The organism is Shinella sp. WSJ-2, from assembly GCF_003432075.1.
Lineage (GTDB): Bacteria > Pseudomonadota > Alphaproteobacteria > Rhizobiales > Rhizobiaceae > Shinella.
In genome coordinates this window covers 1-114,064 of the sequence record NZ_QWBU01000006.1, presented here as the reverse complement: position 1 = coordinate 114,064, position 114,064 = coordinate 1, and the positions used below count along the sequence as shown (strand labels likewise).

The following is a 114,064-nucleotide window of genomic DNA, read 5'->3' as shown; positions in this document are numbered from 1 at the left end:
AGTGCTCCATGGCGAACAGCTTGCCGGTACGGGCAAAGCCGGTCTGCACTTCGTCGGCGATCAGCAGAATGCCGTGCTGGTCGCAGATCTCGCGCAGGGCCTTCATCAGGCTAACCGGGACCGGCAGGAAGCCGCCTTCACCCTGGACCGGCTCGATGATGATCGCAGCGACACGGTTCGGATCGACATCGGCGGCGAAGAGCTTCTTCAGCACGTTGATCGACTGCTCGACGGTCGTGCCCTGGGTTTCGACCGGGAAGGGCACGTGGAAGACGTCACCCGGCATGGCGCCGAAACCGACCTTGTAGGGAACGACCTTGCCGGTCAGCGCCATGCCCATGAAGGTACGACCGTGGAAGCCGCCCGAGAAGGCGATGACGGCCTGGCGGCCGGTGGCGGCGCGGGCGATCTTCACGGCATTTTCAACGGCTTCGGCACCGGTCGTGACGAAGATCGTCTTCTTGGCGAAATTGCCGGGGGTGATGGTGTTCAGGCGCTCGGCGAGCTCGACATAGTTCTCGTAGGGCACGACCTGGTGGCAGGTGTGGGTGAAACGGTCGAGCTGCTTCTTGACGGCTTCAATGACGCGCGGATGGCGGTGGCCGGTGTTGACGACGGCAATACCGGCGGCGAAGTCGATGTAGCGGTTGCCTTCCTTGTCCCAGATTTCCGCATTCTCCGCACGGTCGGCGTAGATCTGCGTGGTCATGCCTACGCCGCGCGAGATGGCGGCGTTCTTGCGATCGGTAAGGGGCGTGGCGGTCATGGCGCTATCCTGAATCTGGAGGCTTCGTTGATCTGGTCCAAAGCAATCCCGACCGCAGAACCGCTGTGCGCTTTTGCTGGAATTGCGATAACTTACATTTTTTCTGCAAGTCTCGAGTGGAATTCCTACATTTTTTCTGCAAGAATGCAATACGGATTTTACGCGGGCAATGCGACGGTTTTTCGGGCCGTGCATGGCCGCCCGAATGCTATAAGCGAACCATATACAGAATCAGGGATTGGCGCGATGGGTTCTGCGGAACCGGTGCACTACAAGGTGGCGGAAGCCGCGCGGCTTGCCGGGGTTTCGGCCTCGACGCTGCGGCTCTGGGAGACGCAGGGGCTGGTCGTGCCTGGACGCTCGGAGACCGGCCATCGGCAATATAGCGGCGACGACGTCGCCCGGCTGAAGCGTATCGCCTGGTATCGCACGGAACGGGGCCTGAACCCGGCCGCCATCCGCGAGGCTCTCGATGCGGAAGATCCCTCCGTCGATACGCATGCACCCGAGGGGGATGCGCCGCAGGGCGTCGGCCGCAAGCTGCGCAGCCTGCGGCACGATGCCGGCAAGACGCTGGAGCAGGTCGCTGGCGACATCGGTATCGCAACCTCCGTTCTCTCGACCTTCGAGCGCACCTCGCAGGGCGTAACCTTCCGCGTGCTGCACGATCTCGCCGAATATTATGGCACGACCGTCTCCAAGCTCTCCGGCGAGGAAGAGAACGACAACCGCTCCGTCGTGCGCGCAGGGGAATGGAAACTCTGGCCCGAGACCTCGCCCGGCGTTACCGTGCAGGTGCTGGCCGACGGACGCAACATGATGGATTGCCATCGCTTCGTGCTGGCGCCCGGTGCATCCTCGGACGGCGACTACCGGCACGAGGGCGAAGAGTTCGTGCATGTGCTCTCGGGCCGCATAGAGCTGGTGCTTGATGGCCATGAATTCCACGACCTCGGTCCCGGCGACAGCCTCTATTTCGAAAGCGCCCGCCGCCACGCCTGGCGCAACCGACATAACGGTGAGACGGTGCTTATCTGGATCAACACGCCGCCGACGTTCTGAAGCAATTCCAGCAAAAGTGTGGAGCGGTTTTGCGTCCGGAATTGCGTCAAGCTTAAGTCCGCCGCTTGATCTGCTGTTCGCGGAAGAAAATGAACAGACCTGACGCGACGATGAAGCCCGCGCCGACCAGCATGGCCGGGCGCGGCGCGTCGCCGAAGAACAGCCAGCCGAACAGCACCGCCCAGAGCAGCAGCGTATATTGCAAGGGCACGACGGTCGCGGCATCCGCCAGCTTCAGCGAGCGGTTGACCAGCATATGCGCGCTCATCGCCACGATGCCGAGCAGGCTCAGCAGTCCGAAATCGATGCTGCGCACCGGCGCCCAGCCCGCGGGGTCGGCAAGGCACCAGATGCCGGAAAAGATTGCCGCACCCGCCACCTGCCAGAAGACCAGCGTCGTATCGGGGGCGGCGCGCAAGGAGCGGCCGAGCACCATGGCGAGGCTAAAGGCAAGACTGCCGGCGATGGCGATCAGGGCAGGCAGCGTGAATGTGTCTTTCGACGGCTCAAGAGCGATCACAACACCAATGAAACCGACGATGATCGCCGTCCAGCGCCGCCAGCCGACCTTTTCGCCCAGCAGCAACGGCGACATCGCCGCGACATAGATGGGCGCGGCAAGCCAGTAGGTCATGGCATCGGCGAGCGGCATATAGGCGACGGCGAAATAGAAGCCGGAGGCCTCGAAGGCGAAGAGAAACGAGCGAAGGAGGTGGAGTTTCGGTCGTTCGACCTCCACGAGGCGCCGAAAGCCGACGCGCCAGAAGAACGGTGCGAGCACGATGAGAGCCGCAATGCTACGGATCAGCATCAACTGGCCGACGGAATAGGTCGCGACCAGCCATTTTCCGAGTACGTCGTTCAGCGAGAACATGATCATGCCGAGCAACATGAGCAACACCCCGAGACGCGCAGTGCCGGTGACGGAGGAGGGGGCGGCGATGTCGGTCATATCAGGCACTCTGGTCTTGGGATGCTGCGGCTGTGACACATTCGGCACAAGTGATCCAGTCAGCAATTTTGATCGCTGCATCAACGCAGTGCAATCATGTCGCGCCGTCAGCCGCGGCGGGCGACGAGAATGCCAGCCAACACGATCAGGCCGCCCACGGCCTGCATCATGCCGATAGGCTCCGACAACACGATCCAGGCGAGAAGGGCGGCGACGACAGGCGCCATCAACAGCGTCAGCGCGGAAAAGGCAGTCGGCAGGTGGGCAAGAGCGTAGGTGAAAAGCCCCTGACCGCCGACATGGCTTATCATGGCAAGGCCGACGACCATCGCCCAGCCGAACAGCGTCAACGGCACCAGACCGCCTTCGAAGGCAAAGGCGATGGGCAGCATGCAGACGGCGGCGGAAACGGTCGTCCAGACCAGAATGCGCGGTGCGGAGAATCGTGCGCGGACATGCCCGAGCGCCAGCATGTAGCAGGCATAGAAGAAGGCGGCAGTAATCGCCGTCGCGTCACCCGCCAATTGCCCGCCGCCAATCGCCCTGGGGCCGCCCTTCAGTACGACGATCCCGACGAGGGCAAGCCCAAGCCCCGCCAGGAAGATCGGCGTGATGCGGGCACGGAAGAACAGCCAGGAGCCGAGCGTCACGAAGACCGGCGCCATATTGGCGAGCAGCGTGGCGTTGGCAACGGAGGTCATATGCAAGGCAAGATGCCAGGCGACGAGATCGATGGCGAGGAACACGCCCGGCAGCAGCAGAACGACATAGTCGCGGAGGCCGGAGGGCTGTTCGTCCGCCTGTTTGCCTAGACGGGACATCAGGATAAACGGCAGGATGGCAAGCGAGACGCGCCAGAATGCCGTTGCCAGCGGACCGACCTCCGAGAGCCGCACGAAGATCGGCGATGCGCCGATGGCGATGCCGCCGAGGAGAAGCGCGGCAACGGCAAGGCGGGTCTGGGAGGAGGAGGAAATCTGGGACACGGGTAGCCGTCCGTTCATCGCGAAAGCTGGGGGCTATCAGACCGCGTCGTCCGGAGCCAGACGGCGCCCGCTCATTTAAGCGAATTTTTTTGGACAGATGCAAAAGGCGGCGCCATTTCGAGCGCCGCCTTCCAGTCTCGCGTTGACGGTCAAGCCGCGTCGGGGCGGTGGATCGTCTTCACTTCGAGGAAGTCCTCGAGGCCGAACATGCCGCCTTCGCGGCCGTTACCAGACTGTTTGTAGCCGCCGAAGGGGCTGCCGTAACGGTGTGGGCCACCGTTGATGTGCACCATGCCGGCGCGCAGGCGGGCGGCGACGCGCTCGGCCCGCTCCGGGTTGCCGGTCTGGAGATAAGCGGCAAGACCGTAGGCCGTGTCGTTGGCGATCGCGATCGCTTCCTCCTCGGTGTCGAAGGGAATGATGGCGAGAACCGGGCCGAACACCTCTTCACGGGCGATGCGCATGTCGTTGTTGACGTCGGCGAAGATCGTCGGCTTGACGAAATAGCCGGTCTCGAAACCATCAGGCTTGCCGGGACCGCCGACGAGAAGGCGCGCACCTTCGGCAACACCGGCTTCGATCAGCGCCTGCACGCGGCCGAATTGGATGTGCGAGACGAGCGGGCCGATATGCGTGCCCTCCTGTTCCGGATTGCCAACGGTCGCTTCCTTGCCGACGCGCTCGGCGATGGCGACGACCTTGTCATAGGCGGAGCGCTCGACAAGCATGCGGGTCGGCGCGTCGCAGGACTGGCCGGAATTGTTGAAGCATTCGCGGATCGTGCCGGCGACGCGGTCTTCCAGATCCGCATCGGCGAAGACGAGGTTCGGCGACTTGCCGCCGAGTTCCAGCGTTACGCGCTTGACCGTCTCGGCCGCATCCTTGCTGACGGCGATGCCGGCGCGCGTGGAGCCGGTAAACGACATCATGTCGACGTCCTTGTGCTTGGAGAGTGTCGCGCCGCATTCGATGCCGTCGCCGTTGACGAGGTTGAACGTGCCCGCCGGGAAGCCGGCCTCATGCACCATCTCGGCATAGAGCATGGCGTTCAGCGGCGTAAACTCGGAGGGCTTCAGGATGCACGTCGAGCCGGTAGCGAGCGCCGGCACGACCTTAAGCACGATCTGGTTGATCGGCCAGTTCCACGGCGTGATGAGGCCGCACACACCGATCGGCTCGCGGCGCACGACGTCGCCATTCGGCAGCACGTCGCGGGTCTTCAGGCGCTTCAGCGCGTCGATGAAGCCCTGGAGGTGGCCGACGCCGACATCGGCCTGCTGCTCGGTGCTCATTGTGATGGGTGCGCCGAGTTCCAGCGTGATGGTGCGGGCCATCTCGTCATAGCGGCGCTTGTAGATCTCGAGCAGCTTTTCGAGCAGGGCAAGGCGCTCCTCGACACTCGTCTGACCATAGGTCACAAAGGCCTTCTTGGCGGCGGCGACGGCGCGGTCGATGTCGGCAGCCGTGCCCATGGTAATGACCGCGATCGGCTTTTCCGTCGCCGGGTTGATCACCGCGAGATCATTGGGCTTCAGCGGGTCGACCCACTGGCCGTCGATGTAGAATTTGCGCTTGTCGAGCATGCTTTTCTCCCGTCACTTCTGTTTTTCGTCGAGCCAGCCCTTGATGAGCTGGCGGTAGCGTTCGCCGCTGAAACTTGGAAAATGGCCGCCATGCACCAGCCGCACCGGCAGGGTCATGAGCCGCTCCATCGAGGCGATGTAGTCTTTCCCATCGGAATGATAGGTGTCCTCGATCAGCGGACCGTCATAGACGATGTCGCCCGAGAACAGAATTTCCGATGCCTTCTCATAGAGCGCAATACCCCCTGGGGAGTGGCCCGGCGTGTGGATAACCTCGAAATGCCGGTCGCCGAGGTCGATGACGTCACCGTCTTCGAGGATACGCGTCGCCGGCGCCTTTTTCACGGCGTAACATTTCGAGCAATAGGGTTCCGGCGGCAGCGCGTCGAAGATCTCGTCAGTGACATAGGGATCGGCCAGGGTGTTTTCGCGTGTCGGATGGGCGAGAAGATCGGCCTCGGCCGAATGCACGGCGCGGCATTCGAATTCGTGATGGCAGCCGATATGGTCGAAATGGGTGTGGCTTGCCACCGCGATCAGCTCGCGCTCCGTCACCAGCGGCACCCATTCCCGCAGCGACACGACACCCATGCCGCTGTCGACCAGCATATCGCGGTCGCGCCCGCGCACATGCCAGATGTTGCAGCGGTAGAATTCCTGGATATAGGGCTCGCTGATGGAGGTGACGTCGTCGCCGAGACGACGCACGCTGTACCAGTCTTCCGGGCGGATGCGCTGCATCAACCTATACTCCTTCCTGAAGCACGACGATGCTATCGGCCTTCAAGCGAAGGTCGAGCTCGGCGCCGGTTTGCGGAGTGTCGGTCTGGGGAAGATGGGCTGTCAGCACTGCATCACCCGCTGCGAGGTGGCAGCGGTGATGCGTGCCGAAGAAGGCGCTGCCGGTGATGCGGCCACGACCGAGCGAGACCGTGGGGACATCGGCATTGGCGTTGCGGAAATGCTCCGGGCGGATGCAGAGCGTGACGTCCTTGCCGACGGCAGGCGAACCGGAAACGAAGGCGGAGGCGGGCAGCGCCACGCGGCCAAGCGCGGTTTCCACCTCGGCTTCACTGCCGGAGGCACCGCGCACCTTGGCCGGCAGGAAATTGGCCTCGCCCATGAAGCCGGCGGAGAAAAGCGAACGCGGGCGCATGTAGATCGAGGCCGGCGTGCCGACATCCTCGATGCGCCCCTTGTTCATTACGACGATGCGGTCGGCGATCGCCATCGCCTCTTCCTGGTCGTGCGTGACGTGCACGAAGGTCGTGCCGACGCGCTTCTGGATCGCCTTCAGCTCATCCTGCATCTGCCTGCGCAGCTTGAGATCGAGCGCACCGAGCGGCTCGTCGAGCAACAGCACATGCGGATCGACAGCGAGCGCGCGGGCGAGCGCCACGCGCTGCCGCTGGCCGCCGGAAAGTTCATGCGGCTTCTTGGCCGATGACGCCCTGAGGCCGACGAGATCGAGATAGGAGAATGCCTTCTCGAAGCGCTCGGCCTTGCCCATGCCGCGCATGCGGAGACCGAAGCCGACATTGTCGCGCAGGCACATATGCGGGAAGAGCGCATAATCTTGGAACATCGTCGTCGTCGGGCGTCTGGCCGGCGAGACATGGGTCATGTCCTCACCGCCGATGGAAATCGTGCCCGAAGTCGGCTCGATGAAGCCGCCGAGAATGGAGAGCAGGGTGGTCTTGCCGCAGCCGGAGGGGCCGAGCAGAACGATGAACTCGCCGGCGGCGATATCGAGCGAGACATCGTCGAGCGCCCGGAACGAACCGAAGACCTTGGTGGCGTTGCGAATGGAAACGTCGGCGGTCATGAGGATTTCCCGGTTTTGCGGAAGACGGTGAATTCCATCACGACGAGGAACGCGATGGAGATGAGGAAGACGACGCTGCCGATGGCATTCGTCTTGGGGTCGAGGCCGGAGCGCAGCATGCTCCAGATCTCGACCGGCAGCGTCACGTCGAAGCGCGACAGCAGGAAGGCGACGATGAACTCGTCCCAGCTGAAGGTGACGGAGAGGAAAAAGGCAGCGAGGATCGACGGCAGCAGCATGGGCGCCGTGACGAGCAGCATGACCTGCCAATCCCGAGCGCCGAGATCGCGCGCCGCCCGCTCGATATTCACCTGATGCCCGCCCATCGAGGCATAGATGATGGCAAAGCAGAGCGGCAGGTTGATCACGACATGGCCGATGCCGACGGTGACGAGCGACAGGCGCAGGCCGGTGATGTTGAGGATGGAGAGCAGGCCAAGCCCGATGATCAGCGTGCTGACCGTCATCGGCGCGACGATCAGGCCGCGCAACAGGCCGGACGCTGGCAGCGTGTAGCGGGCGAAGGCATAGGCCGCAAGGAAGCCGAGCACGCAGGCGACCGCGGAGGAAATTAACGCGACGAGCAGCGAATTGCCGAGCGCGGCCATCAGCTTGCCGTCGGAGAAAATTGCCTCGTACCAGCGCAGTGTGAGCCCGTTCAGCGGCGGCACCGGCAAGGAGCCATCCTGAAAGGAGAACAACACCAGCACGACGACAGGCAGGAAGATGAAGAGATAGATGAGGCCGGCGTAGAGCGCGGCAAGCCAGGTGGAAAGATGGCGCATGATCAGGTCCTCTCCATCTTCAGCCAGCGCGCGCAGGCGATATAAGCGAGCGTAACGACGACCATCAGCACCAGCGAAAGTGCGGCCGCCATCGGGAAATCCGCCCGCCGGCCGAGTTGCAGCATGATGACCTGCGGCAGTACCAGCTCGTTGTTACCGCCGAGGATCTGCGGCGTGATGTAATCGCCGATGCAAAGCACGAAGGTCAGGAAGGCGCCGACCATGATGCCGGGCAGCGTCAGCGGCAGAACGACGAACCAGAAAGTCTGGAAAGCATTCGCCCCAAGGTCCGCCGCCGCGCGGCGATAATTCGGCGAGAGCTGGATGAGATTGGCATAGATCGTCAGCGTCAGCAGCATGACGAAGAAATGCACGAAGCCGATGACCGTGCCGGTGCGGTTGGCCGAGAGCTCCAGCGGCTCGGCGATCACGCCGAGCCAGAGCAGCGCCTGGTTGACCACGCCACCCTTGGACAGCACCAAGAGCCAGGAATAGGAGCGCACCACATAGGAGGTCCAGAAGGGCAGGATTGCCATGATGAGCGCGAAACGCTGCCACTTCTTCGGCACGCGCTCGGCGATGATCCAGGCGAGCGGGTAGGCGAGCAGGATGGAGATGATCGTCACCGTCGCCGTGATCTCCAGCGAGACGACAAGGCCCTTGAAGAAATGCGCCTTGACGAAGAAGGCGATGTAGTTGTCGAGCGTCCAGGTCGCGACGATCTCGCGCCCCTGCCGCGTCCAGAAGCTGATGGCCGCCATATAGGCGAAGGGCACGAGGAAGAAGGCCCCCGTCCAGAGGAGCGCCGGAAGCGCAAAGGCCCAGGCCTTGCGGCGCTCCGCGCGTTCGAGGGCAGTGGCAGCCATGGGCAAAAAGTCTCCGTTGACGCTGCAGCCTAGCCGAGCGCTGGTCTAATTCCAGCGGGTTCAGAGAAAACGAGTGTCCGTATTACCCTCCCCCAAAGGGGAGGGTGGTCCGCCGCATCAACTGCTTATTGCTGGAGCGTTTCCGTCCAGATGTCCTGCATCGCCGCATCCATATCGGCATCGGCGACCGGGTAAAGCTGCGAATTCTTCAGATATTCCGGCTGCTTGTCCCAGCGCAACGCCGTCTTCTGCTGGTCGGTCAGGTGCTCACCCGCCTTGGCATTGGCCGGCATCGCCCAGTAGCAGGAAGAGGTCGCAAGCCGCGCCTGGCCCTCGGGGCTGACGATGTACTGCACGAATTTCAGCGCAAGATCCTGCTTCTCGCTGTCCTTGAAGACGCCGATCGACTGCGCCCAGCGCAGCGCGCCCTGCTTGGGGATCGTCCAGTCGAGGTTTGGCTTTTCCGCCGAAAGCCCGGCCGTCAACCATTCGCCGCCGCCCACCACGATATCGACTTCGCCGGTTGCCAACGCCGTCTGCGAGGCGACGACGTCGCTCACCTGGCGAGCAACCTTCTTCATCTCGAACAGCTTTTCCTTGATCGCCGGCAGGTCATCCTGCTTGAGATCGGCGGTTTTCTTGCCGATGCCGACGGCCGTCAGGCCGACCATCGGGAGATAATAGTCATAGAGCGCGATGCGGCCCTTGTACTTGTCTGACCAGACGACCGAGAGATCCTCCATATCGGCCGGATCGACCTTGGTCTTGTCGTAGGAAATGGTGTTGTAGCCGAACTTCTCGGTGACCGCGTAAACCTTGCCATCCTTGGTGGTCGTCGCATCCATGCGGACTTCCGGGAAGAGGTCGTTCAGCGGCAGCTTGTCGGCCGGCATTTCGCCGAGAATATCCATGTCGATGGCGCGCGGCACGTCGACGGCGTCGATGACCAGCACGTCCCAATCGCCGGGACGGGACTGCTCGATGATCGAGATCGCAGCGCCCGTGCCCTCATATTCCTTGAGATTGACCTTGACGTTGTTGGCCTTCTCGAAGGGCTCGACCAGCGCCGGATCGGTGTGATCACACCAGACGAGCGCGTTCAGCTCATCCTGGGCACTCGCGGCGGCAGGTGCAAGCGAAAGGGCAGCGGCAGTCGTAACGAGCATGCGGCGGGAGAGCCCGCCCAAAATGGTTTTCGTCATTATCGTTCCCTCTGAGTTGAGGCTTTCAGCCTTGGCGAACAGCGTTCATCACGACGCCTTGAGAAAAAGATTGAACGAGTTCATTTTTTAAGTCAATCTCATTTTTGAGGAGATTCCAACGGAGGTTCTGATGGCCGGATTGCGCGCAAAACAGAAGGCGGACAAGACCCGCCGAATTCTCGAATCCGCGACGACGCTGTTCCGCGAGCAGGGTTATGACAGTGCTCGCATCGAGGACATCGCCGAGATGGCGGAAGTCTCCGTGGGCACGCTCTACAACTATTACCAGAACAAGGGTGACATCCTTGTTGCGACCGTCGCCATGGAAGTGACGGAAGTGCTGGAAGCGGGTGCACGCATCGTCGCCAATCCGCCGCTCAACGTTGCCGAGGCTTTGCGCACGCTGATCGAGCAATATTACGACCACTCGCTGTTCTATCTTTCCAAGGAGATGTGGCGCACGGCGATGGCGATCTCCATCCAGCAGCCGGAAACGCCATTGTCCCGCCGTTACACCGAGCTCGACGGTCAGCTCTGCGCCCAGGTCGTGCAACTGGTGCGCACGCTGCAGGTTCGCGGCGTCGTCAATGCCAGCATCGATGCGCAGGCCATCGGCGAGGTATTCTTTAACAACCTCAACTTGATGTTCATGGAGTTCTGCAAGGTCGAGGCCATGCCGATCGAAGACCTGAAGGCCCGCGTCAACGCGCAGCACGAACCGCTCGCCGCCCTCATCAGCACCATCAAGATCGTCTGAGACCTCATGATCGAACAGGAATCCACCGTCCTCGCCGCCGCCGATGCGCTTGTCGGTGCCTTCTCCCGGCATGACCGCGACGCCTATTTCGACGCTTTCGCGCCGGAGGCGACCTTCCTTTTCTACAATCTCGACCGCACGCTCGAAGGCCGCGCGGCCTATCAAGCGGAATGGGCGCTCTGGGAGGAACGGGACGGTTTTCGTGTGCTGGCCTGCCGCTCGACGAACCGCAAGGTCCAGCTCGTCGGCGAAGTCGCCATCTTCACCCATGCGGTCAAAACCGAGGTCTCCATCGGCGGTGAAACCGTGACGAACAACGAGCGGGAAACGATCGTCTTCACGCGCAACGCCGCCGGCCGCTGGCTTGCTGTCCACGAGCACCTTTCGGCCGCCGTCTGATTTAGCAGCAGCCATCCTCCGTCCTGCCCGTCGAAAGCCGCTCCAGGATCGGACAGTCCGGCCGGTCGTCGCCGTGGCAGTGGGCGGAGAGGTGCTCAAGCGTATGCACCATCTCCTGCAGCAGGCGCATCTTCCCCTTCATTTCATCGATATGGGCGCTGGCGATGCGCTTGACGTCACCGGAGGCGCGGGCGCGATCCTGCCAGAGGGCCAGCAGGTCGCGGATCTGCGCAATGGAAAATCCGAGATCGCGCGACCGGCGGATGAAAGACAAGGTGGAGAGGTCCTTCGGACCATAGATCCGGTAGCCGGAGCCGGTGCGGCCGGCTGCTCGAATGAGGCCGATCTGCTCGTAGTGCCGGATCATCTTGGGCGTCACGCCCGTCGTCTCTGCCGCTTCGCCAATATTCATGCCAGGTCTCCCTTGTGGAACGGCAGCCGGAAGCGCTTGAGGCGCAGTGCATTCGAAACAACAAAGACGCTCGACAGCGCCATGGCACCTGCCGCCAGTGCCGGCGACAACTGCATGCCGAAGGCCGGATAGAGAAAGCCCGCCGCGACCGGGATCAATGCGACATTGTAACCGAAGGCCCAGAACAGGTTTTGGCGAATGTTGCGCATGGTCGCCCGCGACAGGGCAATACCAATGGCGACACCGCGCATGTCGCCGGACATAAGTACGATATCGGCGCTTTCGAAGGCGACATCCGTGCCCGTGCCGATGGCGATCCCCGTATTGGCAGCTGCCAGCGCCGGTGCATCATTGATACCGTCTCCGACGAAGGCGACCTTCTTCGCCCCATCGACCGAAAGCGCCTTCACGGCAGCGACCTTGCCGTCGGGCAGGACTTCCGCCATGACCTTGCTGATCCCCAGCTTTGCAGCCACGGCCTCGGCAGTGCGGCGGTTGTCGCCCGTGATCATCGCGACCTCGATGCCGAGCGCCTTAAGCGCTGCGACGGCCTCCTTCGTCGTCGGCTTGACCGGATCGGTGACGGCAAAGAGAGCCGCGAGCCTGCCATCGATGGCGGCATAAAGCGGCGAGGCGCCCTGGGCGGCCAGCCGGTCGGCATCAGCGGCGAAGACAGAGGGATCAAGGCCGAGGGAGTCCAGGAAGCCCACGGAGCCGGCTTGCACCTTTCGGCCCTCTACGATGGCGGAGATGCCCTGGCCGGAAATCGCCGCGAAACCGCCGGCAGCGGGAAGCTCCGCACCCTCCCTAACCGCGGCTTCGTGGATGGCGACGGCAATCGGATGCTCGGAGTGGACTTCCGCCGCAGCCACCAGGGCCAGGACCTCGCCGCGCGAAAAACCTTCCGCCGGAATAATCTCTGTCAGAGTCGGATGGCCAAGCGTCAGCGTGCCGGTCTTGTCGACAGCGACGATGTCGGTTGCCTCGAGTGTCTGCAGCGCCGTGCCCTGGCGGAAGAGCACGCCGAGTTCGGCGGCGCGGCCGGTGCCGGTAATGATCGAGGTCGGCGTCGCCAGCCCCATTGCGCAGGGGCAGGCGATAATGAGCACGGCCACCGCATTGACCAATGCATGGGCCAGAGCCGGGCTCGGCCCCAAAGTCACCCAAATGCCAAAGGTCAGGAGCGCGACGGCCATGACAGCGGGCACGAACCATTGTGTGACGCGATCGACCAGCGCCTGGATCGGCAATTTCGCCGCCTGCGCATCCTCGACCATGCGAATGATCTGCGAGAGGACTGTATCGGCGCCGACGCGGGTGGCGCGGAAGGTGAGGGAACCCGTCGTGTTGACGGTGCCGCCGGTAACGCTATCGCCCGGTTTGCGTGCAACAGGCATCGGTTCGCCCGAGATCATGGATTCGTCGATATAGGAACTACCCTCCGTCACCTCGCCGTCGACGGGCACCCTCTCACCGGGCCGCACGAGAACGATGTCGCCGGGCACAACGCTTTCCAGCGGCACGTCCTCAGCCTTGCCATCCCGCAGCACACGGGCGGATTTGGCCCGGAGCCCGGCCAGATGGCGGATTGCCTCGCCGGTGCGACCTTTGGCGCGCGCTTCCAGATAGCGGCCAGCAAGAATCAGCGTGACGATGACGGACGCTGCCTCGAAATAGACATTCGCCGCGCCACCCGGCAGCAGGGCCGGCGTGAATGTGGCGACGGTGGAAAAGCTCCAGGCGGCGAGCGTTCCGATCACGACGAGCGAATTCATATCCGGTGCAAGGCGTAGCAGGCTGGGAACACCCTTGCGGAAAAAGCGCTGGCCCGGCCCGGCCAGCACCAGTGTCGCCAGAACGAATTGAATGACGCGGCTCGTCTGCATGCCCAAGGTTTCATGGATGAAATGGCCGAAGGCGGGGAAGGCATGCGCGCCCATCTCCATAACGAAAAGCGGCGCCGTCAGGAGCGCGGCAATCACGAGATCGCGCCGCAGGATTCCGGCGTCGGCCGCCCTGCGGTCTTCTTCGGCTAGTATGGCGGTCGCACCGGAAATAGCCTTATAGCCGGTCCGCTCGATGGCAGCGGCGATGTCCTCGAAAGAGACTGCCCCCTTGAAGAAACGCACCCTGGCGCGCTCCTGCGCAAGGTTTGCGGTCGCGTCTATAACGCCCGGAATAGCCTTCAGCGCTTTCTCCACCCGATTGATGCAGGAGGCGCAGGTCATGCCCTCTACGGGAAATTCGAGCACGTCCTCGGCGACGCCGTAACCGGCCTTTCGCACCGCCGCTGCAACGGCGGCAGCGTCGGCGGTGCCGGCAAAGGTCACGTCGGCCTTCTCCGTCGCCAGATTGACGGCAGCGCGGGAGACGCCCGGCACCTTCTCGATGGCTTTTTCGACCCGGCGCACACAGGACGCACAGGTCATGTCGGAGACGAAAAGCTTGATTGTTTGCTGCTCTGCTGACGGTACCAGGGTAAGCATGATGCACCTTCATCGGGAAGCTCTCCTTCGATCCGGCATGGAGCGTAGAAGACGGCTTCATTCTGGATAGATCGTGCACCTTCCCATCATGTCAAGGTCAAGCACCTTTTGCCGTTCAGTTGGCTTAGACTGGCGAATAGCCCTCGGCCTCGATAACAGAGATGATGGCGCGGCGGTCGCCGGCATTTGCGATCGCAACGCGCTTCGTCGAGAGGTCGATATCGACCTTCGCAGCCGGATAGACAGCGAGCACGGCGTTTGTGATGGTCTTGGCGCAGTGGCCGCAGGTCATGTCGGAAACGATGAAAGAAAGGGTGTCGCTCATGGGCAGTCTCCTGATTTGCCCCGGCATGCTGAAGCCTTCCCCCATGGCAAGGTCAAGCCCTGCCCAGACAATGCGTTCAGCCGAAAAGACGAGCAAGCAGCGCCAGGAATTGGTCGCGGGCCCGCATTCCACCCAATCGCTCCAGGCAGTCCGCCTCGAAATCGGCCTCGGCCCGCCGCGCTTCGTTCAGCAGGCTTTCCCCTGATGGGGTCAGATATAGCGCGTGGGAACGGCGGTCATTGGGCACATTCCGCCGTTCCGTCAGACAGCGTTCCTCGAGATCGTTCATCAGCGACACGAAGTTCGCCCGCTGGATACCAAGAACAGCAGCGATTTCAGATTGTTTCCGACCAGGATTTTCGGCGATCATCGCCAGTACGCTGTATTCCGTGGGACGCAGGTTCACCACGGAGAAATAGTGCAGGAAGCGCTGTATGAACTGACCGTGGGCCCGGCGGAGCTGATGCGCCACGCTTTGAGAGATCGCGGAGACATTAAGCGCCTCCGATGGACAAGTATCATAAGTTTCGCTTATCTTTTCCATGCGTTGGCCACCTTTCCCCGGTGCCGGAGGAATTCCGGCGTGCGGCCTGAGCACGACCATAGGTGTCAGCAAGAATGGCGCAAGACGCGGCATGCGTGATTGTAGAAATTTTCTACACGCAATCAAGAGGCGAGGAATGATTTTGCGCTTTTTCACGCTCAATAATACGCCCTGAGTTTATTTCAGGGCGCAGTACCTCAACCGGCGGCGAATTTTTATGTTCAGTCGATTGCGAATCGATTTAGGCGGTCCCTCAGCAAGGCGATCGTCTGGCTATCGGCATTGGCGAAGGCGAAGCGCAGATACCCTTCCTGGCCGGCGCCGAAATAGCTTCCAGGCAGACAGAGAATCCCGGCCTCCTTGGCAAGCTTTTCCGCGACGCGGGCGGACGGAACACCCGCGAAGGGATGGCCGATGAAAGCGAAATAGGCGCCGACTGCCCCCACCTTCCAGGCTGGAGCGCCGGCCATGGTCGACAACAACGCCTCGACGCGGCGGGCGATCTCCAGCCGGTTACCCTCGCGCCAGTCGGCCAGTAACGGCAGTGCGGTAGCAACCGCCGCCTGCGCGGACCGCGGCGGGCAGATCTGCAGATTGTCCATGATCTTCGCCACCTGCTCAACCACGTCGGCACCGGCGGTGATGGCGCCGAGGCGATGACCGGGAATGCAGAAGGATTTCGAGAAGCTGTAGAGGCTGATCAGCGTGTTCTCCCAGCCGGCGCGGCCGAACAAATCATGCGGACGACCGGCACCGACCGGCAGGAAATCACGATAGGTCTCGTCGAGGATCAGCCAGATGCCGCACGCAACGCAGAGATCATAGATTTCGGCGAGCAAAGCCGGCGGATAAACAGCGCCGGTCGGGTTGTTCGGCGAAACAAGGGCTAGCGCCCGCACATCCGGCGTAATCGCCGCGGCAATCGTCACGACATCGGGCAGGAAACCGTTTGCGGAATCGCAGCCGGCAAAGCGCGTCTTGACGCCGAGCATCGCAAGCGTGGTTTCCTGGTTGAAGTAGTAAGGATCCGTCATCAACACGGCATCGCCCGCGCCTGCAATGGCCATGGCGGCGCAAATGAAGGCTTGGTTGCAGCCAGCCGTGACATGGACATTGCCGGCAGCAAGCGGCAAAGCATACGCTTCGGAAAGGTGCGCCGCATAGGCCTTGCGCAGGCTCTCCTCGCCCTCGATCGGACCGTAGCCGGTGTAAGCGCGCGAGGCGGCATATTCGCCGAGCAGGCGCAGCATGTCGGGATGCGGCGGATAACCGGGCACGGCCTGCGACAAATCGATCATCGGACCGTTACGGCCGTCATAGGCATCGCCCCAGGCGAAGACATGAGGGATAGGCGGGGCGGCGAGGGTTTCGACGAGCGGATTGAAGCGGGGCATAGTCAGTTCCGTGAATATCAGGCGCGGGTCTTGCGCTGGGGGGTGGACGCGGTCCGGCGTTTGACCGGTGCCGGGATTGGGCGAAAGGGTTCGGCAGCGCGCGTACCGCGACCGCGCAACAACATGCGTGCGGAGGTCTGCGGCTCGGGGAGGCTTTCTTCGAGCGATGCAAACAGCCAGTCGATGAAAACCTTTACGATCGGCGCTTGCCGCACGGATGGTCGGCAGGCGACATAGAAGGCATCGGCGGCCGGCACGGTGAGATCGAACGGCACGACCAGTTCGCCGCGCGCGATCAGATGGCCGGCGGTGATCGTATCACCAAGGGCAATGCCCTGGCCATGCAGGGCGGCCTCGGTGGAAAGGCGGGCATCGCTCATGAAATGCTGCCGACCGCGCACGATATCGGTCGCGTCTGCCGCCGAAAGCCAGGTGCTCCATTCGCGACCGTCGTCACCATGAAAGATCGTATGGTCGGAAAGATCGCGCAGCGACCGCAGGGGCCGGCTGTTCAGCAAGGTGGGACTGGCGACCGGAAAGAGTTCCAGCCGCGACCAGAGCCGCGTCCAATAATCCGGCCAGTTTCCATCGCCATAGAGCACGCTGACATCCGTATCGAGCGAACGCAGGTTCTCCGGATCGTTCGACGCGATCAGCGTCACGCGCACACCAGGAAACTGGTCGGTGAAGGTGTTGAGGCGTGGAATGAGCCAGAAGGAGAGTAGGGCCGGCACACAGGTAATGGTCAGATCGCCGCTCGTTTCCGGCTGTTTCATCAGGGCGGTCGCAGCCGCTATCTCGCCGAAGGCATTGGTGACGGCGGGCAGGAGCAGCGCGCCCTGCGGCGTGAGCTTCAGCCGTTTGCCGCCGCGTTCGAAAAGCGCCGTGCCGAGCGATTCCTCGAGCGCCTTGATCTGATGGCTGACGGCGCCATGCGTCACGTTCAGCTCGCGTGCGGCGGCCGACACGGCGCCGCGACGGGCGGTCGCCTCGAAGGCGCGGAGCGGATTGAGCGGCGGAAGGCGCGCGGTCATGGGGCGGAGAACCGGATATGTGAATTTTTCTCACGCCAATCGCTATAACAATGTCAATTGCTTTTCCAGCCGTTTTATTACGATACTACGCGGAACGAGGGCAAAGACCCCGGGGGAACACGTTGAAACGCTTTTGATCCTGCCCCCGGCCTGCCCGCATTTTTCATTTGCGATGAGGTGGACACGATGAGCGGCAGCAAGCTGGACGAACTCAAGGCGAAATACGGCGCAAGCCATGGTGGGGAGATGTTCGATCCCGCCTTCCGCAAGGTTGCCGATAAGATCTTCACAAAGAACGGTACCCGTCTGGCGCCCTATGCCGGCGTTCCGACCTTCCTCTCCGCGCCCTATATGCAAGTCGATGCCATCGAGCCCGATTTCGGCAACCTGCAGGTTGCCATCACCGGCGTGCCGATGGATCTCGGCGTCACCAACCGCCCCGGATCCCGTTTCGGGCCCCGCGCCATGCGCACCATCGAGCGCATCGGGCCCTATAACCACGTTCTCGACTGCGCTCCGGTGCAGGAATTGCGCGTGGCGGACATCGGCGACGTACCCTTCCAGAGCCGTTACCGCCTCGAACTCAGCCATGACGACATCGAGAAGCGCTTCAACCAGATCGTCGATGCCGGGGTAATACCGCTTGCCGTCGGCGGCGACCATTCGATCACCCATCCGATCATGAAGGCTGTCGGCAAGAAGCAACCGGTCGGCATGATCCATATCGACGCCCATTGCGACACCGGCGGCATGTTCGACCAGACGAAGTTCCATCACGGTGGCCCGTTCCGCAACGCAGTGCTCGACGGCGTGCTCGACCCGACCCGCACCATTCAGATCGGCATCCGCGGCTCCTCCGAATATCTGTGGGAATTCTCGTATGAATCCGGAATGACCGTCATCCATGCGGAAGAGGTCACCGGTCTCGGCATTCCCGCCATTATCGAAAAGGCGAAAGCCATCGTCGGCGACGGCCCGACCTATCTCTCCTTCGATATCGACAGTCTCGACCCGAGCTTCGCGCCCGGAACCGGTACACCGGAGATCGGCGGTCTCACCACGCGCGAGGTACTTGAGCTGATCCGAGGCCTCAAGGGCATCAACCTCGTCGGCGGTGACGTGGTGGAAGTCGCCCCGCAATACGACGCCACGACGAACAGCGCGCATGCCGGCGCGCAGGTTCTATTCGAAATTCTGAGCCTTATGGTTTTCAGCCCTTCCGTGTCGCGGACGGCCTGACGTAGAATAACAACAACGGGAACGCTCCGGCCGGATGAACCGGTCGGTCTAACAGGAGAAAGACCACGATGCGTGATATCCTCAAGACCAATGTCAGCCGTCGCGCGGTGCTGGGCGCGGGTGTTGCCGGCGCTTCGCTGCTTGCTATGCCGGCCGTGCTGCGCGCGCAGGACAAATCGCTGAAGGTCGGCGTCTACGGCGGCTACTTCAAGGATTCCTTCGACAAGAACATCTTTGCTGATTTCACCAAGGAAACCGGCATTGCCGTTGAATCCGTCGCCGAGCCGACGGGCGAGGCATGGCTCGTTCAACTCGAGCAGGCCGCCAAGGCCGGCCAGGCACCGGCCGACGTCTCCATGATGTCTCAGGTCGCCATGCTGAAGGGCCAGTCGACCGAACTCTGGGCACCGCTCGACCTGGCAAAGATCCCGAACGGCTCGAACCTCATCGACCACTTCGTCAACAAGTATCCGGATGGTCGCGTCGCCGGCATCGGTGCCGTCGCCTGGTACATCACACTCGTCACCAACACGGATGTCTTTAAGGAAGCCCCGACATCGTGGTCGGCTCTATGGGATCCGGCAAATGCCGACAAGCTCGGCCTGCTCGCGCTTGTCTCGAACTCGTTCCTGCTTGAGGTGACGGCAAAAACCCATTTCGGCGGCACGAACGCGCTCGATACCGAGGAAGGCCTTCTCAAGGCCTTTGAGAAGCTCGCCGAAGTGAAGCCGAACGTGCGCCTGTGGTATCGTGACGAAGCCCAGTTCGAGCAATCGCTGAAGTCGGGCGAAATCCCGATGGGCCAGTATTATCACGATGTGACCGGCCTCGCCGCCAAGGATGGCCAGCCGGTCCGCTCCACGTTCCCGAAGGAAGGCGGCATCATGGACAGCGGCTGCTGGGCGCTGTCGCGCGCCTCGAGCAAGGTCGAGGAAGCCCACACCTTCATCAACTACATGAGCCAGCCGAAAATCCAGGCGCTGCTGTCGCGCAAGGTCGGCACCGCGCCGACCGTCAAGCGTGACCTGCTCGACCTCACGGCCGAAGAGTTCGCCGCAGTGTCCTCGGATATCGATCCGATCATCCCGCGCTACGACCTCTACACCACCAAGGCCGACTGGCTGAACCAGAAGTGGACCGAAATGATCGCAGGCTGATCCCTGCCTTCTCCTGAAAACGACCGGCCGGCTGCGATAGCCGGCCGGTTCCAGAACCGTCAGCGCCGAGCGGAGCCCCAATGTCCGGATTGACCCTCCAGAATATCGTCAAGCAATTCGGCACGTTCACGGCCGTGAAGAATGTTGAACTGACCGTACCGCATGGCACCTTCGTCTGCCTTCTCGGTCCCTCCGGCTGTGGCAAGACCACGCTCATGCGCATGGTCGCCGGCCTCGACCTGCCGACCAGCGGCGCGATCAAGCTCGACGGCAAGGACATCACGAATGTCCCCACCCACAAGCGCGACCTCGGCATGGTTTTCCAGTCGCTGGCACTCTTTCCGCATCTGACGGTCGGCGAGAACATCGCCTATTCGCTGCGCATCCGCGGCGTCGGCAAGGAGGAGCAGAAAAAGCGCGTTGACGAGCTTCTCGCGATGATCCACCTGGCAGGCTACGCAGACCGGCCCGTCTCAAAACTCTCGGGTGGCCAGCGCCAGCGCGTGGCGATCGCCCGTGCGCTTGCCATCTCGCCGAAACTCTTCCTGCTCGACGAACCGCTTTCGGCACTCGACGCCAAACTGCGCGAGGCCATGCAGGTCGAGCTGCGCCAGCTCCAGCAGCGCCTCGGCATCACCACCATCGTCGTCACCCACGACCAGCGCGAAGCCATGACCATGGCGGACACCGTCGTCGTTATGAATGGCGGCGAAATCCGCCAGGCGGCAGCGCCGGTGGAAATCTATCGTCGCCCAGCCGATACCTTCGTCGCCGACTTCATCGGCATGACGAACCTCATCGATTTCAAGGCCGACGGCACCGGCGCCAGCGTGCTTGGGGCATCGATCCCTAGCCTTGCAGTTCCTGCGGGCCTGAAATCCGGTATCATTTCCGTGCGCCCGGAAGACGTACACCTCACCGCGCCGGGTAATGCACCGGTCACCGGCACCGTCACCTTCGTGCGCGACCTCGGCGGCACGATCGAGACCTTCGTGGAGGCCGGCGGCAAGCAGATCGTCGCCGTCTCCATGCCGAATGCCCGGCCTGACGTGTCGGTCGGCCAGTCGGTCGGCGTCCAGCTCAACCCTAGTGACTGCGTGGTGCTGAAGTCATGAGACGCGAAGCCCCGCAAAAACTCACGGACTACGGCCCGCTCGTCTTCCCCGCGGGCATGCTGATCACTTTCTTTGTCGTCCCCTTCGCGACGATGATCGCGGTCTCCTTCTTCAAGCGCAATCCGTCCGGCTTCTATACGCCGGACTTCGTCTTCGAGAATTACGAGCGGTTCCTCAGCCTGTTCTTCGGCAAGGTGCTCGGCTTCTCGCTGTTCCTCGCGGTTACCGTCGCGATCTGCTGCGTCGTGCTGGCCGTGCCCTTCACCTATCTGCTGTCGCGCGCCAAGCGCAGGACGCAGGTCCTCTGGCTGGTCGCGCTCCTGTCGATCCTGTCTTTGTCGGAGGTCATCATCGGTTTTGCCTGGTCGACGCTTTTCTCGCGCACCGCCGGCATTACCAATCTTCTCGTGATGATCGGCATCCTGGATCAACCGGTGGCGTTGAACCCGAGTTTCGGCGCGGTGCTGACGGCCATGACCTATCAGGCGCTGCCCTATACCGTGCTTGTGCTCTATCCCGCCCTCGTGCGGCTCGATCCGACGCTGACGGAAGCCGCGCGCACGCTTGGTGCGTCGCCGATTAAATCCTTCTTCACCGTCGTCGTGCCGGCGCTCAGGAACACCATCGTCGCCACGCTGATCATGGTCTTCATCTTCGCGCTCGGCTGCTATCTGCTGCCGCAGATCCTCGGCCGGCCGCAGCACTGGACGCTCTCGGTCCTGATCACCGACCAGGCGATCTACCAGTCGAACATGCCGTTCGCCGCCGCCATGGCCGTGTTCCTCGTGCTCGTCACGCTCGGTCTCGTGGGGCTCACCGTCTATGCCGGACGTAAGGGAGAAGCCGCATGACCGTGTTTCTGCAGCGCGTCTATTTCGGCCTGATCGGCCTCTTCCTGGCCCTGCCGATCATTGTGGTCGCCGGTGTCTCGGTCAATGAGAAGCAGGACCTTGCCTTCCCGCCCAAGGGCTTTTCGCTTGGTTGGTACGGCGAAATCTTCGCCAATGTCGAATGGCGCAACGCGCTTTTCGCCTCGGTCACGTTGGCCGCGCTTTCCGCCGCCGTGGCGCTTCTCATCGCGCTGCCGCTCGCCTGGTTCCTCTGGCGGCGCCATGCGCCCTGGGCCAATATCTTCCAGCTGCTCGGCATCGCGCCCTTCACGCTGCCACCGGTCATCACCGCGCTCGGCCTGCTCACCTTCTGGGCCGCGACAGGCTTCTACGGCCAGCCAGCCACCGCCGTCATCAGCCACGCCATCTTCTTCGTGACGCTGCCGCTGGTGACTTTGTCGCTCGGCTTCTCCTCCATCGACCGCTCGCTGGTGGAGGCCGCCGCGACCATGGGCGCAGACGACCGCACGGTCTTCCGCACGGTTGTCCTGCCGTTGATCTTGCCCTATCTCGTCTCGGGTTACGCCTTCGCTTTCGTGCTGTCACTCAACGAATATATCGTCGCCTATATGACGATAGGATTCACGATGGAGACGCTGCCGATCAAGATCTTCAACGCGCTGCGGTACGGCTATACGCCGACCATGGCTTCGGTCACGATTCTGTTCGTGGCAATAGCGGCCACCATCTTCGGCCTCGTTGCACGCTTCGGCGATCTGCCGAAACTGCTCGGCGCCATGTCGTCAAAGGACTGAAACCATGCGGATCGCCGCCCTTCAAATGCATGCGATTGCCGGCGACGGCGAAGCGAATATGGAACGCATCGCGTCTGCCGCCGCCGATGCGGCAGCGGGCGGCGCCAAGCTGCTGGTCGTGCCCGAACTGGCCGTGACCGGCTATGGGGCAGGGCAGGCGGCTTTCGAGAAACTCGCCTCGACGGCTAAGGGCACGGCGGCGGAGCGCCTCAGCACTATCGCGCGGGAGAACCGGATCGCCATCGTCGCCGGCTTTGCCGAACAAGAGGGCACGCTAATCTACAACAGCGCGCTTTTCACCGATGGCCTCGGCACCAATGCCGTCTATCGCAAATCCCATCTCTATGGCGATTATGAACGCAATGCCTTCAAGCCCGGCATGCCGAATTCCGTCCTGGTGGAACTCGGCGGCATCAGGCTCGGCATGCTGATCTGCTACGATGTCGAGTTTCCGGAAAATGTCCGCCGGCTGGCGCTGGCCGGGGCCGATCTCGTCGTCGTGCCGACGGCGCTGCCGAAGGGCTCTTCCGGCACCTTCATCGCCAACCACATGATCCAGGTCCGCGCCTTCGAGAACCAGGTTTTCGTTGCCTATATCAACCATTGCGGCGCCGACGACAACTTTACCTATGCCGGCCTGTCGCGCATCGCAGCACCCGACGGCAAGCTGCTCGCCGAAGCGCCGACGGAAGGTGAGACGCTGCTCTTTGCGGAAGTGCGCCCCGAGGACTATGCCAGGTCGCGCGCGGAAAACACCTATCTCGTCGATCTCGGCCGGCCCACCTAAAGGCTGATCAGTCCCGTTCCGATCACAGCAAGCGCGGCGCCGATCCAGGCGGGTGCCGGCGGCGCAATGCCGGTCCTTGCCCAGACCATCGGCAGGATGACGATCGGCGTCATCGAGGACAATGTCGAAACGACCCCGACATTGCCATGTGCCAATGCCGCCATCAAAAGCGACATGCCGAGGCCGACGCCGAAGAAGGCGGAGCCGACGGCAAAACCCACCGATCGCGTGGTTATGCTGGGCGCCGGCTTCAAGACCGGATGCGGCACAGCCATCAGAATCACGAAGAAAAGCGCCGCGAGACCCGACCGTACCGCCATTGCGGTAAAGGGTTCAACACCACCCGCCATTGCCGGCCGGGCTGCAAGACTGCCGAGCGCTTGGCCAAAAGCGGTGACCACGCCCAGCACGATACCGAGCCAAGGCGTCTTGTTCTGACCGCCTATGGCCTTCGAGGACGAACGGGCACCGATGGCCAGCAGGATGCCCGCCAGTACACAGGCAATGCCGATGCCTTGCCGGCCCGACAGGGTTTCGCCGAGGAAGACATAACCCAGCACAACGGCGAAGGGCGAGGCGAGCGAGAAGAGCAGGGCCGTGGTGCGCGGGCCGGCCGTATAGATCGTCGCGAAATAGGTGGTGCTTGCGATGATGATGCCGAACAGACTGGAGACGGCGAGATAACCGAACTGCCAGAATTCCACCGTGCGCCAGCCGCCGAGGACGAGCGACACGGCGGCGGTCATGAGGAAAGCTGCAACCATCTGTAAGCGGGCGAGATCGAAGAGCGGCAGGCGGCCTTGCAATTCGCTGACGAGCATGCCGCTCATCGCGATGCAGACCGCTGCGGACAGAGCAAGGATTTCGGCGATATACATGGAAAGGCCGGACAGTTGACTGCCCGGCCTATCGCACAAATCGGCCCTGGACGATAGGCCGATTTCGGAATTACGCCTGATAGGTTATCCGGCCGTCGCAAATGGTTGTCACCGGACGAACCGTAGCGAGCTTGTTGAAGTCCGTCGCCTCGACATCGCCGTCCAGCACAACGATATCGGCGAGATAGCCCGGCTTCAGCACGCCCTTGCGGTCTTCCATGAATTCGACCCACGCGCCGTTCTTCGTATAGGCGGCGAGCGTCTCGTGCAGCGACAGGCGCTCGTCCTTCATGCCCTCTTTCCAGACCTCGCGCGACATGGCGCACTGGATGCAGTTCATCGGGTCGAGCGGCGAGACCGGCCAGTCCGTGGCGAACACGATCGGCGCGCCGGCATCGACCAGCGTGCGCCAGGCGAAGGCATAGGGCCAGCGGTCTTCACCGATATAGGAGAGATAGGGCTCCAGCGGCAGGCCGGCGCTGCCCGGCGGATGCGTCGGCTGCATGGAAGCGACGGTGCCAAGTTCCTTGAAACGCTTGATATCGTCGGGATGTACCACTTCGATATGCTCGATGCGATTGCGGCTATCGCGCTTGCCGTTGGCCTTGATGGCGGCCTCGTAGCCGTTCAGCACCATGCGCACCGCACCGTCGCCGATGGCATGCACGGCGACCGGCAGGCCGAGCTTGTCGGAGGCGATGGCGACATCGTTGAAATGCTCCTGCGAGAAGAGCGGATCGCCCTTCAGGCCCGGTTGGTGGGAATAGTCGTCGACAAAAACGGCAGTGCCGGATTCCGTGACGCCATCCATGAACAGCTTGACGAAATTAGAGCGCAGACGATCCGAGTTGAAGCGCTCGCGCCAGGCCGCGGCCTTGGTCTCCAGGTCGGAGAGCGGCATGAAGTTCTTCATGTGGAAGGGCATGCGCACGCGCACCGGCAGCCCGACGGTCTTTTCGATCTCGTCGAGCATTTCCAGCTGGTAGAGACTGCCGTCCATGTTCTGCAACGAGGTGATACCGAGCGATGCGACATAGGCGAGCCCCTCCTTGAGGATTTCGATATCGCTGGCGCGCTCCTCCGGCGTCACATGCTCTGGATCGCCGCCCGTTCCCACGCCGAGCATCTCGCGGCCACCCGTTTCGCTGAGCGCGGAGACCGGCCTGATAGCGTTGCTTTCACGCAGTTCGCCATTGGCCAGGCCATCCTCGCCCATGACGATCTCGTTGCCGACGCCGACATCTCGGCCTTCCAGAATGCCGCCCATCTTCAAAGCAAGCGTGTTTGCCCAAGCGGTGTGATGATCGGGCGCGAAGATCAGCACGGCACGATCCGGCAGGATGCGGTCGAGGTGATGACGCGTCACGCGCTCGTCGTCGGAGAGGATCGTGTAGTCGGCATGCTGGGCGATCAGCAGCTGACGCTCCGGATATTCGGCGGCATAGGCCTTCAGCGCCCTGTCCAGCGCATCAAAACCCTTCAAGCCGTAAAGCGACAGTTCGCGCAGTTCGGCCGAACCGCCGAAAATGTGCATATGCGCCTCGTTGAAACCCGGCAGGACCGTCCCGCCCCTGGCATCGATCACATGCGTATCGGGACCGGAAAAGGCCTCGATCTGTGCTTCGGAACCGACGGCCAAAATGCGGTTACCGGCAACGGCGACGGCGCTCGCACGCGGATTGGCATCGTCCATGGTCAGCACCCGCGCGTTGCGGATGATAAAGCTTGCCTCGGTCTGCATGGTGTGTTCCCTCGATATTTTTCGGACCACCTCCGGCGCACCGGAAATGATCCGAGTTTTTGTGCCGCATTGTCCAACGCCGAAACGATCTCGTGTCGGCTGGAAATGCTCTAGATTGCCCGGCGGCAGAGCGCCCTGAAGAAGGTAAAGATGTCCTGGTTTTCCTCGTCGCCCAGCGGCTCCGGGTGGGAGGAGAATTTGACGATCACCGTTTCCGTGCTTGGATCGACATAGAGCCATTGGCCGTGGATGCCGATAGCACAAAAGGCGTGGTCGGCCTCGCCGGACTGGTACCACTGGCTGCGGTAACGGCCGTTCGGCAGATCGACATTACGGCCCTGCTGCCAGGCCTCCCGGTCGCCGTTTTCCTGCATATCGCGAATCCAGGCGACCGGGACGATCTGCCTGCCGTCGCGCGCGCCGTCATTGCGCAGGAGTTCGCCGAGACGCGCCAGATCGCGTGCCGTCATGGAGACGCCGCCGGCCGTGCGCGGCGTGCCGATAGCGTCGACCGTGATATCTGCAAGCCCCTTGGCACCCATCGGCTTCCAGAGCAAATCGGAGGTAAGGTCGGCGAAGCGAGCGCCAGTTGCGCGTTCGATGATCACGCCGAGTAGATCGGCGTTCGGCGAGGCGTAGTAGAAGGGGCCGCCATGCGGACGCTCAGCTTTCTGCAAGGTCAGCAAGAAGGCCGCAAGGTTTTCCGGTTCAGCGCCGGGCATCGGCGGGTTCCAGAGCATCGAGCGGCGATAACGCGCGAAGGCGCCATAGGGATCGAGATAGGCTTCTTCGAAATCGAGGCTGACACGCATGTCGAGCACGTCGCGATAGGTGCAGTCGCCATAAACGCTGCCCTTGGCCTCCGGCAGATAATCGGTCACCGGGCGATCAGGCTCCAGAATGCCATCCGCCTCCAGAATGCCGGAAACGACGGCCGTCAGCGATTTGGAAATGGAAAAGATGAGGTGCGGCGCATCGGGATTGGCATGTGCGGCATAATACTCCGCAACCATCTCGCCCTTGCGCATCATCACGAAGGCATCCGTGTGGGCGAATTCCAGAAAGGCGCGGGCGGTATCGGTGCCGGCAAGGCCGGTTTCCATGGGCTCGTCCAGGAACGTGTCGCTGGCAAGCGGCCGCTCCGCGACAACGGCCTCGGCGGCAATCACCGCCGTCGGAACGAAATCGCGAACGTTCTGGAAGGTCCAGCGGCTGTAGGGGGAGGTGCGCCAATTGGCAAGCGTGACATCGGCGCGGTTAAAGCCGTGTCTGTCCTGAAAGGTCTTGATCATGAAAAATCCAGCCAAGGCGCGGGAAGGCGCAAGGCCTTCCCGCTTGGACTGTCCTCTTTGTGCGGCGAAACCGCTTACTTCTGCAGTTCGGTCCAGATCTTGGTGTAGAGCTGCTGCGTTTCCGGCTCGCAGCTTTCAAGGAACGAGCCGGCGGCCTCGAACTCAGCCGGCACGACCAGTTCCGGTGCCGTCTGCATCTCCGCCGGCAGGAACTTCTCAGATCCCTTGATGCCGTTGGAATATTTGGCGAAAGCCGAAATCATGGCAGCGTTTTCCGGATCCATGATGAAGTTCATGAACAGCTTGGCGTTTTCCGGGTTCTTCGCATCCTTCAGAAGAGCCACGCTGTCCATGAAGAAGGGGAAGCCTTCTTTCGGATAGCCGAACTTGATATCCGCATTCTTCAAACGCGAACGCATGATGGCGCCGTTCCAGTAGTACACGGCGGAATAATCACCAGCAGGCAGCTTTTCGGTAACGCTGTAATCCATGGCGAGCCACTTGGATTTCGCTTCGACAAGCTTGTCGCGAACCTTGCGAAGGACTTCCTTGTCCATCGTGCACCATTCGCCGCCGAAATATTTGATCGTCGCGAACAGCACGTCATTCATTTCCGGCGCGACGTTGATCTTGCCGGCCAGTTCAGGCGGCGGATCGAGGAAGATTGCGGAGGTGTTGATATCACCACCATAAACCTTGCTGTTCACCCCGATGCCCGTCAGACCCCACTGCCACGGAACAGTGTAGTGACGGCCCTTGTCCCAGGGAACATCCACCCAACGCGGATCGACGTTCTTGAAGTTCTCCATCTGATCCGGACGCGCTTCCTCGATAAGGCCTTCCTTGATCCAGATCGGAACATAGTTTGCCGAGGGAACGACAACGTCGAAGCCATGGCCGCCGGCGCGGACCTTGGCAAGCGCCGTATCGTTGGAGTCGTAGTCTGTCACCGTAACCTTTACGTCGAACTGCTTCTCGAACTTTTTGATGAGTTCGGGGTTCGTGTAGTCGCCCCAATTGTAGATGTTGAGCTCGCCCGCGGCGGACGCGGCACTCGCAACTGCGAGCGTCGCGATTGCAGCCAAGGCCGTGGTGGTGATTAACTTCGTTGTCATTGCTGTTCCTCTCTGACTACTGTTTTCGTTTGTTGATGAAGAAGAAGACCACGACGAGGGCCGTCGACAAGGCCAGGAAAACCGTCGCGATAGCGTTGATTTCGGGTGTTGTTTCACGTCTGAGCTGACCAAGCATATAGGTCGGCAGCGTATCCTGCCCACCGGACTTGACGAACTCCGTGATGACCACGTCATCCAGCGAGATCACGAACGCCAGCATGAAACCCGCAATGATCGCCGGACGCAACATCGGAAGCGTCACATGCCGGAAGGTCATCCAGGGGGTGGCATAAAGATCGGCCGCCGCGCGCTCCAGCGTCAAGTCCATGCTTTCCAGTCGGGCACGGATCGGCAGGTATGCAAAGGGGATGCAGAACGCGGTATGCGCAACGATCAGGTAGCCGAGGCCGGAATAGCCGGTCCAGACCTTGATGCGCGAAAATACGATCAGCAGCGCCACGGCCGTGACGATCTCCGGCACCATGAGTGGCTGGTTGATCAGCGCATACTTGAACGTCAATCCGCGATAGGGTTGTGTTCGCGTCGTGGCAAGCGCCGCCATCATCGCAGCCGTCGTTGCGAGAAGGGCTGCCCACAGCGCGATGACCAGAGAACGGATGGCAGCATCCTGTACCGCCGTGTTGTTCCAGGCGGCCACGAACCAGCGTGATGAGAAGCCGCCCCACTGGGAAAGCGATTCCGCGTCATTGAACGAATAGATGACCAGCGCCGCGATCGGCAGATAGAGGGCAAAGAACGTGAAAAGCGTGATGAAGCCGAAACCCGGCTGAGAACGGAGATCGTAGCGCCTGCTAAACATGGCCGTTCCCTCCACGCGAGGCATTGCGAACATAGATGATCAGCGCCGCCGTCACCAGGATCATGAGCGTGATCGACATTGCCGCTCCCAAAGGCCAGTTGCGGCCCGAGCCGAACTGCATCTCGATGAGATTGCCCAGCATCATGTTCTTGCCGCCGCCCAGAACGCGGGGAATGACATAGGCACCGAGCGAGGGAATGAACACCAGGATCGATCCTGCGATGATGCCCGGCTTCACGAGCGGGATCACGATCCGCCGCAGAACCTGAAAACGTGTCGCGTAGAGATCATAACCGGCCTCCACCAATCGGAAATCTAGTTTCTCGATCGATGCATAGAGCGGCAGGACCATCAACGGCAGATAGACATAGGTCATGCCGAGCAGGTTGGCTGTATCCGTATAGATGATCTGCAGAGGGCTTTTGATCACGCCGAGCCAGAGCAGCGCCGTATTCAAAAGGCCCTCGTTTCGGATGACCTGCTGCATCGCGAAGGTCCGGATCAGAAGGTTCGTCCAGAAGGGGATCGTGACAAGAAATACCCAGATCTCACGCGTGTGCGGTGGGCGCGTCGCGATGAAATAGGCGGTGGGAAAACCAAGAATGACCGTCAGGATCGTGGTGAAGAACGAAAGCTGGATCGAACGCCAGATGATGGAGAGGTGCGCATCGGCAAGCCCCAGCGTATCATCGAAAATATCGCGTTCGAAAAAGACGGAGGTCCAGCCCTCAAGCGAAAATTCTCCAAATTTCACATCGCCATAGTCGCCCTTCACCATGAAGGAGTAAAACAGCATGACGAAAAGCGGGCCTATCGCCGCTACGAAAATGATCAGCAGGGCCGGAGCGCTGAGAAGCCAGCGTGAGCGAATATCCTGTTTTTGAGCCGCGAGAGCGGCCTCTTGTGCGCCGCTCATTGTCAGTCCCTCAGAATTTGAGCGACGTCGTCGCTGAAGTCGATACCAACCGAGTCGCCCTTGGAGAAGCCGCAATCGCCGCTGCGGGCATTCTGCTGCCGCACCATGAAGCCGCTTCCGTCGTCGAGACGAATATGGAGATGCGTATCCGTACCCAGATAGACGATGTCGTGCACGGTACCCCGCAGGACAGAACCAGCGGCGGGCGCCGTAACGCGCGCATGTTCTGGACGGACGACGATCGTGACCTTGCCGCTGGGCGTCACGTCACCCGGGAATGTCGCTGGAATTTCCGAACCGGACGACAGCCGCACCCGCGCCTTGTTGCCGGATACCGAAAGCACGTCCACCTCCAGGAAATTGGTCTCGCCGATGAAGTCGGCGACGAAGCGCTCTGCAGGGCGATCATAGATATCCCAGGGCGAGCCGACTTGGCGGACTGTACCCGTCGACATGACCGCGATGCGGTCGGACATCGTCAACGCTTCTTCCTGGTCGTGCGTGACGAAGACGAAGGTGATGCCGGTTTCGAGCTGGAGACGCTTCAATTCCATCTGCATGGATTTGCGCAGCTTCAGATCGAGTGCCGAAAGCGGCTCGTCAAGCAGAAGCACCTTCGGCCGCGGCGCGAGCGCACGCGCAAGCGCCACGCGCTGCTGCTGGCCGCCGGAAAGCTGCGTAACGGGATTGTTGCCGCGTCCATCGAGATGAACGAGCTTCAGCATGTCCTTGACGACGCTGTCGATTTCCGACTTCGACTTTCCGAGCATCTTGAGGCCGAAACCGATGTTTTCGGCCACCGTCAGATGCGGAAACAGCGCGTAGTTCTGGAAGACGGTATTGACGGGCCGCTGGTTGGGCAGGAGGCGGGAAATATCCACGCCGTCGAGAAGGACTTGCCCCTCGGTCGGCAGCTCGAAGCCGGCAATCATGCGAAGAAGCGTGGTCTTGCCGCAGCCCGAGGGGCCGAGAAGGGTGAAGAATTCGTTCGAGCGGATATCCAGCGACACATTGTCGACAGCCTGGAAATTGCCGAACCATTTTTTAATGCCGTGCAGGCCTATGGCGCCGCCATGGGCTGCGGTCGTTCGGGTGTCAGTCATCGGTTCCCCGTTTGTGAACCGGCGTGCCCCGAGCGTCCTCTGCCCAAACCGCCGGCTGTCCTCTGTCCGGCCGCTGATCACGGCTCTTATGTGATAGGCTTGTCTTGCTTATGATCACAACAAACCATAATTTGATCAAATCTGTAAAGGGTGAATTTGAGCTTTGCGAGATTATCAGTTCTGCGTGCAAAGCTCAGAGAATTCAGCCCAGAGACGATAACCGGCATGGCCGGGTCCGACAGACGGGAGGATAACAGCATGCTGGTCGCAGCCGGGAGGGAAGCGTCCGAATCCGCCAAACAATGGGTCTACCGCGTATTGCGGCGAAACATCATGACGGGGCAGTTCGAGCCGGGCGAGCCGGTGACGATAAACGGCCTCGCCGATGCGCTCGGCGTCAGCGCGATGCCCGTGCGAGAGGCGCTGCACCGTCTCGTCGCCGACGGCGCGCTCGAACTTCTCGACAATCGCCGTGTGCGCGTGCCGGATCTCGATCCTCAGCGCTTCGAGGAGGTTCTGGAGGCTCGCATCGCGCTGGAGACCCGCGCAGCCGAACGCGCCATGCCCTTCATCGACGAGATCAGGCTGGCGCGTCTCAAGGCCTTCGATCAGCAGGCGGACCAAGCCCTTGCGGTCGGTAACTTCAAGCGGCTGGTGGAGGCGAATTTCGACTTCCACCGCTGTCTTTACGAGGCGCGGCCGGGTACCATCATGCTGCCGCTCATCGAATCCCTCTGGCTGCGGCTTGCCCCCTTCATGCGGCGCGCGGGCGAGACCCTTTCGCAGACCTACCAGGTCGACCGCCACGCCGAAGCCCTCGCCGCCATCGTCAGGCGCGATGGCGAAGCGCTCAAGGCTGCAATCGCCGCTGATATCCGGGATGGCACCGGCCATCTGGGCCGTGGTCATTTCGAGCGGATCAAGGCGCTCGGCAATCCGGGTTGAATGATCTTTTCGGCGGCCGAACGCTTGCAGTCGGCCCCGCACCACCGCTAAGTCTCTTGCCGAATCGAAGCGCGACGGAGGACGCCTTGAACGACAACAATGTTGTGAAATTCGAACCCCGCAAACCGAAGCAGGAAAAGAAGCCTGTCGCGCCGGGACCGAAAAAGGGACTGGCCTGGCTCGCCGTTGTCGTCGTGATTGCCCTTGTCTGGGCCTATTATCAGTTCGTCGCACCGGCAAACCTCTAAGCATCCTCATAGTCTGGCAGCCACCTTCAGGCCCTCATAAACGGCTTCTTCCGCCGTGCGCGGCGCCAGACTGTCGCCGATGACATGCACTTCCGACACGAGCCGCTGCAGGACGCTCGAGAGATCATCCACCGGCGCATGCCCGAGACAGAGAACCAGCGTGTCCACGTCCTCGAAGAGGATCGGCTGGTCGCTGGTCGTGTGCTGCATATAGACCGTGCCGCTGTCGCCGCCGTAAAGGCGTGCATAGGGTGTGACCCGCACGCCGATGCGATGCAGTTCGGCGGCGATGTTGTCGCGCACATAGAGCGGCAGCAACTCGCCGGGATGCGTGCCGTTGACGGCGAGGTCGACGCTGCAGCCCTCGGCGACGAGACGTTCGGCGATACCGGGGCCGATCCAGTCGCAGCGCCAGTCGACCACGACGACGCGGCTGCCGGTCTTCACCTCCTTGCGCAGCACCTGCCAGGCATCGACGACCTGAATGCTGTCGTCGATCGGCAGGTCCGGCCGATAGGGTTTCGCACCGGTGGCGAGGATGACGGCATCCGGCCGCTCCGTTTCCACCAAGGCCCTGTCGACCCGCACGCCGCGCTGCACACGCACATTGGCGAGTTCGACTTCTCGAGAAAGATTGGTGACGATGCCGCCGAATTCCGCGCGCCGGGGCAGAAGCTGGGCGAGCTGTGCCTGCCCGCCGAGCTGGCTCGCCGCCTCATAAAGGGTGACCTTGTGGCCGCGCGCGGCGGCAACAGCGGCGGCCTTCAGGCCGGCAGGGCCGCCGCCGACGACCATGACGGATTTCGGCCGGGCCGCCGGTTCGAGCGTGCCGAATTTCAGCTCGCGGCCGGTTTCGGGATGCTGGATGCAGGAAATCGGCACGCCGCGATGGAAATGACCGATGCAGGCCTGGTTGCAGGCGATGCAGGCGCGGATGTCGTCCATGCGGCCTTCCTGCGCCTTGCCGGGCATGTCGGGATCGCAGATCATCGCCCGCGTCATGCCGCAGACATCCGCCGAGCCATCCGCGATCACCGCGTCGGCCTCCTGTGGCTGGTTGATGCGGCCCGTCACGAAGACGGGAATACCGAGCGCCTTGCGGAAGCGCGCCGCGTCCCCTGCCAGATAGGCAGCGCGATAGGCCATCGGCGGCACGATATGCACGGCGCCGCCAAGCGACGCGGAGGTGCCGGTCGTAATGCTCACATAATCCAGCAGCGGCTCCAGCCGGCGGCAGATTTCCAGCGCCTCGTCATTGGCCAACCCCTCTTCATCACGTTCACCGGCGCTGATGCGCATGCCGATGACGAAATCCTCCGAGGTTGCGGCCCGCATCGCGGCAAGCGCCTCCTCGGCAAACCGCAACCGGTTTTCCAGCGAGCCGCCATAGTCGTCCCCGCGGCGATTGACGCGCGGATTGAAGAATTGCGCCGGCAGGTAGCCGTGGCTTGCGACGAACTCGACACCATCGACGCCCGCCTTATGCATGCGCCCGGCCGCTGACGCATAGCCGGCGACGATCTCGTCGATCATGCGCTTGTCGAGCGCGCGCGGCATCACGCGGAACCGTTCGTTCGGCGAGACGGAGGGCGCATAGGCAACGGTCAAAAGCCCATCACCACCCTCCATGATCTCGCGGCCGGGATGGAAAAGCTGCGAGAACAGCACGCAGCCCTCGGCATGACAGAGCTCGGCGAGACGGCGATAGCCGTCGATACAATCATCCTCCGTCGCCATCAGCATATGCGAGGTATAGCGCGCCGTCTCATGCACGCCCGCCACCTGGCTGACGATCAGCCCTACGCCGCCCTTGGCGCGGGCCGCGTGATAGGCAAGCAGCGCCTCGTTGACGAGCCCGTCCGTCGGCAGCGTCGTGTCGTGGCCGGTCGACATGATGCGGTTCTTCAGCACCACACCGCGGATTTTCAACGGCTGGAACAGATGCGGGAACGCGGATGGCACCACGGCGCCATCGGAAGGTTCGGTTTGCATCATCGGGATCCTCCTCCCAAACCTGTCAGGCAGCGTCAGACGTCGTTTGCAAGGAAGGTGTAGATCTTGCGGGTCTGCTCGTGAATCGTCCATTCGCCGCGCCAGCCGAGCGGCAGCGCGAACATTTCACCGGCCCCGATCTCCTGGGAGGTGCCGTCGCTGTTGTGCAGCGTCACGCGGCCGGTGAGCAGGTGGCAGACCTCGGCGTTCTGCGTGCGGTCGGCGGTGAAGCGGCCGGGCGTGCATTCCCAGATGCCGGTTTCCATCTTCGCGTTGGCGCTCGTCCAGAGCACGAGCGTCGCCTCCTTCTGGTCGCCCTCGATGGAGGTGGGCTTTGCCGCGAAGGCGCCAATATCGAGCTTCAGGAGGTCGCCGAAATTCTCAAAACTGATCATGGAAATATCCTTTGAACGGGGTCAGTGGCCGGTGATGCTGTCTGCAAGGCCGGCAAGTCTGGATGTATGTTCGAGACCCGCGAACTCGCGTTCGTCCGCCATGCGGTAGAGCTGATACATGGAATGTACGCCGAGCCAGCGGAACGGCTCCGGCTCCCATTTGCGCACGGTGCGGTTCACCCAGGGCAGGCCGGTCAGTTCGGTGTCGCGATTGAGCACCAGATCGGCCAGCGTGCGGCCGGCGAGGTTCGTGCTGGAGACGCCGAGACCGACATATCCGCCCGCCCAGCCGATGCCGCTGGCGCGGTCGAAGCCGGCCGTCGTGCACCAGTCGCGCGGCACGCCGAGCACGCCGCACCAGGCATGATCGATCTTCAGCGATTTCGTCTGCGGCAACAGCCGCGTCAGGATGGCATGGAGCTGGTCGATGGTCGCCTGCTGCGTACGGCCGTTGACGTCCGTCGCCGAGCCGAAACGATAGGGCACGCCGCGACCGCCCATGGTGATGCGGCCCTCGCGGGTGCGCTGGGCGTAGCAATAGGCATGCGCGGCATCGCCGAGCAGTTCATGACCATCCCAGCCGATCTCCTTCCACAGCGCCTCCGGCACCGGCTCGGTAACGATCTGCGCGCTGTTCAGCGGCAGCCAGGTGCGCTCGTGGCCGGGCAGGCCAGCGGTGAACCCTTCCGTGGCGCGGATGATGACGGGCGCGCGCACCGTGCCGCGGTCGGTCTCGACAAGGCCCTTCTCGAAGCGGGTGACGGCCGTGCCTTCGAAGATCGAGACCCCGAGCCCTTCCACCACTTTCGCAAGGCCGCGCACCAGTTTGGCCGGCTGGACGCGCGCCATGTCGCGAATGACGAAGGCACCCAGAACGTTGGCGACGCGGATGCGCTTCGCCGCCGCCTCGGCGGACAGCATTTCGATGCGCTCCGACGGCATCTCCCAGTCGAGATAGAACTGGTACTCCTCACGCGCCCGCTCGAGCTGCGGCTTGTTGGTGGCGAAGGTGATGTTGTCGACGCGCAGGATATCCGCATCGATGCCCTCCGCCTCAGTCACCCGGATCACCTCGTCGACCGTGCCGGCCATGGCGCGCTGCATGTCGACAACGGCGCCGCGGCTGGAGGTCTTGAGATACTTTTCACGCGACCAGCTGAAGCCGCCGGACAGCCAGCCGCCATTGCGCCCCGAGCCGCCGAAACCGGCGAATTCGCGCTCGACCATGACGATGTTGAGCGAAGGATCCGCTTTCTTCAGATAGTAGGCCGTCCAGAGGCCCGTATAGCCAGCGCCGATGATGCAGACATCGGCTTCGCGATCACCGGGCAGAGCGGGCCGCTTCTGCGGTATGCCGCCGATATCGGCATACCAGAAGGAGATGTTACCGTTGGTCTTGACGTCCATGGCAGGGGCTTTCGGGTTCAGGTCAGCGTCACGTCGGCGCTGGCGTCATCTGGGAGGAGGATGAGATCGGAGGGCAGGAAGGCGATATCGACGGTGTCGCAAATCCCGAAATCGGCCGCACCGAGCGGGCCGCGCACCACGGCGATCGTGCCGTCCGCCAGCCGCACCTCGTATTTCGAGCCGGAGCCGAGATAGATCGCTTCCGCAATCGTGCCGGTGAGGCGGTTTTCACCCGAAACGACATCCGCGCCGGGACGCTTCAGGGCCACCCGCTCTGGCCGAAGCAGGATTACCGGGCGGGCACCGCCGGCAAGGCGTCCATGGGCGATAACTTTCTGCCCGCCTGTGGTCATCACCGTTTCATCGCCTGAAATCTCAGCCGATCCGCGCAACACCGTGGATTCACCGATGAAACGGCCTACAAAGAGCGTTGCCGGACTATCGTAGAGTTCCCGTCCCGTGCCGATCTGCTCGATGCGGCCGCCGTTGAAGACGGCGATGCGATCGGAGAGGACGAGCGCCTCCTCCTGGTCGTGCGTCACATAAACGAAGGTTGTGCCGAGTTCGCGGTGGATGCGCTTTATCTCCAGCTGCAGCCACTCGCGCAGCTTCTTGTCGAGCGCGCCGAGCGGCTCGTCCATCAGGAGCAGTGGCGGATCGAAGACCAGCGCGCGGGCAAGCGCCACGCGCTGCTGCTGGCCGCCCGAGAGTTCGTTCGGGTAACGATGGGCGAAATCGGCCATTTTCACCATGTCGAGCGCGCGCTTGACGCGTGCCTCGCGATCATCGCCCTTGATGCCGCGCAGCGTCAGCGGATAGGCGACGTTCTTGCCGACGGTCATGTGCGGGAACAGCGCGTAGTGCTGGAAGACGACGCCGATATTGCGCTTGTGCGACGGCAGGCCGGTGACGCTCTTGCCGCCGATCTCCAGCGTGCCGGAGCTGATGTCGGTGAAGCCGGCGATCAGGTTGAGCGTCGTCGTCTTGCCCGAACCGGAGGGGCCGAGCAACGTCATGAACTCGCCGGGGCGAATATGGAGGTCGATATCATTGAGCGCCGTGAAGGCGCCGTAGCGTTTGGAGGCCTTGCGGATTTCGATCGCGGCACCGGCGGAACGTTGGGGAGCGTGCATGGTCAGGTCCTTCCGCGGCGCATGCCCAGGAGCAGGCCGGCGATGATGATGAGCGACGTGGCGATGAAAAGCAGCGTGCCGACGGCCGCGACGGTCGGATCGGCATCCCGCGTGATCGACGTATAAATCTGCACCGGCAGCGTCTTGAGATAGGGGCTGGTGATGAACAGCGCGACGATGATCTCGTCGAACGAGGTGATGAAGGCGAAGAGCGCGCCGGAGAGAACGCCGGGCAGGATGAGCGGCAGCGTCACCGTGCGGAACACCGTCAGGCGGCCGGCTCCAAGGCTTGAGGCCGCGGTCTCCAGCCGGCGATCGAAAACTTCGAGGCTCGCCTGCACCGCGATCAGCACGAAAGGGATGGCGAGCATGGTATGGGCCAGCACGAAGCCGGTGACGGTGCCGACAAGATGCGTGTCGAGATAGACGGCATAGATACCGATCGCCAGCACCACGCCCGGCACGACCATCGGCGTGATCAGCAGCGCACGCAGCAGGCCGCCGGTGCGCGCCGCCGCACGGCTGACGCCGAAGGCGGCAAGCGTGCCGATGACCGTTGCCACCACCGCGACGATGAGGGCGACAATCAACGAGTTGGAAAAACTGGTCGTCCAATCCGGGTTGCTGAAGAAGTTCTCGTACCATTGCCAGCTGAAACCGACCGGCGGGAAGGCGAGCGACTTGTTGCCGTTGAACGACATCGGGATCACGACGAGCGTCGGTGCAAGCAACAGGATCGCGACGAGCAGGCAGAAGAGACCGAGTAAAATGCGGGAGAACGACGGCATCGGTTACGCCTCCCTGCGCGAAGAGGTATGTTTCTGGCGCATCAGCGGGGCGGCCAGCGCGAGAAGCACGAAGGTCGCGACCAGCAGCACCACGCCCATGGCACCGCCACGGCCCCAGTTGAGCAGGCTCAGCACCTGGTTCTGCACCAGCGAGGACAGGAGAATGCTGCGCGGACCGCCGAGCAGGGCCGGCGTGATGTAGAAGCCGAGCGACAGGATGAAGACGATGATCGCGCCGGCATAGACGCCGGGCAGCGACAGCGGCACGTAAATCTGCAGGAAGGCCTTCCAGGGTTTAGCGCCCAGGCTGCGGGCGGCCTGCAACAGGCGCGTGTCGATACCCTTCATCACGGAGTAGATCGGCAGGATCATGAAGGGCAAAAGCACCTGCGTCATCCCGATGACGACGCCCGGCAGGGTGCGGATCAGCTTGACCGGCGACAGGCCGAGGCCGCGCAGGATGGAGTTGATGACGCCGGAATCCTGCAAAAGGATCACCCAGGCCAGCGTGCGCACCACGCCGCTCAGCCAGAAGGGCACGAGCACGCAGAGAATGAGCGCCAGCCGGACGTTCTTGCCGACGATGGTCATGGCATAGGCGTAGGGATAGGCGCAGATGAGGGAGACGAGCGTAACCCAGGCGGCGACGACGAAGGTCCGTTGCAGCACCGTGCGGTTCACCGCGGATTGGAAGAACCAGACGTAATTGTCGACGCCGACGGCGGGATCGGTGAACGAGCGCCACACAACGATGCCGAGCGGATAGGCGAGCACGACGAGCAACACCAGCACGGCGGGCGCAGCCAGCCAGACCGCACCGCGCGGCCGGAAACGGGACAGGAAGGCGGAGCGATCGACGGCACTCCGCAAGCCTTCATCATGTGTCGCGGTCATGGATATCTCCCGTTTGCGAGACAGGCCCGGCCGGAACCGGGCCTGCAATCACTCGGCGGCTCAGTTACCGGAAAGCAGCGCGTTCCACTTTTCGGCGGCGAGATCGAAATTCTTCACCCAGAACGGAATGTTCTGTTGATAGCCCTGTGCGATGCGCTCGGGCGTCGAGGTTAGGAATGCCGCCGTGGTGTCGTCGACCTTCGGCTTGGCGTCGAGGTTGATCGGCGTGTAGGAGGTCTTTTCTGTGAGCACCGCCTGGGCGTTCGCCCCGAGATAGGCGTTGAGCAGCGCGTAGGCCGCATCGGTATCCTTGACGCCGACCGGAATGGTCATCTGGTCCATGACGACCAGCCAATCCTGCCAGACCGGCGTATAGGCGGCGCCGTTCTTCACGGCGGTCATGGCGCGGCCGGTCCACATCATGATCATGTCGGCTTCGCCGGATTCAGCCAGCTGCTGGCTTTCCGCGCCGGTCTTCCAGTATATCGTGTCGGGACCGAGATCGCGCAACTTCTGAATGCCCTTTTCGATGTCGTCGGCCGTCATCGCCTTCGGGTCGCCGCCCGTCGCCTTGAAAGCCTGCTCGATCAGGCCGCCGGTCGGATCGCCCGAACCATCGATGGCCCGCGTGCCGGGAAACTTTTCCGTGTCGAAGAAATCGATCCAGTTCTTCGGCGGGTTATCCTTGTAGGTCTCGTTCTTGTACATCAGAACGACACCGTAGTTCATCGCCGGAACCGAGCATTCACCGACCTGGCCGGGCGGGATCTTGGAAACGTCGAGCTTGGAAAGATCGAGCTTCTGGAAGAGCGTGCCGCAATGCACATAGGGCGGCAGGTCGGCTGTATCGACCACATCCCAGGTGACGTTGCCGGCATCGACCTGCGCCTTCAGCTTGGCGATTTCGGTCGGGCCGTCGTTGAGCAGCGTCACGCCGGATTTGTCGACGAATTCCTTGAGGGCGGCGACCTGGCCGTCCTGATAGATGCCGCCATAGGAGACGAAGGTCAGCGTCTTGCCCTTGAGCGAACCTTCCTTCACCTCGCCGGCGACCGGCTTGTCCTGTGCGAATGCCGGCAACGCCAGGGCGCACGTCATCGTCAGGGCCAAGGCCCTCGCAAATTTCTTCATGTTGATACTCCCAGTAGCGCTCGCGTTCAGTTGTTCCTGCCTGGGCTACGAGCCGGGCCGGGGCAGGTATTTGTCGAGATCATCCGCGACGCTGGTCGGCGGCGCGATCATCCAGATGACTTCAGCGGTTTCCGTGCCGATATTGACGGTCTTGTGCGGAACCGAGCTTGGATATTCGATGCTGTCACCGGAGGACAGCACATGACGTTCCTCGCCGAGGGTAAGCTCCACCTCCCCGCGGATCACGAAAAAGAGTTCCTGCGAATCCCCGTGGCTATAGGGCTTTTCACCCGTCGAGCCACCGGGATCGAACTCGCCGATATAGACTTCCATGTCGCGGATCGGCCGCCGCGACAGGAGCATCTTGCGGTAGCCTTCCGCCGGCGGCAGGGCAGGGCGTTCGTCCTTGCGCAACACACGCCCAACCGGCGGCGAGGCGTCGTCGAACAGGTCCGTGAGGCTGATGCCGAGCGCACCGGCGATGCGCATCAGCGTGCTGATATTGACGCCGCTGAGACCGCGCTCGAGCTGGCTAAGGAAGCTTGCGGTCGTGCCCGTTGCATCACCCAGCGCCCTGAGCGACATGCGCCGGGCCGCGCGAAAGGCCTTGACCTTCTCACCAATGGCGGCCTGATTCTTCGTCGCTATCGCGATGTCGTCCATAGCCTCACTCCTCACTTAACAACATATTAAGTGGAGCTAGGATTAGCAATCATGAAATGGATTGCGACGCAGATTTTTTTGTAGGGCACGTGTCGATCAGCGATAGGCGTCGTAATCGTCGGCGTCGGTGCCGGCGAGCTTGCGGGCATAGAAATGTCCGGCATAGTTCGCGGCGGCGATGATGCCGGGCGCAAGACAGTCGCCGATCCGCTCCACGCTTTCGATGCCATGATCGGCCCAGGCGTCCGAAGCCGCCGACAGGTCACGCCAGAGCGTGGCAACCGGCAGGCGCGCCGTCACCGGTACTAGGGTGGAACAGACAATTTCGTGACGTTTGCCGGAATAGACGCATTCGACGCTCAGGACATCCGGCCTGAAATCGCCGAGCTGGTGCAGCAGGACGATGTTGATGCCGAGCTCGATCAGGCGGGTGTGCACCCGGCGCTGTTCCAGCGTGTGATCCGTAAAGGGCGCGACGACGGCGGCAGGCGTGACGAAGGTCACCTTTCGACCCGACTGCGCGATCAGTTCGGCGAGCACGCTTGCCATGTAATAGCGGTCGTCATCGAAGACCACGACGGGACCATCGTTCGGAAGGGCCGCCACCCCGCGCTCCAGAAGTGCATCGACACCGACGACGGCACTGCCCGACAGGAAGGGCAGGGGCGCGCGATGCGTCCTGCCGACACCGTCGGCGCGCCAGCGAGCGCCGGTGGCGATCGCCACATGCCGGATGCCGTAGGACAGCACGTCCTCGGCGGTAAGGGGACTATCGAGATAGAGTTCGACATTCGGGGCCTGCCGCAGCTGGGTCATGCGCCAGTCGCGCACGCGCGCCCAGGTCGCAAGTCCCGGCAGCTTCGCCTCCCTGGTGACGCGGCCACCCCATTCGCGCCCGGCCTCCGCGACAGTGACATCGGCGCCGCGCTGGGCAAGCGCGCGCGCAGCCTCGAGCCCTGCCGGTCCCCCGCCGATGACGAGCACGGCTTCCGGCTTTGCAAGCGACGGGATGATTTCCGGATGCCAACCCTTGCGGCCTTCCTCGCCGACGGTCGGGTTCTGCGTGCAGCGCATCGGCACGACCGTGTTGTCGCCGGCCGTACAGATGTTGCAGCCGATGCATTCCCGGATGTCGTCGATGCGGCCCTCTTCGATCTTCTTCGGCAGGAAGGGATCGGCAATCGAGGGGCGGGCGGCACCGATGAGGTCGAGCACGCCAGTGCGGATCGCGCGCACCATGGCATCCGGCGAGGTATAGCGGCCGACGCCGACGACAGGCTTCGTCGTCACCGTCTTCACGAAAGCCGTATAGGCCTCCTGAAAACCCTCCTGCGAGAAGCGCGCGGTCTGGCTGTCGTTCGACCAGTTGGAGAGATTGACATCCCAGAGGTCTGGCTCTTCGGCCAGCGCGGCGACAACATCGCGACCCTCGCCATCGTGCTGCAAGCCGTCAGCGCCCAGCAATTCCTCGACGGCGAAGCGCACGGCGATGGCGCAGCGGTCGCCGACGGCATCGCGCGTATCTGCCAGCACTTCACGGAACAGCCGCAGTCGGTTTTCGAAACTGCCCCCATATTCATCGGTGCGGCAATTATGCCGTTGCAGCAGAAAGTGCTGGAGGAGCGTCATGTCGTGGCCAGCATAGACATAGACGATGTCGAAGCCGGCGCGCTTGGCCCGGAGCGCCGCATCGCGGTGCCACTTTCTAAAGGCAGCGATATCGGCCTTGTCCATGGCCCGCGCCTGCACCGGGTCCTCCACATCCACGACCATGTCCGAAGGGCCGTAGGGCGCAATGCGGGTCAGTCGGTTGGCGGTGTGGATGCCGTTGTGCACGAGCTGGATCGCCGCAAGGCTGCCATGTGCGTGCACGGCCTCCGTCAGCTCCGTCAGCCGGTCGATATCGTGATCGTCCCAGATGCGCTGCTGGTTGGAGGGCGAGATATCGGAGGAGGGGTGGATTTCCGTTTCCTGCGTCGAAACCACGCCCCAGCCGCCTTCCGCCTTCATCCGGCGAAGTGCCAGGTCCGCCTCGGGATAGCGGTGGCCCATGCCGCTGCAATGCGGCACTTGGTAGAAGCGGTTGCGCGTGATGAGCGGGCCGAGGCGGACCGGCTCGAACAGGATGTCGTAACGTGGATCGCGCATGGTCTTCCTCCCCTTGCACCGACATTTTCGCTATACACTTGCATAGCGCTATGCAAGTGTATAGCGGGAAAATTCAGAGATTGTGGCGGTTTCAGGCTAAGAGGCTTGGATGCAGGGAGCTTGAACATGACAGGCAACGACGACGTGCCCGATAGCGGAAAACAGCGCGACCTCATCGAGGCGACGCTGGAATGCATTGCCGAACTGGGTATCCAGGGCACGTCCGTGCGTGCCGTCGCGGCGAAGGCAGGGGTCTCGAACGGCCTGATCCGGCACCACTTCGACGCAAAGGCGAACCTCATCCTCTCCGCCTACCGCCGCACCATTGCGCTGATCACCACCAATTCAATGCGTGAACTGAATTCAACGGAGGGACCACCGCACACCCGGTTACGCCGTTTCATCGTCGCGACACTCGACACGCCCGCTTCGAATGCGCGTCTCCTGTCGCTCTGGGCGACCTTCGTCAGCCAGAGCCGAGTCGATCCGCAGATCGCCGCCGTGCGTGAGGAAAGCTATCTGGCGCTGCGCCGCGCCACCGAACCGCTTATTGCCGCCGTCCTCGCCGCCGAGGGGCGACGACTTTCGGTGGAGGAGGTGGAGAACACCACCGTTACCGTTCATGCGATGCTCGACGGCCTCTGGATCGAGGCCGGCCTCAGCCAGTCGCCCGAAGGCGTGGAGCGGCTGATCGCGCTCGGCATCCACTCCATCGAGAAACTGCTGGATATTCGGCTTTGACAAATTCGGAGCCGGCATCCACGGAAACAACAGAACGTGGCGTCAATCCGCTGCGCCAAAACCCTTCGTGATCGCTTCGAAGACCCGCACCATTGCCTGCGCGCCACCGGCAGCGATGTAGAAATCACCGGACGGCAGATAGACTACCTGCCCCTTCTGCCATGCCGTCGTTGTAGCCACGAGTTCGTTTTCCAGCGTCACCTTGGCGTTCTGCTCGCCCGAGCCGACGGCCGCAGCGCGATCGAGCACGATCAGCCAGTCCGGATTGGCCTTGCGAATGAATTCGAAGGAGACGGCCTCGCCATGGGTTGCGGCCTCAACATCCTCGATGGCTGCCGGCAAGTCCAGCGAGCGATGCAGCCAGCCGAAACGCGATCCCGGTCCATAGGCCGAGATCTTCGGGCCGTTGGTCATCACGATCAGTGCCTTGCCCTTGCCGGCCACCGCAGCGCGGGCCGCAGCCGCCGCCTTGTCCAGCTCGGCGCGCGCCTCAGCCGCCGCGGCTTCCCTGGCGAAAAGTTTTCCATAGGTCTCAATACGCGCCCGCGCCTGCTCCAGCAGATCGTCGCCATCCATCGTCATGTCGATGGTCCGGGCAACCTGCGCTGCGGCATCGACCTTGGTGGAGGAACGGCCACCGAGGATGATGAGGTCGGGCGCGAGCGCGCTCAACGCTTCCAGATCCGGTTCGAAAATATCGCCGACAGGCGTGGACTTCTCCTTCAGACCGGTGAGTTCAGGCAGGTAGAGATTGCCGGGCAGGCCCGCCATATTGACGCCCAACCGATCGAGCGTATCGACGGCCGCGATGTCGAAGACGGCGACCGTGCGAACCGGTATAGCAACATTCTGGGGACCGGCCGCCGTGGCAACCTCCAACTCGGCGGCAGGAGCAGCGGTGGCGCTGAACAGCATCAGGGCCAAGAGGGCAAAGAGTTTACGCATGAAGGTCTTCCTCGGCGGCACGGCGTGCGGCATCGTTTCGTTCGCGGTGTTCAGCTTGCAGTTTTCAGCAAGATGGCACCGGCTTCGGTGAGTTTTTGGCGGTCATGGCGCAGCACATCCAGGCAATCGGCACCGAACCATTCCAGCGAGGCCTCGACCGTGCCATCGCCTGCCAGTTCCTCCAGGAAGGGCGTATAGTCCACGGCCCCTTCGAACAATCGCGTCATGCCCTCGCGCCGGCCGGCCGGGGCATAGACATTGGCCGGCTCGAAGACCGCGAGGTCGGCGCGGGCGCGAATGTTCTTGAAATGATAGTGGCGGACATGCGGCCGGATCCGCCGATGGAAGGCAACCGGATCGTCACCGCCTTCCCAGACATGCAGCGTATCGAAATTGATGCCGAAGGCGGGATGGTCGACCTCTTCGAGCAATTGCAGCGTCGATGCCCCGCAATCCGCCAGCGTGTTCGGATGGGTTTCGGCAAGCAGCGACAGGCCGTGATCGGCGGCAAGCGCGGCGAGATCGCGAAGCCGCGCCGCGATGAGGCGACGCTCCTCCGCATCGGTCTCCACACTCGCCTTGCGGCCGGCAAAGGTGCGGATCTTGCGCGCCTGCCAGCGGCGCGCCATCCGCACCAGCGTAAACATGCGCCGGCGCAGCTCCACCGGATCGGCGTCGAGCGGCAGGTAGTCGCTGACCATGGGAACGTGCAGGCCGAGACCGGCAAGCCATTCGCCATTGCGCTCCGGACGATGGTCGAGGCTGCGGGCATGCACGCCCCAAAGTTCGATACCATCGAAACCATTGGCGCGGGCGAAGGCCGCGATCTCGTCCAGCGAAATCAGGTGGTGACGAAACGTGATGGTGCAAAGGGAAAGTCTCATTGCGCGGCTCTCCCGGTTTCCAATCCATGCCCGGCGGGGAACCGCTTTGCGCACCACTGCTCGAAAATCGCACCCAGCTTGTGTTTCAGTTTGAACTCCTGTGCGTCGATCTCGTCGATGCGTGTGAGCACGGCGTCGGCCAGGCCGGCATCGGCCGTCTGTCCAAGCTTCATGCAATCGTAGTGCAGGGTCTTCAGAAGCTGGATCAAAGTCTCGATCTCGTCGCACCATTGATCAAACTCCGCCGCCGGCAGTTTCAGCGCGCGCCAGAAATAGGCAAAGCCGTGCTCATAGGCATATTTGCGGATTGTGATGACCGGCAGTTCGCGCATCGCCAGCGGCAGGTCGCCCAGGGTCAACCCGTCACGACCAGCAAGATGCGCCTTCACGATGTCACGCAGGCGATCGGCCAGCGGGTTGTCATGCGGCCGGAAGCAGGCCTCGAAATAGTCGCGCACATCCGCGTCGTCGGGCGCATGCGCCGTGCTTCCGTCGAAGGCATAGCCACCGGCGACCGTCGGCTGGCGCACGGCGTTCAGCACGGTTTCGCGGGCGATCTCACCTTCCCAGCGATAGTCCGGATCCAGCACGCTGAACATATCGGGGTTTTCCGACGTCTCCAGCATCAGATAATGCGGGAAGGGGTTCTGGTTGAATTTGTTCTCGCGCTCGGGGAGGTGGAACATGTCGAGCATGACCATCACACTCCCCTCTGTGGGTCGTTGCGCGATGCGTGTCAGGAGCGTTTCGATATTCTCCTCTTTCGAGCGTGCCGCGTCGTACCAATCCTCGATTGCAACGCCATACAGCCGCTCGAACCAGGCCTTGAAGAAATCCTGCGTGATGCCGGGGCCGTGATAGAGCAGCTGCGCCCGCTCGCTGACGGCAAAGGGCGTATCCCAGATGCCGAAATAGAACGGCCGGTGATCGAGCTTGCGCTTCTTCAGCCCATCGCACAGGCAGCTGACGAAGCAATGGACCTTGATGTCGTAATCGAGTTCGCCGTGCACCCCTTCGCCGGCGACCGGCGCCGGGGCCGCGCCGTGACCACGGGCCAACAGGGCGGCAAGGTCCGCGACCGTGGCGATGTCCTGCCGGCTGATCAGCTCTTCGGGCACATCGAGGCCGAACTCGAGCTCTAGATTGAGGAAGATGTGCAGGATCAGCACGGAATCGAGATAGAGATCCTCGTTCAGGCGCGCCTCCGGCGCAAAGCCCGCTAGATGCGGATGACTCATATGCTGATCGAGAACCGTGCGGATAGCGGCGATGATTTCAGCTTCGCTCATTCGGCGGCCTCCTTGTTCAGGATGAATTCACCGGCGGCAAAGCGCGCGGCGACCTCGCGCCGGCTGATCTTGCCGTTCGCCTGCCGCGGCACCGTATCGACCTGCACGATCTCGGTCGGCAATTGATGGGAGGAGAGACGCGGCATGCACCAGGCGCGGATATCCTGCGGCGACACGGCATCCGTAGCGGAAAAGATGAGCCCGACCCGCTCGCCGGCAAAACGATCCTCGCGGCGGAAGGCGACCGCGTCCGTGATGCCGGGCATCGTCATGACGGCCTCTTCGACCTGGGCCGGATAGACGTTGAGGCCGGAGACGTTGATCATGTCGTCGAGCCGCGAGACGAAGACGAGCATGCCATCAGCGCGGCGATAGCCGAGATCGCGCGTGGCGATCGGGCGGCCGTTGCGTGTCACGACGATCTCGCCGGGCTCATCGGCGTCTGCACCGGTTTCAAGCGTAAGATGCGGCAGCACATAACCCATGTCTCCGGCAGCCGTCAGGTCCGGGTTGATCGCAATGCAGCCGGCTTCCGAGCAGCCATATTGCTGGAAGACATGCTCGGCCTTGGCGCGGATCGCGCCGAACCAGGCCTCCGGCAGCAAGGTGCCTGACGTCATCACCGCATGCAGCTTCTCCTCTTCGGGCATCAGGCGGGCCAGCGTGTGCAGGATCGCGGGCGAGGAATAGAGCAGGGGACGCTCCGTCTCGCGCAGGCGGCGCAGCAGATATTTCGGGTTTGCAGTGTTGAGAATAAGCGGCGTCTGACCACGTTCGAGCGCCACGAGGATGCCGCAGATCAGGCCATAGGAATGGGTGGTCGGGCAGGCGATGACGGGTGTCATCGTCTCGGGTTCGCGGAAGGTATCGACATAGCTGCGCACCTCCGCATCGATCTCCGACCACCTGCGCGCGATGCATTTCGGTGCACCCGTCGTGCCGGAACTCATCTGCAGGAGCTGGCCTTCGCCGCCGATGCGCTCGCCGATCTCTTCCGGGATCGTGCTGTTATAGTAGAGCCGGTCGCAGCCGGCGGCGCGGGCAAGCTTCAGGGCCGCCTCATAGGGCGTGCCCGGATGGATCGGCAGCACGCTCGCGCCGCGGGCGCGGATGGCGAAGAAAAGCGCGAGCCAATCGGCCGTTTCGGGAAAGCACACGGCCAGCCGTCCGCCCGCCGCGCGGTCGAGGCCGGCGGCATCGGCCATGGCTTCGATACGGTCCTGGAATTCGGCCCGGCCATAGGCGCGGTCGTCGATCTGCAGCATGGGTCCTCCAGTCACCCGCTTCTCGGGCGCAAAGGGATTGGGGATGGCGTGGTGATATTCGGACGCGGCCTGAAGCAGCTTGCGCACCATCAGCGATTCCGTGCGGATGGTGCGGGCACGGTGCCCGAGCCTGGCCTGGCGTTCGGCCATGCCCTGCTCGACGGCATAGGTTTCGAGACGCTGGCCGATCTGCGCCCAGAGCGCATCTTCTTCGGCATAGCCGGCGGCATCGAGGAGATGCGTGAGGTCGGAGAGATTGTGGACGAAGAGCGTGTCCATGACGAGCTCGCGCAGCATGTCGAGCGCGTTCGTCCAATAATAATCGTCCGGCTCGCCCGCCGCGTAGGCGGGATACAGCGAAGCGAAATCAGGCGCCAGCTGCGGATCGCGCAGGAAGGCCGGCGCATATTCCGTGCTTTCATGGAAATCGCGCACGATCAGCCGCACGGGCCAGCCATCGCGATGGACGAGCAGCATGTTTTGCGCATGGGCCTCGACCGCGATGCCGTGTTTGACCAGCAGGTGCCAGACGGGAAGGACCGCGACATCAATCAGACGCGAAAACCAGGCCTCGACGCCGTGGCGGTCAAGCCAAGGTGCAATGAAAGCCATTCCGTCCGCCTCGAATACGGCCAGCGCGTTGAACGGCACGACGGCCTCGCCGGGAAGCAACGTCGCCTCCGCGCTGTCCCGCCAGATCGCAGCGATTTCACCGGCGAGTGGCCCCTCACGATCGGCGATGATGCCGGCATATTCCTTGAGGATCGCCAGTGGATATCGATCCGCAAAAACCGGATCACTTTTCACGACGCGGTCAATCCACGCCGAAAGCACGGGCGCCGTGCAGACGGAATGCGGTGCGAGCGTGCGGCGAGAGGACGTGTTGACGATGCCGAGCGCCAGCTTGACGCTTGCCCGCTCCCGCGCGTCGACATTGTGCAGCGAGCGCACGGACTGGCTTGCGACATAGCGGTCTCCCGCCGGGCCGAGGAAATGCGCCTCGCCGGAGCCTAGCCAGGCGGCAAGCCGATCGTCCTTCAGGTGATCCCATTGCCAGGGATGCAGCGGCAGGAGGCCGAAATCGGCAGCGGCGAGCCCAAGCGCCTCGCGGCGGGATTGAAGGTCGGCATAGGTTTGCGCACCGAGCTCCGCGAGCCAGAAGGCATCCTCTTCAGCGGGCAATGCCTGCCGCAGGTGCCGGCGGGCGACGAGCAGCCAGACAAGACGGAACGGCGTGCCCGCCTCCGGCCCATAGGCCCTGTTATCGTCAGGCGTAAAGCCGGCGCGCGCCTTGTAGCAGGGATGATAGGGATGGCCTTCGTCAAGCGCGCCTTCGATGCCGGCGAAAGACATCGCGCGGCGATCGCGCGGCGGGCATTCGCTGCGGTTCCAGCGGGCGAAGGCGATGGTCAGTTCCAGTTCGGAAAGCAGCTTTTCGCGGTTTTCCAGCGAGCCGGGCAGGCCAGCGACGACATCCGAAAGACCGGCGGCTACCCAACCGTCCGCATCTCGGCACTCCACGGAAAAGGGCTGGATGCGCGGCCGGCCGAAGGGCCCGATACTGGCATGGCAACGATAGGCGCGGTCGCCGAGATGCCAGACCAGGCGCCCGGGTTCGTCAGGATCGCGTATCGGCGCCACGAGTTTTTCGAAGATGAGCGCGGCGACGAGCTGGCGCAGGACGCGGTCATCGGGCCGGTTTGCGTCCTCAAGAGGCAATGGCATGGCCGACCCTTTCCGCCGCGCCGGCATTCCACAGCGGATTGGCAATGCGGCGATAGAGCGAGCGCGTCTCCGCCGCCTGCAGTTCGTCGACGCCGAAGAGCCGCGCCCTGAGGTTCGCCTTGGCGGCGATGGTCGGGGAATGGATGAGGCTTTCGGCAAAACGCCGTCCGGCCCCGGAAAGTGTCCGCGCAAGATTTTCAAGCCGCCGATGGAGGATGCCCAGCAACACCGCTTCATCGGCAAGGCCATCGTGAACCATGCGCGAAATGACGGAAAAGATCTGGTTGACGACGGCATAGTAGGCGAAGCGATCGTGGATATCCGCCTCCGGGAAATAGAGCCCGTCGATCGTCTCCATTTCCGGTACGAGCCGGCCGAGAGAGGCGCGATGCCGCTCCGCAAGATAGAAACCCTGATTGTCGCGATAGTAGTAGGCGGAGGGGAAGCCGCTCGACAGATCGAGCAGGCTGTTCTGCTGGTGAGCTTCGAGCGCGATGCCGAAATCGTCGTAAAGCGCCAGCAGGGGATCGAGTGCGTGGTCGAGATAGCGCTCGAACCAGATGGCTGCAATGCGCGGAAGGTCCCACGCGTTGCCTGCTGAAAGCCGTCGCAGAATGGCCTCAAGCAACGAAACCGCGCCAGGCAGGGGATCGGCCGTCAGCGCGGCGAGTGTGACGATCCCCCGGTCGCGTCCAGCCCGGAACGGGTTTTCGCGCACGATCACCTCGAATCCGCTTTCCGTCCTGCCGGGCAAAGCGAGCGAGATATGCGCGGGATCGCGCACGATGTGAAAACCCGGATAGCGGCCGGCAATACCGGCGCGGTCGACAAGGCGCGCGATGGCGACGCCCGCCTCCAGCTCATGCAGCCGGTTGACGCGCAGCGAATTGGTAATGCGCACCGGAAGCGAGAATTTCAGCATGAAGGACAGGGCCGCATTGTAGACCGTGCGCACCGAGGAGGTCGGGGCGAAACGTGGACCGCGCGGACCAAGCGGCCGCAAGGCGCCATCGTCGATCAATGCCTGCACCGCCGGATCGAGCAGCAACGCCTCGGCCTGCAATGGATGCATCGGCAGGAGGGTTTCGCCGGCGGCGAGCGGCGCATCCGGCGCGAGGGAACGTACAATGTCTGCAGCCCTGCGGCCTATGGCGCTATCTTCACGAACGATTTCCTGCGCCACCGCAAAATAGGAGAGGGGAAAATCGCCGCCGAATTCGGGCGCATAGGTTCCCTGTTGCCAGAAGCTCATGCCCTCGCGGCTCTTTGGCGTCGGATGCAGCCAGTGGCCATAGGCGAGGCCGCGCTCCGCATCGAGGAACGTAAAGCTGTCGGCAACAAGCGGACGGGCAGCGGAAAGGTTTTCCGCCGTGCCCTGATAGCTCTGCATGATGCGCAGCATTAGCCCGAGTTCAAAGGCACGCGCGCTCTCCCGCTTCTCCCCCTCGAAAAGCCGGCAGGCATCCTGGACCAGAAAGGGCAGGGCACTCATCGGCTCGACGCCGCGCCATTGCAGATCGACACCCGGACGCATCCAAATCCTGCCGAAATGCACCGGCCCGCACAGGGACCGGGACGTGATCTCGGCACGCAGCACGAGGCGCTGGCCGGCCAGCGTCCATTCGATGCAGTCGACGCTGCGCGCACCATCGCGATGGGTGACGGAAATGCCGGGATTGATCTCGCGGAGGTAGCAGTTCGCAAAACTCTGGAACGTTGCTGCTTCGGCAGCCTGTTGTACGGAAACCATAGATCACCTGAAACGCCGGCCTGCGGCTGCGCTGTTGACGCGAGCCGAGCCGAAAACTGACGACGGAATGTCAAAATATCGAGCGTGTGCTCAGGTGACGGCGCGCCACGTGAAGGGCGGCGGGGCCTCGCGGAAAGCGAAGCGCAGGAGATGATCTTCTATGACAGCCTTGGTTTCGCGGAGACCGTCTGCGTCCGCGGCGGCAACGTGGATGTCGAGGCCGTTGTCCCTGACGGTCAGCACGGAGGTGCCGCAGGAGAAGCGGCATTCACCGCTGGTATCGCCAAGGGCGACATCGACCTTGTGCGCGAAATGTTTGCAGAGCTGTTGCAGATACTTTGCGCTGTTTTCGGATTCAAATCGGGTGGTGGCTTCCATGAGGGTCCTCCTCTTTCCGATGGTCCGTTCCCGGCGGCACCGTGCCGCCGGGAACGATGGCATTAGAAGGTGGCGCGCAGGCTGACGATGAACGAGCGGCCTGGCTGATGGAGCGGATCGACCACGCCGAACTCCTGGCCGTAGGTGGCACGATCCGAATAGACCTCGTTGAAGATGTTCTTCACATCGGCGCGCAGCGTCAGGTTCTTGTGGCTTTCCGGCTTGTACTCGACATAGGCGTTGACCACCTTGTAGGCCTCATAGGGCTTGTAATTGGGCTCACCAGCCGGCGCCTTCGGCAGCTTGTCGTATTTCGGTGCGAACTCGATGTCGCCGCCGACGGTCAGGCCATAATCGGCAAAGGTGTGGGCAGCTGTCAGCGTGATGATCCTGCCGACTGGGGTGGTGAGATAGGTGCCCGTATCGGAATCGGCCGGCTGGCCATCGATCAGCGTATCGATGTCGACATATTTCACGCGGACGAAGCCATCGGTCCATTCGTAGCCGGCAGCGATGGAGTAACCTTCGGACTCCACTTCGCGCGCCGTATAGGCATTGGCGTAACGGGCGTAGCGCGCGTTCTCCATATCCGTGCGGAAAATCGAACCTTCCAGCGTGAACCCGTTATAGGTTGCGGCAAGACCCACATTGTAGTTGTTGGAGGTCGTCGGCTCCGGCTTCGGATCATAGGTCCAGGCCGGGTTCATGATGAAGTTTTCCGCCAGCGGAATGCCCGACCAGACATGCGAATAGCCTGCCTTGGCCGTCAGGAAATCCTCGATGAGATCATATTCACCCGAGATATTGCCGCTAAGGCCGGCATTATCGAATTCCTGCCCGCCGGTGCCGGTGAACCACTGCTGGTCCGCGCGGCCGCCGAAGGACAAACGCGTACGGTCGAACGGCTCGAGACGGGCCTGCACATAGGCGCCGACATTCTGCGCCTTTTCCGTGCCCGGCTCGTAGAGATCGTCGAGTTCCGCACGGTCGCTATAGAAATCGACGCCCGCCGTCACCGTACCGATGCCGGTGTGGAAACGGTTTTCGAACTTGCCGTTGAACGTCGACGTCGCACCTTCGATCTCATAGGAGACCGGGCCGGTGCCGGGTCTCGGATAAACCGTCGTGACGACGTCGGTCGTGCCATAGGCCAGGACGACTTTCGGATCCCACCATCCCTCGGGCGTCTCATCGGTATAGGTAAAGACCGTGTTGTTCCGGTCCAACTGATAGTCACGGATGATCGGTTCCCAGGGCTTGGCACCGTCGGTGTTGAGCATGTTGGCGCGGAAAGGACGCGGCGCGGCATCCTTGATGCTTTCGTGGCTGAGTTCGATACGATCGCCGCTTTCAAATTCGTAGGCGACCTTACCCAGGCCACTCAGCAGGTTCGAACGGGTGCCCGGCATCTTGTCGCCATTGCCGTCGGAGAATTCGCTGCCCTTGCTGAAGTTGAAGTAGCCGAGATATTCAAAGCCCTGGTGAAGACCATAGGCGGAAACACCGGTCCCGAAGACGCCGCCATTCGAATTGTACGTCGAATTGACGAAGCCGCCGAAACCATCGCCGTCGAGCAAGTCGCGCGCATCCTTCGTCTCATAGGCGATGGCGCCGGCAAGCGCGCCCGGACCGGCATCGGCGGGGGCGACACCCTCGTCGACGCTGACGGCCTTCAGAAGGGCGGGGTCGATGAGCGTCGTGGCATTGTGGTGGAACACCTTGTTGTTCTGCCGGCTGCCGTCGATGGTTACAGCGAGGTTGTTCTCCTCGATGCCGTTGACATAAACTTTCTGCGACATCGGAAGCGACGAGCCGACCTTGACGCTTGGCTCCTCGCGGAAGACGTCCTGAAGGTTCGAGGGGTTCTTGCGCTCGAGATCTTTGGCTGTGATGTTGACTTCAGCAACATCACCTTGACCGACGCCGTCGCCTTCCACCGTCACCTGCTGCAGCGTCGTCGAGCCGTCCTCGACCGAGCCGGTGACGAGCGGCGACACATGTTTCGGCGTCACGATCGCCGTGCCCTCGGGCGTGATCGAATGGCGCACATCGGTGCCCCGAAGCAGGGCGGCCAGCGCCTGTTCCGGCGTATAGCTGCCCTTGATCGCCGTCGAGGTGACGCCGCGCGACGTGGCGGCGGCAAGCGAAACCTGCAAGCCCGACTGGCGGCCGAACGCATTCAGCGCGCTCGCCAGGGATTGCGCCGGAATATCGAAGACCATGGCGCCGGTGCGGGCGGTCTTTTCCTGTGCGGCAACTGGCTGAAGTGCGGCCTGCGGCAGGCTGAAGAGAAGTGCCGCAGCCGTGGAAACCATGAGCTTGGCGAAGAAGACATTGCGAACCCGCGCCCCTGCACGCGCTCCGTTCATTCGATCGATATGCAAACGCATTTTACCCCCGGTGTCATACCCTGGGACGCGCCGCCCCGGCGCGCATTCCCGGTGCAAGGACGACCCGCCCCGAAATCTTTTTCACCTCGGAAGCGAATTTCTTGATTTTTTCAGAAAACTTTTTGTGCGCCCAGCGCAGGCCCTGTTCAATTTGAAACAGGAAAATTCTGTACTCTTTTGTTTTGTTTCTATTTTCAGGGAGACGATCCGATGCTGCCCTAAAAAATTCTAGAAACGCGACACGACCCGCACATAGCCCGAGACCGAGCGTATCTTGCCGCCAAGCGGCTGCACGAGAGCTTGTAGGGCGCGGTCGGGATCGCGCAAATCATAGAGGCCCGTCACCCGCTGCTGCGCGAGACCCGCATCGGGCATGCTGATCCAGGCCGAATGATAACGTTGCAGGCGCGAAATGACATTTTCCACGGGAACGTCGTTGACGAAGAGCAGCCCATTGCGCCAGGCGCCGATTTCGCCCGAAGGTATTGTCCCGCGCACGACTTCGCCGCTGCCATGATCGACGGTGGCCATATCGCCCGGCGCCATTTCGGTAACGGCAGCGTTGCCCATGACGGAAATACCGACAACACCGCGCGCGAGTTGCACCGTTGTCGTGGATGGATCGAGCGCGACATCGAAAGCTGTACCGAGCACAACGACCTTGGCCTCGCCGGCCTCCACGGTGAAGGGGCGGGCGGCATCATGTGCCACATCGAAGAAGGCCTCGCCCGAGAGCAGGCGCACCCGGCGCCCCTCGGCCGTGATGTCCACGTCGATCGCACTTCCGCCCGAAAGGTTGACCTGGGATCCATCCCCCAGCGTTACGACCCGACTTTCCCCCGTCGCGGTCATTACATCCGCCTGGAGGCGGAGAAGCAGGGTCGGACCGGCGAAGACAGCAACGATGGCCGCAGCCGCCGCGAACGCAACGGCCGCGGGCCAGCGTCGCCGGCGTATCGCCCGATGATCGACCACATTCGCATCAGGCTTGGCAGGCCAGAACTCTTTGTATTGCGGCGTAACCTCGCCAAGAAGCGCCCAGGTGCGCAGGGCCGATTGCCATGCAGTGCGGTTGCCATCCGAATGCGCCAGCCATGCATGAAGGCCCTGCGCGGCATCCTGACATTGCGGTTCGCTTTTGAGGCGCAGAAGCCAATCCATGGCTTCCTCCATCGCACGCCGCCTGTCTGTATCATCCCTGATCAAAATACTACCTGTGCCCCGGCTCCCCGTGCCGTATGGCCGGTGTTTCTAGCCGAATAACCAATCTGTGCGTAGGGACGATTTACCGACAATTTTTTCTCACACGGCCGTGTCAAGACGCGGCATCGTCGAGACGAAGCGCAATTTCGACCAGGGCGGAGCGTATATGGCGATGCGCCGTCGCGACGGAAATACCGAGTTGCGCCGCCACCTCTTCCAATGTGTGACCGCCGAAGCGGTGCATTTCGACAGCCACACGCACATCAAGCGGAAAGCTGGCCAGAACGTCAAGGATCACCCGCAATTCCTGCGATACCTGAAGGTTCTCTTCCGGCGTCTCTACCGCACGCGGCACGGACCAGTAGGGCGGCTCCCTATCCCGCTCCCTCATCTCGATTTTCCGCCGCTTGAGAAGATCGAAGCAGAGGTTTCGGACGATGCGGTAGAGATAAGCGAGGGTCTGACCGGCGGCCGTGCCGGTCGTGTTGGCGGGCGCAAAACGAATGAAAGCATCCTGCACGATATCCTCCGCCGCTTCCCGCGAGCCGAGAATGCGCGTTGCATATCGCACCAGAGCGGGTCTGTGGGTGGCATAAAGCAACGCCGTTGCATCCTCGTCCTTCAAGACGACCCGTTCCTTTGTTGTTAGCGTTCGCGCCAGGTTCGCATGAGAGGCACAAATTTCGCAGACGCGCTTCTGCCGCAAATAGCCATAATAAACTTGACTTTGCTAGTCAACTTACTGTGGAGAGATGCTGGCTGGCCAACTTGCATCACGTCGCTGTCAAAGTGCGGATCGCACTGTTTCTTTCAAAATCTCCGCGCGGTGGCGCGCGCAGCTGGCTGCTTGACAACTGCCAAAACGCTCCTTACTAAGTTGTAGGCCTAACCCTACAATTGGACATCATGCAACAGCCCTTTTCGAAATCAACTGCGGTGCCTTCGCCTGAGGATCTTCCCGACCGGGACATTGCCGTACGTAGTCTGCGACATTCCGGCCGCTGGATCAGCGGCTGCATTGTTCTGCTGCTGCTCGCGGTCATCTGTCGTGCCTTTGCCGTCGGACAAATCCAATGGACCGTGGTCGGCCGGTTTCTAACGGCGGAAGTGATCGTCGTCGGCTTCGGCTGGACTCTGCTAATTTCTGCTTGTGCACTTGCAATTGGCGTCGTGCTCGGCTTCGCGTTCGGCATCATGCGCCTCTCGGAAAACCCGATCCTGCGCTTTGCCGCCTGGCTCTATGTCTGGATCTTCCGCGGGACGCCGGTGCTGCTCCAGCTTCTCATCTGGTTCAACATCGCGCTCGTCTTTCCGCGACTTTACATTCCGGGCCTGGTCGATGCGCGCATGGTCGATGTCGTGACGCCCTTCGTCGCGGCCGTGCTCGGGCTCGGCGTCAACGAGGGCTCCTACCTCACCGAGGTCGTGCGGGGCGGTATCGGCGCCGTCGACAAGGGGCAGAAAGAGGCGGCGCATACGCTCGGCATGACGCCCGGCCAGACCATGCGTCGCATCATCCTGCCTCAGACGCTGCGGTTGATCTTGCCGGTGCTTGGTAACAGCGCCATAGGCATGCTGAAATTCTCTTCGCTCGCCGCCACCATCGCCATGGGCGAAATGCTGAACGCCGCACAACGCATCTACTTCATCAACGGCGCCGTCATCGAACTTCTGTTCGTCTGCGCCATCTGGTACCTCGCCGGCACCACGATGCTTTCCATCGGACAATATTATCTCGAACGCCATTTCGGCCGCGACGCTTCTGCCGCCACAGCCGGAAGCCGCTGGTTCAAAGGTTGGGCACGCGGTTCGGCCGCCCCGGAGGAAGCATGAGACTCGCAGTCAAGGCGGTCGGTATCCGCAAGAGTTTCGGCGACCACGAAGTTCTCAAGGGTCTCGATCTGGAAGTCGCTTATGGTGAGGTGCTTTGCATCCTCGGCCCCTCCGGCAGCGGCAAGAGCACGTTCCTGCGCTGCATCAACCACCTGGAAACGCCTGATGGCGGCTATGTCTGGGTCGACGGCGCCATCATGGGCTACGCACTTTCCCGCGGCGCCCTGCAGGAATTGCCGGTCAAGCAGCTGCGCGCCCAGCAAAGCCAGCTCGGTATGGTGTTCCAGCACTTCAATCTCTTCGCCCATCGCACCGTGCTTGGCAATGTCATCGAAGGACCGATGGTGGTGCGCGGCCTAAAGCGCACCGACGCGGAGGCCCGCGCCATGTCACTCCTCAAGCAGGTCGGCATGGCCGGAAAGGCCACAAGCTATCCCTCGCAACTCTCCGGCGGCCAGAAGCAGCGTGTGGCGATTGCCCGAGCGCTAGCCATGGAACCGCGCGTCATGCTGTTCGACGAACCAACATCGGCGCTCGACCCGGAACTCGTCGGCGAGGTGCTGGAGGTGATGCGCACGCTGGCCCGCGGCGGCACCACCATGATCGTCGTCACCCACGAGATCGGCTTTGCCCGCGAGGTGGCAGACCGTGTCTTGGTGATGATCGACGGCGAAATCCGCGAAATGGGTGCGCCTAGCGACACCCTCTCCAACCCAACCGACCCGCGCGTGCGCTCGTTCCTGAGCCGCGTGCTCGCCTGACCTTTTTTTCTATCGTCCAACAATGGGAGTACGGATAATGAAGACCACCCTGCCGATAATCCTGGGGCTTGCCTCTGCCACCTTCCTCAGCCTTGCCGGCATCGCGCAGGCGGCCGGCGACGAAAAGCTCGCAGCCGCGCTGCCAGAGGTCGTGCGCACCGCCGGCAAGCTGAATTTCACGATCAGCCTCGCCTACCCACCGATGGAATACAACGATGCCGGCTCAACCGAGCTGAAGGGCTTTGACATCGATCTCGCCAAGGCGATCGCCGAGCGCCTCGGCCTGACGGCCGAGTTCCAGAATGTCGAGTTTCCGCAGTTGATCCCGCAGGTCGTCACTGGCCGCTCGGACATGATCATCACCGCCTTCTCCGACAAGGTGGAGCGCCAGACGCAGCTGGATTTCATCGACTATTTCAAGACGGGCAACGTCTTCTATTCGAGCGCCGACCATCAGGCCGAGATCAAGACCGAGGCCGATCTCTGCGGCAAGACGGTCGCGGTGGCCACCGGCACGAGCTGGGTCACTTGGGCTGAAGAGCTCGGCAAGTCTATTTGCCCGGCCGACAAGCTGATCACCGTGATCCAGATCCCGACCCAGGCCGAGCACATCATGCAGATCCGCCAGGGCCGCGCCCAGGCTTCCGTCATCGGCCTCGAAGGCTTGCTCGACCTGATGAAGCAGGAGCCGGGCAAGTTCTACCAGATCGGCACGGTCGGCGACGTCAACCACTATGGCATCGCCTTCGCCAAGGCGAATGGCGAATTGCGCGACGCTGTGCACGCAACGCTCAACGCGCTGAAGGCCGATGGCACTTATGCACAGATCCTCGACCGTTACGGCTTGAAAGAAGCGGGTGTGGAAGAGTTCAAGATAAACGGAGCCACGAAGTAATCCAGCATTTCCGGAGCCTGCCTTGACCCAGCCTTCCACACCAGACGCCCACGCCGCGGGCGAACATCCGGACGACCGGCTGTCGCGCTTTCGCCTCGATGCCTATTCGAACGAACAGCTCTACCGCCAGCTCTACCGGGCGCTGCGTGCCGCGATCCTGAGCGGGGACTTTTCCGAAGGAGAATCCATTCCCTCGGAGAACCAGTTGCGCGACCAGTTTGGCATCGCACGCACCACCGTGCGCAATGCGATGGCGCTTCTGGTGTCGGAAGGTCTGGTCCAGCAGGTGCGTGGCCGCGGTACGATCGTTTCGCACCGGCCGATCAGCCACAATATCTGGAACTTCGGCAGTTTTACCGAACTCGCCCGGCGCCAGGGACAACGTCCCGTGACGAAGGTACTCGAGCATCGCGTGGACGGCGGCGAGCTGCTTCTGGTGCGCGCGCGAGGCCTGGCAAACGATGAGACGGTTAGCTGGCTGAATGTCGACACGTCTCAGCTCGACCTCGCTCTCTATCCTGGCATCGAGACTTACGATTTCGCGGCGCAATCACTCTACGAAGTGCTGCGCCGCGACTATGACCGCCATCCCCTGCGCTCGGAACTGCTGCTGACAGTCGTGCCGCCGTCCGATCGACTGCGGGAGGTCTTCGGCTCGGCGCCCGATGTGCCGGGCTACCTTTGCGCCAGCGGAGACGTACTCGATGCCGACGACCGATTGGTCGAACGCACGTCGATCGTCTATTCGCCGGCCGTTCAGATGAAATTCGCAACGCGCTGGGGGCGCGATACCGCGCCGGCCTGAGGGCGGCGCGACGCAGGAGAAACGACATGAGCCGTCTCAGTGACACCTTCGCCACCGTGAAACCCATTCTCGGCATGCTGCATCTTGCCGGCGAAGGCCCCGCCGCGAAACGCGCCCAGGCCGAGGAGGAAGCCCGCATCATGGCCGGCGAAGGCGTCGATGGGTTGGTGGTGGAAAACTATTTTGGGGATGCCGACGACGTCGAGCGCGTGCTCGAGCGGCTGAGCGGCCTCGGCCTTGGCGTGAAGATCGGTGTCAACGTGCTACGCGACGACAAACGCGCCTTCGCGCTGGCCAGACAGTATCCGGTTTCCTTCATCCAGGTCGATTCCGTCGCCGGCCACTTGCCGCCGGAAAATGACGCCACCTTCGCAGCCGATTTCGCGGCCCGACGGGCAAGCGTTGCGGCGCTGCTGCTCGGCGGCGTGCGCTTCAAGTATCAACCGGTCCTTTCCGGCAGGCCGGAGGAAGAGGATGTGCGGCTGGGCGCCAGGCGCTGCGACGGCTTGGTGGTGACATCTGATGCCACTGGTCAGCCGACCGATATGGACAAGGTCGCCCGTTTCCGTGCCGCGGCCGGCGACAGCGTGCCTCTCCTTATCGGTGCGGGCCTGACCGAAACGAATGCTGCCGAACAGCTCTCGCACGCCGATGGCGCCATCGTCGGAAGCTGGTTCAAGCACGACCATAAGGATACCGGGCGCGTCGAGGCGGCCCATGTCGCCCGTCTGATGCGCGCCGTCCGCTCGGTCCGGAGCGCCGCATGATCCCCGTTGTCGCACGGCCTGTAACGGCCGAGAATTTCGCGCGCTACGGCAAGGTGTACGATCTCGCCGAAGCCACCGATGCTGGCGTTGTCTGGACGAAGGGCGATGGCTGGGACGACGGTTTTACCCGTACACCGTTGATCGACAGTCCGGGACATCTCGGCATGACTCGCGGCAGCAGCGCGCCTTGGTCTTGCGCCGCCATGGAGCGACACCCGCTGACCGAGGAGGCGCTGTTCTGCACTGCCGAGCCGATCGTTCTCGCCGTGGCTCCGGCCTCCGAAGCCGACGCGCCCGATCAAAGTGAGATCGAAGCCTTCATCATCGTGCCCGGCCAGACCGTGGTAATGCATAAAAACGTCTGGCACGACGCCTGTCGAGGCGCCACCCGCGCCACCCCCTATTATTGGATGGCCGTCTGCGGCCTCGGCGAAAGCCCTTGGATCCAAGTCAAGGGCGGGCCGCGCCAAGTCCAGATAAACGACGGACCTGCGGCATGACGGCCTTCTTCATCGGAGACGTGGCGCTGGACGAATATTACACCGCCGACCGCTGGCCCGGCCGCGCCGACAAGGGCATGGTCAAGGAACTGCCTGCCGAAATCGGCGGCTCCATCGCCAATGCCGCCGTCATGCATGCGACGCTGGGCGGGGCCACCCAGTTCATTTCCCTCTTGAACGACAGTCCGTTGTCGGAACGGCTCACGGACGATCTCCGGCAGAACGGCGTCGGTGTCGATCACATGCTGATCGATCCCGCCCTTGCCGAATCTCGCAACCTGATCTTCCTGATCGACGGCGAGCATGTCGTCCTGACGGTCGAAATGGGCGAGCAGCCGATGTGGCTGGCGCCGGAAACACTCACAGCCCTGCGCTGCCCGGGTTTTCTCTACACGACGTTATACCGTGTCCGCCGCTTGCATAGCCGGACGGAGACCGGCGTTCTAAAGCAAGCTGACCTGCTGGCCAACCTGCGTGAGCATGGTCGCCATGCCATCTTCGATCTCGATGTCGGCGGCTGCACGCCGGAGGACATGCCCTATCTTGCCGGAGCGGCTGTCGTCATATTCAACCAAGTCGGATTCCGCGCGGCCTTCGGTCATGACGATATGTCTCGCATCGGCGGGTGGATCCGCGAAAACGGGATCGGCTGGGTAGTGCGTACGATGGCGGCTGACGGCGCCGAGGCGTTCGACGGCGAAACGCATTTGCGGATGGCAGGTTATTCCGTCGCCGTGGTCGACGTGACAGGCGCTGGAGACACCTTTGGCGGGGCGCTGACCTGGTGCCTGACACAGGAGCATTCCTTCGCCGAAGCGCTCGACTTTTCCATCGCTGCCGCGTCCCGTTCAGTCACGAGCCATGGCCCGCGCGGCGGCAAGGCCGATGCCGAAACTGTGCTTGCATGGCGACAGGAAAAACGCAGCTCTGGGAAATGAGGAGCGCGGCGAGGCGAGGCGGTTTTGCCCCAACCCTTTCTTAGCCCGCTCGCTTACCCGCCCCGAACGGGCTCGGCGCGATCAGACAAGCGGATATCCAAGGCAATGTCGTCAGGCGCGACGCCAGTGATGACAGCGCCTTGAACGACACAACCAGATTCGACCAAGCAGGCCGCCGAGCGCCGCCTTCAGATCTCCGCGAGCTTTTTACCATTGCGACGGGTGCTTGGTCCGACTGCCAGGACAGGTGCTCCCTTGCTGAGGCGCTCTCACCTTCCCTCGAAACGATGACACCACCTGCTGGGTTCATGCACGAGACAATAGCCCGCTAGGCGATCCCATAGTCGACGAGCCGGTCAGCCGCGACATAGACAAACATCCGTTGCGTATTGCGCCCTCCGCCATCGCGCGGGCCATCTTGCGCTTATGCCGCTGCATTTTCTGCAATCAGGATCGGCAGTCTCGTTCACGGTTTTCCACGTATGTGATCGAGGAACATCTTCAGCGCCGCTGAGTTCGGGTTGCGAACACGTTGTGGATGGAGACCGAAATGTCTGAAAACGATACGCGCCGTCCCTCGCCACCGCAACCCGCGCAGGAGCAATCCCCGCCCGGTTTGACGGGCGCGATGAATCCGGTTCCGGACCATGGCGAAGAAACTTACGTCGGCAGCGAACGACTGAAAGGGAGGGTGGCGCTGATCACCGGCGCCGATTCCGGTATCGGCCGGGCCGTCGCCATTGCCTATGCGCGAGAAGGCGCCGACATTGCGATTTCTTACCTGAGCGAAGACCAGGACGCCAACGAGACTGCGCGCTGGGTTGAGGACGCGGGACGCAAGGCCGTCGTCCTTCCGGGGGATATTACAAGCGAGGATCATTGCCGTCATCTCGTACGTCAATGCCTGGAGAACTTCGGTCAACTCGACATTCTCGTGAACAACGCCGCCTTTCAGCGAACCTATGCGGATATTGGCGATATCAGCACCGAGGAATGGGACCGGACCTTTCGTACCAATATCTATGCACCGTTCTTCCTGGCCCGCGCGGCCATTCCTCATATGAAGCCCGGCAGCGCCATCATCAATACGACCTCGGTCCAGTCGCGCCAGCCGTCTCCCCATCTTCTCGCATATGCGGCGACGAAAGGGGCGATCTCGAACTTCACCGCGGGACTCGCTGAAATGGTCGCCAAAAAGGGAATTCGCGTGAATGCCGTGGCGCCCGGGCCGATCTGGACACCGCTCATTCCTTCCACGATGCCGCCGGATAAGACGAATAATTTCGGCAGGCAGTCCCTCATTGGCCGAGCAGGCCAGCCGGCCGAGCTGGCAGGCGCCTTCGTCCTGCTCGCCTCCGACCTGGGCAGCTATATGACCGGGGCGGTGATCCCCGTCACGGGCGGCGAGATCATGATCTGAAAGGCAAAACAATGACCGATATCCGCAAACATGGTTTTGAAAGCGATGCGCAATGGCGCGAATACCTTCAGGAAATTGAAGAGGCAGAACGTCCAGATAATATCCAGTCGATGGGCGACGAGAATATTCGTCACGACCTCGCAGTGCTGCGCACTGAAATCGCCGCCCTGCGGGAGCTGGTCAAAATACGGCATCACCGCGGTCAGATGATGCGCTGGACGCGCGTAACGGGTGCGGCAGTCCTGCTATTGCTAGTCGCCACCGTCGGCAGATGATCAAAGTCGATACAAAACCGGGAGCCACGCTTGGAAGTATCGAGTATGACCTCGCCTGGGTGGGACGCGCGGAGCATTCAGGCCGTTTACAGACGAACGGCCTGTCCCTTAAGCGAGGTTATAGGCTAGCTTTTCCGCTCTTGCTGTTTGCCTCCGACGACGCACGCGGCGTCACATGCTTCTTCACGGTCGAGGTCGTCGTAGCCGAGACGGGATCCGAAGCGGGAAACGTATCCTCCAGTCCATTTTGGAGTTTTCCCTTGGCATCAGCGTTTGCCTGGCGCGCCTGCTCGTCGTGCAGGGACTGCACGGCCGGTGATTCAGTTTGGTGTCCCATGTTTGCTGTCTCCTTTATCCCACGGAAACTTGGTTTCATTGGCTTCGGGATGTGTACCGTCAGATATGCTGCCCGGATGTGGATCAGAAACATCGCGGTCCGATTCGTGCGACGGATGGGCGTGCTTACCGTCTGTCGTTTTGTCGAGAGGCTTTGAGCCGTTTTTCATTTTTGCACCTCATGACCTGTCGGGCTGTTCGTCGTCGAAACCGACATCCCAATCCTTTTGCCGCTTTTTCCCAGGGGGAGTCCGGTTCTCCGTGGCATCCTCTGAGCCTGTGATGACGGTCGGCTTCGCACTCACAACACCATCTGCTTTGCGATCCGCTTGAGACGGGGCGAAAGCGCCGGTCTTTTGACGATTATTTTCCATGAGGTCGGTCCTTCACCTTCAGAGCGTCCGACGGGCGGTTGCGTTCCGGGTCCTTGTTCGTCTCACCGACGGCATCACGCGTGTTATCGGGGTCGTCCTTCGCCGGAAGATAGCCGCGAGGCCGGGTCTCTTCCGGGCCTTCCCAGCGGGGGGATTGGTCGGTCGTGCCGGGCGCGCCGTCCCGGGGTTTGTCGATACCCATGTCTGATCTCCTTTCTAAGCCCAACCCGGCAGGCAACGCGATGTTCCGTCATGCCGCAGGAGCGGGAAACGCAAACTTGTGCGCGCTCGCCTTTGTGAACGTCTCCTATGCTTCCGTTAGGAATGGGGGGCGGCAACCGGTTTTGAGTCTGAACGATCGTCAGCCCGTTGTCTCTCAGCACCGTCTTCATCCGAAACTCCCCACGCCTCATCCTGAGCAAACCGCCCGTATCGGAGAATGTTCCGCGTGGCAGTCCCTTCGAAAAAGGGGCGCTAGAGCGAGGCCGTGCCAGAGCGTGGAACATAGGGGCGTCGGGGAAGTTGTTGTTACCACGCGCACGACGCGTTCACGACATGAAGGAGATTTCAAATGGGTCGCGGTATTCTTCTTTGGCTCCTGGGTATCCCACTGCCGATCGTCATCCTGCTTGTCCTGTTCATGCGATAGGAGGCGGATATGGCCAGTTACACGACGGGCGTCTCGGACGTCGGCGTTGAATCCAATGTCCCCGCTTTATCGTGGGGGCCGGTTATCGGCGGCGCGGCGGCGGCGTGCGCGATCAGCCTTATCCTCCTTCTTCTCGGTTCCGGGGTAGGGCTGACCATGGTCTCGCCATGGAGCGGCGAAAGCGCCTCATTTACGACCGTCAGCGTGACGGCAGCTATCTGGTTCGTCATCGTGCAATGGCTGTCCTCGGCGCTTGGTGGCTACCTAACAGGGCGACTGCGCACGAAATGGGCGGGTGTTCATACCGACGAAGTGTTCTTTCGCGATACCGCACACGGGTTCTTGAGTTGGGCGCTGGCGACGGTCGTTGTGGCCGGGCTGGCAGGCTCCGCCTTTTCCTCGCTGGTTGGCGGCGGCGTCCAGGTGGCGTCATCGGTTGCAGCCACCGCAACGGTCGGCACTGCTGCAACGGCAGCCGCGAGCGACAGCACGACCGATCCTGCCACCGGATACTTTACTGACCTTCTTCTCCGTCCAAAGGATGCCGCAGCGAGGGCGCAATCTGATAACGCAGCGGCCACCGCTGAAGTTTCCCGTATCCTGGCGCAGGGTGCGGCCAAGGGAGAGGTCGTAGAAGCGGATCGCGCCTACGTCGCCACCATCGTGGCTTCGCGTGCCAATATCTCTCCGGAGGAGGCGCGTGCGCGCGTGGATCAGGTGTTGCAGCAGATCGAGGATGCGAAGAACGCGGTGCTGAAGGCTGCAGATGAAGCCCGTAAGTCCGCCGCCACAGTGGCGCTGCTCGGCGCCTTGTCATTGTTGATCGGTGCCTTCGTGGCCTCTGCCGCTGCCGCTCTCGGTGGCCGCCAACGCGACGAGTGAGGCAAGAATTGCTGCTTACAGGGCGCCGTGTTCAAAAGCACACGGCGCCTATTTGCTTATCTACCATCGAGTTGCGAGGCCTCTCGCTCTTTCCTGCAACCACGGTCGTCGGAGGCAAAATTGTGCGGTATAACCCTAGCAGATGACTGAATTTTTCGGCCCGCTCTTGTATAAATTGCCCGGGCAATTATCTACTCGCATGGGACTATCCACCTGAATAATGAGGGTTTTGTGTCGAGTTTGGGGTTTGCTCGCCACACGGGCGAGATGGCACATCTGATCGGATCGTTCGACTGGCAAGAAACCAGCCTCGGCCCAATTTCCGACTGGCCCCACTGTCTTCGCTCCTCCGTCGACATCTTATTGGGAGCGAGGGTCCAGATCGTCCTCTTCTGGGGGCCGCAATTCGTGGCCATCTACAACGACACCTATGCGCCGACCATCGGCGATAAACATCCCCATGCTCTGGGAAGGCCCGCGCAAGAATATTGGGCCGAGCTATGGAGCGACCTCGAGCCGCTTCTGACGCGCGTGATGAAGACTGGCGGGACGGTCTCGGCCAAAGACAGGCCCTTCTACATAGAGCGCGGTCGCGGGCCTGAGACCGTCTATTTCGACATCTCGTATTCTCCCGTGCACGGTGAGGACGGCGCCGTTGCTGGTGTCTTCTGTATCGTCAACGAGACGACGGAGTTGAGGCACGCTCAGGAAACGGAGCGGCGGCTCGCTGCTATCATCGCATCGAGCGATGACGCAATTCTCAGTGCTAACCTCGACATGACGATTGAGAGCTGGAACAAAGGTGCGGAACGTCTCTATGGCTATAAGGCCGAGGAAGCTGTCGGCCATTCCGTTCTGATGCTCATACCGGACGACCGTCGCGATGAAGAGTACGATCTCTTTCGTCGCGTCGGTCTCGGTGAACACGTTGCGCCTTATGAAACTCAACGTCGCCGGCGGGACGGCACCCTTCTTGATGTCTCTCTTACTGTTTCGCCCATTTATGATGTGAGCGGCGAAATCGTCGGGGCTTCGAAGATCGCGCGGGACGTAACCGCAAAGAAGCAATTCGAGCGTTTCCAGGCGATGGCAATGGGCGAGCTCAAACACCGGGTCAAAAACGTCCTCGCCACTGTTACGGCAATTGCCCGCCAGACATTCGTCAACAGTGACGATGAGCGCGAAGCGGTCAGGACGTTCGACGAACGGCTGGCCTCGCTCGCCCGTGCCCACGATGTGCTCACAAACGGCAATTGGGAGGAGGCGGATCTGCGAACGGTGATCGATACGGCCCTGCTGCCGTATTCTCCGGATCGCTTTCGTATCGAGGGGCCGGCGATCAACGTCGCGGCGCATACGGTAACCGCCTTGACGCTGGCATTCCACGAACTCGCGACCAATGCCGTGAAGTATGGTGCGCTCTCCCGGGCAGGGGGTGTCGTATCAATAGGCTGGCTACCGAGCCCGGACGCCTCCAGGCTCACGCTCGAGTGGAAAGAGCAGGGCGGACCGGAGGTTGTTACGCCATCCAAGCGCGGCTTCGGTTCGAAGCTCATAGAGCGACTGCTGGCCTCCGAACTTCAGGGAGAAGTTCGCTTGGAGTTCGTCCCTTCGGGCCTCGTTTGTAACGTTAACGCTTATCTTGCGAAGGAAAAGGAGGTTTAGGGTGCGCGTCAAACAGCGCTCTGTCGGCCCGCGTCGCCTTAGTTCGGAACAATCGAGCCTATCTGACTGTTTCAATCTCCCGTGGATAGTCATCGGAGATAGCGTTGCATCAGGCTAGACATCAGAAGGAGAGCACACGATCCGCGCGTTTTGCTTATTCAGCAAATGTGGACATGCGAGACCGTCTGCAGTCTATGTATCACATTGAGGATCGTGCGGATTCAAGGTTCGATGAGCTGCTCGAAAGGCTCGATGAAGTAAGCGCGGGTAGGCACGAGAGTTAAAGAAGCACCCTTCGGATACGCGACTCAAGCCGCTGATGACGGCCAAATCGCCCTTTATGAACGCCCTTGCTATTCTCTACCGACGTTCGGTTTTAACCCTCGTTCTTTTTATCGCAGACTTCCACATGCAAAGCATTGCCTGTGGCGATTAGCCGGCAATTGCTGAGAGGAACGCCTCCGTCGACATGGCATCCATCTGGGCGGTGAACAGGCTTTGCAGCAGCTTCAGCGAGGCGTCGTGGGTTTCGTCCGCACCGCTACAGACGGCATCCGTCAGGATGATGGCGCGATAGCCGAGGTCGATGGCGCCAAGCGCCGTGGCAAGAACGCATACATCAGTCTCGCCACCGGTAATGACCAGCGTTTCCACATCATGTCGCTTTAGATAGTTGTTCAACCGTCCGTCGACCCAAGGAGAATAGGTTCGTTTGTCGAAGACGATTGCGGGCGGCGTAAATGCGGCAAGCTCCGGGAGGAGGCCGTACATCTCGGCCGGCAGGTGCTCGCCCGTCATCATCCACCACTTCTCATAATAGGCCCGCCACAGGCCCTCGGCATCGGCGGAGCGCACGGGTGGGAGGAACCGGGAGAAGATCGTACGCTCGGCATGACGGCCCACGACTTCCAGGACTTGTGGCGAGACCCTCTCCATCCAGCCGACTTTCCAGGGTGTGTCTTCAGCGAACATGCGCTGCATGTCCACACAGATATGTCGCCACTCGCCGTACATCTTTACTCCCGTTGGGTCGCATGGATCGGGCGAATTGCGCCGCGGAGGGTGCGGGCGGAGAGCCGCTTCTCCGCCCGCACCGGATCATGCGGCTTTGATCTTGCCTTCGCGGTTGACCTTAGCGTCTGCAAGCTGTGTGAGGGCTTGATCGGTTTTGGTTTCCTCCGCGAGCGTCTGGTCGAGCAGCTTGGCGACATCGTTCTTGCCAAGCTGCATGGCCCAGGACTTCAACGTGCCATAGCGGGCGATTTCGTAATGTTCGACAGCCTGCGCGGCGGCAAGAAGACCTGCGTCGAGCGCCGGCGAACCCTTGAATTCCTCGAGGATTTCCTGTCCTTCTTCCAGAATGCCATCGATAGCAGGGCAGGTCTTGCCGCGTGCCGGCTTGCCGAGAAGCTCAAACACCTGCACGAGCCGCTCGACCTGACCCTCGGTTTCCTGGAGGTGCTTATCGAATGCAGCCTTCAGGTCCTGTGCCTCGGCGCCGCGGATCATCTTTTTCAGGCCGGCGATGATCTTGCGCTCGGCGTAATAGATATCCTTGATACCGTCGAGAAACAGGTCTTCCATTGTCTTGGTGGGCATAGATCTCTCCTGTTGTTGTAGATATTTGCCGATTTGGCGGGCGCGGTAGCGCGGTGAACTAACCATCCTTCTGGTTCTTTGTTCCCCCCCGGATACGGCAAGGCGAGCCGTCCGCTATGCGGACGGAACGGATGCTTTTCCGAGCTTGACGGAGGGCTCGCGCGCCCAAAGGCGCAACTTGCCGAGTTCCGCGACGAATGCCGAGAGGCCATCTTCACCTGACAGTTCGATTACACCTTCATCGAGCTTGTCGGCGATCCCGGCCTTCTCCAGAAGCGGGAAGGCATCGGTGACATGGCCGATGAACTTGCAGTGCTGGAAGGCATCGGCGACGAAGTCGCGCGCCGTTGCTTCCTGCAGAAGATCGTCCATGGCTGCCTTGGTCGGCAGCAATGCAATCGCGTCGAAAAGCACGGACGGTCCGCCGTCTATCATAAAATGCGCCGGCACCCATGAACCGTCTGACGCCGTCACGCCGCCGACTTTCGGCGCGATGAGGGCAAACTCCGCTTTCTCCGCCACAATAGCGTCCTGCAGGCCGGTCAAAAGGTCGATATCGACGCCGTCTGTGATGAGAATGCCGAGCTTGCGCCCCTCGAAGCGTTTCGGTCCTCGCTCTACGATGCTGAGCGCCGGCGAAGGTTCGAGGTCATGGCGCGTCGGCATTGCGGCATCGGCGGGTTTCGGCATGGACTGGAAACCGAGTTTTTCGCCGACGGTATTGGCGAGCGTCTCGTCGATATTCATCAGGTGCGAGACGACGCGCTCACGGATCACGGGTGTTTCGACCTTGCTGAGTTCGAAGGTCAGCGCGGCCGCGATGTGCCGCTGCTCGGCCGGCGTCTGGCTGATGTAGAATTGACGCGCCTGGCTGTAATGGTCGGCGAAGCTTTCGGGACGCAGCCTCACCGTTTCGCCCTGTTCGACTGTGGCGAAATGCGGAAAGCCGGTGGAGGGCGATTCACGCGGTCCTTCGCCCCAGGAATTGGGCTGATAATTCGCCCGACCGACGGGATTGCGCATAGCCATATGCCCGTCCTGCTGGAAGTGGTGGAAGGGACACTTCGGTGCGTTGATCGGGATATGGGTGAAGTTCGGACTGCCGAGGCGTTTAAGCTGCGTATCGAGGTAGGAGAAGTTCCGCCCCTGCAACAGCGGATCGTTGGAGAAATCGATACCGGGCGGCACATTCTGCGTCATGAAGGCGACCTGCTCGGTTTCGGCGAAGAAATTCTCCGGCATGCGATCGAGGACCAGCCGACCGACCGGTTTTGCCGGAAGGATTTCCTCGGGGATGATCTTCGTGGGATCGAGGATATCGAAGTCGAAGCTGTCGGCGAATTCCTGGTCGAAGAGCTGGAGACAGAGTTCCCATTCGGGGAAGTTGCCGGACTGGATTGCGTTCCACAGGTCGCGGCGGTGATAGTCCGGGTCCGCGCCGTTGATCTTCACGGCCTCGTTCCAGGCGACGGATTGCAGGCCAAGCTTGGGTTTCCAGTGGAACTTGACGAAGCTGGACTCACCCTTGGCGGTGACCAAGCGGAAGGTGTGCACGCCGAACCCTTCCATGAAGCGGAAGGAGCGCGGAATGGCCCGGTCCGACATCACCCACATGATCATGTGCATGCTTTCGGGCGTCAGGCTGATGAAGTCCCAGAAATTGTCATGCGCGCTCTGGGCCTGCGGGAAGGCGCGGTCGGGCTCCTGCTTGACCGCATGCACCATGTCGGGGAACTTGATGGCGTCCTGAATGAAGAAGACCGGGATGTTGTTGCCGACGAGGTCCCAGTTGCCCTCCTGCGTGTAGAGCTTCACCGCGAAGCCGCGGACGTCGCGGGCCAGATCGAACGAACCCTTGTTTCCGGCGACGGTGGAGAAACGGACAAAGGCCGGCGTCTTCTCGCCGGCACGCTGAAAGAGGTCAGCGCGTGTATAGGCAGCTAGGGACTCGTACGTTTCGAAGAAGCCGTGCGCTCCATAGCCGCGCGCATGGACGACCCGCTCGGGGATACGCTCGTGATCGAAATGGAAGATCTTCTCGCGGAAATGAAAGTCGTTGACCAATAGCGGCCCATGCGCACCGACGCGCAAAGAGTTCTGGTCGTCGGCGACAGGACCACCCTGCGCCGTCGTCAAAACGGGCGTGTCGCCCTCGGCGATCTGATGCAGCTCGCCGCCATTGCCGCGCACCATCTTCTGATCGTGGATAGTGGCAGCCGCTGCAGTGGATTTTGAGGATTTCGTGGCGGAGGGTTTCGGTGATGTGTTCTTGGCCATAGTACGCTCCCTGTTGTAAGTGGCCAACAAAACACGCGGGGAAAGGTTCCGTACGCCGGCATTTTCGTGCTGCTGACGACGGGATCTGTCCGCAACCGTACCGGAACTTCGTTTCTCTTCTGAGATTTTGACCCATCTGACAGGGGGGTACCATGCAACTCATCGGGACAAATATTCACAGTGGCGCAGATACGACGACGGTCGAATTTGTCGGAGAAGGTGGAGAGAAGGTATCGGTTTACATGGCTGCATATGACATGCCCAAAGATGCCGCGATCACGCGCCCAGGCGGCTGGCCGGAAAACGCAGTGATGGCCGCCGCGGCGGCGGCAATGGTGATCTATCGGTGATGCTACAGATAGCGGAATGTTCGCTTCGCTTTCGGGTAATCTAGAGCCGATAGGAGTACGTCCTATCTGCCCATATTAGCCCGCAGGGACACTCCAAAGCCAAGCCTCAGGGCTCTTGTTACGGAATTCAAGCCCAGGTTGATTGGGGCCAGCACGGGAATTTTTCGGCGGGGAACGCCATGTACAACGGCGGCCTCGTCGATTATCTGCGGTGATCTGCCAGGATGCTACATCGAAGCCACCAAAGTCACCATGAAGCGTCTTGCAGAGCTTGACGTCAATATCCTGCACGCTGTCCATGGAGAGAAGCGTTGAAAAGGCCGACAAAGGGCGAGATACGACTGCAATTCACACCGCTTGCCCATGGGATATCGTGCTACCGGCGTTCTATGCAATCTTGACGCGCCAATAGTGGTCGATGATGTTCTGGCCATTTTGTACGATGCGCTCGCCGATGGCCGGATCGCCGCCTCTGAGCGTCTCGGGATCGCCACCACAAAGCCGCACGAAGGTCGCCTGCTGGACGGTGGCGGTGAAGTAGTCTGCATGTGTGGGCTTGAAGGGGAGGCGGGCGTCTTGGAGCTTGGTGGCCACTTCGGCTGCCGCATCGGCGATCGCCGCATAAACCTTGTCAAGCATTGCGCGCTCGGCATCCTCCTGGATTTCAATGAATCGCCGCTCCTCGGACGTGGAGATAGGGCAACTCGTCGGCATGTAAATCTCCATATGTAACGTGCTTGGCGAACGGCAGGGCCATGTCGCCCATCAAGCGGAAAACGGCAACGAAAGTTACGGCAGGATGCAAATATTTTTGTCGGAAATCTGATTGGAAGCGGTTTAGAGCTTCTAGGCGGACGCGATATTGATCCGAAGCTGTCCGCCGATTTTCGGCGCCTGACGACTGAAGGCGCGCCGCGTCCGATCAGCTTGCCGACGAGACGGCCTTCGGGTCGGGTAAACCTGCGGCAGCGTGCCTTCGAACATGACCGCGATGTCGGTAGCGAGCGCCATCGCCTCGCTCTGATCGGGTGTGAAATCGACCATCGCGACGCCGGAGCGCCGCTGAAGTCAAGGAAAGTGTCTTCCACTTCCTGCCTGAGATGCCGGTCGAGATTGGCGAGCGGTTCATCGAGGAGCACGACATCCGGCTGGGAACAAGGCATCGTGCGAGCGCGACGCGCTGCCGCTAGCCACCTGAACACTCTCCAATATCGGCGTTGTTTTGCCGCAGCGCGATAGCCCGAGCAGCGCAAGAAACCCGCCTTCACGCACATCCAGAGAAAGCGCGAAGACCGACGGCCGGTCGCCGCCGAAATCCTTGCTCACTCCGTTGGTATCGCCGTGATCTGGCATCCGTGTGACAGTGTTGCATGCTGCCGAGGGATGTGGGGACCTCTCAATCCCTTGTTCCGAACTTCCGCAACAAGCCCGCGAGTGCCGAGAATGCCACGATCAGAGCGCCGTAGCCGAGGGTTGTTAACGTCAGGCCGAAGGCGCCGACGCCTAGGCCGGCCAATAGTGTGGGCAGGCCAAAAGCCAGATAGCTCAACGTAAACAGAGCGGCAAAGAGTTCTCCGCGCTCATCCGGGCGAACCACCGCAACGATCGAGCGCAGCACGCCATAAAAACAGGTGCCGAACCCCGTTCCGGCGATCGTCAGAGCGGCCAGGTAGGCGGGCAACGATGACCAGGCGATTGCGGCAAGCGTCAGCGCGGTGCCGATGGCCAGTGCGGATGTCCCGTAAAGCGTAACCTGCCGGGAGGAGCGGTTGCGCGCGACATAGCAGGCGATGGCTCCGGCTGCACAGAGCAACACGATCACGCCGGCCTGCGTTACGTGATCCTCTGCGCCGAAGACATGACGGACGATCGGAGCGCCAAGCGACAGATAGAGGCCACCCGTCGCCCAGCCGGCGATCACCGCCGGTGCGCTGCGCCAGAAGGCTTTGGCAGCCGTTTGCGGCACGCCGATCCGCGGGCGAAGCGAGGCCCAGACACCTTCATGTCTCGGCGCTGTTTCGGGGATAAGCCAGATCACTGCGGCAAACAGCGCATAGGCGGCAACCAGCGTGCCGAACACATCCGCCTCCGCGCGGTCCGTCACATCCATCAAAATGCCCGCCAGCAGGGCGCCCACGGCAAGCCCGCCCAGCGGAATGACGGAGTTCCAAACGGAGGCACTTCCCGGTTTGTTCTTTGGCTCGAGATCCACCACGGTGGCCGACAGTGCGGACAGGAGCAAACCGGCTGCGATGCCTTGCAGCGCACGTGCAATGATCAATCCCGCCACGTCGTCCGCTTGCCAAAAGAGCAGCAGGCTCAGCGCCATCAGGGCAAAACCGCCCGAAATCACCGGTCGCCGGCCGATATGATCAGACAGCGATCCGGTGACGAGCAGCGACATCAGCAACGCGACGGTGTAGACGGCAAAGATACCGGTCAGCGTTGCGGCCGAAAAACCGATCTCCTGCTGGAGTGCGGGATAGAAAGGCGAGGGCGCACTGGCACCGGCCATCATAACCGCCATGCCGGCGAGCGTGATGCGGAAGCCGACGGAACTGCGGAGCGGCACGGCGAACGTCATAGCGGTCAATAGACACCTGATTGGTTCGAATAATTTCGAACCAATCACTACTATCATTTCCATGACGGTTCAACTAAAATCGAACCATGACCTCTGAGATTACGGAACTTCCCCATCCTGCCCGGTCGGATATGCAACTGACCGACGTGCTTTTCGCGTTGAGTGATCCCGAACGCCTGGCGATCGTTCGCCAGCTCGCCGGGGGCCCGCTCGAAATGGCGCAGTGCCATCTTTCCGATCCCGCGATACCCAAATCGACGAAATCCCACCTGATGAAGGTGCTGCGCGAAGCGGGTGTTATTCGTAACGAGCCCCTGGGGCGCGGTCGCCGGCTAAGCCTCAGACATGACGATCTGGAGGCGCGTTTTCCTGGGTTGCTCGGCTCAGTGCTGTCTGCCAGCGCCGAGGCCTAGGGCGTTTTTCGCCCGAGGGCGGCCGATGGCACCAATGCGCGTACTGAAGGTTGCGGTGTCCTTTTTGGAGATGTTCATCTCGAGCTGTTCCCGCGACAAAGAGCGCACCAGTATAGGCCGCGATATCCTTGAAATCAGCTCCTCCTGCGTCCTTCGAGACGGGTGAGGATTGAACGGTTATGTAACGGCCCGTTCCGAGCGCCGATTGATCCTTGGCTGGTATTGCGCAGCACGCAGAAAGCAAGCGCCCATGAAAAGCCGGTCGGCGGACGACAACCCTATTCGATGGGTTCCGCATAGGTAGCGCATCCGTGAGATGCCTCCCTTTTAAATGTCCAGCAGCCCTTCCGCCATGGTGTCGGTTACGACAATATGCCGAAGCACGGCTGCGCCGTGCGTGACGAATCACGATGTGGGCGAGGGACAGGTGATGCTGCCGGACTTTCGTGTGTTGTTCGAGTCTGCGCCGGGACTCTATCTGGTGCTCGACAGAAACCTGCTGATTGTCGCGGTCAGCGATGCTTACCTCAACGCTACGATGACCGTTCGTGCCTCAATCGTCGGCCGCAGTATTTTCGATGTTTTCCCTGACAATCCCGATGACGCAGGCGCGACGGGCGTCAGCAATCTGGGGGACTCGTTGCGGCGCGTAATCGCCACTGGCGCTGGTGATACGATGGCCGTCCAGAAGTATGACGTGCGCAAACCGGACGGAAGCGGTTTCGAGGCTCGCTTCTGGAGCCCGTTCAACAAACCTGTCTTCGACGACCAGGGCAAGGTCGCCTATGTGATCCACCGGGTCGAGGATGTCACTGAATTCATCAGCCTTAAAATCCGGGACACCGCACAGCTTGAGGCAAACGAGCAGCTGCGCAGCCGTGCACAGAAGATGGAGATCGAAGTCTTCCAGCGCGCGCAGGAACTGGCGGAAGCAAACCGGCGTCTTCGCGACCTCGACAAACTCAGGACCGATTTCTTCGCCAATATCAGCCATGAACTGCGCACACCGTTGACGCTGATCCTCGGACCACTCCGAAAACTTCTTTCGCAGCCCGAGCGGCATATCGGGGGTCGGCAGGATCTGGAGATTGCCGAGAGAAATGCTTTGATCCTGCTCGGGCAGGTCAACGATCTGCTCGACGTTGCCAAGCTGGAAGCCGGGAAATTCGATCTGAGTTATGCGCACCTCGACGCCGCAGGCTTTACGAGAACACTGGCGTCCAATTTCGCCAGCTTGGCGCGCGAGCGCGCTATCACCTTTAGACAGGTTGAGCCGCGCGCGCTCCAGATGGAAGTCGATGCGGCAAAATTGCAGCGGATTCTGCTCAATCTGCTGTCGAACGCCTTCAAATTCACGCCACCGGGCGGTGCCGTGGAACTCTCCCTGGAGCACGTCGGCGACCAGGCCGTCTTCCATGTCGATGACAGCGGTCCTGGTATTCCTCAGGAAGACCGAGGTCGCGTGTTCGAACGATTCCAGCAGCTGGACGGCGGCGCCCGGCGGGCGAAGGGCGGAACGGGACTGGGACTTGCCATCGTCCAAGAGTTCGCATCGCTGCTGCGTGGTAGCGTCGAAGTGGGCACAAGCATACTCGGAGGCGCACGCTTCAGCGTTTCACTCCCTGTCGCCGCACCGCATGGGGTTTCGGTCGCCGAATTCGGCGAGCCTACGGCACCGCTCGACGAGGCGGATATGCTTGGCCCTGAACTGGTGCGAATCCCCATCGACGAGCCGGGCGTGCAAAGTTCTGATCGTGCTGCCCGCATTCTCGTCGTCGATGACAACGCGGATATGCGCAGCTATGTCGTTAGTCTGTTGGCTGCGCACTACCGCGTCGAAACGGCAGTAGATGGGCGCGCGGGGCTGGCCGCCGCTCGACGGTTTCTGCCTGATCTTGTTATCACCGATGTTATGATGCCGGTCATGACGGGCGACGAAATGGCGCGGGCTCTGCTGGAGGAGCCGGCGACACGAGATACTCCCATCCTCATGCTGACGGCCAAGATGGATGACCCGCTGAAGCTTCAACTCCTGCAGGAGGGCATACATGAATACATTTCCAAGCCGTTTTCCGCACGGGAGCTTTTGGTCAAGATCGAACGGCTGATTGCCGAACGGCGCAAGGTGGCGGCAGAGAGAGCGGTCCTCGTCGAAAAACTTCTGCGGTCCAACCAAAACCTCGAACAATTCGCCTATGCGACGGCGCACGATCTCCGCTCGCCGCTGCGCTCAATCGACGTTCTTGCTGGCTGGATCGAGGAAGACGCCGCCGACACGCTGCTGCCTCAGAGTGTGGAGCACCTGCAGAAACTGCGGGGCCAGGCACGGCGCATGGAGAAACTTCTCCAGGATATCCTCAGCTACGCACGGATCGATCAGGGCAATGCAGCTGCGGACGAGGATGCGGTAGCGGGGCACCAGCTGTTAGAGGATGTCGTCAGCCTGATCGCCCCTCCCACGGGTTTCATCATCACGGTGGACCAGCGCTTCAACGGGATTTCCGTTCCGCGGATGCCGCTTCAGCAGATTTTTCACAATTTGATCCACAACGCCGTCAAGCACCATAGCGGCGACTCCGGTCGCATTGATGTCGGCGTTCGTGATATCGGCGAGCGGTTTGCCTTTACGGTGGCGGATGACGGACCAGGTATAGATCCGAAATATCATCAAAAAATCTTCGAGATGTTTCAAACGCTGAAACCACAGTCGCAAAAAGACGGGAGCGGCATGGGTCTGGCGTTGACGAAGAAGCACGTTGACGCGCACGGTGGCCAAATCACCGTGGAATCGGCACCGGGTAGGGGCTCCCGGTTCTCGTTTACATGGCCCAAGGCGGCGGGTGGCCATAGAGGATACGAAGAGAAATGACGGGTAAGCTTGTCGACGCGCTCATCGTTGAGGACAACGATATCGATACGGAGGCCGTCAAGCGGGCATTCCGGCGAGCAGACTTTGCAAATCCGACCCATAGCGCCGGCGACGGCGAGGAAGCTCTGGAAATGCTGCGCGGCAGTCACGGCCGGCCGAAACTGCCGCAGCCTTGCGTCATCCTTCTGGATATCAACATGCCGCGCATGGATGGTATCACTCTACTCGACGAGTTGCGTCGCGACGATGAGTTCAAACAAAGCATCGTCTTCATGCTGACGACATCGGGCTACGAGAGCGACCGGAAGTCCGCCTATGACAAGAACGTCGCGGGCTATTTCCTCAAGGAAAATCTCGGCGCGCTGGTGGAGACCTTGAAACCTTACTGCAAGGGTAACGAATTCCCGGCCTGACCTCCAAACACTAGTTGTCCTAATCCAAACGCTCATCAAGCATCAGACGCACCTTTCTAGCCAACTCCTCCACGGTGAAGGGCTTGGAGAGAAGCTGGATGTGAGGATCCAGGATTCCGTTGTGGACGATCGCGTTTCGCGTATAGCCCGTCGTGTAAAGCACGGGGAACGTCGCCCCGATCCGCCGCAGGCGATCCACGAGTTCCCGACCGGACATTCCGGGCATGACGACGTCGGTGAAGAGTAGCGAGATAAGCTGGCCGCCTTCGACGAGATGGAGTGCGTGCGCCGCATCGGCCGCTTCAATCACTGTGTATCCCAGCTCGCGCAGGGCATCAACGGAGATGGCCCGAACACGCAGGTCGTCCTCGACGACCATGATCACCTCGCTTGCCTGACCCGACAGAGGCTGCTGCGGCTGAACCTGCTCAGCGAGATGGGATACGGCACCGTGGTGTCGCGGCAGATAGATTTTCACCGTGGTTCCGATATGAGGCTCGGAATAGATTTTGACCAATCCGCCCGATTGACGCACGAAACCATAGACCTGGCTCAAGCCGAGACCGGTGCCCTTGCCGACCTCCTTGGTGGTAAAAAAAGGATCGAACGCCTGCGCCATCACCGCTTCTTCCATTCCTGTGCCGGTGTCGGTGACCGCAATCAGCACGAACTGCCCGCTTTGAAGGCCTGTTTCCTTCGCATAGCGTTCATCGACATAGGCATTCGACGTCTCGATCGTCAGTCGTCCACCACCTGGCATGGCATCGCGTGCATTGACGCAGAGGTTGAGAATACCGCTTTCCAGCTGCGCGGGATCAGCATTGATCTGCCACACACCCGCCGCTAGGACCGTCTCGAGCGCGACGGTCTCACCAAGCGTTCGCGAGAGGAGATCGCTCATGCCGGCGACCATGCGATTGGGGTCCAGGGGTTGTGGTGAAAGAGGCTGGCGCCGTGAGAATGCCAGCAGCCGCTGTGTAAGACTGGCGGCACGGTGTGCGGCCTCGACGGCGCCATCGACAAACCTGCCGACATCGGTGTCTCCGCGCGCGAGGCGTCGCTGCAACATGCCAAGGCCGCCGATAATGACGGCGAGCATGTTGTTGAAGTCGTGGGCGATGCCACCGGTGAGCTGGCCAACGGCCTCCATCTTCTGCGCCTGACGCAACTGCGCTTCGGTGCGTGCGCGTTCCAGCACTTCTTCTGCCACCCGCTGTTCGAGCGATGCGTTCAGCAAGGTGAGTTCCTCTTCGGCGCGCCGGCGGCGTGCGAGCTCCGCCTCTGCCGACTGGAACAACCGTGCGTTATCGATCGCGGTGGCGGCATGACCCGCAATGCCCAGCAGCGCGGTTTCGTGCTCTTCGGCAAAACGACCGGTCTCCTTGTGCCCGAAGAAAAGTCCGCCAAGCACCTCGCCGGATCTGGATATCACGGGCACGGCGAGATAGGAGCGCACGGGTAAATGACCGGGAGGCATGCCGTTTCGAGGGCTGTTTTGGCCGTAACGAGGATCCTGCAGGATATCGTCTGAGCGCACCACGCCCTCCCCTAGGAAGGTGGGTTTGAATACGGCCGTTGCCCGCGGCATCGGATAATTCTCGAAGGCCCTGCGTGGTGCGCCTGAAAGGGAATAGAGCATGTAGCTCCCGCCCTCATTGTCGAGAACATTGTAGAAGAAGGCACCGAACTCAGCGCCGGAAAGCTCAACACCTGCATCGGTCACGGTTTGCACGATCTTCTCGAGATCCAGTTCGGCGGCGATAGCAGCGCCCGTAGCGTTCACGATTTTCAGATGGCGCTCGGTTTTCTTCTGCGTCGTGATATCGCGCACCGTGCCCACGAACCTGAGCCTGCCGTTCTTCGCCGCAACCATGTCGCCGCTGGCGGCAACCCAGCGCTCGATATGATCGCGGAGACCGACGGTTCGGTATTCGATATTGAAGGGTTGTGACGCGGTGCCTGAGATTGCTTTGCGGACCGCCTCGTTCGCGCGCTCGCGGTCCTCGGGATGAAGCCCCGCAAGAAAGCTATCTTCGTAGGAGATATCCGCATCCGCCGGCAGCCCGAAAAGCGCTTTGCAACGCGCATCCCACGTTAGACGATTTGAAGCGACATCATAATCCCAAATGCCGATCGAGGCGGCGTCGGTGGCAAGTTTCAGCCGTTCGGCTGCTTCGTCGGCCGCTTGCCCGGATCGCACGCGTTCTATATGGGCCCAAGAACGTTCCGTGACCTCAGTGAGGATGGCGAGTTCCGAAAGCGTCCAGCTGTGCGGTTCCTTGTGGTGGATGGCCATAAGGGCGGTCAAGCGGTCGCGCTTGACCAGCGGCATGCAGATCGTCGCGGAGATGCCTATTGCCTGAAAAGTGGCGGCCTCTTCCGCAGGGAGCTCTGCGCTGTTGTCATTGATGACGAGTGGTCTGCCGGCGTGAAGGTCGTCGACGGCGCGCGCGCCGAAGGTCGCCAGACTATAATAACCCTTGATACTCGGCGATCCCTCGGCACTCCAGTCCCCGCGAATGGTGAAATGATCCTGATCGGCTTCCATATCCGCATAGGCGCATACGGAAACGCCGAGATATTCGCCGAGCATGCGCGTGGTGATCCGCAGGATTTCATCGGCGTCGGCACTTGCGGCGGTTGCCTTTGCCAGCCTGTCGAGGAACCGAAGGCGCGCTTCGCTTTCGACGAGGCTCCGCATGTCCGCGGACAGCGTGGCGCCGGTGATGGGGCTGTCGGAAACGTTGTCGTCGCTATGCACCGGATAAATCTCTGCGCCTGTTGATGATCCGAGTGCACGATAAGCATTGTGTCTGCGCTGAGGAAGCCCGCTCGATGGATGTGATCGGGATGGTCTGTCGGTCGCCGCATCGAAACAAATGCCCGCGATCGCGTTTGCCGAATAGTCACACTCCGATTCCGCGTCCTGTGCGCTTACCGTCGAGTTGAAATCCCGGGAGGAGTAGATCGATCGAGGCCTTCGTGCCGCAGCGGAAGCGACGGCACTCTCAACCGGCACCGACGGCGCTGCGCATCGCCGAATTTTCCGTCGGAGAATGGAGGCGGAAACTCGTCCATCGCCACACCGGCAAAGGCCAAGTGACTATGGCAAGAGCCGACCTGACGGTCGATTTCAGCATTTATGTTGCCTGGCTCAGCTCGTTAATTTGCTGAAACAAGGCTCAAAAGCGTGGACTCCTGGGCTCACCAATCGTGATCGGGATCGACCAGGAACGGCGGAATTTCGGCGTCACCGGTTGCTGCCTGCAACAATTCGATGCAGCGCCGCCGCTCCTCTTCAATGCCCTCGACGATCATCGCGACCGGATCCTTCTGTCCATTCGCGAAGTGGCGCGCCGCGATGTTCCATGCCATGCGCTCCGTGCTCGATTCGAAAATGCTCATTCCACTTCCCAAGGATTGCTCCCTACCTACGATCTGGTTGCGCAAGATGCATCGAAGTCCTTGCGCGAAAATTGCCGACCGAAAAGGGCGTTGCAGATGCGGCACAACACGACGACATCAACATGCTGCCAAACTCCGCGGGTTGCCGAAATGACGAAGGGCGCTCAATCCCTTCGGAGAGCGCCCTTCCAGACCCGGACGACTACAAACGCGCGACAGAGAACTATCGCTGCAGGCAGTCATCGATTACGGGCAGTGAGTGAGAGATGGGGTGAGGGCGGGGGGAATTCAAGACCGTCTCGCGAATCGACGGGGCGAAGTGGCAAACCGAGACACGCATCGCAGATGCCGCAGCCATCGTCGTCCATTGGCCGATCCGAGCGCTCGCAACAGAGGCAGATATTCGAGCGCCGCAATCCAGTCTTTTTCCCCTCCGGCGCCACGATTTCCACCGCATCGTCGGATACGATATTGATGAAAAACTCCTTCATCACCGGTTTCTCCATTGCTTAGGCGTAATGAGATGGGAGCAAAAATGTCGCCTTGCAATGGCGAGGTGTGCAGATGGAGAAGCCTTCTCGCGGAAAAGCGAATCCTGCTCGTTGCCGATCGGCAAAATCGATCCGCCTGGGGCGCGCCGTTTTGAACCGCACCATGTGCCGCCAGTAGCGGCTTTGGACGTTCACTGTCCCTGGCTCGCCGCGGCTCCCCTTGTCGCAACGGTGCCAGCGATCTAATTTATCCGCGATTTCTTCGCTGACTGTTCCTGATCACATGCCGTCGTTTAAACCAATGAAGATGATTGATGAGCATTGGGAATGTCTGCGTCCCGATGGAAGGAAAACCGATTGGCCGTCAGCGAACGACGCTTTGATCTACGGGCGCGTACACAGAGCATACATGAACGATTGGACGCCGCCGTCGGTGGTTTCGATACGGTGGAGCAGTATCGACGCTATCTGGCGGGACTTGGCAGGTTTCGCACTGCCGTGGACGGCGCGTTGCAACACGTGACCTGGCCGGCCGGCTGGTCCTTTCGCCCAACCGCACTCGCGGATGTGCTTGAGGAGGACGCGATCGACCTCAAAATCCCACCCTTGAAAGACATCGATCCCGACATGGATCTTTCCGACGAAAGCGCTCTGCTCGGCGCGCTTTATGTGCTGGAGGGCTCGACACTTGGCTCCCGGGTTCTTCGGCAGAGGGCAGCGGCGCTGGGGCTGGATGAAACTTTTGGCGCGCGGCATCTCGCCGTTATGTCAAAGGACATAGCGCAGTGGCAGTCCTTTCTATTACTCTTGGACGAAGCGCAAAACTTCGACGTCGAGCGGGCCGCGGCGTCTGCTAATGCGGTCTTCGCCCTCGCCCTGCGATGCTTTGAAAGTGATGTCTTTGTCGCCCACTGAACCTGTAAATCTGGCTACCTGCGACCGAGAGCCTATCCACATTCCCGGCAGCATACAGTCGCATGGTTGCCTTCTGGCGTGCAATATCGGTCTGACGACGATCGAGCGTGTATCGGAAAATGCGCAGGCGATCTTGGGTTTCGAACGCGTTTTGCTCGGTCGCGGTGTCGGCGAGGTCGTCGGCGAGAAGCTGCTGCATGACCTGCGCAATGCCCTCGCAACTGCGTCGACAGCGGCGCGGCCAGCGCTCCTTCTGGGTGTAATGTGCGGTGAGCGTGCCTTCGACATCGCGATTCATCACTATAAATCCGCCGTCATCATCGAGTTCGAACCGGCGCCGGCGGTCGGCCAGCCGCTGCATATAGCGCGTGAAATGATCGGCCGCATCAGCGACATCACCGATGTCGATCGCCTTGTGCAGCGCGCAGGCCGAATCGTTGCGGGCGCGACCGGATACGACCGCGTCATGATTTACCGCTTCGAACAAGACGGCTCGGGCAAGGTCGTCAGCGAAACGAAACGGGCCGATCTCGAGAGCTTTCTCGGTCAGTATTTTCCGGCAAGCGACATTCCTCAGCAGGCCCGTGCGCTCTATCTCAAGAATACCATCCGCGTGATTGCCGACGCCAGCGGTGAGCGGGTGCCGGTAACCCCGCTGCTGGATGCGTCCGGCGAGCCGCTTGATCTCAGTTTTGCGCATCTGCGCAGCGTTTCCCCCATTCATTGCGAGTATTTGCGCAATATGGGGGTCGCGGCTTCCATGTCGATCTCGATCATTATCGACGGCACGCTTTGGGGCCTGATCGCTTGCCATCACTATTCACCGCTTGCGCTTCCCATGGCGCAGCGTGTGGCCATGGAGGTGTTCGGTGAATTCTTCTCGCTTCACCTGAAATCACTCAAGGAGCGCCAACGCGTCGCAGCCGTTGCCGGTACCCGCGAGGCCCTGGACCGTTTTCTCATTCTCTCGGCTCACCATGAGGATGTGGGGGCGCTGCTTCGCCAGAGCCTGCAGGAATTCTCCCGGCTTCTGCCGAATGACGGGGTCGGCCTGATGTTTGACGGGAAATGGACGGGCCTTGGCGCGACCCCGCCCGAAGATGCGGTCGCCCATCTTCTCGACATCACCAGAATCGCCAGCGAAGGCCGCGTCTGGGCAACGCATGCGCTGTCGCAGAAGGTGCCCGAGGCCGCAGCCTTTAGCGACCACGTGTCCGGCCTGCTCGCCATTCCGCTCTCGCAGACGGGATCGGATTGTCTCCTCTTTTTCCGTAAGGAGCTGGTGCAGACGCTGGACTGGGCGGGCAATCCTGAAAAAACCTACGAGACGGGGCCGCTCGGTGACCGGCTCACGCCTCGGAAAAGTTTTGCGATCTGGAAGGAAACGGTGAAAGCCCAGGCTCAGGCCTGGACGGAGGCCGAGCGCGAAATTGCCGAAATCGCGCGGGTTTCGATCGTCGAAATCGTTCTGCGCCACAACGAATTGATGGCTGGCGAGCGGCGCAAATCCGAGGTGCGGCAGCGCATGCTGAACCAGGAACTCAGCCATCGTGTGAAAAACATCCTCGCCGTCATCAAGTCGCTGGTGACCAGCCCGCAGCATCACAAGAGCAGCCTGGAGGACTATGTGGCCACCCTGCAAGGCCGCATCGAGGCCCTCTCGGTGGCTCATGATCAGGTGGTGCGCGGCGATGGTGGCGGCATTCTGGCCGATCTGCTGCAGGCGGAACTTCAGCCCTATCGAACAAAGGCGTCGACCGTCAGCTATTCCGGTCCGGCCGTCTGGCTCGACAGCCGGGCCTTCTCCGTCATGGCGCTGGTGTTTCACGAGCTTGCGACCAATGCCGCCAAATATGGCGCCTTGTCGGTTGCGACCGGCTCGGTGGAGATTTCCTGGACGATGGCGAAGGAAACCGTCTGCGAAATCCTCTGGCGGGAGCGGGGCGGCCCCATTGTGCACATTCCCGCACGCAGCGGCTTCGGCAGCGCGCTGATTGAGCGCAGCGTTCCCTACGACCTCAATGGCGAAAGCGCGATCCACTTCGAGCCCGCGGGGCTGGAAGCGACCTTCAGGATCCCGCCCCCGCATGCGAAACTCACCGCCTCGAGCCCGGCACGGACAACGGACGTACCGGACGATCTGTCCGCACGATCGAACACCCTGAAAGCCACGGACCCTTCTGTGCTCATCGTCGAGGATCAGATGCTGATTGCGCTGGACCTTGAGGCCATGCTCGCCGATGAGGGCTTGTCGAAGGTCGCGACGGCCAATTCCGTGAAGCAGGCAATGGCGCAGATCGAAGCCAGCCCACCCGACCTCGCCATCCTCGATATCAACCTCGGACCGACGAATTCCTTCACGATCGCAGAAGAACTGCGCAAACGGGGCACGCCCTTCGTGTTCGCAACGGGCTACGGCGAGGGGGCGGAACTGCCCGAAGCATTCACCGGCATCCCCATCGTTCGTAAACCCTATAGCCGCAGCGCAATCGTGGCAGCACTTGCCTCTTTGATGTTGACGTGAAACCTGTAGTGGTAACAACGTTGGGCGCCGGTGACGGATTTCAACGAAAAATCCAGCCGGGTTTAGGAAGACAAAGGCAATCGCTGGGGACACCGTCACGGTGGGGCTGGTCGCTCGGAAAGCTTCATGCGGATGTCGAAGGGCACGACGGGGCTGTCGGCTCCAATAGAGACGGCTAGGCAAGCGCCCGCGGTGCACAAACACGGGCGCTCTTTGATGTCACTGCATCAAGGGTTTTGCAGACCGTCGTCCGACAATGAGAACGAGCGTCGACAGGCCTATTTTTCAAATCGGCGCTCGTACGAAGGTTGGCATACGGAGAGTAAAGGCCTACGCCGGGTCCGCGCCCATCACAAGGCCTTCGATGTCGTGTTTCTGCGTGATCGGCACAAGCTCTTTTACGACGCGGCAAACGAGGTGTTTCTTGCCGATCTCGGGAAGGGCATCGTACCAATCCTGCGTTACCATCATGTCATGCAGCTCTGCGTGGCCCGCGCCTGGCCTGTCGACGCCCAGCACCATGACCGGGCGCGCAATCGGGGATTGATGCTCCGTCCCACGGTGAACCGTCAGCGCCGAACGGCAGGAAATGTCACCGCGCTGCGGATATTTGCGCGTCGCACGCTCCTGGAAACGGCCCCAGAGCACCTTGTCCGGAAACATTTCATGTTTCCATTCTCGGCCATCATCATATTGCGTTCCCGGTGCGATTTCGAAGGGTCCCATGTCTTCGGTGACATCGACGCCCGTGAGATTGAAAGCAAGCGAAGTGATCTGGCGATCGCGGTAGGTATCGACGGGTGAGGGGAAATCACGGTGCCAAGGCTGATACTTGGCACCTTGGAAAGGCACGTCGAGGCCAATCTCCACGATCTGATAATCCGGTCCTAGCACATTGGTGCACACGTCAACGACCCAGGGGTGAGTGATGAGATCGACGAAGCCGCGGAAGGCTTGCGGGTGGATTTCGACATACCACCGCCGCGGGCCGCGGCCGACCGCGCCGCCGGGCCTCTGAATTGCCGACCAGAAGGCCGTCATCATATCCTCGCGCATGTCGTCAGCCCAGGCGGGGCTGAAGGCCCCCTTTAAGCCGATAATGCCGTCAGCTGTCAGCTGCGCCATCTGCGCGGCGATGTCGTAGTCGCATGCTGAGGTCATTTTCATATGGCTCTCCTCCCAATCTAAGGCGAGGCTACCGCAACTAATAAATATTAGTCAATGGCCGAATTTTATTAGGTGATGTAGAGAAGGGTGAAGCGGGGGGGCACCATGAACGGCGGGAAAACGAAGCGGGTCACGATGATGGATGTGGCCAAGGCGGCGGGCTGCTCGCAGGCGACAGTTTCCGTCGTTCTCAATAATGTCATGGATATCAAGATCTCTCCGGATCTTCGCGGACGCGTGCTCGACGTTGCCGCACGGCTTGGTTATGGACTCGCGAGCCCCATTCGCCGCGCGGGCCTCGAGGATCTTCGCGGTGGATGCATCGGCTTCATCGTCGATCAACTCGCGACCACTCCGGAGACGGTCAACGCCATCGAGGGCGCGCGGCATGCATCCTGGGAGAATGATGTCACCATTCTCGTGGCGCAGACGCAAGGCCGGGCCGAACACGAGCGCAGTGCGGTAGCGCGCCTTCTGCGGGCCGGGGCCCAGGGCATCGTCTACATGTCGGTGTTCACCCGTCGTGTATCACTCGATGCAGTCTTCGACAGGCTCCCCGTGCCGATTGTACTGCTCAACTGCTATACCGGTGAGAACCAGTTTCCCGCTGTCGTTCCCGACGAGGTCACCGGCGGGCGCATTGCAACCCTGTCTCTCATCAAGAAAGGACACAAGCGCATCGCGACGATCGTCGGCGAGAGCTTCATGGAGGCCGCGCAGGATCGCCTCGCTGGGTATCGCCAGGCACTTGCGGAAGCGGGGCTCCGCTACGACGATGGCTTGGTGGCGGAAGGAAACTGGACGCCGACATCCGGCTTCGACGCGACCCGAAAGCTCCTGTCGCTTTCCGATCCACCAACCGCGATCTTCTGTCAGAATGACAAAATGGCTATGGGCTGTTTCATGGCGATTGGCGAAGCCGGCCTGCGCATACCCCAGGACATCTCCGTCGTCGGCTACGATGACGATGAACTGTCTCGTCACCTGCGGCCGCAGTTGACGACCCTTGAGCTTCCGCACCGCCCCATGGGGGCCTGGGCCATCGAGCAGCTTGCAAGGAGATCTGGAGCAAGGCGAGCCGGCCTCCATAAGGTGGCCTGCACGTTGGTCTCGCGCGGCTCGATCGGCCGCGAGCCACGCGAGACATGACGCCATGCTTTCGCTGACCGTCTATCCATCAATAACGTGACGCACCTTTTGAGCGAGCTGCTCCAAGCTAAACGGTTTTTGGAGCAGATGCGTTCCGGGATCCAAGACGCCGTTATGCACGACCGCGTTGCGCGTATAGCCGGTCGTGTACAGCACCTTGAGGCCAGCGACCTTTTCCAAGGCTAAGACCGCGAGCTCCCGGCCCGTCATTTCCGGCATTACGACATCGGTGAACAACAGAGCGGGCTTCATGCCGGCCTCCAGCAGGGCAATCGCCGCCGCGCCGCTCGATGCCGCCGCGACGTCGTAACCGAGCTCCCGCAGAGCCTCCACAGAGAAGTGACGGACACGCTCGTCGTCCTCGACAACAAGAACGAGTTCTCCCCGCATGCCCCGTGCCAGCTCCTCGCTCGCAGGCGATGTTTCATTCGCATCAGCCTCGCCGTAGTGGCGAGGCAAGTACAATTTCACGGTCGTTCCGTGGCCCAGCTCGGAATAGATTTTAACATGCCCACCGGATTGCCGCACGAAGCCGAAGACTTGACTCAGGCCAAGACCCGAGCCCTTGCCGACCTCTTTTGTCGTGAAGAAGGGATCGAAGGCTTTCGTTAATGTATCCCCACTCATTCCCGTGCCGGTATCAGTGACCGCGATCATGACATATTGCCCGACGGCCATCGAATGCTCCTGGGCATAGTCCTCCGCGATGAATGTGTTGGCAGTCTCCACGGTAAGTCGTCCGCCATTCGGCATCGCGTCTCGTCCGTTGACGGCCAGGTTGAGAATGGCATTCTCCAGCTGACTGATATCGGCGTTTATGCGCCACAGACCTGCGGCAAGAACGGTTTCGACCTTGACCTGCTCACCCAGCGCGCGTGTCATCAATTCACTCATCCCGGCAACCATCCGGTTCGGCTCGATGACCTTCGGTTGAAGCGGCTGCCGTCGGGAAAACGCAAGCAGGCGCTGCGTAAGCGCCGCAGCCCGATTTGCCCCATCCTTGGCCGCCTCGATGTAGCGGCCAAGGTCGGTGTCTCCGCGCGCCAGCCGACGTTCAAGCAGGTTCATCGCGCCGAGGATGACGGCGAGCATATTGTTGAAATCGTGCGCCACGCCCCCGGTAAGCTGGCCGACAGCTTCCATCTTCTGCGCCTGCCGAAGTTGCCCCTCGGCTTCCATCAGCCTGTCGGTGCGCTCGCGCACCTCCATTTCCAGCTCCTCGCGCGACCGGGCGAGCACTTCGCGCGCGTCGACGATCTCTTGTATATCCGTGCAGGAACCAAACCAACGCGTGATCGCGCCGTCCTCGTTGTGCACGGGCTGTGCGCGACCCAGCACCCAGCGGTATTTCCCACTCCGGTGCCGTAGCCGGTATTCGATGTGATAGGGCTCTCCCGTCTCCAGACTGTGCCGCCACACGGACCACGCGCGATCCTGGTCTTCAGGGTGAAACATCCCCGCCCAGCCCTCGCCATCGGTTGAGCCTGACGGGACGCCGGTAAAATCGTACCAGCGCTGGTTATAGTAGTCGTGATATCCGTCCGGGGTGGTCGACCAGATCATCTGGTCGATGGAGTTGGTGATGGCACGGAAGCGTTCCTCGCTGTCGCGGAGTGCGGCCTCGGCATTTTTGCGGTCTGTTATATCCAAGCTGATGCCGGGGAAGCGCAAGGGCGTTCCGTCGGGCGCGAGCGTCGGCCGTCCCTCGGCGATGACCCATCTGTGCGCGCCGTTCGCCTGCACGAGACGATATTCCTGGGAAAAGATGCTGCCGCCCTTCAAGGCGGCCGCGATCGCTTCTTCCACAGAGGGAAGGTCGTCTGGATGGATAGCGTTGAAGAAATCAGCGATTGGTGCGCCAGCCGCAGCCTTTTCGCGCGGAACGCCGTAGAGCTTGGCAAAGCGCGTGTCTGCAACCACCCTGTCATTGGGCACATCCCAATCCCAGGTGCCCACCGTATCCGATGCCCCCAAGGCATATTCCAGCCGTTCCTCGCTGGCGCGTAGTGCGCGCTCGGCCGACAGGCGCGCCGTCGTCTCGTTGCCCTGATTGAAGATGCCGAGAACCTTGCCATTCTGTCCGAAAATAGGCGCGAAGCTATAATCCCAATGGGTCTGCTGTGTGCGGCCGCCGCGCTGCATGGGCAGCATCTGGTCGGCGACGGAAAATCCCTGGCCGGTCTGCAATACGGCGCGGAGCTGAGGCTCGATCACATGCCAGATATCGGCCCAAACCTCGCGGGCCGCCCGCCCCAGCGCCCACGGGTGCTTTTCCCCGGCAATCGGCGCCCAGGCATCATTGTACAGAAGACGAAGATCGTCGCCCCAGTAGAGGGCCGTGGGAATCGCGGTGTTGAGACAAAGGCTCAAAGCCATCCGAAGTTCTTGTGGCCAATCGGCTTCGGCACCGAAGGACGTTTTCTCCCAGTCGATCGTCCAGATGTGCTTGTTCATCTCGCTGGTTGTATCGGGCGTAAAGGTCATATTGCCGTTTCTCGAAGTGTTGCCGGCTTATATGGGAAAGTCCGAAGAAATGGAAAGCACGGTAATCCTGTGAAATTTTTAAAAAAGGAAAGGGATATAAGAGGGGTGAAACGGCTCCGGAGACATCGATGCGGTGCGGTCGTGGGGCTCGGGGGAGTGCCCCGACGCTACGAACGGATGCGCCTAGCCGGCAGGGCGTTGCCCTTCGCCCTGATCTGATCGTCAAGTTCAGCGATCACGGTGTCGAGACTGTAGGGCTTGGCGAAGATTCGTCCCGTCGCCGGCAATGCCTCCAGCATTAGATCGGATCTGCCCGAGACGACGATCCTGGCGGCGTCCGGCCGACAGTTGCTGAACAGTTCCAGCAGGTCAAGGCCACTCAGGCCGCCGGGCAAATCAACATCCGTAACGAGGCCGTCAATCCGGGAGTGCCTTGCGATCTGCCCGATGGCCTCCAGGACGTTGGACGCTGCCAACACTCGATAGCCCACGTCCTGCAATGCCTCGACAAGGATGAGGCGGATGAGAGGTTCGTCTTCGACGACGAGAATGGTGGATTGCGACGCGGCCATCTATATCTCCAGTTCGTTGGCTCACACTCAACGTGCACCCCCCTGGAATTTCGCCCGTCCCCAAAGCCAGTCTTTGCGAACAATCTTAATAAAATGCAAAGAACCTCGCTGTCGGCCGGAGACGCGGTCTGGGCATGTCGCATGCGCCAACGAGGTAAGGGCGCGACAGAGGCCTACCAAAATCGCGGCCCGCTCTTAGATAGTAGGTGGTCTTTATAACCCTTTGATGGTCGGTTTACACCACCCCGATTATCGCTAGGGTTCGCTGCATTGCGTAGGGAGAGAGGATTCGATGTCAGGGAGCCGAAGCGATCTGGATACTTGCGCCCGCGAGCCGATTCATGTTCCCGGCGCAATCCAACCCCATGGATCTCTGCTCGTCCTCGATCCCGACGGCCTCGCTCTCCTGTGGGCATCGGCCAATTTCGAGGGTATCACCGGCCGGACGCCGATCGAACTGCTCCGGTCAGTCGAGGCCGGTTTGCGTGATTGGCAGGCCACCGGAACGCATACCTACCGTACCCGGCTACAGCATCCGGATTTGGACATGGCGGCACATGTTCATCAGGGCCGCTTGATCGTCGAGTTCGAACGCAGCACGCCCGTTTTTCAAAACGAGCTTCTTTTCCGTCTGACCGGCTTCGCACAGCAGATGACGGCTACCGAGGAGCTGGGGAACGCACTTTCAGCGACCGCCTGCCTGATCGCCGACCTGACGGGTTTCGACCGGGCCCTCGTCTATCGGTTCGATCCCGACTGGAACGGCCATGTCGTGGCCGAAGCCGGCAACGGTACCCTGCCTTCCTATCTCGGCCTGCGTTTCCCCGCTGCCGATATTCCGGCGCAGGCACGCAATCTCTACAGTCTCAACCGCATACGTCTGATACCCGATGCGAATTACATCCCGGTCCCCTTGACTGCGTTCGGAGAGCAGCGAGACGCGGGGGGCATCGACATGACGTTTACGCAGCTTCGCAGCGTGTCGCCGATACATCTCGAATATATGCGCAATATGGGCACGCTCTCGTCCATGTCTATATCGGTCATGGTGGACGGCAAGCTCTGGGGTCTCCTGTCCTGCCACAGCCGTAATCCCCACCGCGTCCCAAGCGATATCCGCGAGGCCTGCGATTTCGCGGTTCAGAGCCTAGCCATGCGGATCAGCGCCGACAGCCGGGCCGAGACTGCGGCACTCGGCGTCGAGCTTGCGCGCGTGCACACCGGGCTATTGGCCGCGATGGCGCAGGCAGGCCGGTGGGACGAAGGCTTGGCCGGCGCGCCGGCGGCGTTGCTGGAACTCACCCGGTCGCACGGGGCGACGATCCTGTCGCAGGAAAGCTTCCTGCCTGTCGGCGAGGTCCCCGAAGAACATCATGTGAGGCGCCTGGTCAGCCGCCTTTCGCAGCACGGCGCAGCCACCGATTTCTATTTTACGGATTCGATCGCCTCGGAGTTCCCACAGGACGAGGGCTTCACCGACGGCACCTGCGGTGTCCTGGCCTTGCGCATTTCCGAAGTGGAAGACAGCTGGCTTATCTGGTTCCGCCAGGAAGTGGTAAAGGCGGTCACTTGGGGCGGCAATCCGCACAAGGTGGTGCAGGAGAGCGGACGGATCCATCCTCGCAAGTCGTTCGAGGCCTGGCGCGAGATGGTGCGCGGCAGGAGCGCGCCATGGCACCCGGCAGAGATCGCCGCCGCCCGCGACCTGCGCTCCTCGATCGTGGAGATCGTGCTGAAGAAGGCCGAGCAACTGGCCAGGCTCGCCGCCGACCTGCAGAAATCCAACAGGGAATTGGAGGCTTTCTCCTATTCCATCTCGCACGACCTGCGGGCGCCGTTCCGCCATATCGTCGGCTTCTCACAGCTTTTGACGGAACGGGAGAAAAATCTCGGCGAGCGCTCGCGCCATTATCTCCAGATGATTTCGGATTCGGCGCTTGCTGCAGGTGAACTCGTCGACGATCTCCTGACGTTCTCCCATCTCGGTCGAGCGGCAATCTCCGCGGACAAGGTGGATATGAACAAGCTCGTCGCCGAGGTGCGGCGAGGACTTGCGGAGGAGACGGCGGGCCGCTCGATCGTATGGCAGGTGGATCATCTGCCCGTTGCGACGGGGGACGCCACCCTCCTTCGGCAAGTCTGGTACAATCTTATCGACAATGCGGTCAAATATACGCGACAGCGTGAAGAGGCGCATATCAAGATATCCGCCAATGCGACCGACGACGGCGTGCTGTATCGGATCGCCGACAACGGCGTCGGCTTCGACATGGCTTACAAGTCCAAACTGTTCGGTGTATTCCAGCGACTGCAGCGAAGCGAGGATTTCGAGGGCACGGGTATCGGCCTTGCCCTCATCAAGCGCATCGTCGAGCGGCATGGCGGCAGCGTGGACGCCATGGGCAAGATTGACGAGGGCGCATGCTTCACTTTTTCCTTACCGGCGCTACCTGAGGAGTGATCCGTGCCAGAACTGAGGCCTATTTTGCTCGTTGAAGATAATCCCCGGGATCTCGAACTGACCCTGACGGCGCTTGAGAAGTGTCAGATCGCCAATGACATCGTGGTTGCCCGGGACGGTGCCGAGGCGTTGGATTTCCTCTATCTCAGCGGTTCCCACGCCGGCCGCGATGCCGGCGATCCCGCCGTTGTGCTCCTCGATCTCAAGCTGCCGAAAGTCGATGGACTGGAGGTGCTCGAAAAAGTGAAGCGCGACGAAAACCTGCGTCACGTGCCGATCGTCATGCTCACCTCTTCCCGCGAAGAGCAGGATTTGGTGAAAAGCTACGAGCTCGGGGTCAACGCATTCGTCGTCAAGCCGGTCGAATTCAACCAGTTCTTCAAGGCGATCCAGGATCTCGGCGTCTTCTGGGCGCTTCTCAACGAGCCCCCGCCGAAGCTGCGGCAGGTGGGCGGGAACTGACATGGCCGAAATGCTGCGTATCCTGTTGCTGGAAGACAGCACCATCGATGCTGAACTTATTGAAGCGCAACTTGAGAGCCTGCACGAAACCTTTGAGGTAAAGCGCGTCGCGACACGCGCTGCTTATCAGGCAGCGTTGGCACAAGACACCTTCGACATTATCCTTTCAGACTTCTCTCTTCCCGACTTTGACGGGATGGCAGCGCTCGACCTGGCCGTCGCCTCTGCTCCCGACGCGCCGTTTATCTTCGTCTCCGGTGTTCTCGGTGAAGACGCTGCCATCGAAGCCTTCCGCAAGGGTGCGACAGATTACGTTCTGAAGCAACGTCTCGCGCGCTTGCCCGCCGCCGTGACGCGCGCGTTGAACGAAGCACGTGAACGGGCAGAGCGCAGGCGGATTGAGCTGCAGAAGGACTTACTGGTCCGCGAGCTCAGCCACCGCGTGAAGAACAATCTCGCTGTCGTGCTCTCACTCATTCGCCGCACCGGCCGCAATTGCAAGTCGGTGGCAGAGTTCGAGGAAAAACTTGCCGCCCGCGTCTCGGCGCTGGCGGATGCGCACGAGCTTCTATTCGAAGGGAATTGGGACGAGACCGAGCTTTTGAGCGTTTTCCAGCGAGCAGTTCGCCCCCATAACAAGGATCTCTCGCGCTTCGACATCGGACGGCACGATCTCGTTCGTCTCGATCCCAGGACAGCGCTCTCCATTGGCATGGTGTTCAACGAACTCGTGACGAACGCATCGAAATACGGTGCGTTGGCGAATGATCAAGGACGAGTCTCTGTTACGTGGACCGTCGACAGGACGGATTCGGGACGATCGGTGCGCCTGAACTGGGCCGAGCGGGGCGGACCAATCGTTAAGGCCCCTGATGAGGAGGGGTTCGGCACCCGGCTCATAAAAGCCAATATCGAATATGAATTGGGCGGGCAGGCGAACCTCCATTACCCGCCCGATGGGTTTAAGGCGCAGATTGATCTTACGATGCCTGAGAGCGATACGGCTAGGATCCTATCCGCTTGATACGACCGCTGGGCGTGCCTGCTTTCAAACAGGACCTTCGTATGTCTCTCTAAGAGGATTTTCCGGATGCTTCGGCAATCTGCTCTGCCAGACGGCTCTGCAGGATATTGAGGTCGCAAGGTTTCGGCAGGAGCACAATGTCGGTTAGTTCCATCCTTGTGTCCGGCAGTTCAGCGTATCCAGAACAGACGACGAGCGGTGTGCCAGCTTCGGCCAGCACCTCGATGACAGGGTAGGAATACACGCCCCGCAGATTGAGGTCGAGCACAGCAGCGTCGATACCCTTCTTGACAGCCTCAAGAGCCAGCTCGACGCTCGAGACAGGGCCTACCACCGTAGCCCCTTGCTCTGTGAGGTAATCCTCAAGGTCGAGGGCGAGCAAAGGATCGTCCTCCAAAATGAGAATGCGTTTATTTTCCAGGCTGCCTTTTACCATGATACCCTAACATCATTGCCGACTGCCGCCTTAGCTAGTGTCGCTGGACGGTTCGTCAATGCTATCCTTAATAGCGACAAGCATTGTAGTGGCCATGGGTGAGCCAAGGCGCACCAGCCCTCGTGTGGCGGCTGGAGAATGTCGCCACTGCAGGTGATCGATCCTAGAGGATTCTCCGGCCCTCATATAAACCGACGCCTGGAAATTAAACGCGGTTCACGGCCTCGAAAGGGTTGCTGTGGCCGGCGACGTTTTAATATGAAGCTGCCGACAGCTCATCTCAAACCGTTACAAGCCGCATGATCGTCTCGATATTGAACTGGATGCGCTGTTCCAGAGCATCCCTGGCCATAAGGTCGCGCTCATAAATGATCGTGCCGGTGAAGCGGTTCGTCAGATAATAGTAACCGACGGCAGCAATGGTGATGTTGAGCTGCACCGGATCGACGCCATCCCGGAAGATGCCCGCCGTCACGCCACGCTCCAGAATGCTCGAGACCATGTTGACAAGCTTGCGGCTTGAAACCTTGATGATCTCCGATTTCTTGAGATGTTTGGCGCGATGGAGGTTCTCACTGTTGACGAGCGTCAGGAATTCAGGGTTTTTCAGGTAATATTCCCAGGTGAAGCGCACCAGTTTTTCGAGCGCTACCTTGGGATCCAGATCTTCCAGATGCAGCTTCTGCTCTGCGCTGCGGATGTCGAGATAGGCGTCTTCGAGAACCGTCTGGAACAGGCCCTCCTTGCTCTCGAAATAGTGGTAGATCATGCGCTTGTTGGCCTTCGCCTTCTCGGCGATGTCATCGACGCGCGCTCCGCCTAAGCCATTCTTCGCAAATTCTTTTTTGGCAGCATCAAGGATTCGCGCCTTGGTGGCTTCGGCATCGCGAATGCGCGGTTTGCGTCCCGGTTTCTTTGTCTGTTCTCCGGTCATGTTTTCAGCCTGTCCTTTGGCGCAGTCGCGATGTCTTCCCTGCAACTCATACACGCACGCATTGCCATCCGTCAAAGCCGGTCGACGCGATTGCCTGTTGTCATCCTACTGAAAACCACTTGACTTGCGCGAAACTAAAGAAGTAACTAGTTAGTGCGTTAATTGGCGTGAGAGGCACGCTGGAGCGCCTCACCTGGGTGCAAGGCCGTCCTTGCCGCAGTCGGGCGAGCGGTAACGCGGGAAGCGTTTCAATCGGGGATTTGGGAGGAAAGAATGTCGACCTTTATCAAGGATTTCATCGAGCGCGAGACGGTTAGCCGCCGCAATTTTTTGTTTGCTGCAGCAGCCGGCATGGGCGCGGCGGCAATGCCGGGCCTGTTTGGCGGCGGAAGTGCGCGTGCCGCGCTGACGGATCCCGCAATTGCCTGGAGCTACCGTGACCGGGCATCGGCCTACTGGAATTCCGTCGTCTCCGGCGGCGAGGCCTTCGTGGAATCGCTCGGCAAACCGAAGAGCGCGCTGGTAAGCCTCATCAACGAGGGCTCGACGGAGAAGTCGCTGGCCGACATCAAGGCCTTCCTTGCGAAGAACAACGGCAATTGCGCCATTGCCTGTGATGCCAATGACAGTCCCAACGCTCGCCCGGTCGTCGAGGCCGTCCAGGCCGCCGGCGCCTATATTTCGACGATCTGGAACAAGACCGACGATCTGCATCCCTGGGATTTCGGCGATAACTACGTATCGCATATGACCTGGTCGGATGAAAAGCCCGCGGAAGAGACCGCGCGCATCCTCTTTGAAGCCATGGGCGGAGAGGGCGGTGTGGTCCATCTCGGCGGCATTGCAGCAAACAATCCCGCAGTTGAGCGCCTTGCCGGTCTCAAGAATGCCTTGAAGGATTTTCCGAAGATCGAACTACTCGACGCGCAGCCAGCCGATTGGGACACCCAGAAGGGCGCGGCCCTCATGGCCTCGTTCCTTACGCGCTATGGCGACAAGATCAAGGGTGTGCATTGCGCCAATGACAACATCGCTTACGGCGTGATCGAGGCGTTGCGCGCCGAGGGTATCGAGAACATGCCGATCGTCGCTTATGACGGCAATTTGGAAGCCGTGCAGATGGTCATGGACGGCCAGCTTCTCGCCACCGTCTTCACCAATCCGCATTGGGGCGGCGGCATCAGCGCGGCGTTGGCCTACCATGCCGCCATCGGCACCTTCAAACCGTCGGAAGAGCCGAAGGAACACCGTGAATTCTATGGCCCGACGATCCTCGTCACGGCAAAGGATGCGGCGGAATTCAAGGCGAAGTATCTTGATTCCGTACCGGCTTACGACTGGAAGGACTTCTGGGGACCGTCGAACGGTCAGATTCAGTACAAGTCCTGACTAGGCACCGCGGCAGCCGCACAGGCTGCCGCCACATCTCCTGCGAGCTTTCATAAGAGGGGTGTCTGACGTGACACGTCGCCTATCGCGCGAAACCTTGATAAAATGGGCGCCACTCCTGGTGCTGATCGCGCTGGTGATCTTTTTCACCGCGCTCAACCCGACCTTCTTTTCGTTGCGGAATTTCGCCCGTATCGCGATTGCGGCGGCCCCGGCCCTTATGGTCGCCGTCGGCGTCACTTTCATCATCGTCATGGGATCGATCGACCTTTCCATGGAAGGAACGATCTCGCTGACGGCTGTCTCCTTTGCCTTCATCTTCGCACAGCTCGGCGGCGCGTTGGGCGGCCTGGGTTGGATTGCCATTCCGCTTGTGCTTGTTCTGGGCGGCCTGATCGGCCTTTTGAACGGGCTGGTGCATGTGAAGCTGAAGATTCCGTCCTTCATGGCCAGCCTTGCCATGGGCTTTGTCGGTACCGGTGCGGCGATCCTGCTCACCGGCGGCGATATCGTCAAGGTCAGTGATGCAGCCTTCCGCGGTCTTCTTACGGTGCGCTGGCTCGGTTTTCCGCTGATGGTCTATGTGGCGGGATTTTTCCTCTTCATCGGCTGGTTCATCCAGACGCACACGACGCTGGGCCGAAACTTTTACGCCGTTGGCGGTGGTGAGGATCTCGCGCATGCCTCCGGGCTCAATGTGACGCGTGTCCGTGTGATGGGCTTTGCGCTGGCCGGTGTCTTCTACGCCATCGCTGCTATCCTTGTTGTGGCGCGCATCGGGCAGGCGGAGTCCGTTACCGGCGCGAACTTCATGTTCGTCTCCATCACCTCGGTCGTCGTCGGCGGTGTGGCACTCTGGGGGGGCATCGGCGGTGTGTGGAACGCGCTCGTCGGCGTGCTGATCGTCAATGTCATCGACAATGGCATGGTCGTCATCGGCCTACCCGATTTCCTTCAGGACGGCGTGCTCGGCCTCCTCGTCATTCTTGCTGTGGTGCTTTCCACCGACCGCAAGATGGTTTCCTTCGTGAAGTGAGGCGCACCATGTACGAGTTGAAATCCGTCGACAAAAAATTCCCGGGCGTCCACGCGTTGAAGTCCATCAACTTCCACATCAAGCGCGGTGAGATCGTCGGCCTTGTGGGCGAGAACGGCGCCGGCAAATCCACGTTGATGAAGGTCATCTATGGCGCCTACCAGCCAGATGGCGGCCAGATCCTCATCAATGGTGCAGGCGTGCGTTTTTCCAATCCGCGCCAGGCGATGGAAAAGGGCATCGGGATGGTGTTCCAGGAGCAGTCCCTGATCCCGAACCTGACGGTTATGGAGAACATCTTCCTTGGCTATGAGCGCCAGTTCGTACGCTTCGGCGTGGTCGACTGGAAGGCGATGGCGAGCGCGGCCAGGGCACAGCTCGCCAAGGTGAAGCTTGATATCGATCCGGCGATGGTGACGTCGAAACTTTCGTTCGTCCAGCGTCAACTCGTCGAGTTGGCCAAGGTTCTGACGCTGGAAGAGCGCGTGAAGGGCGATCTCGTCATACTGCTCGACGAGCCGACGTCCGTTCTTTCCAAGGACGAGGTGGCGCTGCTCTTCAAGCTTGTCCGGGAACTGACGACCCGTGCCTCCTTCATCTTCGTCTCGCATCGCATGGACGAAGTGATGGAGCTCTCCGATCGCATTTACGTCATGAAAGACGGAGAGGTCGTTGATGTGGTTGAACGTGGCGGCGCCACGGCGGAGGCGATCCAGCATAAGATGGTCGGCCGCAACGTCGACAAGCAGTATTACCGTGAGCATCTGCAGCAGCCGTATGATCAGTCGAAAGTGCTGGTAGAGATGGCGGGTGTCGGGCTGCCTGGCCGAATCCACGACATTTCATTCAAGGTGCATGCCGGGGAGGTGCTTTGCCTTGTCGGCACGGAAGGCTCCGGGCGGGAGGCAATCCTGCGCACGATCTACGGCATGCTGACGCCCGTGTCCGGTCAGTTGAAGATCAAGGGCGCGGATGCGAATGGATATTCGCCGCGCCAATCCGTCGCCCACGGCGTCGGTTATGTCCCGCGCGAGCGCAAGATCGAAGGCATCGTTGCCGGCATGAATGTCTACGAGAACATGACGCTCTCGCAGATGAAGAACCATTCGACCAGCGGCGTCCTTCGGGTTGCCGAAGAGCGCGCCTTGGCCAGGGACTGGATCAAGAAACTCTCGATCAAGGCGCATTCGGAATTTGCCGATTGCGGCAATCTCTCGGGCGGCAACCAGCAGAAGGTCGTGCTCGCCAAATGGCGGTCAGGCGGCTCGGATATCATGCTGCTCGACCACCCGACACGCGGCCTCGACATCGGCGCAAAGGAAGACGTCTACGACATGATCCGGGCGATGAGCGCGGCGGGCGTCGGCATCGTGCTCGTCGCCGATACGCTGGAAGAGGCGATCGGCCTGTCGCACACCATCATCGTCGTCAAGGACGGGCGCATGCAGAAGCAATTCGCATGCGAACCGGGCGCCAAGCCCGCGCCCTTCGACCTGCTGCACTACATGATCTGAGGGACAAGATGGATATTCAGCGCCTCAAACCGCACCTGCCCTGGATCACGCTGGTCGTGCTCGTCGCGATCGTCGGCATCAACAATCCGGGTTTCGTTCGCCCTTCCAACCTGCTCGGCATCGCCGGCGATATCGTGCCGCTGTTCATCATGGCGCTCGGGCTTACCTTCGCCATCTATATCGGCGGCATCGATCTTTCGGCCCAGTCCATGGCCAACATGGTGACGGTCGTCGCCTCGGTCTATCTCGCGTCGATGGGGGCGTGGGTCGCAGTTCTCTGTGTCGTCGCGGGGTTTCTGCTCGGCATGCTTTCGGGCTACGTCACGACACGCCTTTTTGTGCCATCTTTCATCTCGACGCTCGCCGTCGGCGGCATCGCTTTCTCGATTGCGCAATGGCTTTCCGGCCAGCGGGCGCTCAACATGGATGCGACGCAGCGCAACGAAACCTTTGGCTGGATGATCGGCCATACCTGGGGTGTGCCGAATGAACTGCTGATTGCCGCGGTGCTCGTTGCAATCTGCCTTTTCATCGAACGCCGGACAACGCTCGGCCGCGCCTTGAAGGCCGTCGGTGCCGGTGAACTTGCCGCCGCCGCTTCAGGTCTCAATGTCGCGCGTTACAAGATCCTCGCTTTTGCTATCTCCGGCGCGCTCGCCGCAATCGCCGGCCTGCTCTTCGCCGTGAAACTTTCGGGCGGCGCGCCGACCATCGCCAACGGCTTTCTGCTGCCGGCCATCGTTGCCGTTCTCGTCGGGGGCACACCGTTGACGGGCGGTGTAGGCGGTGTGGTCAATACGGTGATCGGTACACTCATCGTCGCGGTCATCCGCGCTTCGATGCTCTATTTCGAGATTGATGCGACCCGCCAGCAGATGGTCTTCGGCGTCGTGCTGATCGTTGCCATTGCCCTGACCATCGACCGCGCCAAGCTGCGCACTGTAAAGTGAGAGGGCGATGAGCAAGATGCGCGCTGCCGTTCTGACTGCGCCCAAGCGGTTTGAACTTCGCGAGGTCCCGGTGCCGATCATCGGGCCGGAGGATGTTCTCGTGCGGGTGACACGCACGGGCATCTGCGGCACGGATATCCACATCTTCAACGGTCACTATGCCGCTGACAAGTTGCCGCTGGTCCCAGGGCACGAATTTTGCGGAACGATCGCCGAGCGTGGCGAAAATGTTCGGCATCTTGCGGTCGGCGCACGCGTCGTTGTCGACATCAATATCGGTTGCGGCAACTGCTTCTGGTGCCGTCACAACGAGGTGCTGAACTGTGCCGAAGTCACGCAGATCGGCATCGGCCGGGACGGCGCTTTCGCCGAGTTTGTCGCCATACCCGCCCGCCTCGCGATTCCAGTCGGCGCTTCAATTTCCGACGAGATTCTGGCCCTTACAGAGCCGGTTGCCTGCGTCGTTCGGGCCGCGCGCAAGGCGAGGATCTCGTTCGGCCAGTCAGTGGTCATCTTTGGTGCAGGGCCGATCGGCAATCTGCACGTACAGATGATGCGGCTTGTAGGGGCCGCTCCCATCATCATTGCGGATCTTTCGGCCGATCGCTGCCGGATGGCGCTCGAAGCCGGCGCAGATTCCGCCATCTCCGACCCGGCGGAGCTGAAAGCGACCGTGCTTCGCATGACCGGTGGACTCGGTGCGGACATCGTCATCGAAAGCGTCGGCAATCGAAAGCTGTATGAACAGGCTTTCGATCTGACGCGCCGCGGCGGGCATGTCGCCTTCTTCGGCATTACGCCGCCGGGCGAAACGGTCCCCATCGATATTCTTCGCACGGTTCTGGAGGAGGGCAGCCTCAAGGGGTCCGTGGCCGGCATGGGGCAGGATATGTACGACGCGCTGACCCTTCTGTCGCACAACCGGTTCCGTACCGATGATTTTACCAAGGCTAGCTATCCGCTGGATGCGATCCAGGAGGCGTTCGAAAGCCTCGGCGACCGACCGCAGGACCTGAAGACACAGATCGCCATTGCGGCGTAAGACCTATCGAAGTGGAGGTATATCATGGACCAGAAAAACCAGTTTCTTTCTGCCCCGACAGCGGCGCGCACCTTCGGCTTTTTTGTCGACGGGCAATGGAAGGATGGCGCGGAGCACTTCGAGCGCGCTTCGCCGGGCCACGGCACGCCGGTCACGCGCACGGTGCGTTGCACGATCGATGATCTGAATGCCGCTGTTGCCGCCGCGCGCCGGGCTTTCGAAGATCGTCGCTGGGCTGGCCTTTCGGGGGCGGCACGCGGCAGCGTCCTGCTGCGCGTCGCCGAAATCCTGCGCCGCCGTCGCGACGAGATTGCCTACTGGGAAGCCTTGGAAAACGGCAAGCCGATTTCCCAGGCGCGCGGCGAGATCGACCATTGCATCGCCTGTTTCGAAGTGGGTGCCGGTGCCGCCCGCATGCTGCATGGCGACAGCTTCAATTCGCTCGGTGACGATCTCTTCGGCATGGTGCTGCGCGAACCCATCGGCGTCGTCGGCCTGATCACACCGTGGAACTTCCCGTTCCTCATCCTCTGCGAGCGCGTACCCTTCATTCTGGCGTCGGGCTGCACGATGGTCGTAAAGCCCTCGGAAGTTACCGCCGCGACGACGCTGCTGCTTGCCGAAGTGCTGGCCGAGGCGGGCCTGCCGGCCGGTGTCTACAACGTTATCACCGGCTCCGGCCGCACGATCGGCCAGGCGCTTTCCGAGCATCCCGACGTCGACATGCTCTCCTTCACCGGCTCGACGGCCGTCGGGCGGTCCTGCGTCCACGCCGCCGCCGACAGCAACTTCAAGAAGCTCGGCCTCGAACTGGGCGGCAAGAACCCGATCATTGTCTTTGCTGATTCCGATCTTGAAGATGCGGCCGATGGCGCTGCCTTCGGCATCAGCTTCAACACAGGGCAATGCTGCGTCTCGTCTTCACGTCTGATCGTCGAGCGCTCAGTGGCGGCAAAGTTTGAAAAACTGCTTGTCGAGAAGATGAAGAAGATCCGCGTCGGCGATCCTCTTGATGAGCGCACGCAGGTCGGTGCCATCACCACCGAAGCGCAGAATGCGACGATCCTCGACTATATCGAAAAAGGCAAGGCGGGCGGCGCCAAGCTGCTGACCGGCGGCGCGGCGGTCGATCTCGGCCGGGGCCAATATATCGCGCCGACGCTCTTCTCCGGCGTCTCCAGCGACATGGCGATCGCCCGCGACGAGATTTTCGGTCCCGTTCTGTGCTCCATGCATTTCGATACGGTTGAAGAAGCCATCCAGCTCGCCAACGATACGGTTTACGGGCTTGCCGCGAGCGTCTGGACGAAGAATATCGACAAGGCGCTCACGGTGAGCCGCCGCGTTCGGGCGGGGCGCTTCTGGGTCAATACGATCATGGCCGGTGGCCCCGAAATGCCGCTTGGTGGTTTCAAGCAGTCCGGCTGGGGCCGCGAAGCCGGCATCTATGGTGTGGAGGAATATACGCAGGTGAAGTCCGTTCATGTCGAAATCGGCAAGCGCACGCATTGGATCGCATGATGGCCACGGGATATGATTATGTGATCGTCGGCGGCGGCACTTCGGGCTGCGTTCTGGCGGCACGGCTCTCGGAAAATTCCTCCGTCCGGGTCTGCCTCATTGAGGCGGGCGGGCGTGATACCAATCCGCTTATTCATATGCCCGTCGGCTTCGCCAAGATGACGACGGGGCCGCTGACCTGGGGCCTGAGGACCGCGCCCCAGAAGCATGCGAACAACCGTGAGATCCTGTATGCGCAGGCCAAGGTGCTCGGCGGCGGCTCGTCAATCAATGCAGAGGTTTTTACGCGCGGCGTTCCCGGTGACTATGACCGCTGGGTGGACGAAGGTGCCGAAGGCTGGGGCTTCAAGGACATCCAGAAGTATTTCCTGCGCTCGGAAGGCAATTCCATCCTCTCCGGCGCCTGGCATGGAACGGATGGCCCGCTCGGCGTTTCGAATATCCCCGAACCGCAGCGTATGACGCGCGCTTTCGTACAGAGCTGCCAGGAGGCCGGCATTCCCTACAATCCGGACTTCAACGGTCCGGTGCAGGAGGGAGCAGGAGTCTATCAGACGACCACGCGCAACAACCGGCGCTGCTCGGCGGCCGTCGGCTATCTGCGGCCGGCGTTGAAACGTCCAAACCTGACGGTCGTCACCGGTGCGCTAGTATTGCGCGTGGTTTTCGAAGGCCGTCGTGCTGTCGGTGTCGAATATGAAGCTGGCGGAAGCCGCACGGTGGCGCGGGCGGACAGCGAAGTGCTTCTCACCTCCGGTGCCATTGGCACGCCGAAGCTGATGATGCTCTCTGGCGTCGGTCCGGCGGACCATCTGCGCAGCCAAGGCATCGATGTCGTGCAGGATATGGCCGGGGTCGGGCAGAACCTACAGGACCACTTCGGCGTCGACATCGTCGCAGAGCTCAAGAACCACGACAGCCTCGACAAGTACAACAAGCTGCATTGGTCGATCTGGGCGGGCATTCAGTACGCCCTTTTCAACTCCGGCCCCATCACGTCGAACGTCGTGGAGGGCGGTGCGTTCTGGTATGGCGACAAGGCGAACCCGACGCCCGATCTGCAGTTCCATTTCCTGGCGGGCGCAGGCGCTGAGGCCGGCGTCCCCGGCGTGCCGAAAGGTTCCTCCGGCATCACGCTCAACTCCTACACATTGCGGCCCAAGTCACGCGGAACGGTGAGCCTGCGCTCGGCTGATCCGCGTGCCCTGCCGATCGTTGATCCGAACTTTCTTGCGGACCCGGATGACGTAAAAATCTCGGTCGACGGCGTGAAGATCAGTCAGGAGATTTTTGCGCAGCCATCGCTGCAAAAATATATCAGGACATTGCATTTCCCCGACCGCAATGTGCGGACGGAAGCGGACTATGTGGCCTATGCGCGTCAATACGGCCGCACCTCCTATCACCCGACCTGCACCTGCAAGATGGGCCGGGACGAGATGTCGGTGGTCGATCCGCAACTGCGTGTGCACGGCCTTGATGGCATCCGCATCTGCGACAGCTCCACCATGCCGAGCCTTGTCGGCTCCAACACCAATGCGGCGACGATCATGATCGGGGAAAAGGCATCGGATATGATCCGCGGCAATGCTTGATCGATCGACACAACAAATAAGAAGGGCGGCCTTGCGGCCGCCCTTTTGCATCTAGTCCCATTCGGGAGCCCAGGGCAGCTGGCCCGGCTTGATGATGCGGTAGCCGGTGACATTCAGAGCGTCGATGCGATTCATGTCGATGGACGACAGCGTGAAATCCATAATGTCGAAATTGGCTCTGATGTTTTCCGGTTTCGTCGACATCGTGTTCAGCGGCACGCCCTTTTGAAGGATCCAGCGCAGGACGATCTGCGCGGCCGACTTGCCATAGGCTTTGCCGATCTCGGCGAAAAGGCCGTGCTTGAAGACTTCGCCGCGGGCAATCGAGGCATAGGACGAGAGCGGAATGCCGGTCTCCGATGCGGCAGCAAGCAGTTTCCGCTGGTCGACCAGTGGGTGGAACTCTACCTGGTTGGTGACAAGCGGCCCATCGATCACAGCACGCGCCACATGCATCATGCGCGCCGTATAGTTCGACACGCCGATCGTGTCCGCGAGGCCGCGATCCCGGGCTGTTTGCAGCAGGCGCAGGGACGGTGCCACGTCTCCGCCAACGGGCGGCCAATGCAGCAGAAGGGCGTCGACGCGATCGATCTGCAGCGCCTTGAGGCTGGCCTGGACCGACGGCAGGAATTTCTCTTCCGAATAGTTGTCCGGATGCACCTTCGTCGTGATGCACAGTTCCTCTCGTGCAACACCGCAGGCTGCAAGTGCCGTGCCCGTGTCAGCCTCGTTGCCATACATCTGCGCCGTATCGAAAGCCCGATAGCCGGCATCGATCGCGGCGTCGATAGCATTGCGGAGTTCGTCGCCTTTCAATGGATATGTGCCGAAACCGCGCTGAAATTGCTTCTGGAAATAGATGTTCATGCCTCCTCCTTTGCAGGGCGATCTGACCTCATCGCGTCTCTTCCAACACGAAAATCTCACTTGGCGGATTGCCCCGGCAGAAATTAATGTATAACTAGTTAGTTACTTAATGCAATCGAGAACGGAGAATTCAGCAATGAAGAAGGTGAAGACTGCGCAGGAGGCTGTCCGGCTTATCAGGGATGGAGCAGTCGTTGCTGTGAACTCTTCTTCCGGCCTTTGCTGCCCCGACGCCGTGTTGAAGGCATTGGGTGAGCGCTTCGACAGCGAGGGCCATCCGCGTGGTCTTACCTCCATCCATCCGATTGCTGCCGGCGATTTTTTCGGCACGCGTGGTGTGGATCACATCGCCAAACCCGGCATGCTGGTGAAGATCATCGGGGGCTCCTATCCTTCCGGTCCGAGCAATGCCGAGCCGCCGCTCATCTGGCAGATGATCCTCAAGGAGGAACTGGCCGCCTGGAACGTGCCGTCCGGAATCGTCTTCGACATGCTGCGGGAGGGGGCAGCCAAGCGCCCGGGCGTGCTGACGAAGGTCGGCATGGAGACCTTCGTCGATCCTGAGCAGGACGGTTGTGCAATGAACGCCAGCGCGCGCGCCGCGCCGCTCGTCAAGCGCGTTACCTTCGAAGGCGAAGACTGGCTGCACTTCCCGGCGATCCGCCCCGATGTCGCGATCATCCGCGCGACGACCGCAGACGAGAAGGGCAATCTCACCTTCGAACAGGAGGGCGCGACCCTCGGCGCGATGGAAATGGCGCTCGCAGCGCGCAATTCCGGCGGTCTCGTCATCGCGCAGGTCAAGCGCGTCGCGGCAAGCGGAACCTTGCGTCCGCATGATGTGCGCGTCCCCGGCATTCTCGTCGACGTGATCGTCGAGGCGCCCGACCAGTTGCAGACGACGGCAACGCCCTATGATCCGGCGATCTCAGGTGAACTCTTCCGCCCGCTCGAAACCTTCCGGCTGCCGGAACTCGATGTCGGCAAGGTCATCGCGCGGCGTGTGGCGCAGGAGTTGAGGGATGGCTGGGCGGTCAACATCGGTTTCGGCATTTCTGCCAATGTGCCGCGCATCCTGATCGAGGAGGGGCTGCACGGCAAAGTCACCTGGGTGATCGAGCAGGGCGCCGTGGGCGGTGTGCCGCTTCTCGATTTCAAATTTGGCTGCGCTTCCAATGCCGAGGCGTTCGTCGCCTCGCCGCACCAGTTTTGCTATTTCCAGGCGGGCGGGTTCGATTGCTCGCTCCTATCCTTCCTCGAAATCGATGCCGAAGGTTCGGTCAATGTCAGCCGGCTCGCGGCAACGCCGCACCGCACGGCGGGCGCCGGCGGGTTCGTGGACATCACCTCACGCGCGAAGAAGATCGTCTTCTCGGGCAATTTCAATGCCGGCGCGAAGATGCATGTGGAGGATGGCTGCCTGGTCATCGACAAGGAGGGGCGCATCGCAAAATTCGTACCGAAAGTCGATCAGGTTAGCTTTTCCGGCAAGCGCGCGCGGGCGCAGGGGCAGGAGATCACCTATGTCACCGAACGTTGCGTCATCGAGCTTGATGCGGACGGGCTGATCGTTACCGAAATCGCGCCGGGTCTTGATCTCCAGCGCGATGTCCTCAATCAGGCCGCGACGCCGTTGCGAGTTTCGAAAACGCTCAAGGTGATGGACGATGCGCTGTTTCGCGCAGACACCATGGGGCTGGCGCTTTGAGCGATCCGCGTATCGATCTTTCCATCGAAGGACATGTCGCGCGGATCACGCTGCGCCGCCCGGAAAAGCTGAACGCTATCGATGAGGATATGATCGACGCACTGCTGAAGGCTTGCCGGACCATCGAGCGCTCAGATGCCCGCGTTGCAATTGTCGCGGGCGAGGGCGGCAAGTCCTTCTGTGCGGGTGGTGATATCGAGGCGTGGGGCAACCTTGACGCGGAAACGTTTTCGCGCCGCTGGTTGCGTGACGGGCATGGTGCATTTGACGCACTGGCACGCCTTACCGTGCCGTTGATCGCGGTGCTGAATGGCCACGCGCTCGGTGGTGGACTGGAGCTCGCCGCCTGTGCCGACCTGCGTATCGCCGAGGAGCATGTGAAGATCGGCCAGCCGGAGCCCGGCCTCGGCATCATCCCCGGCTGGTCCGGCACGCAGCGCGCCTCTCGTCGCTTCGGAACGCAACTCGTTCGCCGTATGGCGCTTTTCGGCGAGATCTACAACGCGCAAGAAGCGCTTGCCGCCGGCCTTGTCGATAAGGTCGTCGCGACGGGAGAGGGGGCTGCGGCCGCCGAAGCTGCCGCAGGACGCGTGTTGAAACGGTCTCCGCGCGCGACAGAACTGACAAAGATGCTGATCAACGCCGCCGAAGGGGAGGAAAATGAGCGGGTCGTGGAAGCCTTAGCCGGTGCCGTGGCGGCTGCATCCGATGATCTGACGGAAGGACTGACTGCCTACCGGCAGAAACGGCCGACCCGTTTCGGCAAGTAGCCTCCGCGAGGCGGCGGCGCAACGAGCGCAAGCCGCTGGCGTGCATGCCGTCACTCTGCCGGACTGCATTTAGGGCCGAGGCGCGAGATGTCGCTCTCGTCCGCAGGCGAGGACGTCGCCTTCGCAACGGGCCGCCGATACGGATGGTATCGACTGTTGAAGGACAATGCCGGGTGCCTTTGCGGATGGCGCTTATGACTTCACGGCAATACTGGTGCGCTAGAGGCCCGCGATGCCTTCGCAACGCGGGCTTATGTCTGTTTACGCCGGAACAGGCGCATCCTCGCGCAGGAGGCCTTTTTTCTTCAGGTCCGCCCAGAAATCGGCCGGGATCGCGTGGGAGAACCAGGCGAGATTCTGGTCCAACTGTTCGATCGTGCGCGTGCCCGCCATGAAGGACGGAACGGCAGGATGAGCGACGACGAATTGCAGCGCTGCTGCGGCAAGCGGCACGCTATGCTCGGCGCATACGGCTTCGATCTTCGCGACCTTTTCCATGATCTCGCGGGGTGCGGGTGCATAATTGTATTTCGCGCCCTCCTTCGCACCCGTGGCAAGGATACCCGAGTTGAAGCCACCGCCGACAACGACCGCAGCACCGCGTGCTTCGCACAGCGGGAGGAACGCATCCAGCGCTTCCTGTTCAAGCAATGTATAGCGGCCAGCCAGGAGGAAGCAGTCGAAATCATGGCGTAGAAGCGCGTCATGGCAGACCTGCCATTCGTTGACACCGACACCGATCGCCTTCACGACCTTTTCCGAACGCAACCGTTCCAGCGCCCGCCACGCGCCGTCCATCGCCTGCTCGAATACTTCTGGCTGCTCGCTTCCCCGCGTGAAAACGTCGATGTCATGTATGAAGCACATATCCATGCGTTCCAGCCCCAGCCGCTGCAGGCTGTCCTCGAACGCCCGCATGGTGCCATCGTAGCTGTAGTCGAAATGCATGGTGAAGGGCGCGGCGTTCGTCCACGGCGCGAAGTTGATCGTGTCACGCCGCGCCGGGCGCAGAAGGCGCCCCACCTTGGATGCGAGCACGAAATCGTCACGGTTCTTCCAGCGGAGAGCATGACTTGTTCGCAGTTCGGCAAGGCCATGACCGTACATCGGGGCGGTATCAAAGAATCGCACGCCGGCTTCCCAGGCGCGCGCGAACATATCCTGAGATGTCGCCTCGTCGATCTCGCGGAAAATATTGCCGAGCGGCGCCGTGCCGAAGCCAAAGGCGGTAACCTCAAGGTCTGTCCGGCCAAATTTTCGCTTTTCTCCCGGGTGCATGCTTTCCTCCATAAGTAACTGAATAGTGAATAATATGCACAGCCCCAAACGGCTGTGCAAGCAGTGACATTCAGCCCGCGTGAATTTTTCCGTCTTGACGTTCGCCAATCGCCGAATGTATGTAACTAGATAGTTACTAGTTGCGAGACGAGGCAGATGTATCTCACCGAAACGCAGGAGCAGGTGCGCGAGATGGCGCGCGCCTTTGCTGACGAAACGATCCGTCCTTTGGCGGAGGAACTTGACCGGGAAGAGCGTTTTCCCGCCGAGCTCTATGAGGAAATGGCGAAGCTTGGCCTTTTCGGCATAGGCGTGCCGGAGGCTCTCGGCGGGCCGGGCTTCGATACGCTGACCTACGCGCTCGTTATGGAGGAATTGAGTCGCGGCTATGCCTCGGTCGCCGACCAGTGCGGACTGATCGAACTGATATCGAGCCTCCTCGTGCGCCATGGCACGGAAAGCCAGCAGGCGCTGCTGCCGGAAATTCTCGGCATGCGCTCGAAGGTTGCCTATTGCATCACGGAGCCCGAAGCCGGCACGGATGTCTCCGGCATTCGCACCACCGCGGCGCGTGACGGGAACGGCTGGCGGCTGAACGGTGGCAAGATCTGGATTCACAACGCGCCGGTTGCCGACTACGGTTTCGTTCTGGCCCGGACCGACAAGGATGCCGGCAACCGTGGCATGTCGATTTTCATCGTCGACCTCCATGCCGATGGTGTCGAAAAGGGGCCGAAGGAACACAAGATGGGCCAGCGTGCCAGCCAGGTCGGCGCGCTGAATTTCTCGGACGTTCGCCTGCCGGCCGATGCCCTGCTCGGCACGGAAGGCCGCGGTTTCCACATGATGATGTCGGTGCTCGACAAGGGGCGCGTCGGCATCGCCTCGCTCGCGGTCGGCATCGCGCAGGCCGGCCTCGAGGCGGCGCTGGATTATGCTGGCACGCGTAAGCAATTCGGCAAGGCGATCTCCGATTTCCAGGGTGTGCAATGGCTGCTCGCCGACATGGCGAAGGACATCGAGGCCGCGCGCCTGCTGGTCCATTCCGCAGCATCCAAAATCGACAGCGGTGCGGATGCGACGAAAGCCTGCTCCATCGCAAAATGCTTTGCCGGCGACATGGCCGTGCAGCGCACCGCCGATGCCGTGCAGGTCTTTGGTGGCTCCGGCTATATCCGCGGCTTCGAAGTGGAGCGTCTTTATCGCGATGCGAAGATCACGCAGATCTACGAAGGTACGAACCAGATCCAGCGCATGATCATCGCGCGCGAACTCCTGAAAAAGGGGGCAAGGGCATGAGTGCTGCTGACAATCGGCCGGCGGCGCTGGTCACCGGCTCATCCCGCGGCATCGGTCTTGCCGTTGCGGAGGCTCTGGCGCGCGAAGGCTTTGCGATTGCCGTCAACGGGCCCGTCGAAGACGCCGAGCTTGCCGCTGCTGTCGCGCGCATCGCCACCTATGACGTTCCGGTCGCTGCCGCGGCATTCGACGTCGCGGCGATCGGTGGGCACGATGCGGCATTCGATGCGATCGAGCAGAAACTCGGGCCACTCACCACGCTGGTCAACAATGCCGGCGTCGGTGTGCTCAGGCGCGGCGATATGCTGGAGGTCTCGGAGGAAAGCTGGGACCGCTGCTTTTCCGTCAACACGAAAGCCATGTTCTTCCTGAGCCAAGCCTTCGCGCGCCGCGTGCTTGCGCGCCCTCGCTCCTCCCAGTTCTATTCGATCGTCAACGTCACCTCGTCGAACGCCGTGGCGGTCGCAGAACAGCGCTCTGAATATTGCGCCTCGAAAGCTGCGGCGTCGATGGTGTCCAAGACCCTTGCCGTCCGGCTCGGGCGGGAGAACATTGCCGTCTATGATGTCCAGCCCGGCCTGATCGCGACCGAAATGACAGCTCCCGTAATCGACACCTACCGCGAGCGCGCCGCCCAGGGCCTCACGCTCTTTCCGCGCGTCGGGGAGCCGGCCGAAGTCGGCAAGCTGATCGCATCGCTGGCCACCGGGCGGCTTCCCTACACCACCGGACTAACGATCCCGGCCGATGCCGGCATGCTCGTTCCGCGCTTCTGAGGTCCTTCACCATGAAAATTGCTCTTCCAGACCCCGCCGGCCGCAGCACCGATTATGTCCTGGCCGGAACACCGATCGCGGCCGCAACGCTCGGCAAAAACCCGGCGCGTGTTGTTTATTCCGCCGCCCATGTCGTCGCCGATCCCTTCACCGCAAACGACCCCTCGGGCCGTGCGACGGTGGACTGGGCAAAGACGATGGAGTTTCGCCGCTACCTCGCCGGGCTTGGCCTTGGCATTGCCGAGGCGATGGACACCGCCCAGCGTGGCATGGGGCTTGATTGGCCGGGTGCGCTGGAGCTGATTCGCCGCACGCGCGAAGAGCTTCCGGATGCGCTCGTGGCCAATGGTTGCGGCACGGATCATCTTGATCCTGCAACAGTGACACGTCTGGACGACGTCCGCCGAGCCTATCTGGAGCAGGCGGAGGCCATCCAAAAACTCGGTGGCCGCCTGATCCTCATGGCGTCACGTGCCCTGGTGCGTGTTGCGAAGGGGCCTGAGGACTACCTCAAGGTCTATTCCGATGTGATTTCCGCCTGCGACGAGCCGGTGATTCTGCACTGGCTCGGGGATATGTTCGACCCGCAGCTCGCCAATTATTGGGGCGGCTCGGCATTCGAGCCCGCCATGGGGACGGCACTTGCCGTCATCGACGCGAACGTGGCCAAGGTTGACGGGATTAAGATTTCTCTCCTCGACAAGGAGAAAGAGATCGCCATGCGCCGCCGGCTCCCGGCCGGCGTGAAAATGTATACGGGCGACGACTTCAATTATCCTGAACTCATCGAAGGTGACAGTGAAGGGTTTTCGCATGCACTGCTTGGCATCTTCGACCCGCTCGCACCTGCCGCGGCCTATGCGGTCGAGCGGTTGGGCGAGGGCGACAAGGCAGCCTTCCGCGCGACGCTCGATCCAACCGTGCCGCTTGCGCGCCTGATTTTCCGTGCGCCGACGCAATACTACAAGACGGGCGTCGTTTTCCTCGCCTGGCTGAATGGCTTCCAGGATCATTTCGTGATGTTGAACGGCGCGCAGGCGATGCGGCCGCTGCCTTATTTCACCGAGATCTTCCGCCTCGCCGATCAATGCGGGCTGTTGCGTGATCCGGAACTTGCCGTTGCACGCGTGAAAAAGCTGCTCTCCGTCTATGGCGCGTGACGATGCGTGATTTTTCAAGCGACCATTCCGCGCTTGCGCTCAACACCGCGAGCCTCGGTCACAATCTCGAAGGCCGCGGCGCCGGATGGGAGCCGGAACGCGTCATCGATGCCTGCGCCGCGCGCGGCTTTGGCTCGATCGTCTTCTGGCGGCGGGAGATCGGGTTGGGAGCCGTGCAGATCGGTGAGCGGGCGCGCAAGGCTGGCCTCTCCGTTGCTGGCCTTTGCCGTACGCCGTTTCTCGTCGGCACGGATGCCATCGACAAAATCGCCGTTCTCGACGAGGCGAAAGCCGCCATCGACATGGCCGCAGGCCTCGGGGCTGCCGTATTGACGATTGTCGTGGGCGGTGTGCATCCTGCCAGCAAGGGCACGGCCGACAGCCTGAAGATCGTGGCGGACCGCGTCGCCGATCTCGCACCCTATGCGGCAGAACGCAAGGTCAAACTGGCACTGGAACCCCTCAATCCTGCCTATGCCGGAAACCGCTCTTGCCTGACCACGGTGCGGGATGCCCTCGATATCTGCGATGCGGTCGATGCGCCGAACCTCGGCGTTGCCATCGATGTCTATCATGTCTGGTGGGACAGTGATTTGGGCGCTCAGCTGCGACGCGCCGGCGAGGACAGGATTTTCGGCTATCATCTCTGCGACTGGCTCGCCGACACGCGTGACGTGCTGCTGGACCGCGGCATGATGGGCGATGGCGTCGCCGATCTTAAGGCGATACGTGCGAACGTTGAAGGCGCAGGGTATACCGGCCCGTGCGAGGTCGAGATTTTTTCCGCAAACAACTGGTGGAAACGCGATCCCGGCGAGGTTCTCGACGTGATGGTCGATCGTTTTCGCACACTCTGCTGACCACAAGGAGAATTCCATGAAACTGCTGGTGCCCGTCAAACGCGTTGTTGATTACAACGTAAAGATCCGCGTCAAGGCGGATGGGTCAGGCGTTGAGCTTGCGAATGTGAAGATGTCGATGAACCCGTTCGACGAGATTTCGGTTGAAGAGGCGCTGCGTCTGAAGG

102 protein-coding genes and 2 pseudogenes (1 of these 104 cut by a window edge) are annotated in these 114,064 nt (G+C 61.5%); 47 read left to right on the top strand and 57 right to left on the bottom strand.

What is annotated here, in order from left to right; all coding sequences use genetic code 11:
- Positions 1-766 carry the 5' portion of a 4-aminobutyrate--2-oxoglutarate transaminase gene (locus D0Y60_RS15395; protein WP_117370847.1) on the bottom strand. Its footprint begins 512 nt before the window's first position, so 766 of the gene's 1,278 nt are visible here — the first part of the coding sequence; the start codon lies at positions 764-766; the stop codon falls past the left edge of the window.
- 246 nt (positions 767-1,012) lie between these two features.
- On the opposite strand from D0Y60_RS15395, the gene D0Y60_RS15390 reads away from it, so the two are divergent.
- Complete coding sequence (locus tag D0Y60_RS15390; protein ID WP_117370846.1) at positions 1,013-1,828, top strand: MerR family transcriptional regulator; 816 nt, start codon at positions 1,013-1,015, stop codon at positions 1,826-1,828.
- Positions 1,829-1,880: 52 nt separating this feature from the next.
- Here D0Y60_RS15390 and D0Y60_RS15385 read toward each other — a convergent pair whose 3' ends face one another.
- The 8 genes from D0Y60_RS15385 to D0Y60_RS15350 all read right to left on the bottom strand — a co-directional run bounded on the left by D0Y60_RS15385 (position 1,881) and on the right by D0Y60_RS15350 (position 10,027).
- The gene (locus D0Y60_RS15385; protein WP_117370845.1) at positions 1,881-2,780 is read right to left on the bottom strand and encodes a DMT family transporter; all 900 of its coding nucleotides are present in this window, start codon (positions 2,778-2,780) and stop codon (positions 1,881-1,883) included.
- A 107-nt stretch (positions 2,781-2,887) separates the two neighbouring features.
- Entirely contained in the window at positions 2,888-3,784 is an 897-nt protein-coding gene (locus D0Y60_RS15380; protein ID WP_117370844.1) for a DMT family transporter, read from the bottom strand.
- A gap of 131 nt (positions 3,785-3,915) precedes the next feature.
- Positions 3,916-5,349: an aldehyde dehydrogenase family protein gene (locus tag D0Y60_RS15375; protein WP_117370843.1), complete on the bottom strand. Its 1,434-nt coding sequence runs from the start codon at positions 5,347-5,349 to the stop codon at positions 3,916-3,918.
- A gap of 12 nt (positions 5,350-5,361) precedes the next feature.
- Complete coding sequence (locus D0Y60_RS15370; RefSeq protein ID WP_117370979.1) at positions 5,362-6,090, bottom strand: MBL fold metallo-hydrolase; 729 nt, start codon at positions 6,088-6,090, stop codon at positions 5,362-5,364.
- A gap of 4 nt (positions 6,091-6,094) precedes the next feature.
- Complete coding sequence (locus tag D0Y60_RS25285) at positions 6,095-7,174, bottom strand: ABC transporter ATP-binding protein (protein ID WP_117370842.1); 1,080 nt, start codon at positions 7,172-7,174, stop codon at positions 6,095-6,097.
- Positions 7,171-7,959 carry an ABC transporter permease gene (locus D0Y60_RS15360; RefSeq protein WP_117370841.1) on the bottom strand — a complete coding sequence of 263 codons (789 nt, stop codon included), beginning with the start codon at positions 7,957-7,959 and terminating at the stop codon, positions 7,171-7,173. The genes D0Y60_RS25285 and D0Y60_RS15360 overlap by 4 nt, the downstream gene beginning before the upstream one ends.
- Before the next feature lie 2 nt (positions 7,960-7,961).
- Complete coding sequence (locus D0Y60_RS15355; RefSeq protein WP_117370840.1) at positions 7,962-8,825, bottom strand: ABC transporter permease; 864 nt, start codon at positions 8,823-8,825, stop codon at positions 7,962-7,964.
- 125 nt (positions 8,826-8,950) lie between these two features.
- Positions 8,951-10,027: a spermidine/putrescine ABC transporter substrate-binding protein gene (locus D0Y60_RS15350; RefSeq protein WP_117370839.1), complete on the bottom strand. Its 1,077-nt coding sequence runs from the start codon at positions 10,025-10,027 to the stop codon at positions 8,951-8,953.
- A gap of 130 nt (positions 10,028-10,157) precedes the next feature.
- Here D0Y60_RS15350 and D0Y60_RS15345 point away from each other — a divergent pair, with 130 nt between their 5' ends.
- Positions 10,158-10,784, top strand: coding sequence for a TetR/AcrR family transcriptional regulator (locus D0Y60_RS15345; RefSeq protein ID WP_117370838.1), 627 nt, complete (start codon positions 10,158-10,160; stop codon positions 10,782-10,784).
- A gap of 6 nt (positions 10,785-10,790) precedes the next feature.
- Positions 10,791-11,183, top strand: a complete 393-nt coding sequence (locus D0Y60_RS15340; RefSeq protein ID WP_117370837.1) for a nuclear transport factor 2 family protein — start codon at positions 10,791-10,793, stop codon at positions 11,181-11,183.
- 1 nt (position 11,184) lies between these two features.
- Here D0Y60_RS15340 and cueR read toward each other — a convergent pair whose 3' ends face one another.
- The 6 genes from cueR to D0Y60_RS15310 all read right to left on the bottom strand — a co-directional run bounded on the left by cueR (position 11,185) and on the right by D0Y60_RS15310 (position 17,378).
- A complete protein-coding gene (gene cueR / locus D0Y60_RS15335; RefSeq protein WP_117370836.1) occupies positions 11,185-11,595 on the bottom strand; it encodes a Cu(I)-responsive transcriptional regulator in 411 nt (136 codons plus the stop codon).
- Positions 11,592-14,081, bottom strand: a complete 2,490-nt coding sequence (locus tag D0Y60_RS15330; RefSeq protein WP_117370835.1) for a heavy metal translocating P-type ATPase — start codon at positions 14,079-14,081, stop codon at positions 11,592-11,594. The genes cueR and D0Y60_RS15330 overlap by 4 nt, the downstream gene beginning before the upstream one ends.
- A 124-nt stretch (positions 14,082-14,205) precedes the next feature.
- Complete coding sequence (locus D0Y60_RS15325) at positions 14,206-14,406, bottom strand: heavy-metal-associated domain-containing protein (protein ID WP_117370834.1); 201 nt, start codon at positions 14,404-14,406, stop codon at positions 14,206-14,208.
- A gap of 76 nt (positions 14,407-14,482) precedes the next feature.
- Positions 14,483-14,950 carry a MarR family winged helix-turn-helix transcriptional regulator gene (locus tag D0Y60_RS15320; protein ID WP_117370833.1) on the bottom strand — a complete coding sequence of 156 codons (468 nt, stop codon included), beginning with the start codon at positions 14,948-14,950 and terminating at the stop codon, positions 14,483-14,485.
- Between the two features lie 221 nt (positions 14,951-15,171).
- Complete coding sequence (locus D0Y60_RS15315) at positions 15,172-16,344, bottom strand: aminotransferase (RefSeq protein WP_117370832.1); 1,173 nt, start codon at positions 16,342-16,344, stop codon at positions 15,172-15,174.
- 17 nt (positions 16,345-16,361) lie between these two features.
- The gene (locus tag D0Y60_RS15310) at positions 16,362-17,378 is read right to left on the bottom strand and encodes a LysR substrate-binding domain-containing protein (protein ID WP_117370831.1); all 1,017 of its coding nucleotides are present in this window, start codon (positions 17,376-17,378) and stop codon (positions 16,362-16,364) included.
- Between the two features lie 186 nt (positions 17,379-17,564).
- Between D0Y60_RS15310 and speB the strand changes: the two genes are divergently transcribed.
- The 6 genes from speB to D0Y60_RS15280 all read left to right on the top strand — a co-directional run bounded on the left by speB (position 17,565) and on the right by D0Y60_RS15280 (position 23,321).
- The gene (gene speB / locus D0Y60_RS15305; RefSeq protein ID WP_117370830.1) at positions 17,565-18,617 is read left to right on the top strand and encodes an agmatinase; all 1,053 of its coding nucleotides are present in this window, start codon (positions 17,565-17,567) and stop codon (positions 18,615-18,617) included.
- Positions 18,618-18,694: 77 nt separating this feature from the next.
- The gene (locus D0Y60_RS15300) at positions 18,695-19,774 is read left to right on the top strand and encodes an ABC transporter substrate-binding protein (protein WP_117370978.1); all 1,080 of its coding nucleotides are present in this window, start codon (positions 18,695-18,697) and stop codon (positions 19,772-19,774) included.
- A gap of 80 nt (positions 19,775-19,854) precedes the next feature.
- Complete coding sequence (locus D0Y60_RS15295; RefSeq protein ID WP_117370829.1) at positions 19,855-20,889, top strand: ABC transporter ATP-binding protein; 1,035 nt, start codon at positions 19,855-19,857, stop codon at positions 20,887-20,889.
- Complete coding sequence (locus D0Y60_RS15290) at positions 20,886-21,740, top strand: ABC transporter permease (protein ID WP_117370828.1); 855 nt, start codon at positions 20,886-20,888, stop codon at positions 21,738-21,740. The genes D0Y60_RS15295 and D0Y60_RS15290 overlap by 4 nt, the downstream gene beginning before the upstream one ends.
- Positions 21,737-22,534 (top strand): ABC transporter permease, encoded by a 798-nt coding sequence (locus tag D0Y60_RS15285; RefSeq protein ID WP_117370827.1) that lies wholly within the window; start codon positions 21,737-21,739, stop codon positions 22,532-22,534. Before D0Y60_RS15290 ends, D0Y60_RS15285 begins: the two co-directional genes overlap by 4 nt.
- 4 nt (positions 22,535-22,538) lie before the next feature.
- Positions 22,539-23,321: a carbon-nitrogen hydrolase family protein gene (locus D0Y60_RS15280; RefSeq protein WP_117370826.1), complete on the top strand. Its 783-nt coding sequence runs from the start codon at positions 22,539-22,541 to the stop codon at positions 23,319-23,321.
- Here D0Y60_RS15280 and D0Y60_RS15275 read toward each other — a convergent pair.
- The 7 genes from D0Y60_RS15275 to D0Y60_RS15245 all read right to left on the bottom strand — a co-directional run bounded on the left by D0Y60_RS15275 (position 23,318) and on the right by D0Y60_RS15245 (position 31,186).
- The gene (locus tag D0Y60_RS15275; RefSeq protein ID WP_117370825.1) at positions 23,318-24,199 is read right to left on the bottom strand and encodes a DMT family transporter; all 882 of its coding nucleotides are present in this window, start codon (positions 24,197-24,199) and stop codon (positions 23,318-23,320) included. The genes D0Y60_RS15280 and D0Y60_RS15275 overlap by 4 nt on opposite strands.
- 70 nt (positions 24,200-24,269) lie before the next feature.
- Positions 24,270-25,940 (bottom strand): amidohydrolase, encoded by a 1,671-nt coding sequence (locus D0Y60_RS15270; protein ID WP_117370824.1) that lies wholly within the window; start codon positions 25,938-25,940, stop codon positions 24,270-24,272.
- Positions 25,941-26,050: 110 nt separating this feature from the next.
- Positions 26,051-27,232, bottom strand: a complete 1,182-nt coding sequence (locus D0Y60_RS15265) for a serine hydrolase (protein ID WP_117370823.1) — start codon at positions 27,230-27,232, stop codon at positions 26,051-26,053.
- A 74-nt stretch (positions 27,233-27,306) separates the two neighbouring features.
- Positions 27,307-28,347 (bottom strand): extracellular solute-binding protein, encoded by a 1,041-nt coding sequence (locus D0Y60_RS15260; RefSeq protein WP_117370822.1) that lies wholly within the window; start codon positions 28,345-28,347, stop codon positions 27,307-27,309.
- A 16-nt stretch (positions 28,348-28,363) separates the two neighbouring features.
- Positions 28,364-29,167 carry an ABC transporter permease gene (locus D0Y60_RS15255; protein WP_117370821.1) on the bottom strand — a complete coding sequence of 268 codons (804 nt, stop codon included), beginning with the start codon at positions 29,165-29,167 and terminating at the stop codon, positions 28,364-28,366.
- Entirely contained in the window at positions 29,160-30,083 is a 924-nt protein-coding gene (locus D0Y60_RS15250) for an ABC transporter permease (protein WP_117370820.1), read from the bottom strand. The genes D0Y60_RS15255 and D0Y60_RS15250 overlap by 8 nt, the downstream gene beginning before the upstream one ends.
- 2 nt (positions 30,084-30,085) lie before the next feature.
- A complete protein-coding gene (locus D0Y60_RS15245; protein ID WP_117370819.1) occupies positions 30,086-31,186 on the bottom strand; it encodes an ABC transporter ATP-binding protein in 1,101 nt (366 codons plus the stop codon).
- 258 nt (positions 31,187-31,444) lie between these two features.
- Here D0Y60_RS15245 and D0Y60_RS15240 point away from each other — a divergent pair, with 258 nt between their 5' ends.
- Together D0Y60_RS15240 and D0Y60_RS24875 are read left to right on the top strand one after the other, a co-directional pair.
- Complete coding sequence (locus D0Y60_RS15240) at positions 31,445-32,131, top strand: GntR family transcriptional regulator (protein WP_117370818.1); 687 nt, start codon at positions 31,445-31,447, stop codon at positions 32,129-32,131.
- An 86-nt stretch (positions 32,132-32,217) separates the two neighbouring features.
- On the top strand, positions 32,218-32,379 hold the full coding sequence (locus D0Y60_RS24875) for a hypothetical protein (RefSeq protein WP_199564202.1): 162 nt from the start codon (positions 32,218-32,220) through the stop codon (positions 32,377-32,379).
- Between the two features lie 6 nt (positions 32,380-32,385).
- Here D0Y60_RS24875 and D0Y60_RS15235 read toward each other — a convergent pair whose 3' ends face one another.
- The 9 genes from D0Y60_RS15235 to D0Y60_RS15195 all read right to left on the bottom strand — a co-directional run bounded on the left by D0Y60_RS15235 (position 32,386) and on the right by D0Y60_RS15195 (position 42,930).
- Positions 32,386-34,374, bottom strand: coding sequence for an FAD-dependent oxidoreductase (locus D0Y60_RS15235; protein ID WP_245409194.1), 1,989 nt, complete (start codon positions 34,372-34,374; stop codon positions 32,386-32,388).
- 32 nt (positions 34,375-34,406) lie between these two features.
- Positions 34,407-34,766 (bottom strand): cupin domain-containing protein, encoded by a 360-nt coding sequence (locus D0Y60_RS15230; RefSeq protein ID WP_117370817.1) that lies wholly within the window; start codon positions 34,764-34,766, stop codon positions 34,407-34,409.
- 21 nt (positions 34,767-34,787) lie between these two features.
- Complete coding sequence (locus D0Y60_RS15225; protein WP_117370816.1) at positions 34,788-36,173, bottom strand: FAD-binding oxidoreductase; 1,386 nt, start codon at positions 36,171-36,173, stop codon at positions 34,788-34,790.
- Between the two features lie 17 nt (positions 36,174-36,190).
- The gene (locus D0Y60_RS15220; RefSeq protein WP_117370815.1) at positions 36,191-37,306 is read right to left on the bottom strand and encodes an ABC transporter ATP-binding protein; all 1,116 of its coding nucleotides are present in this window, start codon (positions 37,304-37,306) and stop codon (positions 36,191-36,193) included.
- A 2-nt stretch (positions 37,307-37,308) separates the two neighbouring features.
- On the bottom strand, positions 37,309-38,094 hold the full coding sequence (locus D0Y60_RS15215; protein WP_117370814.1) for an ABC transporter permease: 786 nt from the start codon (positions 38,092-38,094) through the stop codon (positions 37,309-37,311).
- 3 nt (positions 38,095-38,097) lie between these two features.
- Positions 38,098-38,988: an ABC transporter permease gene (locus D0Y60_RS15210; RefSeq protein ID WP_117370813.1), complete on the bottom strand. Its 891-nt coding sequence runs from the start codon at positions 38,986-38,988 to the stop codon at positions 38,098-38,100.
- A gap of 60 nt (positions 38,989-39,048) precedes the next feature.
- Positions 39,049-40,119 carry an extracellular solute-binding protein gene (locus D0Y60_RS15205; RefSeq protein WP_117370812.1) on the bottom strand — a complete coding sequence of 357 codons (1,071 nt, stop codon included), beginning with the start codon at positions 40,117-40,119 and terminating at the stop codon, positions 39,049-39,051.
- A gap of 45 nt (positions 40,120-40,164) precedes the next feature.
- Positions 40,165-40,782 (bottom strand): XRE family transcriptional regulator, encoded by a 618-nt coding sequence (locus tag D0Y60_RS15200; RefSeq protein WP_117370811.1) that lies wholly within the window; start codon positions 40,780-40,782, stop codon positions 40,165-40,167.
- Positions 40,783-40,878: 96 nt separating this feature from the next.
- Entirely contained in the window at positions 40,879-42,930 is a 2,052-nt protein-coding gene (locus D0Y60_RS15195; RefSeq protein ID WP_117370810.1) for an FAD-dependent oxidoreductase, read from the bottom strand.
- Between the two features lie 126 nt (positions 42,931-43,056).
- On the opposite strand from D0Y60_RS15195, the gene D0Y60_RS15190 reads away from it, so the two are divergent.
- Positions 43,057-43,671: a TetR family transcriptional regulator C-terminal domain-containing protein gene (locus D0Y60_RS15190; protein WP_117370809.1), complete on the top strand. Its 615-nt coding sequence runs from the start codon at positions 43,057-43,059 to the stop codon at positions 43,669-43,671.
- 42 nt (positions 43,672-43,713) lie between these two features.
- On the opposite strand, the gene D0Y60_RS15185 is transcribed toward D0Y60_RS15190, so the two are convergent.
- The 9 genes from D0Y60_RS15185 to D0Y60_RS15145 all read right to left on the bottom strand — a co-directional run bounded on the left by D0Y60_RS15185 (position 43,714) and on the right by D0Y60_RS15145 (position 56,125).
- Complete coding sequence (locus D0Y60_RS15185) at positions 43,714-44,616, bottom strand: siderophore ABC transporter substrate-binding protein (RefSeq protein ID WP_117370976.1); 903 nt, start codon at positions 44,614-44,616, stop codon at positions 43,714-43,716.
- A 50-nt stretch (positions 44,617-44,666) separates the two neighbouring features.
- Positions 44,667-45,500, bottom strand: a complete 834-nt coding sequence (locus D0Y60_RS15180) for a sugar phosphate isomerase/epimerase (RefSeq protein ID WP_117370808.1) — start codon at positions 45,498-45,500, stop codon at positions 44,667-44,669.
- Positions 45,497-46,789 carry a DUF6005 family protein gene (locus D0Y60_RS15175; protein ID WP_117370807.1) on the bottom strand — a complete coding sequence of 431 codons (1,293 nt, stop codon included), beginning with the start codon at positions 46,787-46,789 and terminating at the stop codon, positions 45,497-45,499. Before D0Y60_RS15175 ends, D0Y60_RS15180 begins: the two co-directional genes overlap by 4 nt.
- Entirely contained in the window at positions 46,786-49,779 is a 2,994-nt protein-coding gene (locus D0Y60_RS15170) for an IucA/IucC family protein (protein WP_199564201.1), read from the bottom strand. Before D0Y60_RS15170 ends, D0Y60_RS15175 begins: the two co-directional genes overlap by 4 nt.
- Positions 49,763-51,529: an IucA/IucC family protein gene (locus D0Y60_RS15165; protein ID WP_117370805.1), complete on the bottom strand. Its 1,767-nt coding sequence runs from the start codon at positions 51,527-51,529 to the stop codon at positions 49,763-49,765. Before D0Y60_RS15165 ends, D0Y60_RS15170 begins: the two co-directional genes overlap by 17 nt.
- 90 nt (positions 51,530-51,619) lie before the next feature.
- Entirely contained in the window at positions 51,620-51,907 is a 288-nt protein-coding gene (locus tag D0Y60_RS15160; protein WP_117370804.1) for a DUF2218 domain-containing protein, read from the bottom strand.
- Positions 51,908-51,969: 62 nt separating this feature from the next.
- Positions 51,970-54,297, bottom strand: coding sequence for a TonB-dependent receptor (locus D0Y60_RS15155; protein WP_245409193.1), 2,328 nt, complete (start codon positions 54,295-54,297; stop codon positions 51,970-51,972).
- Between the two features lie 228 nt (positions 54,298-54,525).
- Entirely contained in the window at positions 54,526-55,458 is a 933-nt protein-coding gene (locus D0Y60_RS15150; RefSeq protein ID WP_158565497.1) for a FecR family protein, read from the bottom strand.
- A gap of 154 nt (positions 55,459-55,612) precedes the next feature.
- On the bottom strand, positions 55,613-56,125 hold the full coding sequence (locus D0Y60_RS15145; protein WP_117370802.1) for a sigma-70 family RNA polymerase sigma factor: 513 nt from the start codon (positions 56,123-56,125) through the stop codon (positions 55,613-55,615).
- 281 nt (positions 56,126-56,406) lie between these two features.
- Between D0Y60_RS15145 and D0Y60_RS15140 the strand changes: the two genes are divergently transcribed.
- From D0Y60_RS15140 to D0Y60_RS15100, 9 genes are all read left to right on the top strand, one after another.
- Positions 56,407-57,333: an amino acid ABC transporter permease gene (locus D0Y60_RS15140; protein WP_117370974.1), complete on the top strand. Its 927-nt coding sequence runs from the start codon at positions 56,407-56,409 to the stop codon at positions 57,331-57,333.
- The gene (locus D0Y60_RS15135) at positions 57,330-58,094 is read left to right on the top strand and encodes an amino acid ABC transporter ATP-binding protein (protein ID WP_117370801.1); all 765 of its coding nucleotides are present in this window, start codon (positions 57,330-57,332) and stop codon (positions 58,092-58,094) included. Before D0Y60_RS15140 ends, D0Y60_RS15135 begins: the two co-directional genes overlap by 4 nt.
- A 37-nt stretch (positions 58,095-58,131) precedes the next feature.
- On the top strand, positions 58,132-58,989 hold the full coding sequence (locus D0Y60_RS15130; protein ID WP_158565495.1) for an ABC transporter substrate-binding protein: 858 nt from the start codon (positions 58,132-58,134) through the stop codon (positions 58,987-58,989).
- Positions 58,990-59,011: 22 nt separating this feature from the next.
- On the top strand, positions 59,012-59,794 hold the full coding sequence (locus D0Y60_RS15125; protein WP_117370799.1) for a GntR family transcriptional regulator: 783 nt from the start codon (positions 59,012-59,014) through the stop codon (positions 59,792-59,794).
- Between the two features lie 26 nt (positions 59,795-59,820).
- The gene (locus D0Y60_RS15120) at positions 59,821-60,561 is read left to right on the top strand and encodes a BtpA/SgcQ family protein (protein WP_117370798.1); all 741 of its coding nucleotides are present in this window, start codon (positions 59,821-59,823) and stop codon (positions 60,559-60,561) included.
- Positions 60,558-61,061: an ureidoglycolate lyase gene (locus D0Y60_RS15115; protein WP_117370797.1), complete on the top strand. Its 504-nt coding sequence runs from the start codon at positions 60,558-60,560 to the stop codon at positions 61,059-61,061. Before D0Y60_RS15120 ends, D0Y60_RS15115 begins: the two co-directional genes overlap by 4 nt.
- A complete protein-coding gene (locus D0Y60_RS15110; RefSeq protein ID WP_117370796.1) occupies positions 61,058-61,999 on the top strand; it encodes a carbohydrate kinase family protein in 942 nt (313 codons plus the stop codon). Before D0Y60_RS15115 ends, D0Y60_RS15110 begins: the two co-directional genes overlap by 4 nt.
- A 550-nt stretch (positions 62,000-62,549) precedes the next feature.
- Positions 62,550-63,419 carry an SDR family oxidoreductase gene (locus D0Y60_RS15105; RefSeq protein WP_245409192.1) on the top strand — a complete coding sequence of 290 codons (870 nt, stop codon included), beginning with the start codon at positions 62,550-62,552 and terminating at the stop codon, positions 63,417-63,419.
- Between the two features lie 11 nt (positions 63,420-63,430).
- Positions 63,431-63,694, top strand: a complete 264-nt coding sequence (locus tag D0Y60_RS15100) for a hypothetical protein (protein ID WP_117370795.1) — start codon at positions 63,431-63,433, stop codon at positions 63,692-63,694.
- 515 nt (positions 63,695-64,209) lie between these two features.
- On the opposite strand, the gene D0Y60_RS25035 is transcribed toward D0Y60_RS15100, so the two are convergent.
- Together D0Y60_RS25035 and D0Y60_RS15085 are read right to left on the bottom strand one after the other, a co-directional pair.
- Positions 64,210-64,404, bottom strand: coding sequence for a hypothetical protein (locus tag D0Y60_RS25035; protein ID WP_117370793.1), 195 nt, complete (start codon positions 64,402-64,404; stop codon positions 64,210-64,212).
- Positions 64,394-64,606: a hypothetical protein gene (locus tag D0Y60_RS15085; RefSeq protein ID WP_117370792.1), complete on the bottom strand. Its 213-nt coding sequence runs from the start codon at positions 64,604-64,606 to the stop codon at positions 64,394-64,396. The genes D0Y60_RS25035 and D0Y60_RS15085 overlap by 11 nt, the downstream gene beginning before the upstream one ends.
- Before the next feature lie 456 nt (positions 64,607-65,062).
- Here D0Y60_RS15085 and D0Y60_RS15080 point away from each other — a divergent pair, with 456 nt between their 5' ends.
- Positions 65,063-65,935 (top strand): hypothetical protein, encoded by an 873-nt coding sequence (locus D0Y60_RS15080; RefSeq protein ID WP_117370791.1) that lies wholly within the window; start codon positions 65,063-65,065, stop codon positions 65,933-65,935.
- 267 nt (positions 65,936-66,202) lie between these two features.
- Positions 66,203-67,600, top strand: coding sequence for a PAS domain S-box protein (locus D0Y60_RS15075; protein ID WP_117370972.1), 1,398 nt, complete (start codon positions 66,203-66,205; stop codon positions 67,598-67,600).
- Between the two features lie 432 nt (positions 67,601-68,032).
- On the opposite strand, the gene D0Y60_RS15070 is transcribed toward D0Y60_RS15075, so the two are convergent.
- The 3 genes from D0Y60_RS15070 to catE all read right to left on the bottom strand — a co-directional run bounded on the left by D0Y60_RS15070 (position 68,033) and on the right by catE (position 71,476).
- On the bottom strand, positions 68,033-68,614 hold the full coding sequence (locus D0Y60_RS15070) for a cysteine hydrolase (protein ID WP_117370790.1): 582 nt from the start codon (positions 68,612-68,614) through the stop codon (positions 68,033-68,035).
- A gap of 84 nt (positions 68,615-68,698) precedes the next feature.
- A complete protein-coding gene (locus D0Y60_RS15065) occupies positions 68,699-69,199 on the bottom strand; it encodes a ferritin-like domain-containing protein (protein ID WP_117370789.1) in 501 nt (166 codons plus the stop codon).
- Positions 69,200-69,313: 114 nt separating this feature from the next.
- On the bottom strand, positions 69,314-71,476 hold the full coding sequence (catE, locus tag D0Y60_RS15060; RefSeq protein ID WP_117370788.1) for a catalase C: 2,163 nt from the start codon (positions 71,474-71,476) through the stop codon (positions 69,314-69,316).
- A gap of 152 nt (positions 71,477-71,628) precedes the next feature.
- Between catE and D0Y60_RS24625 the strand changes: the two genes are divergently transcribed.
- Positions 71,629-71,826 (top strand): hypothetical protein, encoded by a 198-nt coding sequence (locus tag D0Y60_RS24625; protein WP_147324528.1) that lies wholly within the window; start codon positions 71,629-71,631, stop codon positions 71,824-71,826.
- Between the two features lie 387 nt (positions 71,827-72,213).
- Here D0Y60_RS24625 and D0Y60_RS15055 read toward each other — a convergent pair whose 3' ends face one another.
- From D0Y60_RS15055 to D0Y60_RS15045, 3 genes and pseudogenes are all read right to left on the bottom strand, one after another.
- On the bottom strand, positions 72,214-72,465 hold the full coding sequence (locus D0Y60_RS15055; protein ID WP_245409205.1) for a hypothetical protein: 252 nt from the start codon (positions 72,463-72,465) through the stop codon (positions 72,214-72,216).
- A gap of 269 nt (positions 72,466-72,734) precedes the next feature.
- Positions 72,735-73,179: pseudogene (locus D0Y60_RS15050) on the bottom strand (ATP-binding cassette domain-containing protein); the annotation flags it as partial.
- 43 nt (positions 73,180-73,222) lie between these two features.
- The gene (locus tag D0Y60_RS15045; protein WP_199564199.1) at positions 73,223-74,473 is read right to left on the bottom strand and encodes an MFS transporter; all 1,251 of its coding nucleotides are present in this window, start codon (positions 74,471-74,473) and stop codon (positions 73,223-73,225) included.
- Between the two features lie 23 nt (positions 74,474-74,496).
- On the opposite strand from D0Y60_RS15045, the gene D0Y60_RS15040 reads away from it, so the two are divergent.
- From D0Y60_RS15040 to D0Y60_RS15030, 3 genes are all read left to right on the top strand, one after another.
- Entirely contained in the window at positions 74,497-74,823 is a 327-nt protein-coding gene (locus D0Y60_RS15040) for a helix-turn-helix transcriptional regulator (RefSeq protein ID WP_117370785.1), read from the top strand.
- 430 nt (positions 74,824-75,253) lie between these two features.
- Positions 75,254-77,692, top strand: a complete 2,439-nt coding sequence (locus D0Y60_RS15035) for an ATP-binding protein (RefSeq protein ID WP_158565493.1) — start codon at positions 75,254-75,256, stop codon at positions 77,690-77,692.
- Positions 77,689-78,105, top strand: coding sequence for a response regulator (locus D0Y60_RS15030; protein WP_117370783.1), 417 nt, complete (start codon positions 77,689-77,691; stop codon positions 78,103-78,105). Before D0Y60_RS15035 ends, D0Y60_RS15030 begins: the two co-directional genes overlap by 4 nt.
- Before the next feature lie 19 nt (positions 78,106-78,124).
- Here D0Y60_RS15030 and D0Y60_RS15025 read toward each other — a convergent pair whose 3' ends face one another.
- Both D0Y60_RS15025 and D0Y60_RS15020 read right to left on the bottom strand, forming a co-directional pair.
- Entirely contained in the window at positions 78,125-80,866 is a 2,742-nt protein-coding gene (locus D0Y60_RS15025) for a GAF domain-containing protein (RefSeq protein ID WP_245409190.1), read from the bottom strand.
- A gap of 443 nt (positions 80,867-81,309) precedes the next feature.
- A complete protein-coding gene (locus D0Y60_RS15020; RefSeq protein WP_117370782.1) occupies positions 81,310-81,510 on the bottom strand; it encodes a hypothetical protein in 201 nt (66 codons plus the stop codon).
- A gap of 848 nt (positions 81,511-82,358) precedes the next feature.
- On the opposite strand from D0Y60_RS15020, the gene D0Y60_RS15010 reads away from it, so the two are divergent.
- Both D0Y60_RS15010 and D0Y60_RS15005 read left to right on the top strand, forming a co-directional pair.
- Positions 82,359-82,916, top strand: a complete 558-nt coding sequence (locus D0Y60_RS15010; RefSeq protein ID WP_117370780.1) for a biliverdin-producing heme oxygenase — start codon at positions 82,359-82,361, stop codon at positions 82,914-82,916.
- A complete protein-coding gene (locus D0Y60_RS15005; protein ID WP_117370779.1) occupies positions 82,897-85,440 on the top strand; it encodes an HWE histidine kinase domain-containing protein in 2,544 nt (847 codons plus the stop codon). Before D0Y60_RS15010 ends, D0Y60_RS15005 begins: the two co-directional genes overlap by 20 nt.
- A 330-nt stretch (positions 85,441-85,770) precedes the next feature.
- Here the strand turns inward: D0Y60_RS15005 and D0Y60_RS15000 are convergent, their stop codons facing one another.
- A complete protein-coding gene (locus D0Y60_RS15000; protein WP_117370778.1) occupies positions 85,771-86,607 on the bottom strand; it encodes a phytanoyl-CoA dioxygenase family protein in 837 nt (278 codons plus the stop codon).
- Positions 86,608-86,712: 105 nt separating this feature from the next.
- On the opposite strand from D0Y60_RS15000, the gene D0Y60_RS14995 reads away from it, so the two are divergent.
- Positions 86,713-87,756, top strand: a complete 1,044-nt coding sequence (locus tag D0Y60_RS14995) for a LacI family DNA-binding transcriptional regulator (RefSeq protein ID WP_117370777.1) — start codon at positions 86,713-86,715, stop codon at positions 87,754-87,756.
- Between the two features lie 21 nt (positions 87,757-87,777).
- On the opposite strand, the gene D0Y60_RS14990 is transcribed toward D0Y60_RS14995, so the two are convergent.
- Positions 87,778-90,240 (bottom strand): PAS domain-containing sensor histidine kinase, encoded by a 2,463-nt coding sequence (locus D0Y60_RS14990; RefSeq protein ID WP_199564198.1) that lies wholly within the window; start codon positions 90,238-90,240, stop codon positions 87,778-87,780.
- A gap of 167 nt (positions 90,241-90,407) precedes the next feature.
- A complete protein-coding gene (locus D0Y60_RS14985) occupies positions 90,408-90,812 on the bottom strand; it encodes a response regulator (RefSeq protein ID WP_117370776.1) in 405 nt (134 codons plus the stop codon).
- A 292-nt stretch (positions 90,813-91,104) separates the two neighbouring features.
- Here D0Y60_RS14985 and D0Y60_RS14980 point away from each other — a divergent pair, with 292 nt between their 5' ends.
- Genes D0Y60_RS14980 through D0Y60_RS14970 form a run of 3 tightly spaced genes read left to right on the top strand, consistent with a single transcriptional unit; the run spans position 91,105 to position 94,759 of the window.
- Positions 91,105-93,273: an ATP-binding protein gene (locus tag D0Y60_RS14980; RefSeq protein WP_117370775.1), complete on the top strand. Its 2,169-nt coding sequence runs from the start codon at positions 91,105-91,107 to the stop codon at positions 93,271-93,273.
- 3 nt (positions 93,274-93,276) lie between these two features.
- Positions 93,277-93,735, top strand: a complete 459-nt coding sequence (locus tag D0Y60_RS14975; protein WP_117370774.1) for a response regulator — start codon at positions 93,277-93,279, stop codon at positions 93,733-93,735.
- 1 nt (position 93,736) lies between these two features.
- Positions 93,737-94,759 (top strand): HWE histidine kinase domain-containing protein, encoded by a 1,023-nt coding sequence (locus D0Y60_RS14970; protein WP_245409189.1) that lies wholly within the window; start codon positions 93,737-93,739, stop codon positions 94,757-94,759.
- 49 nt (positions 94,760-94,808) lie between these two features.
- Here D0Y60_RS14970 and D0Y60_RS14965 read toward each other — a convergent pair whose 3' ends face one another.
- On the bottom strand, positions 94,809-95,195 hold the full coding sequence (locus D0Y60_RS14965; protein WP_117370773.1) for a response regulator: 387 nt from the start codon (positions 95,193-95,195) through the stop codon (positions 94,809-94,811).
- Positions 95,196-95,475: 280 nt separating this feature from the next.
- Entirely contained in the window at positions 95,476-96,129 is a 654-nt protein-coding gene (locus D0Y60_RS14960; protein ID WP_117370772.1) for a TetR family transcriptional regulator, read from the bottom strand.
- Positions 96,130-96,402: 273 nt separating this feature from the next.
- Here D0Y60_RS14960 and D0Y60_RS14955 point away from each other — a divergent pair, with 273 nt between their 5' ends.
- The 7 genes from D0Y60_RS14955 (at position 96,403) to D0Y60_RS14925 (ending at position 105,176) form a co-directional block, all read left to right on the top strand.
- Complete coding sequence (locus tag D0Y60_RS14955; protein ID WP_117370771.1) at positions 96,403-97,518, top strand: sugar ABC transporter substrate-binding protein; 1,116 nt, start codon at positions 96,403-96,405, stop codon at positions 97,516-97,518.
- 70 nt (positions 97,519-97,588) lie between these two features.
- A complete protein-coding gene (locus tag D0Y60_RS14950; RefSeq protein ID WP_117370770.1) occupies positions 97,589-98,554 on the top strand; it encodes an ABC transporter permease in 966 nt (321 codons plus the stop codon).
- 8 nt (positions 98,555-98,562) lie between these two features.
- On the top strand, positions 98,563-100,068 hold the full coding sequence (locus D0Y60_RS14945; protein WP_117370769.1) for a sugar ABC transporter ATP-binding protein: 1,506 nt from the start codon (positions 98,563-98,565) through the stop codon (positions 100,066-100,068).
- Between the two features lie 8 nt (positions 100,069-100,076).
- Entirely contained in the window at positions 100,077-101,018 is a 942-nt protein-coding gene (locus D0Y60_RS14940) for an ABC transporter permease (RefSeq protein WP_117370768.1), read from the top strand.
- Positions 101,019-101,025: 7 nt separating this feature from the next.
- The gene (locus D0Y60_RS14935) at positions 101,026-102,060 is read left to right on the top strand and encodes an alcohol dehydrogenase catalytic domain-containing protein (protein ID WP_117370767.1); all 1,035 of its coding nucleotides are present in this window, start codon (positions 101,026-101,028) and stop codon (positions 102,058-102,060) included.
- A 24-nt stretch (positions 102,061-102,084) separates the two neighbouring features.
- Positions 102,085-103,581, top strand: a complete 1,497-nt coding sequence (locus D0Y60_RS14930) for an aldehyde dehydrogenase family protein (protein WP_117370766.1) — start codon at positions 102,085-102,087, stop codon at positions 103,579-103,581.
- Complete coding sequence (locus D0Y60_RS14925) at positions 103,581-105,176, top strand: GMC family oxidoreductase N-terminal domain-containing protein (RefSeq protein WP_117370765.1); 1,596 nt, start codon at positions 103,581-103,583, stop codon at positions 105,174-105,176. The genes D0Y60_RS14930 and D0Y60_RS14925 overlap by 1 nt, the downstream gene beginning before the upstream one ends.
- A gap of 51 nt (positions 105,177-105,227) precedes the next feature.
- Here the strand turns inward: D0Y60_RS14925 and D0Y60_RS14920 are convergent, their stop codons facing one another.
- Positions 105,228-106,046 carry an aldo/keto reductase gene (locus tag D0Y60_RS14920; RefSeq protein WP_117370764.1) on the bottom strand — a complete coding sequence of 273 codons (819 nt, stop codon included), beginning with the start codon at positions 106,044-106,046 and terminating at the stop codon, positions 105,228-105,230.
- Between the two features lie 136 nt (positions 106,047-106,182).
- On the opposite strand from D0Y60_RS14920, the gene D0Y60_RS14915 reads away from it, so the two are divergent.
- Both D0Y60_RS14915 and D0Y60_RS14910 read left to right on the top strand, forming a co-directional pair.
- On the top strand, positions 106,183-107,754 hold the full coding sequence (locus D0Y60_RS14915) for an acyl CoA:acetate/3-ketoacid CoA transferase (RefSeq protein WP_117370763.1): 1,572 nt from the start codon (positions 106,183-106,185) through the stop codon (positions 107,752-107,754).
- Positions 107,751-108,524, top strand: coding sequence for an enoyl-CoA hydratase/isomerase family protein (locus D0Y60_RS14910; RefSeq protein WP_117370762.1), 774 nt, complete (start codon positions 107,751-107,753; stop codon positions 108,522-108,524). Before D0Y60_RS14915 ends, D0Y60_RS14910 begins: the two co-directional genes overlap by 4 nt.
- A 261-nt stretch (positions 108,525-108,785) precedes the next feature.
- On the opposite strand, the gene D0Y60_RS14905 is transcribed toward D0Y60_RS14910, so the two are convergent.
- Positions 108,786-109,802 carry an aldo/keto reductase gene (locus tag D0Y60_RS14905; RefSeq protein ID WP_117370761.1) on the bottom strand — a complete coding sequence of 339 codons (1,017 nt, stop codon included), beginning with the start codon at positions 109,800-109,802 and terminating at the stop codon, positions 108,786-108,788.
- A 156-nt stretch (positions 109,803-109,958) separates the two neighbouring features.
- Between D0Y60_RS14905 and D0Y60_RS14900 the strand changes: the two genes are divergently transcribed.
- From D0Y60_RS14900 to D0Y60_RS14880, 5 genes and pseudogenes are all read left to right on the top strand, one after another.
- On the top strand, positions 109,959-111,101 hold the full coding sequence (locus D0Y60_RS14900; RefSeq protein WP_117370760.1) for an acyl-CoA dehydrogenase family protein: 1,143 nt from the start codon (positions 109,959-109,961) through the stop codon (positions 111,099-111,101).
- Positions 111,098-111,877: a 3-ketoacyl-ACP reductase gene (locus D0Y60_RS14895; RefSeq protein WP_117370759.1), complete on the top strand. Its 780-nt coding sequence runs from the start codon at positions 111,098-111,100 to the stop codon at positions 111,875-111,877. Before D0Y60_RS14900 ends, D0Y60_RS14895 begins: the two co-directional genes overlap by 4 nt.
- A gap of 11 nt (positions 111,878-111,888) precedes the next feature.
- On the top strand, positions 111,889-113,037 hold the full coding sequence (locus D0Y60_RS14890; RefSeq protein ID WP_117370758.1) for a dihydrodipicolinate synthase family protein: 1,149 nt from the start codon (positions 111,889-111,891) through the stop codon (positions 113,035-113,037).
- A 2-nt stretch (positions 113,038-113,039) separates the two neighbouring features.
- Positions 113,040-113,897 (top strand): sugar phosphate isomerase/epimerase family protein, encoded by an 858-nt coding sequence (locus D0Y60_RS14885; RefSeq protein ID WP_117370757.1) that lies wholly within the window; start codon positions 113,040-113,042, stop codon positions 113,895-113,897.
- 16 nt (positions 113,898-113,913) lie between these two features.
- Positions 113,914-114,064: pseudogene (locus tag D0Y60_RS14880) on the top strand (electron transfer flavoprotein subunit beta/FixA family protein); the annotation flags it as partial.

Bases quoted from the DNA above. Each gene is read 5' to 3' on its own strand.
- D0Y60_RS15390 (WP_117370846.1), top strand. From the start codon at position 1,013: ATGGGTTCTGCGGAACCGGTGCACTACAAGGTGGCGGAAGCCGCGCGG.
- D0Y60_RS15385 (WP_117370845.1), bottom strand. From the start codon at position 2,780: ATGACCGACATCGCCGCCCCCTCCTCCGTCACCGGCACTGCGCGTCTC.
- D0Y60_RS15380 (WP_117370844.1), bottom strand. From the start codon at position 3,784: ATGAACGGACGGCTACCCGTGTCCCAGATTTCCTCCTCCTCCCAGACC.
- D0Y60_RS15375 (WP_117370843.1), bottom strand. From the start codon at position 5,349: ATGCTCGACAAGCGCAAATTCTACATCGACGGCCAGTGGGTCGACCCG.
- D0Y60_RS15370 (WP_117370979.1), bottom strand. From the start codon at position 6,090: ATGCAGCGCATCCGCCCGGAAGACTGGTACAGCGTGCGTCGTCTCGGC.
- D0Y60_RS25285 (WP_117370842.1), bottom strand. From the start codon at position 7,174: ATGACCGCCGACGTTTCCATTCGCAACGCCACCAAGGTCTTCGGTTCG.
- D0Y60_RS15360 (WP_117370841.1), bottom strand. From the start codon at position 7,959: ATGCGCCATCTTTCCACCTGGCTTGCCGCGCTCTACGCCGGCCTCATC.
- D0Y60_RS15355 (WP_117370840.1), bottom strand. From the start codon at position 8,825: ATGGCTGCCACTGCCCTCGAACGCGCGGAGCGCCGCAAGGCCTGGGCC.
- D0Y60_RS15350 (WP_117370839.1), bottom strand. From the start codon at position 10,027: ATGACGAAAACCATTTTGGGCGGGCTCTCCCGCCGCATGCTCGTTACG.
- D0Y60_RS15345 (WP_117370838.1), top strand. From the start codon at position 10,158: ATGGCCGGATTGCGCGCAAAACAGAAGGCGGACAAGACCCGCCGAATT.
- D0Y60_RS15340 (WP_117370837.1), top strand. From the start codon at position 10,791: ATGATCGAACAGGAATCCACCGTCCTCGCCGCCGCCGATGCGCTTGTC.
- cueR (WP_117370836.1), bottom strand. From the start codon at position 11,595: ATGAATATTGGCGAAGCGGCAGAGACGACGGGCGTGACGCCCAAGATG.
- D0Y60_RS15330 (WP_117370835.1), bottom strand. From the start codon at position 14,081: ATGCTTACCCTGGTACCGTCAGCAGAGCAGCAAACAATCAAGCTTTTC.
- D0Y60_RS15325 (WP_117370834.1), bottom strand. From the start codon at position 14,406: ATGAGCGACACCCTTTCTTTCATCGTTTCCGACATGACCTGCGGCCAC.
- D0Y60_RS15320 (WP_117370833.1), bottom strand. From the start codon at position 14,950: ATGGAAAAGATAAGCGAAACTTATGATACTTGTCCATCGGAGGCGCTT.
- D0Y60_RS15315 (WP_117370832.1), bottom strand. From the start codon at position 16,344: ATGCCCCGCTTCAATCCGCTCGTCGAAACCCTCGCCGCCCCGCCTATC.
- D0Y60_RS15310 (WP_117370831.1), bottom strand. From the start codon at position 17,378: ATGACCGCGCGCCTTCCGCCGCTCAATCCGCTCCGCGCCTTCGAGGCG.
- speB (WP_117370830.1), top strand. From the start codon at position 17,565: ATGAGCGGCAGCAAGCTGGACGAACTCAAGGCGAAATACGGCGCAAGC.
- D0Y60_RS15295 (WP_117370829.1), top strand. From the start codon at position 19,855: ATGTCCGGATTGACCCTCCAGAATATCGTCAAGCAATTCGGCACGTTC.
- D0Y60_RS15290 (WP_117370828.1), top strand. From the start codon at position 20,886: ATGAGACGCGAAGCCCCGCAAAAACTCACGGACTACGGCCCGCTCGTC.
- D0Y60_RS15285 (WP_117370827.1), top strand. From the start codon at position 21,737: ATGACCGTGTTTCTGCAGCGCGTCTATTTCGGCCTGATCGGCCTCTTC.
- D0Y60_RS15280 (WP_117370826.1), top strand. From the start codon at position 22,539: ATGCGGATCGCCGCCCTTCAAATGCATGCGATTGCCGGCGACGGCGAA.
- D0Y60_RS15275 (WP_117370825.1), bottom strand. From the start codon at position 24,199: ATGTATATCGCCGAAATCCTTGCTCTGTCCGCAGCGGTCTGCATCGCG.
- D0Y60_RS15270 (WP_117370824.1), bottom strand. From the start codon at position 25,940: ATGCAGACCGAGGCAAGCTTTATCATCCGCAACGCGCGGGTGCTGACC.
- D0Y60_RS15265 (WP_117370823.1), bottom strand. From the start codon at position 27,232: ATGATCAAGACCTTTCAGGACAGACACGGCTTTAACCGCGCCGATGTC.
- D0Y60_RS15260 (WP_117370822.1), bottom strand. From the start codon at position 28,347: ATGACAACGAAGTTAATCACCACCACGGCCTTGGCTGCAATCGCGACG.
- D0Y60_RS15255 (WP_117370821.1), bottom strand. From the start codon at position 29,167: ATGTTTAGCAGGCGCTACGATCTCCGTTCTCAGCCGGGTTTCGGCTTC.
- D0Y60_RS15250 (WP_117370820.1), bottom strand. From the start codon at position 30,083: ATGAGCGGCGCACAAGAGGCCGCTCTCGCGGCTCAAAAACAGGATATT.
- D0Y60_RS15245 (WP_117370819.1), bottom strand. From the start codon at position 31,186: ATGACTGACACCCGAACGACCGCAGCCCATGGCGGCGCCATAGGCCTG.
- D0Y60_RS15240 (WP_117370818.1), top strand. From the start codon at position 31,445: ATGCTGGTCGCAGCCGGGAGGGAAGCGTCCGAATCCGCCAAACAATGG.
- D0Y60_RS15235 (WP_245409194.1), bottom strand. From the start codon at position 34,374: ATGATGCAAACCGAACCTTCCGATGGCGCCGTGGTGCCATCCGCGTTC.
- D0Y60_RS15230 (WP_117370817.1), bottom strand. From the start codon at position 34,766: ATGATCAGTTTTGAGAATTTCGGCGACCTCCTGAAGCTCGATATTGGC.
- D0Y60_RS15225 (WP_117370816.1), bottom strand. From the start codon at position 36,173: ATGGACGTCAAGACCAACGGTAACATCTCCTTCTGGTATGCCGATATC.
- D0Y60_RS15220 (WP_117370815.1), bottom strand. From the start codon at position 37,306: ATGCACGCTCCCCAACGTTCCGCCGGTGCCGCGATCGAAATCCGCAAG.
- D0Y60_RS15215 (WP_117370814.1), bottom strand. From the start codon at position 38,094: ATGCCGTCGTTCTCCCGCATTTTACTCGGTCTCTTCTGCCTGCTCGTC.
- D0Y60_RS15210 (WP_117370813.1), bottom strand. From the start codon at position 38,988: ATGACCGCGACACATGATGAAGGCTTGCGGAGTGCCGTCGATCGCTCC.
- D0Y60_RS15205 (WP_117370812.1), bottom strand. From the start codon at position 40,119: ATGAAGAAATTTGCGAGGGCCTTGGCCCTGACGATGACGTGCGCCCTG.
- D0Y60_RS15200 (WP_117370811.1), bottom strand. From the start codon at position 40,782: ATGGACGACATCGCGATAGCGACGAAGAATCAGGCCGCCATTGGTGAG.
- D0Y60_RS15195 (WP_117370810.1), bottom strand. From the start codon at position 42,930: ATGCGCGATCCACGTTACGACATCCTGTTCGAGCCGGTCCGCCTCGGC.
- D0Y60_RS15190 (WP_117370809.1), top strand. From the start codon at position 43,057: ATGACAGGCAACGACGACGTGCCCGATAGCGGAAAACAGCGCGACCTC.
- D0Y60_RS15185 (WP_117370976.1), bottom strand. From the start codon at position 44,616: ATGCGTAAACTCTTTGCCCTCTTGGCCCTGATGCTGTTCAGCGCCACC.
- D0Y60_RS15180 (WP_117370808.1), bottom strand. From the start codon at position 45,500: ATGAGACTTTCCCTTTGCACCATCACGTTTCGTCACCACCTGATTTCG.
- D0Y60_RS15175 (WP_117370807.1), bottom strand. From the start codon at position 46,789: ATGAGCGAAGCTGAAATCATCGCCGCTATCCGCACGGTTCTCGATCAG.
- D0Y60_RS15170 (WP_199564201.1), bottom strand. From the start codon at position 49,779: ATGCCATTGCCTCTTGAGGACGCAAACCGGCCCGATGACCGCGTCCTG.
- D0Y60_RS15165 (WP_117370805.1), bottom strand. From the start codon at position 51,529: ATGGTTTCCGTACAACAGGCTGCCGAAGCAGCAACGTTCCAGAGTTTT.
- D0Y60_RS15160 (WP_117370804.1), bottom strand. From the start codon at position 51,907: ATGGAAGCCACCACCCGATTTGAATCCGAAAACAGCGCAAAGTATCTG.
- D0Y60_RS15155 (WP_245409193.1), bottom strand. From the start codon at position 54,297: ATGCGTTTGCATATCGATCGAATGAACGGAGCGCGTGCAGGGGCGCGG.
- D0Y60_RS15150 (WP_158565497.1), bottom strand. From the start codon at position 55,458: ATGGATTGGCTTCTGCGCCTCAAAAGCGAACCGCAATGTCAGGATGCC.
- D0Y60_RS15140 (WP_117370974.1), top strand. From the start codon at position 56,407: ATGCAACAGCCCTTTTCGAAATCAACTGCGGTGCCTTCGCCTGAGGAT.
- D0Y60_RS15135 (WP_117370801.1), top strand. From the start codon at position 57,330: ATGAGACTCGCAGTCAAGGCGGTCGGTATCCGCAAGAGTTTCGGCGAC.
- D0Y60_RS15130 (WP_158565495.1), top strand. From the start codon at position 58,132: ATGAAGACCACCCTGCCGATAATCCTGGGGCTTGCCTCTGCCACCTTC.
- D0Y60_RS15120 (WP_117370798.1), top strand. From the start codon at position 59,821: ATGAGCCGTCTCAGTGACACCTTCGCCACCGTGAAACCCATTCTCGGC.
- D0Y60_RS15115 (WP_117370797.1), top strand. From the start codon at position 60,558: ATGATCCCCGTTGTCGCACGGCCTGTAACGGCCGAGAATTTCGCGCGC.
- D0Y60_RS15110 (WP_117370796.1), top strand. From the start codon at position 61,058: ATGACGGCCTTCTTCATCGGAGACGTGGCGCTGGACGAATATTACACC.
- D0Y60_RS15105 (WP_245409192.1), top strand. From the start codon at position 62,550: ATGTCTGAAAACGATACGCGCCGTCCCTCGCCACCGCAACCCGCGCAG.
- D0Y60_RS15100 (WP_117370795.1), top strand. From the start codon at position 63,431: ATGACCGATATCCGCAAACATGGTTTTGAAAGCGATGCGCAATGGCGC.
- D0Y60_RS25035 (WP_117370793.1), bottom strand. From the start codon at position 64,404: ATGGAAAATAATCGTCAAAAGACCGGCGCTTTCGCCCCGTCTCAAGCG.
- D0Y60_RS15085 (WP_117370792.1), bottom strand. From the start codon at position 64,606: ATGGGTATCGACAAACCCCGGGACGGCGCGCCCGGCACGACCGACCAA.
- D0Y60_RS15080 (WP_117370791.1), top strand. From the start codon at position 65,063: ATGGCCAGTTACACGACGGGCGTCTCGGACGTCGGCGTTGAATCCAAT.
- D0Y60_RS15075 (WP_117370972.1), top strand. From the start codon at position 66,203: ATGGCACATCTGATCGGATCGTTCGACTGGCAAGAAACCAGCCTCGGC.
- D0Y60_RS15070 (WP_117370790.1), bottom strand. From the start codon at position 68,614: ATGTACGGCGAGTGGCGACATATCTGTGTGGACATGCAGCGCATGTTC.
- D0Y60_RS15065 (WP_117370789.1), bottom strand. From the start codon at position 69,199: ATGCCCACCAAGACAATGGAAGACCTGTTTCTCGACGGTATCAAGGAT.
- catE (WP_117370788.1), bottom strand. From the start codon at position 71,476: ATGGCCAAGAACACATCACCGAAACCCTCCGCCACGAAATCCTCAAAA.
- D0Y60_RS24625 (WP_147324528.1), top strand. From the start codon at position 71,629: ATGCAACTCATCGGGACAAATATTCACAGTGGCGCAGATACGACGACG.
- D0Y60_RS15055 (WP_245409205.1), bottom strand. From the start codon at position 72,465: ATGCTTGACAAGGTTTATGCGGCGATCGCCGATGCGGCAGCCGAAGTG.
- D0Y60_RS15045 (WP_199564199.1), bottom strand. From the start codon at position 74,473: ATGGAAATGATAGTAGTGATTGGTTCGAAATTATTCGAACCAATCAGG.
- D0Y60_RS15040 (WP_117370785.1), top strand. From the start codon at position 74,497: ATGACCTCTGAGATTACGGAACTTCCCCATCCTGCCCGGTCGGATATG.
- D0Y60_RS15035 (WP_158565493.1), top strand. From the start codon at position 75,254: ATGCTGCCGGACTTTCGTGTGTTGTTCGAGTCTGCGCCGGGACTCTAT.
- D0Y60_RS15030 (WP_117370783.1), top strand. From the start codon at position 77,689: ATGACGGGTAAGCTTGTCGACGCGCTCATCGTTGAGGACAACGATATC.
- D0Y60_RS15020 (WP_117370782.1), bottom strand. From the start codon at position 81,510: ATGAGCATTTTCGAATCGAGCACGGAGCGCATGGCATGGAACATCGCG.
- D0Y60_RS15005 (WP_117370779.1), top strand. From the start codon at position 82,897: ATGTCTTTGTCGCCCACTGAACCTGTAAATCTGGCTACCTGCGACCGA.
- D0Y60_RS15000 (WP_117370778.1), bottom strand. From the start codon at position 86,607: ATGAAAATGACCTCAGCATGCGACTACGACATCGCCGCGCAGATGGCG.
- D0Y60_RS14995 (WP_117370777.1), top strand. From the start codon at position 86,713: ATGAACGGCGGGAAAACGAAGCGGGTCACGATGATGGATGTGGCCAAG.
- D0Y60_RS14990 (WP_199564198.1), bottom strand. From the start codon at position 90,240: ATGACCTTTACGCCCGATACAACCAGCGAGATGAACAAGCACATCTGG.
- D0Y60_RS14985 (WP_117370776.1), bottom strand. From the start codon at position 90,812: ATGGCCGCGTCGCAATCCACCATTCTCGTCGTCGAAGACGAACCTCTC.
- D0Y60_RS14980 (WP_117370775.1), top strand. From the start codon at position 91,105: ATGTCAGGGAGCCGAAGCGATCTGGATACTTGCGCCCGCGAGCCGATT.
- D0Y60_RS14970 (WP_245409189.1), top strand. From the start codon at position 93,737: ATGGCCGAAATGCTGCGTATCCTGTTGCTGGAAGACAGCACCATCGAT.
- D0Y60_RS14965 (WP_117370773.1), bottom strand. From the start codon at position 95,195: ATGGTAAAAGGCAGCCTGGAAAATAAACGCATTCTCATTTTGGAGGAC.
- D0Y60_RS14960 (WP_117370772.1), bottom strand. From the start codon at position 96,129: ATGACCGGAGAACAGACAAAGAAACCGGGACGCAAACCGCGCATTCGC.
- D0Y60_RS14955 (WP_117370771.1), top strand. From the start codon at position 96,403: ATGTCGACCTTTATCAAGGATTTCATCGAGCGCGAGACGGTTAGCCGC.
- D0Y60_RS14945 (WP_117370769.1), top strand. From the start codon at position 98,563: ATGTACGAGTTGAAATCCGTCGACAAAAAATTCCCGGGCGTCCACGCG.
- D0Y60_RS14940 (WP_117370768.1), top strand. From the start codon at position 100,077: ATGGATATTCAGCGCCTCAAACCGCACCTGCCCTGGATCACGCTGGTC.
- D0Y60_RS14935 (WP_117370767.1), top strand. From the start codon at position 101,026: ATGAGCAAGATGCGCGCTGCCGTTCTGACTGCGCCCAAGCGGTTTGAA.
- D0Y60_RS14930 (WP_117370766.1), top strand. From the start codon at position 102,085: ATGGACCAGAAAAACCAGTTTCTTTCTGCCCCGACAGCGGCGCGCACC.
- D0Y60_RS14925 (WP_117370765.1), top strand. From the start codon at position 103,581: ATGGCCACGGGATATGATTATGTGATCGTCGGCGGCGGCACTTCGGGC.
- D0Y60_RS14920 (WP_117370764.1), bottom strand. From the start codon at position 106,046: ATGAACATCTATTTCCAGAAGCAATTTCAGCGCGGTTTCGGCACATAT.
- D0Y60_RS14915 (WP_117370763.1), top strand. From the start codon at position 106,183: ATGAAGAAGGTGAAGACTGCGCAGGAGGCTGTCCGGCTTATCAGGGAT.
- D0Y60_RS14905 (WP_117370761.1), bottom strand. From the start codon at position 109,802: ATGCACCCGGGAGAAAAGCGAAAATTTGGCCGGACAGACCTTGAGGTT.
- D0Y60_RS14900 (WP_117370760.1), top strand. From the start codon at position 109,959: ATGTATCTCACCGAAACGCAGGAGCAGGTGCGCGAGATGGCGCGCGCC.
- D0Y60_RS14895 (WP_117370759.1), top strand. From the start codon at position 111,098: ATGAGTGCTGCTGACAATCGGCCGGCGGCGCTGGTCACCGGCTCATCC.
- D0Y60_RS14890 (WP_117370758.1), top strand. From the start codon at position 111,889: ATGAAAATTGCTCTTCCAGACCCCGCCGGCCGCAGCACCGATTATGTC.
- D0Y60_RS14885 (WP_117370757.1), top strand. From the start codon at position 113,040: ATGCGTGATTTTTCAAGCGACCATTCCGCGCTTGCGCTCAACACCGCG.